109 protein-coding genes, 1 tRNA gene and 3 pseudogenes (1 of these 113 only partly in view) are annotated in these 112533 nt (G+C 70.6%); 66 read left to right on the top strand and 47 right to left on the bottom strand.

Going from position 1 to position 112533, the window contains the following annotated elements:
* Window positions 1–131: the 3' portion of a sensor histidine kinase gene (locus FDO69_RS31760; RefSeq protein ID WP_104784937.1), read on the top strand. It extends 1336 nt beyond the left edge of the window; only the last 131 of its 1467 coding nucleotides appear in the window; the start codon falls outside the window, past its left edge; the stop codon is at window positions 129–131.
* Between the two features lie 187 nt (window positions 132–318).
* Here the strand turns inward: FDO69_RS31760 and FDO69_RS31755 are convergent, their stop codons facing one another.
* Together FDO69_RS31755 and FDO69_RS31750 are read right to left on the bottom strand one after the other, a co-directional pair.
* Complete coding sequence (locus FDO69_RS31755; RefSeq protein WP_016639615.1) at window positions 319–576, bottom strand: WhiB family transcriptional regulator; 258 nt, start codon at window positions 574–576, stop codon at window positions 319–321.
* Between the two features lie 322 nt (window positions 577–898).
* Window positions 899–1867, bottom strand: a complete 969-nt coding sequence (locus FDO69_RS31750) for a diacylglycerol/lipid kinase family protein (RefSeq protein WP_104784935.1) — start codon at window positions 1865–1867, stop codon at window positions 899–901.
* A gap of 116 nt (window positions 1868–1983) precedes the next feature.
* On the opposite strand from FDO69_RS31750, the gene FDO69_RS31745 reads away from it, so the two are divergent.
* Window positions 1984–2436 (top strand): hypothetical protein, encoded by a 453-nt coding sequence (locus tag FDO69_RS31745; protein WP_104784932.1) that lies wholly within the window; start codon window positions 1984–1986, stop codon window positions 2434–2436.
* A 3-nt stretch (window positions 2437–2439) separates the two neighbouring features.
* On the opposite strand, the gene FDO69_RS31740 is transcribed toward FDO69_RS31745, so the two are convergent.
* The 3 genes from FDO69_RS31740 to FDO69_RS31730 all read right to left on the bottom strand — a co-directional run bounded on the left by FDO69_RS31740 (window position 2440) and on the right by FDO69_RS31730 (window position 4528).
* The gene (locus tag FDO69_RS31740) at window positions 2440–3576 is read right to left on the bottom strand and encodes an RNA polymerase sigma factor SigF (protein ID WP_167526718.1); all 1137 of its coding nucleotides are present in this window, start codon (window positions 3574–3576) and stop codon (window positions 2440–2442) included.
* Window positions 3577–3593: 17 nt separating this feature from the next.
* Complete coding sequence (locus tag FDO69_RS31735) at window positions 3594–4007, bottom strand: ATP-binding protein (protein ID WP_003992877.1); 414 nt, start codon at window positions 4005–4007, stop codon at window positions 3594–3596.
* Window positions 4008–4267: 260 nt separating this feature from the next.
* On the bottom strand, window positions 4268–4528 hold the full coding sequence (locus FDO69_RS31730) for a UBP-type zinc finger domain-containing protein (RefSeq protein ID WP_053672413.1): 261 nt from the start codon (window positions 4526–4528) through the stop codon (window positions 4268–4270).
* 64 nt (window positions 4529–4592) lie between these two features.
* Between FDO69_RS31730 and FDO69_RS31725 the strand changes: the two genes are divergently transcribed.
* A complete protein-coding gene (locus tag FDO69_RS31725; RefSeq protein WP_104784927.1) occupies window positions 4593–6191 on the top strand; it encodes a Na+/H+ antiporter in 1599 nt (532 codons plus the stop codon).
* A 73-nt stretch (window positions 6192–6264) separates the two neighbouring features.
* Here the strand turns inward: FDO69_RS31725 and FDO69_RS31720 are convergent, their stop codons facing one another.
* On the bottom strand, window positions 6265–7173 hold the full coding sequence (locus FDO69_RS31720) for a 1-aminocyclopropane-1-carboxylate deaminase/D-cysteine desulfhydrase (protein WP_104784924.1): 909 nt from the start codon (window positions 7171–7173) through the stop codon (window positions 6265–6267).
* 253 nt (window positions 7174–7426) lie between these two features.
* Here FDO69_RS31720 and FDO69_RS31715 point away from each other — a divergent pair, with 253 nt between their 5' ends.
* The 8 genes and pseudogenes from FDO69_RS31715 (at window position 7427) to FDO69_RS31680 (ending at window position 14398) form a co-directional block, all read left to right on the top strand.
* Window positions 7427–8833 carry a family 2B encapsulin nanocompartment shell protein gene (locus FDO69_RS31715; RefSeq protein WP_104784921.1) on the top strand — a complete coding sequence of 469 codons (1407 nt, stop codon included), beginning with the start codon at window positions 7427–7429 and terminating at the stop codon, window positions 8831–8833.
* Between the two features lie 111 nt (window positions 8834–8944).
* Window positions 8945–10114 carry a family 2 encapsulin nanocompartment cargo protein polyprenyl transferase gene (locus FDO69_RS31710; RefSeq protein WP_104784918.1) on the top strand — a complete coding sequence of 390 codons (1170 nt, stop codon included), beginning with the start codon at window positions 8945–8947 and terminating at the stop codon, window positions 10112–10114.
* A gap of 590 nt (window positions 10115–10704) precedes the next feature.
* Window positions 10705–11340: a GNAT family N-acetyltransferase gene (locus tag FDO69_RS31705; RefSeq protein ID WP_104784915.1), complete on the top strand. Its 636-nt coding sequence runs from the start codon at window positions 10705–10707 to the stop codon at window positions 11338–11340.
* A 483-nt stretch (window positions 11341–11823) separates the two neighbouring features.
* Window positions 11824–11969: pseudogene (locus FDO69_RS42395) on the top strand (dihydrofolate reductase family protein); the annotation flags it as partial.
* A gap of 26 nt (window positions 11970–11995) precedes the next feature.
* Complete coding sequence (locus FDO69_RS31695) at window positions 11996–12358, top strand: hypothetical protein (RefSeq protein WP_104784912.1); 363 nt, start codon at window positions 11996–11998, stop codon at window positions 12356–12358.
* Window positions 12359–12443: 85 nt separating this feature from the next.
* Entirely contained in the window at window positions 12444–12857 is a 414-nt protein-coding gene (locus FDO69_RS31690) for a YciI family protein (RefSeq protein WP_104784909.1), read from the top strand.
* A gap of 28 nt (window positions 12858–12885) precedes the next feature.
* A complete protein-coding gene (locus FDO69_RS31685) occupies window positions 12886–14106 on the top strand; it encodes an RNA polymerase sigma factor (RefSeq protein WP_104784906.1) in 1221 nt (406 codons plus the stop codon).
* 61 nt (window positions 14107–14167) lie between these two features.
* On the top strand, window positions 14168–14398 hold the full coding sequence (locus tag FDO69_RS31680; protein ID WP_104784904.1) for a hypothetical protein: 231 nt from the start codon (window positions 14168–14170) through the stop codon (window positions 14396–14398).
* On the opposite strand, the gene FDO69_RS31675 is transcribed toward FDO69_RS31680, so the two are convergent.
* A complete protein-coding gene (locus FDO69_RS31675) occupies window positions 14380–15129 on the bottom strand; it encodes a VOC family protein (protein WP_104784901.1) in 750 nt (249 codons plus the stop codon). The two genes, FDO69_RS31680 and FDO69_RS31675, sit on opposite strands and share 19 nt — an antisense overlap.
* Before the next feature lie 103 nt (window positions 15130–15232).
* On the opposite strand from FDO69_RS31675, the gene FDO69_RS31670 reads away from it, so the two are divergent.
* The gene (locus tag FDO69_RS31670) at window positions 15233–16387 is read left to right on the top strand and encodes an inorganic phosphate transporter (protein ID WP_104784898.1); all 1155 of its coding nucleotides are present in this window, start codon (window positions 15233–15235) and stop codon (window positions 16385–16387) included.
* Window positions 16388–16533: 146 nt separating this feature from the next.
* On the opposite strand, the gene sodN is transcribed toward FDO69_RS31670, so the two are convergent.
* Window positions 16534–16929 (bottom strand): superoxide dismutase, Ni, encoded by a 396-nt coding sequence (sodN, locus tag FDO69_RS31665; protein ID WP_031140564.1) that lies wholly within the window; start codon window positions 16927–16929, stop codon window positions 16534–16536.
* On the opposite strand from sodN, the pseudogene sodX reads away from it, so the two are divergent.
* A pseudogene (gene sodX, locus FDO69_RS42940) lies at window positions 16841–17326 on the top strand (nickel-type superoxide dismutase maturation protease); the annotation flags it as partial. The gene sodN and the pseudogene sodX overlap by 89 nt on opposite strands.
* A gap of 65 nt (window positions 17327–17391) precedes the next feature.
* On the opposite strand, the gene FDO69_RS31655 reads toward sodX, so the two are convergent.
* Entirely contained in the window at window positions 17392–18051 is a 660-nt protein-coding gene (locus tag FDO69_RS31655; RefSeq protein ID WP_324827931.1) for a CGNR zinc finger domain-containing protein, read from the bottom strand.
* An 89-nt stretch (window positions 18052–18140) separates the two neighbouring features.
* On the opposite strand from FDO69_RS31655, the pseudogene FDO69_RS31650 reads away from it, so the two are divergent.
* Window positions 18141–18942: pseudogene (locus FDO69_RS31650) on the top strand (class I SAM-dependent methyltransferase).
* Window positions 18943–18998: 56 nt separating this feature from the next.
* Here the strand turns inward: FDO69_RS31650 and FDO69_RS31645 are convergent.
* The 3 genes from FDO69_RS31645 to FDO69_RS31635 are packed head-to-tail and all read right to left on the bottom strand — an operon-like array spanning window position 18999 to window position 21681.
* Complete coding sequence (locus tag FDO69_RS31645) at window positions 18999–19760, bottom strand: amino acid ABC transporter ATP-binding protein (RefSeq protein ID WP_104784893.1); 762 nt, start codon at window positions 19758–19760, stop codon at window positions 18999–19001.
* Window positions 19757–20698 carry an amino acid ABC transporter permease gene (locus tag FDO69_RS31640; protein WP_104784890.1) on the bottom strand — a complete coding sequence of 314 codons (942 nt, stop codon included), beginning with the start codon at window positions 20696–20698 and terminating at the stop codon, window positions 19757–19759. Before FDO69_RS31640 ends, FDO69_RS31645 begins: the two co-directional genes overlap by 4 nt.
* A gap of 32 nt (window positions 20699–20730) precedes the next feature.
* The gene (locus FDO69_RS31635) at window positions 20731–21681 is read right to left on the bottom strand and encodes an ABC transporter substrate-binding protein (RefSeq protein WP_104784887.1); all 951 of its coding nucleotides are present in this window, start codon (window positions 21679–21681) and stop codon (window positions 20731–20733) included.
* A 625-nt stretch (window positions 21682–22306) separates the two neighbouring features.
* Here FDO69_RS31635 and FDO69_RS31630 point away from each other — a divergent pair.
* From FDO69_RS31630 to FDO69_RS31615, 4 genes are all read left to right on the top strand, one after another.
* Window positions 22307–23539 carry an NAD(P)-dependent malic enzyme gene (locus tag FDO69_RS31630; protein WP_104784884.1) on the top strand — a complete coding sequence of 411 codons (1233 nt, stop codon included), beginning with the start codon at window positions 22307–22309 and terminating at the stop codon, window positions 23537–23539.
* 205 nt (window positions 23540–23744) lie between these two features.
* Window positions 23745–24710 carry a zinc-binding dehydrogenase gene (locus FDO69_RS31625; protein ID WP_104784881.1) on the top strand — a complete coding sequence of 322 codons (966 nt, stop codon included), beginning with the start codon at window positions 23745–23747 and terminating at the stop codon, window positions 24708–24710.
* Between the two features lie 101 nt (window positions 24711–24811).
* Window positions 24812–25021 (top strand): HTH domain-containing protein, encoded by a 210-nt coding sequence (locus FDO69_RS31620; protein WP_003992902.1) that lies wholly within the window; start codon window positions 24812–24814, stop codon window positions 25019–25021.
* A complete protein-coding gene (locus FDO69_RS31615; RefSeq protein ID WP_104784878.1) occupies window positions 25021–25593 on the top strand; it encodes a Clp protease N-terminal domain-containing protein in 573 nt (190 codons plus the stop codon). Before FDO69_RS31620 ends, FDO69_RS31615 begins: the two co-directional genes overlap by 1 nt.
* A gap of 19 nt (window positions 25594–25612) precedes the next feature.
* On the opposite strand, the gene FDO69_RS31610 is transcribed toward FDO69_RS31615, so the two are convergent.
* Window positions 25613–26680, bottom strand: coding sequence for a PadR family transcriptional regulator (locus FDO69_RS31610; protein ID WP_104784875.1), 1068 nt, complete (start codon window positions 26678–26680; stop codon window positions 25613–25615).
* Between the two features lies 1 nt (window position 26681).
* A complete protein-coding gene (locus tag FDO69_RS31605; protein WP_159030671.1) occupies window positions 26682–27656 on the bottom strand; it encodes a DUF4097 family beta strand repeat-containing protein in 975 nt (324 codons plus the stop codon).
* A gap of 148 nt (window positions 27657–27804) precedes the next feature.
* Between FDO69_RS31605 and FDO69_RS31600 the strand changes: the two genes are divergently transcribed.
* Entirely contained in the window at window positions 27805–28635 is an 831-nt protein-coding gene (locus tag FDO69_RS31600) for a hypothetical protein (protein WP_104784869.1), read from the top strand.
* Between the two features lie 31 nt (window positions 28636–28666).
* Here FDO69_RS31600 and FDO69_RS31595 read toward each other — a convergent pair whose 3' ends face one another.
* The 5 genes from FDO69_RS31595 to FDO69_RS31575 all read right to left on the bottom strand — a co-directional run bounded on the left by FDO69_RS31595 (window position 28667) and on the right by FDO69_RS31575 (window position 35727).
* On the bottom strand, window positions 28667–28846 hold the full coding sequence (locus FDO69_RS31595) for a DUF6104 family protein (protein WP_003992906.1): 180 nt from the start codon (window positions 28844–28846) through the stop codon (window positions 28667–28669).
* An 85-nt stretch (window positions 28847–28931) separates the two neighbouring features.
* Complete coding sequence (locus tag FDO69_RS31590) at window positions 28932–32786, bottom strand: multifunctional oxoglutarate decarboxylase/oxoglutarate dehydrogenase thiamine pyrophosphate-binding subunit/dihydrolipoyllysine-residue succinyltransferase subunit (RefSeq protein WP_104784866.1); 3855 nt, start codon at window positions 32784–32786, stop codon at window positions 28932–28934.
* A 281-nt stretch (window positions 32787–33067) separates the two neighbouring features.
* On the bottom strand, window positions 33068–34177 hold the full coding sequence (locus FDO69_RS31585; protein ID WP_104784863.1) for a HAMP domain-containing sensor histidine kinase: 1110 nt from the start codon (window positions 34175–34177) through the stop codon (window positions 33068–33070).
* A complete protein-coding gene (locus tag FDO69_RS31580) occupies window positions 34174–34914 on the bottom strand; it encodes a response regulator transcription factor (RefSeq protein WP_030851757.1) in 741 nt (246 codons plus the stop codon). The genes FDO69_RS31585 and FDO69_RS31580 overlap by 4 nt, the downstream gene beginning before the upstream one ends.
* Window positions 34915–35049: 135 nt before the next feature.
* Window positions 35050–35727: a spermine/spermidine synthase domain-containing protein gene (locus FDO69_RS31575; RefSeq protein ID WP_104784860.1), complete on the bottom strand. Its 678-nt coding sequence runs from the start codon at window positions 35725–35727 to the stop codon at window positions 35050–35052.
* Window positions 35728–35907: 180 nt separating this feature from the next.
* Here FDO69_RS31575 and FDO69_RS31570 point away from each other — a divergent pair, with 180 nt between their 5' ends.
* Complete coding sequence (locus tag FDO69_RS31570; protein ID WP_104785074.1) at window positions 35908–36732, top strand: rhomboid-like protein; 825 nt, start codon at window positions 35908–35910, stop codon at window positions 36730–36732.
* A gap of 377 nt (window positions 36733–37109) precedes the next feature.
* Here FDO69_RS31570 and FDO69_RS31565 read toward each other — a convergent pair whose 3' ends face one another.
* Entirely contained in the window at window positions 37110–37769 is a 660-nt protein-coding gene (locus tag FDO69_RS31565) for a GNAT family N-acetyltransferase (protein WP_104784857.1), read from the bottom strand.
* Between the two features lie 176 nt (window positions 37770–37945).
* Here FDO69_RS31565 and lon point away from each other — a divergent pair, with 176 nt between their 5' ends.
* Window positions 37946–40360 carry an endopeptidase La gene (gene lon, locus FDO69_RS31560; RefSeq protein WP_104784854.1) on the top strand — a complete coding sequence of 805 codons (2415 nt, stop codon included), beginning with the start codon at window positions 37946–37948 and terminating at the stop codon, window positions 40358–40360.
* A 192-nt stretch (window positions 40361–40552) separates the two neighbouring features.
* The gene (locus FDO69_RS31555; protein WP_104784851.1) at window positions 40553–41044 is read left to right on the top strand and encodes a MarR family winged helix-turn-helix transcriptional regulator; all 492 of its coding nucleotides are present in this window, start codon (window positions 40553–40555) and stop codon (window positions 41042–41044) included.
* 180 nt (window positions 41045–41224) lie between these two features.
* On the opposite strand, the gene FDO69_RS31550 is transcribed toward FDO69_RS31555, so the two are convergent.
* Window positions 41225–42010, bottom strand: a complete 786-nt coding sequence (locus tag FDO69_RS31550) for a protein phosphatase 2C domain-containing protein (protein WP_104784848.1) — start codon at window positions 42008–42010, stop codon at window positions 41225–41227.
* Between the two features lie 368 nt (window positions 42011–42378).
* Here FDO69_RS31550 and FDO69_RS31545 point away from each other — a divergent pair, with 368 nt between their 5' ends.
* Genes FDO69_RS31545 through FDO69_RS31525 form a run of 5 tightly spaced genes read left to right on the top strand, consistent with a single transcriptional unit; the run spans window position 42379 to window position 48279 of the window.
* Window positions 42379–45435 carry a sensor histidine kinase gene (locus FDO69_RS31545; protein ID WP_170320968.1) on the top strand — a complete coding sequence of 1019 codons (3057 nt, stop codon included), beginning with the start codon at window positions 42379–42381 and terminating at the stop codon, window positions 45433–45435.
* Window positions 45432–45956 carry a roadblock/LC7 domain-containing protein gene (locus FDO69_RS31540; RefSeq protein ID WP_104784845.1) on the top strand — a complete coding sequence of 175 codons (525 nt, stop codon included), beginning with the start codon at window positions 45432–45434 and terminating at the stop codon, window positions 45954–45956. Before FDO69_RS31545 ends, FDO69_RS31540 begins: the two co-directional genes overlap by 4 nt.
* The gene (locus tag FDO69_RS31535; RefSeq protein WP_104784842.1) at window positions 45953–46375 is read left to right on the top strand and encodes a DUF742 domain-containing protein; all 423 of its coding nucleotides are present in this window, start codon (window positions 45953–45955) and stop codon (window positions 46373–46375) included. Before FDO69_RS31540 ends, FDO69_RS31535 begins: the two co-directional genes overlap by 4 nt.
* Window positions 46356–47003, top strand: a complete 648-nt coding sequence (locus FDO69_RS31530; protein ID WP_104784839.1) for a GTP-binding protein — start codon at window positions 46356–46358, stop codon at window positions 47001–47003. The genes FDO69_RS31535 and FDO69_RS31530 overlap by 20 nt, the downstream gene beginning before the upstream one ends.
* A 13-nt stretch (window positions 47004–47016) precedes the next feature.
* Window positions 47017–48279 (top strand): styrene monooxygenase/indole monooxygenase family protein, encoded by a 1263-nt coding sequence (locus FDO69_RS31525; protein WP_104784836.1) that lies wholly within the window; start codon window positions 47017–47019, stop codon window positions 48277–48279.
* Here FDO69_RS31525 and FDO69_RS31520 read toward each other — a convergent pair.
* The 11 genes from FDO69_RS31520 to FDO69_RS31470 all read right to left on the bottom strand — a co-directional run bounded on the left by FDO69_RS31520 (window position 48243) and on the right by FDO69_RS31470 (window position 58578).
* Window positions 48243–49550, bottom strand: coding sequence for a C40 family peptidase (locus tag FDO69_RS31520; RefSeq protein WP_104784834.1), 1308 nt, complete (start codon window positions 49548–49550; stop codon window positions 48243–48245). The two genes, FDO69_RS31525 and FDO69_RS31520, sit on opposite strands and share 37 nt — an antisense overlap.
* Before the next feature lie 106 nt (window positions 49551–49656).
* Complete coding sequence (locus FDO69_RS31515; RefSeq protein WP_104784832.1) at window positions 49657–49956, bottom strand: hypothetical protein; 300 nt, start codon at window positions 49954–49956, stop codon at window positions 49657–49659.
* Window positions 49957–49966: 10 nt separating this feature from the next.
* On the bottom strand, window positions 49967–50620 hold the full coding sequence (locus FDO69_RS31510) for a TetR/AcrR family transcriptional regulator (protein WP_104784829.1): 654 nt from the start codon (window positions 50618–50620) through the stop codon (window positions 49967–49969).
* 37 nt (window positions 50621–50657) lie between these two features.
* Entirely contained in the window at window positions 50658–51596 is a 939-nt protein-coding gene (locus FDO69_RS31505) for an AurF N-oxygenase family protein (protein ID WP_104784826.1), read from the bottom strand.
* Between the two features lie 102 nt (window positions 51597–51698).
* A complete protein-coding gene (locus FDO69_RS31500) occupies window positions 51699–52208 on the bottom strand; it encodes a DUF3291 domain-containing protein (RefSeq protein ID WP_104784823.1) in 510 nt (169 codons plus the stop codon).
* 63 nt (window positions 52209–52271) lie between these two features.
* Window positions 52272–53732 carry a penicillin-binding transpeptidase domain-containing protein gene (locus tag FDO69_RS31495; protein ID WP_104784820.1) on the bottom strand — a complete coding sequence of 487 codons (1461 nt, stop codon included), beginning with the start codon at window positions 53730–53732 and terminating at the stop codon, window positions 52272–52274.
* Window positions 53729–55093 carry an FtsW/RodA/SpoVE family cell cycle protein gene (locus tag FDO69_RS31490; RefSeq protein WP_104784818.1) on the bottom strand — a complete coding sequence of 455 codons (1365 nt, stop codon included), beginning with the start codon at window positions 55091–55093 and terminating at the stop codon, window positions 53729–53731. Before FDO69_RS31490 ends, FDO69_RS31495 begins: the two co-directional genes overlap by 4 nt.
* Before the next feature lie 52 nt (window positions 55094–55145).
* Window positions 55146–55673 carry an SH3 domain-containing protein gene (locus tag FDO69_RS31485; RefSeq protein WP_167526717.1) on the bottom strand — a complete coding sequence of 176 codons (528 nt, stop codon included), beginning with the start codon at window positions 55671–55673 and terminating at the stop codon, window positions 55146–55148.
* 114 nt (window positions 55674–55787) lie between these two features.
* Window positions 55788–57035, bottom strand: coding sequence for an ATP-binding protein (locus FDO69_RS31480; RefSeq protein ID WP_104784812.1), 1248 nt, complete (start codon window positions 57033–57035; stop codon window positions 55788–55790).
* Window positions 57032–57913, bottom strand: a complete 882-nt coding sequence (locus FDO69_RS31475) for a hypothetical protein (RefSeq protein WP_104784809.1) — start codon at window positions 57911–57913, stop codon at window positions 57032–57034. Before FDO69_RS31475 ends, FDO69_RS31480 begins: the two co-directional genes overlap by 4 nt.
* Before the next feature lie 161 nt (window positions 57914–58074).
* A complete protein-coding gene (locus FDO69_RS31470; protein ID WP_167526716.1) occupies window positions 58075–58578 on the bottom strand; it encodes a protein-tyrosine phosphatase family protein in 504 nt (167 codons plus the stop codon).
* 119 nt (window positions 58579–58697) lie between these two features.
* Between FDO69_RS31470 and FDO69_RS31465 the strand changes: the two genes are divergently transcribed.
* On the top strand, window positions 58698–59501 hold the full coding sequence (locus FDO69_RS31465; protein ID WP_104784804.1) for a nuclease-related domain-containing protein: 804 nt from the start codon (window positions 58698–58700) through the stop codon (window positions 59499–59501).
* A gap of 168 nt (window positions 59502–59669) precedes the next feature.
* Here FDO69_RS31465 and ligD read toward each other — a convergent pair whose 3' ends face one another.
* Complete coding sequence (ligD, locus tag FDO69_RS31460; RefSeq protein ID WP_104784801.1) at window positions 59670–60551, bottom strand: non-homologous end-joining DNA ligase; 882 nt, start codon at window positions 60549–60551, stop codon at window positions 59670–59672.
* A gap of 63 nt (window positions 60552–60614) precedes the next feature.
* On the opposite strand from ligD, the gene ku reads away from it, so the two are divergent.
* Window positions 60615–61646 (top strand): non-homologous end joining protein Ku, encoded by a 1032-nt coding sequence (ku, locus tag FDO69_RS31455; RefSeq protein WP_442802784.1) that lies wholly within the window; start codon window positions 60615–60617, stop codon window positions 61644–61646.
* A 289-nt stretch (window positions 61647–61935) separates the two neighbouring features.
* Window positions 61936–62793 (top strand): MBL fold metallo-hydrolase, encoded by an 858-nt coding sequence (locus FDO69_RS31450; protein ID WP_104784796.1) that lies wholly within the window; start codon window positions 61936–61938, stop codon window positions 62791–62793.
* A 113-nt stretch (window positions 62794–62906) separates the two neighbouring features.
* Here the strand turns inward: FDO69_RS31450 and FDO69_RS31445 are convergent, their stop codons facing one another.
* Window positions 62907–63380, bottom strand: coding sequence for an Asp23/Gls24 family envelope stress response protein (locus FDO69_RS31445; protein ID WP_104784793.1), 474 nt, complete (start codon window positions 63378–63380; stop codon window positions 62907–62909).
* Window positions 63381–63600: 220 nt separating this feature from the next.
* Between FDO69_RS31445 and FDO69_RS31440 the strand changes: the two genes are divergently transcribed.
* On the top strand, window positions 63601–64056 hold the full coding sequence (locus FDO69_RS31440) for an SHOCT domain-containing protein (protein WP_104784790.1): 456 nt from the start codon (window positions 63601–63603) through the stop codon (window positions 64054–64056).
* A 4-nt stretch (window positions 64057–64060) separates the two neighbouring features.
* Window positions 64061–64504, top strand: coding sequence for a DUF7144 family membrane protein (locus tag FDO69_RS31435; protein WP_104784787.1), 444 nt, complete (start codon window positions 64061–64063; stop codon window positions 64502–64504).
* Window positions 64505–64529: 25 nt separating this feature from the next.
* Here FDO69_RS31435 and FDO69_RS31430 read toward each other — a convergent pair whose 3' ends face one another.
* The 3 genes from FDO69_RS31430 to FDO69_RS31405 all read right to left on the bottom strand — a co-directional run bounded on the left by FDO69_RS31430 (window position 64530) and on the right by FDO69_RS31405 (window position 68103).
* A complete protein-coding gene (locus FDO69_RS31430) occupies window positions 64530–65213 on the bottom strand; it encodes a hypothetical protein (protein WP_104784784.1) in 684 nt (227 codons plus the stop codon).
* Window positions 65214–67126: 1913 nt separating this feature from the next.
* Entirely contained in the window at window positions 67127–67792 is a 666-nt protein-coding gene (locus FDO69_RS31410) for a hypothetical protein (protein ID WP_104784776.1), read from the bottom strand.
* Between the two features lie 239 nt (window positions 67793–68031).
* A tRNA-Arg gene (locus FDO69_RS31405) sits at window positions 68032–68103 on the bottom strand.
* A gap of 115 nt (window positions 68104–68218) precedes the next feature.
* Between FDO69_RS31405 and FDO69_RS31400 the strand changes: the two genes are divergently transcribed.
* From FDO69_RS31400 to FDO69_RS31275, 26 genes are all read left to right on the top strand, one after another.
* On the top strand, window positions 68219–68755 hold the full coding sequence (locus FDO69_RS31400; protein ID WP_234388188.1) for a response regulator: 537 nt from the start codon (window positions 68219–68221) through the stop codon (window positions 68753–68755).
* A 208-nt stretch (window positions 68756–68963) separates the two neighbouring features.
* Complete coding sequence (gene nrtL, locus FDO69_RS31395; protein WP_104784770.1) at window positions 68964–70010, top strand: ArgS-related anticodon-binding protein NrtL; 1047 nt, start codon at window positions 68964–68966, stop codon at window positions 70008–70010.
* A 16-nt stretch (window positions 70011–70026) separates the two neighbouring features.
* Entirely contained in the window at window positions 70027–71418 is a 1392-nt protein-coding gene (gene lysA / locus FDO69_RS31390) for a diaminopimelate decarboxylase (RefSeq protein WP_104784767.1), read from the top strand.
* Window positions 71419–71583: 165 nt separating this feature from the next.
* On the top strand, window positions 71584–72876 hold the full coding sequence (locus FDO69_RS31385) for a homoserine dehydrogenase (protein WP_104784764.1): 1293 nt from the start codon (window positions 71584–71586) through the stop codon (window positions 72874–72876).
* Between the two features lie 6 nt (window positions 72877–72882).
* Window positions 72883–73941: a threonine synthase gene (thrC, locus tag FDO69_RS31380; protein ID WP_104784761.1), complete on the top strand. Its 1059-nt coding sequence runs from the start codon at window positions 72883–72885 to the stop codon at window positions 73939–73941.
* Window positions 73942–74280: 339 nt separating this feature from the next.
* The gene (gene thrB, locus FDO69_RS31375) at window positions 74281–75210 is read left to right on the top strand and encodes a homoserine kinase (protein ID WP_104784758.1); all 930 of its coding nucleotides are present in this window, start codon (window positions 74281–74283) and stop codon (window positions 75208–75210) included.
* A 403-nt stretch (window positions 75211–75613) separates the two neighbouring features.
* Window positions 75614–77716 (top strand): transcription termination factor Rho, encoded by a 2103-nt coding sequence (rho, locus tag FDO69_RS31370; RefSeq protein WP_104784755.1) that lies wholly within the window; start codon window positions 75614–75616, stop codon window positions 77714–77716.
* Between the two features lie 151 nt (window positions 77717–77867).
* A complete protein-coding gene (locus FDO69_RS31365) occupies window positions 77868–79655 on the top strand; it encodes a trypsin-like serine protease (RefSeq protein ID WP_104784752.1) in 1788 nt (595 codons plus the stop codon).
* Between the two features lie 207 nt (window positions 79656–79862).
* Entirely contained in the window at window positions 79863–80999 is a 1137-nt protein-coding gene (locus FDO69_RS31360; protein WP_104784749.1) for an LCP family protein, read from the top strand.
* Window positions 81000–81207: 208 nt separating this feature from the next.
* A complete protein-coding gene (gene rpmE / locus FDO69_RS31355; protein ID WP_031140670.1) occupies window positions 81208–81429 on the top strand; it encodes a 50S ribosomal protein L31 in 222 nt (73 codons plus the stop codon).
* 108 nt (window positions 81430–81537) lie between these two features.
* Window positions 81538–82614, top strand: a complete 1077-nt coding sequence (gene prfA / locus FDO69_RS31350) for a peptide chain release factor 1 (RefSeq protein ID WP_104784746.1) — start codon at window positions 81538–81540, stop codon at window positions 82612–82614.
* Window positions 82615–82667: 53 nt separating this feature from the next.
* Complete coding sequence (gene prmC, locus FDO69_RS31345) at window positions 82668–83513, top strand: peptide chain release factor N(5)-glutamine methyltransferase (RefSeq protein ID WP_104784743.1); 846 nt, start codon at window positions 82668–82670, stop codon at window positions 83511–83513.
* An 88-nt stretch (window positions 83514–83601) separates the two neighbouring features.
* The gene (locus FDO69_RS31340) at window positions 83602–84249 is read left to right on the top strand and encodes an L-threonylcarbamoyladenylate synthase (RefSeq protein ID WP_062929085.1); all 648 of its coding nucleotides are present in this window, start codon (window positions 83602–83604) and stop codon (window positions 84247–84249) included.
* Window positions 84246–84926: an arsenate reductase/protein-tyrosine-phosphatase family protein gene (locus FDO69_RS31335; RefSeq protein WP_104784740.1), complete on the top strand. Its 681-nt coding sequence runs from the start codon at window positions 84246–84248 to the stop codon at window positions 84924–84926. Before FDO69_RS31340 ends, FDO69_RS31335 begins: the two co-directional genes overlap by 4 nt.
* 120 nt (window positions 84927–85046) lie before the next feature.
* Window positions 85047–86285 carry a serine hydroxymethyltransferase gene (locus tag FDO69_RS31330; protein ID WP_104784737.1) on the top strand — a complete coding sequence of 413 codons (1239 nt, stop codon included), beginning with the start codon at window positions 85047–85049 and terminating at the stop codon, window positions 86283–86285.
* A 129-nt stretch (window positions 86286–86414) separates the two neighbouring features.
* The gene (locus FDO69_RS31325; RefSeq protein ID WP_104784734.1) at window positions 86415–87761 is read left to right on the top strand and encodes an MraY family glycosyltransferase; all 1347 of its coding nucleotides are present in this window, start codon (window positions 86415–86417) and stop codon (window positions 87759–87761) included.
* 297 nt (window positions 87762–88058) lie between these two features.
* Window positions 88059–88496, top strand: coding sequence for a Cg1360 family ATP-synthase-associated protein (locus FDO69_RS31320; RefSeq protein WP_104784732.1), 438 nt, complete (start codon window positions 88059–88061; stop codon window positions 88494–88496).
* A 273-nt stretch (window positions 88497–88769) separates the two neighbouring features.
* Entirely contained in the window at window positions 88770–89540 is a 771-nt protein-coding gene (gene atpB, locus FDO69_RS31315; RefSeq protein ID WP_104784729.1) for a F0F1 ATP synthase subunit A, read from the top strand.
* A 71-nt stretch (window positions 89541–89611) separates the two neighbouring features.
* Window positions 89612–89851: an ATP synthase subunit c family protein gene (locus FDO69_RS31310; protein WP_053670587.1), complete on the top strand. Its 240-nt coding sequence runs from the start codon at window positions 89612–89614 to the stop codon at window positions 89849–89851.
* A gap of 38 nt (window positions 89852–89889) precedes the next feature.
* Window positions 89890–90438: a F0F1 ATP synthase subunit B gene (locus FDO69_RS31305; protein WP_104784726.1), complete on the top strand. Its 549-nt coding sequence runs from the start codon at window positions 89890–89892 to the stop codon at window positions 90436–90438.
* Window positions 90435–91250 (top strand): F0F1 ATP synthase subunit delta, encoded by an 816-nt coding sequence (locus tag FDO69_RS31300; RefSeq protein ID WP_104784723.1) that lies wholly within the window; start codon window positions 90435–90437, stop codon window positions 91248–91250. The genes FDO69_RS31305 and FDO69_RS31300 overlap by 4 nt, the downstream gene beginning before the upstream one ends.
* A 126-nt stretch (window positions 91251–91376) precedes the next feature.
* Window positions 91377–92966, top strand: coding sequence for a F0F1 ATP synthase subunit alpha (gene atpA, locus FDO69_RS31295; protein ID WP_104784721.1), 1590 nt, complete (start codon window positions 91377–91379; stop codon window positions 92964–92966).
* A 20-nt stretch (window positions 92967–92986) separates the two neighbouring features.
* The gene (locus FDO69_RS31290; RefSeq protein ID WP_104784718.1) at window positions 92987–93904 is read left to right on the top strand and encodes a F0F1 ATP synthase subunit gamma; all 918 of its coding nucleotides are present in this window, start codon (window positions 92987–92989) and stop codon (window positions 93902–93904) included.
* Complete coding sequence (atpD, locus tag FDO69_RS31285) at window positions 93905–95353, top strand: F0F1 ATP synthase subunit beta (RefSeq protein ID WP_104784715.1); 1449 nt, start codon at window positions 93905–93907, stop codon at window positions 95351–95353.
* Window positions 95354–95470: 117 nt separating this feature from the next.
* Complete coding sequence (locus FDO69_RS31280; RefSeq protein ID WP_033312984.1) at window positions 95471–95848, top strand: F0F1 ATP synthase subunit epsilon; 378 nt, start codon at window positions 95471–95473, stop codon at window positions 95846–95848.
* Window positions 95849–95978: 130 nt separating this feature from the next.
* Complete coding sequence (locus tag FDO69_RS31275) at window positions 95979–96425, top strand: DUF2550 domain-containing protein (RefSeq protein ID WP_104784712.1); 447 nt, start codon at window positions 95979–95981, stop codon at window positions 96423–96425.
* Between the two features lie 100 nt (window positions 96426–96525).
* Here the strand turns inward: FDO69_RS31275 and FDO69_RS31270 are convergent, their stop codons facing one another.
* The 3 genes from FDO69_RS31270 to FDO69_RS31260 form a co-directional block, all read right to left on the bottom strand.
* Window positions 96526–98352, bottom strand: coding sequence for a glycoside hydrolase family 18 chitinase (locus tag FDO69_RS31270; protein WP_104784709.1), 1827 nt, complete (start codon window positions 98350–98352; stop codon window positions 96526–96528).
* A gap of 146 nt (window positions 98353–98498) precedes the next feature.
* Window positions 98499–99149 carry a response regulator gene (locus FDO69_RS31265; RefSeq protein WP_104784706.1) on the bottom strand — a complete coding sequence of 217 codons (651 nt, stop codon included), beginning with the start codon at window positions 99147–99149 and terminating at the stop codon, window positions 98499–98501.
* Complete coding sequence (locus FDO69_RS31260; protein ID WP_104784703.1) at window positions 99146–100339, bottom strand: sensor histidine kinase; 1194 nt, start codon at window positions 100337–100339, stop codon at window positions 99146–99148. Before FDO69_RS31260 ends, FDO69_RS31265 begins: the two co-directional genes overlap by 4 nt.
* Before the next feature lie 153 nt (window positions 100340–100492).
* On the opposite strand from FDO69_RS31260, the gene FDO69_RS31255 reads away from it, so the two are divergent.
* Together FDO69_RS31255 and FDO69_RS31250 are read left to right on the top strand one after the other, a co-directional pair.
* Entirely contained in the window at window positions 100493–101071 is a 579-nt protein-coding gene (locus FDO69_RS31255) for a hypothetical protein (RefSeq protein ID WP_104784701.1), read from the top strand.
* Complete coding sequence (locus FDO69_RS31250) at window positions 101068–101256, top strand: DUF5708 family protein (protein ID WP_104784698.1); 189 nt, start codon at window positions 101068–101070, stop codon at window positions 101254–101256. Before FDO69_RS31255 ends, FDO69_RS31250 begins: the two co-directional genes overlap by 4 nt.
* On the opposite strand, the gene FDO69_RS31245 is transcribed toward FDO69_RS31250, so the two are convergent.
* From FDO69_RS31245 to FDO69_RS31235, 3 genes are read right to left on the bottom strand one after another with little or no spacing between them, the layout of a single operon-like run.
* A complete protein-coding gene (locus tag FDO69_RS31245) occupies window positions 101257–101829 on the bottom strand; it encodes a cob(I)yrinic acid a,c-diamide adenosyltransferase (RefSeq protein ID WP_104784695.1) in 573 nt (190 codons plus the stop codon).
* Between the two features lie 19 nt (window positions 101830–101848).
* Entirely contained in the window at window positions 101849–102592 is a 744-nt protein-coding gene (locus tag FDO69_RS31240; RefSeq protein WP_104784692.1) for an ABC transporter permease, read from the bottom strand.
* A 10-nt stretch (window positions 102593–102602) separates the two neighbouring features.
* Window positions 102603–103385: an ABC transporter ATP-binding protein gene (locus FDO69_RS31235; protein WP_104784689.1), complete on the bottom strand. Its 783-nt coding sequence runs from the start codon at window positions 103383–103385 to the stop codon at window positions 102603–102605.
* 79 nt (window positions 103386–103464) lie between these two features.
* Here FDO69_RS31235 and FDO69_RS31230 point away from each other — a divergent pair, with 79 nt between their 5' ends.
* From FDO69_RS31230 to FDO69_RS31215, 4 genes are all read left to right on the top strand, one after another.
* Window positions 103465–104106, top strand: a complete 642-nt coding sequence (locus tag FDO69_RS31230) for a TetR/AcrR family transcriptional regulator (RefSeq protein ID WP_104784686.1) — start codon at window positions 103465–103467, stop codon at window positions 104104–104106.
* Window positions 104107–104232: 126 nt separating this feature from the next.
* Window positions 104233–105081, top strand: a complete 849-nt coding sequence (locus FDO69_RS31225) for a 3-hydroxyacyl-CoA dehydrogenase family protein (RefSeq protein WP_104784683.1) — start codon at window positions 104233–104235, stop codon at window positions 105079–105081.
* A 151-nt stretch (window positions 105082–105232) separates the two neighbouring features.
* A complete protein-coding gene (locus tag FDO69_RS31220; protein ID WP_053670569.1) occupies window positions 105233–105556 on the top strand; it encodes an STAS domain-containing protein in 324 nt (107 codons plus the stop codon).
* A 266-nt stretch (window positions 105557–105822) separates the two neighbouring features.
* Complete coding sequence (locus FDO69_RS31215) at window positions 105823–108324, top strand: AAA family ATPase (RefSeq protein WP_104784681.1); 2502 nt, start codon at window positions 105823–105825, stop codon at window positions 108322–108324.
* A gap of 76 nt (window positions 108325–108400) precedes the next feature.
* Here FDO69_RS31215 and nucS read toward each other — a convergent pair whose 3' ends face one another.
* Entirely contained in the window at window positions 108401–109072 is a 672-nt protein-coding gene (gene nucS / locus FDO69_RS31210) for an endonuclease NucS (RefSeq protein ID WP_030854272.1), read from the bottom strand.
* Between the two features lie 256 nt (window positions 109073–109328).
* Here nucS and FDO69_RS31205 point away from each other — a divergent pair, with 256 nt between their 5' ends.
* Window positions 109329–109721, top strand: coding sequence for an SCO5389 family protein (locus FDO69_RS31205; protein WP_003993005.1), 393 nt, complete (start codon window positions 109329–109331; stop codon window positions 109719–109721).
* 84 nt (window positions 109722–109805) lie between these two features.
* Here the strand turns inward: FDO69_RS31205 and FDO69_RS31200 are convergent, their stop codons facing one another.
* Entirely contained in the window at window positions 109806–110834 is a 1029-nt protein-coding gene (locus FDO69_RS31200; RefSeq protein WP_104784678.1) for an LLM class flavin-dependent oxidoreductase, read from the bottom strand.
* Window positions 110835–111100: 266 nt separating this feature from the next.
* On the opposite strand from FDO69_RS31200, the gene FDO69_RS31195 reads away from it, so the two are divergent.
* Window positions 111101–111433 carry an ATP/GTP-binding protein gene (locus FDO69_RS31195; RefSeq protein ID WP_104784675.1) on the top strand — a complete coding sequence of 111 codons (333 nt, stop codon included), beginning with the start codon at window positions 111101–111103 and terminating at the stop codon, window positions 111431–111433.
* 6 nt (window positions 111434–111439) lie between these two features.
* Here the strand turns inward: FDO69_RS31195 and FDO69_RS31190 are convergent, their stop codons facing one another.
* On the bottom strand, window positions 111440–112327 hold the full coding sequence (locus FDO69_RS31190; protein WP_104784672.1) for an ABC transporter permease: 888 nt from the start codon (window positions 112325–112327) through the stop codon (window positions 111440–111442).
* The coding region (locus FDO69_RS31185; protein ID WP_199838342.1) for a hypothetical protein at window positions 112324–112533 on the bottom strand (210 nt) is incomplete at its 5' end. The genes FDO69_RS31190 and FDO69_RS31185, both read right to left, overlap by 4 nt.

The following is a 112533-nucleotide window of genomic DNA, read 5'->3' as shown; positions in this document are numbered from 1 at the left end:
CCGGCAATCTCGGCCTGCAGATCGTGCGGACCCTGGTGGAGGGCGAGTTGTGCGGCACCTTCGACATGGTCCCGGCGCCGGAGCGCGGCACCCGTGTGATCCTTGACATCCCGGTGCGGTCGCAGAAGTAGCGGAATCCGAAAACCTTGGAAAGGGCCCGGAAAAGCGATGAGCCCCGGGCCACCAAGTGGCCCGGGGCTAAAGCTCGTTGCTGCTTGTCTAAGCGCATCGGGGGAACTGCGCGCTGCGGCTCGGGGGCGGGAGATGCGTGCTCGCTGCACGCGCCGCCAAGCTCAGGCTGTCAGCAGGGGTGGGTTGTCAGGCGGAGGCCTGACGGGCCCGGTTGCGGGCGGCGCGGCGCTTCATGGCGCGACGCTCGTCCTCGCTGAGACCACCCCAGACGCCGGAGTCCTGGCCGGACTCGAGCGCCCACTGCAGGCACTGCTCCATAACCGGGCAGCGACGGCAGACGGCCTTGGCTTCCTCGATCTGCAGCAGCGCAGGACCGGTGTTGCCGATGGGGAAGAAGAGCTCGGGGTCTTCCTCGCGGCAAACGGCGTTGTGACGCCAGTCCATGGCTGCTACCTCTCCTTGGTATTACGTGCAGGGCTTGCTTGTGAATGTGAACGCTTTCACGAATCCCTCAACAAGTGAAGGGCCGACTGCCAGGTTCCCCGGCGAAGGTCCTGTGGATTGAAGAGGGGTTCTGGTGATCAGTGGAGGCCGGTGTTGCGGGCCGTCTCGATCGCCACGTAGAGACTCGCAAACCTCAGCGGCGGATACAACCCCTTCTGGAAAGTTTTTTTTGATTCTTCGGTGTCGACTAGGTCACAGCCGTACTTCCATGGGGTGGATCCTGGCCTAAACGTTCGAGTGAAAGGACTTTAGCCAGTTCTGCTCACACAATCACACGCAGTGCACGGCGTACGCCTGTGAACGTCACGCTAGTCCGCAGCCCCAGGTGGTCACCGTCCATCTGGAGGGGGAGCGGGACCTTCGAATGCAAGGTGAACTCTGTCAAGTCATGCAGAGAGGTGGCGTGCTTGCCATGGGGTCCACGCTCGGGGGACGAAGTGAGCAACTGGGTGCCATATCGGGCAACCGCTGCCGTGGAGAGGCGGCTGAGGCCGAAGAGATCGAGCCCGGTATCGAACGAGGCTTTAGGTGCCGCGTAGATCGGGCGATTCCCCAGAAACGTCCAGGGCGAGGTGTTCGAGACTATGGACAGCACCAGATCGGTGACCGGATCCTCGCCTGCCCGTTCCAGCGTGATCGTCCCGTTGCGGCGGTTCGGCTCGCCCAGGAGCTGACGCATCACCTGGCGCACGTAGAGAGCGTGTGTGGATTTCCTGCCGCGCTCGCGATGCTGCTCCACACGACCCACCACACCGGCGTCGAAGCCGAGCCCCGCGTTGAAGGTGAACCAGCGGGCCGGCACCGACTCGTCCTCCGTGCCCGGCGTACCCGAGGTCAGGCCGAGGCCGACGGTTCGCTCGCTGCCGTCGCGCAGGGCGTCCAGCAGGGCGCCGGTGGCCTCCACGGCGTCGTTGGGCAGGCCCAGGGCGCGGGCGAAGACATTGGTGGAACCGCCGGGGACCACGGCGAGGCCGGGCAGACGGTCCGGCGCGGGGCCGGCGTGCAGGAGGCCGTTGACCACCTCGTTGACCGTGCCGTCGCCGCCGAGGGCCACCACCAGGTCGATGTCGTCGCTGTCCGCCGCCTGCCGGCCGAGGTCGCGCGCGTGGCCCCGGTACTGGGTGGTGACCGCCTCCAGCTTCATCTCGCTGGCGAGCGCATGGATCAGTACGTCGCGTGTGCGCGCACTTGTGGTGGTTGCCGCCGGATTGACCACGAGGAGTGCACGCATGACTGGCAGCGTACCTACTGGGGGGTACCGGGCCCATACCGAGGTAGGGATCCGGTAAGAGGGCGGGGGTGAACCTCGCCACGAGGGGCGCGCACGACGAGGGCTACTCTTCAGGGGTGAGCAGTGAGCAGACCCCCACCACCACCGAGGAAACCACCGGCCCCCGCCCCCGGCGTCTGACGTACGCCGCGCTGCTGGCCGCGCTGGAAGGCCTCGCGCTGGTCGTCGGCGGCGTCTGGATTCTCGTCCTCGGCCTCACGGGGCATCCCGACGACCGGCAGCAGGCCGTGACCGGCGGCATCACGCTGATCGCGCTCGCACTGCTGCCGCTGTTCGCGGCCCGGGGACTGCTCGCCCTGCGCAGCTGGAGCCGCGGCCCGGCCGTGATCACCCAGCTCATGGCGCTGCCGGTGGCCTACAACCTGCTGCAGGCCGACAGCATGGCCATCCCGGGCGGGATCGCCCTCGCGGCCGCGGCCGTCGCGTCGCTGGTGCTGCTGGTGAACCCCGAGACGACCCGGGCCCTCGGGATTCGCGGGCCCGGCAACTCCGGCAACCTGGAGAAGTAGCCGTCACTCCTCGACGAGGAGCTTCTCCCGCAGCTGCGCCAGCGTGCGGGCCAGCAGCCGGGAGACGTGCATCTGGGAGATGCCGACCTCCTGCGCGATCTGCGACTGGGTCATGTTGCCGAAGAACCGCAGCAGCAGGATCCGCTTCTCACGCGGCGGGAGATCCTCCAGCAGTGGCTTGAGGGACTCCCGGTACTCCACACCCTCCAGCGCCTCGTCCTCGGCGCCGAGGGTGTCCGCGACCGCCGGGGACTCGTCGTCGGTGTCGGGGACGTCCAGGGACAGCGTGGAGTACGCGTTGGCGGACTCCAGGCCCTCCAGGACCTCCTCCTCGGAGATCGCCAGCTTCTCGGCGAGCTCGTGGACCGTGGGGGAGCGGCCGTGCAGCTGCGACAGCTCGGCCGTCGCCGTGGTCAGCGCCAGGCGCAGCTCCTGCAGCCGGCGTGGGACGCGCACCGCCCAGCCCTTGTCACGGAAGTGCCGCTTGATCTCGCCGACGACCGTCGGGGTCGCGTACGTCGAGAACTCCACGCCGCGGTCCGGGTCGAAACGGTCGACCGACTTGATCAGTCCGATCGTGGCCACCTGGGTGAGGTCGTCCAGCGGCTCGCCCCGGTTGCGGAAGCGGCGTGCGAGATGCTCCACGAGCGGCAGATGCATCCGGACCAGCTGGTTGCGCAGCTCCGCGTACTCGGGACTGCCGCTGTCCAGCGTGCGCAGCTTGAGGAACATGTCGCGCGCCCCGCTGCGGTCCGGAGAGCCGTGCTGCGCACCGTGTGCGTGGTGCGCGCGCGGCGTCTGATCCTCGGAGTGTCGCTCGTGCTCGCTCATCGTCCCGCCCGTCGCCCTTCCCCGAGCCCTCGCCTCCTCCGCCACTCTCGACTTCGCGGGAGTGGCGGGACCCCCCTGGGCCGGGGGTACGGCGATCCCCTCGCCCGGAGGCGCGCTCCGCACGGCACCGTCCCGGTCCAGTCGCCCGCCGCCCGGGAGAACGGCCTCCGCGGAGTCGTCCTCGGGATGCGGGCGGGCCTGCTCGGGGATGCCGTCGATGCCGTCCGCCATGCGTCGGGCGCCGGTCGGGCCGCTCGTGCCCGTGCCCTCGGCCGGCAGCTCTCGTGTGTCGCGCTCTTCGTCCCGCACCGGCCCGTCCTCGCTCCTCACGCCGGCCCGGGTCCCGCGCCGCGCTGTTTGTAGAGGCTGATCGAAACGGTTTTGTCCTTGTCCACGGCGGAGGAGACCTTGCCCGCCAGAGCGGACAGGACGGTCCAGGCGAAGGTGTCCCGCGAAGGGGCATGACCATCCGTGGTCGGCGCCGAGACGGTGACCTCGAGTGAGTCGTCGACGAGGCGGAAGACGCAACTGAGCACCGAGCCGGGCACGGCCTGCTGAAGCAGGATCGCGCAGGCCTCGTCCACCGCGATGCGCAGGTCCTCGATCTCGTCGAGGGTGAAGTCCAAACGGGCCGCGAGACCGGCCGTGGCCGTACGCAGCACCGACAGGTAGGCCCCCGCGGCCGGCAGCCGGACTTCCACGAAGTCCTGGGTCGCGGGCTCGCCTGCGATCTGGGACACCCTCACCTCCATGGTGGTACAAGCGTTTCAGGGCCGAGGGTCGCCCCTCGGGGTAACGCGATACGTGGTTCAGCGGTGACGCTACCGCGCTCTCGACGGTCCTGTCCCCGGGACCCCAACCCCTTGTCGTCACTCACAGTAAACCTGTGGATACGCTCCGTGTCTAGGGGTTGGGCGGGCCCAAATGGGAAGAGCGCGCGCCGGGTTGACGTACCCAGACGTCAGACGGTCGAACCGTCCTCCGCCGGGGTCCCGTCGCGTCACACCAGGACGTGGTCGACGAAGCACCAGCGCCAGGTCTCTCCGGGTTCGTGGGTCCGCATCACGGGGTGACCGGACTCCTTGTGATGCTCCGCCGCGTGCCGTCCCGGCGAGGAGTCACAGCAGCCGACGTGACCGCAGCTGAGGCACAGCCGTAGTTGCACCGGATCCATGCCCTCCGCCAAGCACTCCGGACACGTCTCGCTGAGCGGGCCGGGTTCGGGGTGCGGCAGCGCGTCGGCGTGCGTGCACTGTTTCATGATTGCCAGGTTACGACGGTCGGGCGGAAGACCGCGCCGAAAAAAACGAGGGCGGGCGAGAACGATGGACGTGATGCCACTGCTGCTGCTCGTGGCGGGCAGTGCGGCGGTCGCCGCGGCCGCGCGGCGGACCCCGGTGCCGGCGCCGCTGCTGCTGGTGGCCGTGGCGCTGGCGGTCAGCTACGTCCCGGGGGTACCCGAGTACACGCTCGACCCGCACGTCGTCCTGCCGCTCATCCTGCCCCCGCTGCTGCACACGGCCGCGACCGACAGCTCCTACCTCGATCTGCGGGCGCAGCTGCGGCCGGTGGCGATGCTGTCCGTCGGGTACGTGCTGTTCGCGACCTTCGCCGTGGGCTGGGCCCTGTACGTGATCGTGCCGGAGATGCCGCTGACCGCGGCTCTGGTCTTCGGCGCGGTGGTGGCGCCCCCGGACGCCGTCGCGGCCACGGCGGTCGCCCGCCGGGTGGGGCTTCCGTCGCGGATCACCACGATCCTCCAGGGCGAGTCCCTGCTGAACGACGCCACCGCGATCACCGCCTACCGGGTCGCCCTGGCCGCCGCCGTCGGCGAGGGAGCGACCTGGGCCGGGGGCATCGGCGAGTTCCTGCTCGCGGCGGTCGGCGGCGTCGTGGTGGGCCTGCTGCTGATGGCGCCGATCCACTGGCTGCGCACGCACCTGAAGGAGGCGCTGCTGCAGAACACGCTGTCCCTGCTGATCCCCTTCGTCGCGTACGCCGTCGCCGAACAGGTGCACGCCTCCGGTGTCCTCGCGGTCGTGGTCGTCGCGCTCTACCTGGGGCACCGCGCGTGGGAGGTCGATTTCGCGACGCGCCTGCAGGAGGAGGCGGTCTGGAAGATGGTCGCCTTCGTCCTGGAGTCGGCGGTGTTCGCGCTGATCGGCCTGCAACTGCCGGTGGTGCTGAGAGGGCTCGGGGAGTACGAGGGCGTCGAGGCAGCCTGGTACGCGATCGCCGTGTTCCTGGTCGTCGTCGCCACCCGGTTCGTCTGGGTGTACCCCGCCACCTTTGTGCCGCGGCTGCTGTCGGCCCGGGTGCGGGAACGGGAACAGAACCCCACCTGGAAGGGACCGTTCGTGATCGCGTGGGCCGGGATGCGGGGGGTCGTCTCGCTGGCCATCGCCTTCTCCATCCCGCTCACCATGCACGACGGAGAGGCGCCCTTCCCGCAGCGCAACCTCATCCTCTTCCTGACCTTCACCACGGTCATCGGGACCCTGGTCGTGCAGGGCCTGACCCTGCCCCCGCTGATCCGGATGCTGAAGTTCCCCGGGCGGGACGCCCAGACCGAGACGCTGGCCGAGGCCAACGCCCAGGCGCAGGCCTCCCGGGCCGCCGAACGGCGCCTGGACGAACTCCTCACCGACGAACGCAACGCCCTGCCCGCCCCGCTCGCCGACCGGCTGCGCATCGTCCTGGAGCGCCGCCGCAACGCCGTCTGGGAGCGGCTCGGCCAGGCCAACCCGATCACCGGCGAGTCCGTCGACGACACCTACCGGCGGCTGTCGCGCGAGATGATCAGCGCCGAGCGTGAAGTGTTCGTCAGGCTCCGGGACGGCCGTTACATCGACGACGAGATGCTGCGGACCCTGCTGCGCAGGCTGGACCTGGAGGAGGCGGCGGCGTTCCGGGAGGCGGCGTGACGGCGGACCGCCGCCCGAGGCAAAGGGGAGCGTCGCCTCGGACGAAGTCGGACGAAGGCGGAGCGGCGGCGCCTCAGGGGAAGGGGCGGCCGGTGATCACGGCCGCGACCGCCGTCCCGCGCGGGAAGGCACCCTCACCGGCCAGCGTGACGAGTCCGTACAGCAGCTTGGCGACGTACAGACGCTCCACGGGCAGGCCGTGGCGTTGCTCGAAGTCCTCCGCGAAGGCGTCGAGCTCGGCGGGCACGCGCGCGTAACCACCGAAATGAAAGCGCTCGTCCAGGCTCCAGGTGCCACGCCGGCCGCCGAACGCCTCACGCTGCAGGGCCTCCGTCTCGGCGGTCAGGAAGCCGCCCCTGAGCACCGGCACACCCAGGGCGCGCACGCCGGGGCCGAGACCGGCGGCCAGCCCCGCGAGCGTGCCACCGGTGCCGCAGGCCACGGCGACGACCTCGGCCCGGTCCCGCAGCTCGGTGCCGAGTGCGCGGCAACCGCGTACGGCCTCGGCGTTGCTGCCGCCCTCGGGGACGACGTACGCATCCTCGGCGTCCGCCGCGCGCAGGATGCCGGCCAGGTCCCGGGGCGAGGACTTGCGGCGGTAGGTCGCCCTGTCGACGAAGTGCAGCCGCATACCGTCGGACGCGCAGCGCGTCAGTGAGGGGTTGAGGGGCCGGCCTGCCAGCTCGTCGCCACGCACGACGCCGACCGTGGGGATGCCGAGCAGCCGGCCGGCCGCGGCCGTGGCGCGCAGATGGTTGGACCAGGCGCCGCCGAAGGTGACGACGGTACGGCCGGCCGCCGCGGTCAGGTTCGGCGCGAGCTTGCGCCACTTGTTCCCGATCAGCTCCGGGTGGATCAGATCGTCCCGCTTCAGCAGCAGCCGGACGCCCCGGCGCTCGAACCGGTCGTCCACGACTTCCCGCACCGGTGACGGCAGCCGGGGACGCAGCGCGGCGAGTCCGGGCGGGTCGGGGCTGGTCATCGAGCCATTGTCACCCGCACGTGGAGGAGGAGGGAGCTCGGGGCTGACGCCGTCGGTGCGGCCGGGCACCCGGTCCGCGTCCCGGACGCGGGCGCAGTCGAACGCCGTGACGGGCCCCTCTGCCCAGTAGTGCGAAGATCCATTCCCGCTCTTTCGGGTAATAGCACCACCGCGTCGGGTGCGGAAGGCTTGCGGGTGCACATCGATGCCCGAGGGATGTGGGCGTCGGTCACAACCGGGAGGGCAGTTCTCTATGTCGGTAGGCGAAGAGGTCCGCACGGAGCAGACCAAGCCGCAGCAGAGTCTCGGCACGGCGGCCGCGCGGAACCTGGCCACCACGACCAAGTCCGTGCCACAGATGCAGGAGATCAGCTCGCGCTGGCTGCTGCGGATGCTTCCCTGGGTCGACATCCAGGGCGGCACGTACCGGGTGAACCGTCGGCTCACTTTCGCCGTCGGCGACGGCCGGGTGACGTTCGTGAAGACCGGCGACCGTGTCGAGGTCATCCCCGCGGAACTGGGGGAGCTGCCGGCGCTGCGGTCGTACGAGGACGAGGAGGTGCTCTTCGAGATCTCCCGCCGCTGCGAACAACGGGAGATCCCGGCGGGCGAGGTGATCGCCTCCTTCGGCAGCCCGTCCGACGCGGTGTACCTGCTGGCGCACGGCAGGGTGGAGAAGGTCGGCACCGGCCCCTACGGGGACGACGAGTCCCTCGGGATCCTCGCCGACGGTGCCTACTTCGGCGACGAGGCGCTGCTCGACGAGGACGCCATCTGGGAGTTCACGGCCCGCGCCCTCACCGCGTGCACCGTGCTCGTGCTGCCCCGCCAGGAGTTCGAGCAGATCGCGGAGCGCTCGGACACCCTGCGCGAACACCTCCGGCAGCGCCGCTCGATCCCCTCGCAGCGCTCCAACAAGTACGGCGAGAAGGAGATCGACCTCTCCTCCGGTCATTCCGGGGAGCCGGACATCCCGCACACGTTCGTCGACTACGAGGCCCGGCCCCGTGAGTACGAACTGAGCGTCGCCCAGACCGTGCTGCGCATCCACACGCGCGTGGCCGACCTCTACAACCAGCCCATGAACCAGACCGAGCAGCAGATCAGGCTGACGGTCGAGGCGCTGAAGGAGCGTCAGGAGCACGAGCTCATCAACAACCGCGACTTCGGGCTCCTGCACAACTGCGAGTACGACCAGCGGCTCCAGCCGCACGACGGCGTGCCCAGCCCGGACGACCTCGACGAGCTGCTCAGCAGGCGCCGGGGCACCAAGATGCTCCTCGCCCACCCGCGTGCCATCTCCGCGTTCGGCCGCGAGCTGAACAAGCGCGGGCTGGTGCCCGAGACGATCGACATGGCCGGCAACCGCATCCCGACCTGGCGCGGTGTGCCGATCTTCCCGTGCAACAAGATCCCGGTCTCGGACGCCCGTACGACGTCCATCATCGCCCTGCGTACCGGCGAGGCCGACCAGGGCGTCATCGGGTTGCGCGCCTCCGGCATCCCGGACGAGATCGAGCCGAGCCTGTCGGTGCGCTTCATGGGCATCAACGAACAGGCCATCATCAAGTACCTGGTCACGGCCTACTACTCGGCAGCGGTCCTGGTACCGGACGCGCTCGGCGTGCTGGAGAACGTCGAGATCGGCCGCTGGCGGTGACGTTGCCGGCAGGCCGGCCGTGTCCCCGCCCGTCAGGGCGGGTACATCCTCGGGGCACGCGCCCAGCGACAGCGGAAGCGCCACCCTCCGCTCATCCTCCGAGGCGGTCCCATGGGTGAGTCCCTCACGGAGTCCAGGACGGAGACGACGCTGCCCGCCCCGGGCGGGCAGCGGTACGCCGAGCCCCGGCAGGCCGCCGGGACACCGGAAGGACGAGGGACCATCGGGACACAGCGGGACGGCCGGCCGGCGCCGACCGAGGGGCACGAGGCGGCCACGCTGCTGGAGTGGGCCCGGGCGGAGGTCGATCCGGTGCTGCGGACCGCGCTCGGCTCGCTGCCCGGGCCGATGCGCCGGATCGCGCTCTACCACTTCGGCTGGGAACGGGCCGACGGCACTGCGGCGGAAGGGAGCTCCGGCAAGGCCGTCCGGCCCGCGCTGGTCCTCGCCGCCGCGGCCGCCGGTGCCGGGTCCGAGGCGCGGGCGGGGGCGGCTCGGGCAGCGGCCGCGGTGGAGCTCGTGCACAACTTCACGCTGCTGCACGACGACGTGATGGACCGGCACACCACCCGCCGCCATCGCCCCACCGCGTGGTCCGTGTTCGGCGACGCCGACGCCATCCTCGCCGGGGACGCCCTGCAGGCGCTGGCCCTGCGGCTGCTCGCCCAGGACCCGCACCGGGCGGCCCCGGCCGCCGCCGCCCGGCTCGCGGACTGCGTGGTCGAACTGTGCGCGGGGCGACACGCGGACACGGCGATGCAGCGCCGCGCCCCGGCTGAGGTCACGCTCGACGAGGTGCTCGCCATGGCGGAGGCCAAGACGGGCGCCCTGCTCGGCAGTGCCTGCGCGATCGGGGGGTTGTACGCGGGTGCCTCGGAGGCGGAAGTCGCGGCGCTGGACGCGTTCGGACGGGAGGCCGGGCTCGCCTTCCAGCTCATCGACGACGTCATCGGCATATGGGGCGACCCGCACCGCACCGGCAAGCCTGTCGGTGCCGATCCGGCCGCCCGCAAGAAGTCGCTGCCGGTGGCCGCGGCCTTCGCCTCCGGCCACCCGGCGGCGGCCGAACTCGCCGAGCTGTACGCGCGACCCAGCGAGACGGGGGACGCGGAGCACATCGGGCTGGCGGTGGAGCGTGCGGGGGGCCGTGACTGGGCCCAGGGCCAGGCGGCCGACCGGATGGCCCGGGCGATGCAGCAACTGGCCCGTGCGGTGCCGGACCCGGAGGCGGCGGGTGATCTGCTGGCCCTCGCCGAGTTCGTGACCCGGCGGGCCGGTTGACGGCCCCGAGGCAGGCGGTGGCCCACTGCGGGTGGCGGCCTCGACGGGTGGCGGCCTCGACGGGTGGCGGTCCGTGAAGGGTGGCGGCCCCGACGGGTGGCCGCCCGTGAAGGGAAACGGCCTCGACGGCTGGTGGCCTCGACGGGAGGCAGCCCGCGGCGGGAGGTGGCCTGCATTGGCCCGAGGGCCGTTGTCGGTCGGCCGGCGCCGACGAGCGGTAGCACCAGCGACGCCCCTCGGGCCACCGACGGGCAAGGTTCCGGGGCGCCCGGGACCGTGCGGCTCCTGACCCCGCACGGTCACCGGCCTCCGGTAGGCGGGTCCCGCACTGCCCCACGGTGTGCGGGGCCCGCTCCTCGCTCCCGGAACAGCTCGCCGAACGCCCCCTGGACGGACGTCCGGAACGGCTCCCCGGACGCTCCCTGGACGGACGTCCGGACCGACGTCCGGACCGACTCCCGTACGGCTGCCGTATCGATCGAGTTTGGGCAAACGTTCGACTGAATCCCGCCAAGATCCTGCTCGCGTCGCCCCGCGCGGCCCGACCCCCCTACGATCAACGCCCGTCGGGACGAGCGAAGGGGCGGGGCATGGGCGTGGCCATCCGGACGGCGGGCGCAGGGGACAGGGAGCTGATCGTCCGGCTGCTGGACGAGGCGTTCCAGGACGACCCCGTGAGCGGCTGGGTCTTCCCCGGAGTGGAGGAGCGCCGTGCCAAGCATCCCGGGCTCATGGCCGCCTTCACCGACATCGTGCTCGCGGCCGGCCGCATAGATGTCACCGAGGACGGCTCGGCCTGCGCCCTGTGGCTCTCCATGCCCGCCGACGGGGACCACGACGACCCCGCCGGCCACGACGGCGCCACCGAGGACGAAGGCCCCGCCCAGGTGCGGGAGGCCGTCGATCCCGACAACGAGCGCATCGAGACGATCGGCCGGCTGACGGCCGCCATCCATCCCACCGGGCGGGCCCACGAGTACCTGTGGATGATCGGCGTGGCACCCGGCCGCCAGGGCGAGGGCCTCGGCACCGCGCTCATCGAGGCCGTCCTCGACCGCTGCGACCGTGAGGCCCTGCCCGCCTACCTGGAGGCCAGCAGCGCCCGCAGCCGCAAGCTGTACGAGCGCCTGGGCTTCGAGCCCGTCGGCCCGGTCCTCGACCTCCCGGACGGACCGGCGATGTGGCCCATGTGGCGCGAGCCCAAACCGCACCGGCAGCCCGCCTAGGCCCAACGGGCGAAGGCGCGGCCCGCCGCGCCCACCGAGCGACACCGGCCCTGACCCCACCACCCGGCCCCTTTCGGCGACAGCCGCCCCAGTTCTTCGCCCGGCCCCTTTCGGCGACAGCCGCCCCAGTTCTTCGCCCCGCCCCTTTCGGCGACCGCCGCCCCAGTTCTTCGCCCCGCCCCTTTCGGCGACCGCCGCCCCAGTTCTTCGCCCCGCCCCTTTCGGCGACCGCCGCCCCAGTTCTTCGCCCCGCCCCTTTCGGCGACAGCCGCCCCAGTTCTTCGCCCGGCCCCTTTCGGCGACAGCCGCCGCAGCTCTCCGCCCGGCCCCTTCCGGCAACACCGGCCTAGCTCTCCTCCGCCGGCCCCTCTCCGGCAACACCGTCGCCACGATCCGTTCCACGAACCCCTCCGGGACGCCCACTCCGGGCAGGGTGCCCTCCATACGCCCGGCAGGGTCAGATGCTCAAGGAGCAGTCCGCCCGAGCTCGTCATCAAGACCTACCCGCTCGTCTACGGCCCGGGCATGCCGAGGTTCGGCTCCGGGTTCGCGATCTCGGAGTTCAGCCCGGAGTCGGTGCGCACGTTCGGGACGGCGCTCTGGTGCGCACGTGCAGCAGGAAGCGCTGAGCCCCCGACCGGCCTACGCTGAGGACATGGGCAGCGAAGAACACGTCTGTCCCGGCTGCGGACAGCCAGTGGACACGGTCGTCCGGCGTCACAAGACGCTGGGCACCTGGGTCCCCCGATGGGTGGCGGGCCCGTGCCGCAACCCGGAGTGCGGGTCCTACGACGCGGAAGCCGCCGAAGGCGGCCACACCGTCGAGGGCGCCCGTCCCGGGGAGGATCCCGCGGCCGCCGAGGAGACCGCCCCGCCCACGACGACGCCCCGGACCGAAGCCGCCTCCCGCCCCACCGGCACGACCCCGTACCCGCCTGAAGCGGTCCCCGGCCGGTCCGGCGCGACCCCGGACGGGCCTGAGACGGCCTCCGGGGAAACCGTCGCGAAGAATTCCTGAGCCCGTGTCGAATTGCGCCACCCGGCTCCGACGTCCCCTGTGAAGAGCCGCCCACCGGGGCGGTGAGAGCCGAAGGAGCGGACTGATGAAGTACCTGGTCATGGTGCAGGGCACGCAGGCGGACTACGAGGCCATGCAGGGCAGGGCGTCGACGGACTCCCCGGCCTGGAGCGAGGAGGAGCTGCAGACCATGTTCGCCTACATGGGCGCCATCAACGACGACCTTTCCGACAGCGGTGAGCTCGTCGACGCGCAAGGCCTGGCCGAGCCGGCGCAGACCCGGAGCGTCACCCTCGGTGACGACGGCAAGGCGGTGATCACCGACGGGCCGTACAGCGAGACCAAGGAGCTGCTGGCCGGTTACTGGGTCCTGGAGTGCGAGAGCCTGGAGCGGGTCACGGCGATCGCCGACCGCGTCTCCCGCTGCCCCCAGCCGGCCGGCGCCCCCGCCCATCCGGTCGTGATCCGCCCGATCATGGACGGCTCCGGGGACATCTGACGGACGGCCGGCACCGACGGACCCGCCCGTGAGGACCACGCCCGAGATCGAGGACCTGCTGCGTGGCAAGGCGCCGCAGGTCCTCGGCGCGCTGGTCAGACGGTACGGACACTTCGACGCCGCCGAGGACGCCGTACAGGAGGCGCTGCTCGCGGCCGCCGGGCAATGGCCCGAAGCGGGCGTGCCCGGCAATCCGCGCGGCTGGCTGATCAAGGTGGCCTCGCGGCGGCTCACCGACGCCCTGCGCAGCGACCAGGCCCGGCGGCAGCGCGAGGAGCGGGCCGCAGCGCTCACGCCTCGGGACGCCTTCACGGCCCCGCCGCCCGGGGAGCGGGCGCCCCGCGAGGACGACACGCTCTCGCTGCTGTTCCTGTGCTGCCATCCGGATCTGTCGCCGCCCGCGCAGATCGCACTGACCCTGCGTGCCGTGGGCGGTCTGACCACCGCGGAGATCGCGCGGGCGTATCTGGTCCCGGAAGCGACGATGGCGCAGCGGGTCAGCCGGGCCAAGCAGAAGGTGCGGGGCGTGCGCTTCGGACGCCCGGACCACTGGGAGCGGCGGCTGCCGTCCGTCCTGCAGACCCTCTACCTGATCTTCAACGAGGGCTATACGGCCACCTCCGGCGCCGCACTGCAACGCCGCGACCTCGCGGGCGAGGCCGTGCGGCTGACCCGCACGGTCCACGGGCTGCTGCCCGGGCACTGCGAGGTGGCCGGTCTGCTCGCGCTGATGCTGCTCACCGACGCCCGGCGGGACGCGCGCAGCGGTCCGCACGGCGAGCTGATCCCCCTCGACGAGCAGGACCGCGACCGCTGGGACCGGGCGGCGATCGAGGAGGGCGTCGCACTGGTCACCCGGGCCCTGTCCCGGGGCCGCCCGGGGCCGTTCCAGCTGCGGGCCGCGATCGCCGCCGTGCACGACGAGGCAGCCTCGCCCGAGGCGACCGACTGGGCCGAGATCCTGGGTCTGTACGACGTCCTGGTCGGGCTGGTCCCCGGCCCCGTCGAACGTCTCAATCGCGCGGTCGCCGTCGCCATGGTCCACGGCCCGCACGCAGGCCTGACCGAAGTGGAGGCCCTGGCAGGCGAATTGAGGGGCCATCGTCTGGACGCCGTACGAGGCCACCTCCTGGAGCGCGCCGGCGAGCCCGAAGCCGCCCGGGCCGCCTACGAGTCGGCGGCGGCGCTAACCCTCAGCCTGCCCGAGCAGCGCTATCTCCGGACCCGGGCGGCGCGGTTGGGCGACTAGGACCGGGCAGCGTTCGTCCCGTCGCGCAAACCCCGCCTGCCGCGGCACTAACGTGTGAGGCATGAGTGAACGGGGGGAGCGGCGCCGCACGGTGTGGCGCCGGGTGATGATCGGGTGGGCGCTGCTCGTGGCCGTCACGGGCGGTCTGACGCTGTGGATGCAGGACTCCACGGAGCCGCGGGGGCCGTACGTCTGGCAGCAGGCGGATCCCGACGAGCCACCGGACCTGCCGCCCTGCCCGACGACCGGGGAAGCCGGGACCGTCTCCTGCGCCTACGCCGACATCCCCTGACCGCGCACCCCGCCCGTCACCGGATCCCGGGTCGTCAGGCAGTAGGTGCCGCCCGACGGGTCGCGCATCACCGTCCAGCCGGAGAAACCGGCCACGAAGGCGGCCCCGAGCCGCTCGTGGTGTGCCCGGGTCGCCGTGACGTCCGCGCAGGCGAGGTCGAGGTGGGCCGAGGCCGGCCCTTCCCCGCCGAGGCGTTGCAGGAGCAGACGGACCGGCAGGCCGGGCGGCGGCTTGACCACGTGGAACTCCGGCAGGGAGCCCGGCAGCGACTCCCAGCCGTCGAGCAGCGCGCTCCAGAAGGCGACCTCACCTTCGTAGGCCGAGAACGGGACGTCCAGGCACACCTGGTCCAGACGGCTGCCCCGCACCACACCCGGCCGTGACGACTGGCCGCGCCAGGGATCCGCGCAGAACAACTGCCCGCCGGGCGAACGCAGCACGACGAGCGACCCGAGGTCGGCCACCACGTCCGCGCCGAGCCGTACCGCCGTCGCGGCGAACTCCGCCACGTCGTCCACGCAGAAGTCGATGTGCGCACCGCCGGAGCCCGAGCCGACCGCCTGCACCTTCACGCACGCGTCGGCGCCCTCGGGGAGCAGGGTGACGAACTCGTCGTGTTCCCCTCGCAGTTCGGACAGACGGGTGTCCGTGACCGCCGTCCAGAAGTCGCAGGCGGCGCCGAAGTCCGGGCGCGGGCGGTCGATGAAGGCGTATGTCCATCCGATCCTCATGGGCGCGATCGTAGAGGGACGCTCCACCGCCACCTGCGTGAACCTCGACCGGCCCCCGCCGCACCGATCCCGATCCGTCGGCCTGCGCTGTTTGCATGCAGCAATGGACCACATCACGTTCCTCGTGGCGGCCGTCATCCTCACGGCACTCGCCTTCGACTTCACCAACGGTTTCCACGACACGGCGAACGCGATGGCCACGTCCATCGCCACCGGCGCGCTCGCACCCCGGACGGCGGTCCTGATCAGCGGTGTCCTCAACGTCGTCGGCGCCTTCCTGTCCACCGAGGTCGCCAGGACCGTCTCGGACGGCATCGTGGACGACACCCTCGTCTCCCCGGGCATGATCTTCGCGGGGCTGGTCGGCGCGATCCTGTGGAATCTGCTGACCTGGCTGATCGGTCTGCCCTCGAGCTCCTCGCACGCCCTGTTCGGCGGGTTGATCGGGGCCGTGTGGGTCGGGGCGGGCAGCCACGGCGTCGACTTCGGCAAGGTCGTCGAGAAGGTGCTGGTGCCGGCGGTGGCCTCGCCCGTCGTGGCCGGTGTCGCCGCGCTGCTCGCCACCCACCTCGCCTACCGGCTCACCGCCCGGGCCGATGGGGACTGCGTCACCCGGGGCTTCCGCATCGGCCAGATCGCCTCCGCCTCGCTGGTCTCCCTCGCCCACGGCACGAACGACGCGCAGAAGACCATGGGCGTCATCACCCTCACGCTGATCTCGGCCGGTGCCCTCGGCCACCATGCGGGCCCGCCCCTGTGGGTCGTCGCGTCCGCGGGCCTGGCCATCGGCCTCGGCACCTACCTCGGCGGCTGGCGGATCATCCGCACGCTGGGCAACGGCCTCGCCGAGATCCGGTCGCCGCAGGGCTTCGCCGCCGAGACCGCCTCCGCGACCGTCATCCTGACCTCCACGCACCTCGGCTTCGCGCTGTCGACCACCCAGGTGGCCTCGGGCAGCATCCTGGGTGCGGGTCTCGGCCGCAGGCTCGCGGAGGTCCGCTGGAGTGTCGCGGGCCGTATGGCGGTCGCCTGGGCGGTCACCCTGCCCGCCGCCGCGCTGGTCGGCGCACTGGCCGCCGCGGTCGTGCACCACGGCGGTGACATCGGCACTGCCGCTGTGGCCGTGGTCGGCGCGGCCCTCGCCGTGGGCATCGTGGTCATCTCGCGCCGCAACCCGGTGCACGCGCAGAATGTCAACGACGCGCGAGAGGCCACCCTCCGCACCGAGCCGTCGGCCAAGGTCCGCACGGCTGCCTGAGCGACGGGGACCGAGGGTGGAGGACCTCGATCCGGCCCGCCGGAGGCGCAGGCAGAGCGAAGGCCCCGTACCCGGTTACGGATACGGGGCCCACCGTCCCCTCTCACCCGGCCGGCGACATCGCGGGTCGGGCGATACGGAGAAGATCAAGCCTTCTTGGTCTCCCAGAAGATCTTGTCGATCTGGGCGATGTAGTCCAGCGCCTTCTGGCCGGTGGCCGGGTCGGTCGAGCCCTTGGCGGCCGAGAGGGCCTTCAGGGTGTCGTTGACCAGCTGGTGCAGCTCCGGGTACTTCTCGAAGTGCGGGGGCTTGAAGTAGTCGCTCCAGAGCACCGAGACGTGGTGCTTCGCGAGCTCGGCGCGCTGCTCCTTGATGACGGTGGCGCGCGCCTGGAAGTGCGGGTCGTCGTTGGCGGCCATCTTCTCCTGCACGGCCTTCACCGACTCCGCCTCGATGCGGGCCTGGGCGGGGTCGTACACACCGCAGGGAAGGTCGCAGTGGGCACTGACCTTGACCTTGGGGGCAAACAGGCGGGAAAGCATGGAGCATTCCTTCCTCGTGATCGTCTTCTCACAGGGGACATTACTCCGTGAGGGACGGCTTTTCGCGGGTGCCCCCATGGGCTTAGGACAAAAGTCCGGGGTGAGACTGAGACTGGTGGAGCAAGAACCGGGGAGGTGCCGGGTGATGCCGGAGCTGTCGCAGGAGTCCGAGCGGGGGAGGCCGGCCCCGCCCTTCGGTGTGGCCGAGGTCACCGGGCCCTCCATGGTGCCCACGCTGTACCACGGTGACCGGCTCCTGGTGCACTACGGGGCCCGGGTCAGGCCAGGGGACGTCGTCGTGCTGCGGCACCCCTTCCAGCAGGACCTGCTGGTCGTCAAGCGGGTCGCACAGCGCCGTGACAGCGGCTGGTGGGTGCTCGGGGACAACGCCTACGCCGGCGGCGACAGCACCGACTACGGCGTCGTGCCCGACGACCTGGTGCTGGGGCGGGTCCGGTTCCGCTACCGGCCGCGCAGGTCCGGCCGGCGGTCGCCCTGGGCGACGCTGGGCTGGGCGCTGTCGGCGGCCAGGCCCGTGCTCTCGGGCAGGCCGGGCCGGGTGGCCTCCAGGCGTTTGCGGGCACGGTAGGCGGCCACGTTGGCGCGGGTCGCGCAGCGGTCGGAGCAGTAGCGGCGGGAGCGGTTGGTGGAGGTGTCGAGGTAGGCGTTGCGGCAGGGCGCGGCCTCGCACAGGCCGAGGCGGTCCGCGCCGTGCTCGGTCAGGTGGAACGCCAGGCCCATCGCCGCGATCGCCGCGTAGCCCGCCGTCGCGTTCGACGGATGGTCCGCCAGGTGCATGTGCCACAGGGGCCGGCCGTCGTCGTCGCGGAAGTCGTGCCCGGAGATCTGCGGGCTCACCGGGAACTCCAGCAGCAGCGAGTTCAGCAGGTCGACGGCGAGCCTTTCGTCGCCCGAGTCGGCCGCCTCGAAGACCGCGCGCAGCCGGGCCCGGACCGAGCGGAAGCGGGTCACGTCCGCGTCGGTGGCACGGCGGGCGGCCGACTGGCTGGGCCCGAACAGATCGCGGACGGCCTCCACCGACGTCAGGGCGTCCTTGCCCCGGGCCGGTTCCTCGGTGTTGACGAGGCGCACGGCGTAGTCCGAGTAATAGGCCAGTTCCACTTTTAGTCCTTACGAAGGGGCTTTAAGGTCGACAGCGTGCACTTGTAAGAGCTGATGGTGCCTCCAGGGTATTACGAGGGAGGGGCTCGATGACGGACGCCGACACCCCCACGGCCACCGCCGACTGGCAGGCCGGCAGGAGAGCTGGGACCGGCAGCAGGAGTGGTACCTGCCCGACCGCGAGGAGCGGTTGCGGATCACGCTCGGTGGGGGTCCCCCCATGCCTTTCGGGCTATGGGGGAGGTCGAGGCCCTCGTGGGCAGCGCCCCGCGCATCCTCGACCTCGCCTGCGGCACCGGCAGCATCACCGCCCGGCTGCTCGCCCGCTTCCCGGACGCCACCAGCACCTGCGTCGCCCTCGACCCGGCGCTCCTCGCCATCGCCGAGGGCACCTTCGCCGGTGACGAGCGGGTCGGCCTGGTCACCGCCGACCCCAAGGACCCCCACTGGCCGTCGAAGCTGCCGTACGACGCGTACGACGCCGTCCTGACCGCGACGGCCCTGCACTGGCTGCACCGGGAACCCCTCGCGGACCTCTACGGCCAGGTCGCGGGACTCGTCCGCGCCGGCGGTGTCTTCATGAACGCGGACCACATGATCGACGAGACGACGCCCCGGATCAACGCGGCGGAGCGGGCGCAGCGGCACGCCCGCATGGATCAGGCCAAGCGGGAGGGCGTCCTCGACTGGGCCGAGTGGTGGCAGCTCGCGGCCGAGGACCCGGTCCTCGCGGAGCCCACCGCCCGGCGCTAGGAGATCTACTGCGAGCACGCGGACGGCGACATGCCCTCTGCCCGGTGGCACGCGCGCGTGCTGCGCGAGAGGGGATTCGGCGAGGCCAGGCCCGTGTGGTGCTCGCCCTCGGACACCCTGCTTTTGGCCGTCAAGTAACGCAGACGAAGGGGGCGGTACGGAAACCCCGTACCGCCCCCTCGCCGTGCGTGCCGTCAGAGCACCTTGGACAGGAACGACTTCGTCCGCTCGTGCTGCGGGTTGGTCAGCACCTCGCGCGGGTGACCGGATTCGACCACCACACCGCCGTCCAGGAAGACCAGGCTGTCGCCCACCTCGCGGGCGAAGCCCATCTCGTGGGTGACGACGATCATCGTCATGCCGGACTCGGCCAGGTCGCGCATGACGTCCAGGACGTCACCGACCAGCTCCGGGTCGAGCGCCGAGGTCGGCTCGTCGAACAGCATCAGCTTCGGGTCCATGGCGAGGGCCCGGGCGATGGCGACGCGCTGCTGCTGACCGCCGGAGAGCTGGGAGGGGTAGCTGCCCGCCTTGTCGGCCAGGCCCACCCGGTCCAGCAGCTCCAGGGCGCGCTCGCGGGCCTTGCCCCTGCTCACGCCCTTGACCTGGACCGGCGCCTCCATGACGTTCTCCACGGACGTCATGTGCGGGAACAGGTTGAAGCGCTGGAAGACCATGCCGATGTCCCGGCGCTTGACCGCGACCTCGCTGTCCTTCAGCTCGTAGAGCTTGTCGCCCTTCTGCCGGTAGCCGACCAGATCGCCGTCGACGTACAGGCGGCCGGCGTTGATCTTCTCCAGGTGGTTGATGCACCTCAGGAAGGTCGACTTGCCGGAGCCGGAGGGGCCGATGAGGCAGAACACCTCGCCGGACTTCACCTCCAGGTCGATGCCCTTGAGGACTTCTACGGGGCCGAAGGACTTGTGGACGCCCTCGGCCTTGACCATGGCGGTCATGCGGTGTCTCCCGTCGACGCCGAGCGGTTGGACAGGGACAGCACGTTCGCCTTGATCTTCTGGAACGGGGTGTCCGGCAGCGACCGGCTCGAACCACGCGCGTAGTACCGCTCCAGGTAGTACTGGCCGATGCTGAAGACCGACGTCATCAGCAGGTACCAGGCCGCCGCCAGGAACAGCATCTCGGCGGGGGCGCCGGAGGTCTGGCCGATGTCCTGAGCGGCGCGCAGCAGCTCCGGATACTGGACGACCGAGACCAGCGAGGTCGTCTTCAGCATGTTGATGACCTCGTTGCCCGTCGGCGGCACGATCACGCGCATCGCCTGCGGGATGACGATCCGGCGCAGCGTCTTGGAGTGGCTCATGCCCAGGGCGTGCGACGCCTCGGTCTGGCCCTCGTCGACCGAGAGCAGACCGGCGCGGCAGATCTCCGCCATGTACGCGGCCTCGTTCAGGCCGAGGCCCAGCAGCGCGGTCAGGAACGGGGTCATGAAGTCCGACCACTCGTCCTTGTAGAACGGCCCGAGATTGATGTACTCGAAGACCAGTCCCAGGTTGAACCAGACGATCAGCTGGACCAGGACCGGGGTGCCGCGGAAGAACCAGATGTAGAACCACGCGATCGACGAGGTCACCGGGTTCTTCGACAGGCGCATCACGGCGAGCATGACGCCGCCGACGATGCCGATCACCATGGACAGCACGGTCAGCAGGAGCGTCTTGCCGACGCCGTCCAGGATGCGGTCGTCGAAGAAGTAGTCCGGGATCGCGCCCCAGTTGATCTTGCCCTGGGAGAACGCGTAGACGACCCCGACCAGCAGGGCGATGGCGACGACGGCGGAGACGTACCGCCCGTAGTGCCGGACCGGGATGGCCTTGATGGCCTCCGGTCCGGCCGGGGGCGTGTCGGCCGGCGTCTTGTCGATGTCAACAGTCACGGGTGTTGCCTTTCAGTGCCGCTAGGGCGCGGTCACTTGCCGCCGTTGATGGTGGCTTCCTGCACGGAGCCGTCCGTGACGCCCCACTTCTTCATGATCTTCTCGTACTCGCCGCTCTTGACGACGGCGTCCAGCGCGGCCTTGAGGGCGTCACGCAGCTGCGTCTGGTTCTTGGCGACCGCGATGCCGTACGGGGCGGCCTCGACCTGCTCGCCGACGATCTGGAAGTCCTTGCCGCCACCGGAGGTCTTCACCGCGTACGCGGCGACCGGGAAGTCGGACGAGCCGGCGTCGGCGCCGCCCGCGCGCAGCCGGGTCTGGGCCTGCTGGTCGTTGTCGAAGGGCTCGATGGCGATCTTCTTGCCGGCCGGGCACTTCTTCGACTCCGCCTTGGCGAGGTCCTCGGAGACCGTGCCGCGCTGCAGCACGATCTTCTTTCCGCACAGGTCGGACCAGGTCTTGATGCCCTGGTCGTCACCCTTCTTGGTGTAGATCGAGACACCGGCGGTGAAGTAGTCGACGAAGTCGACGCCCTCGCCGACCTTCTTGCCGGTGTCGGAGTCGATGCCCTCCTGGCGGTCCTTGGTGTCGGTCATCGCGGACATGGCGATGTCGTACCGCTTGGAGCGCAGACCCGTGATCAGCGTGTCGAAGGTGCCGTTCTCGAACTGGAAGTCGACCCCGAGCTGCTTGCCCATGGCAGCGGCGAGGTCCGGGTCGATGCCGACGACCTTCCCCGAGTTGTCCTTGAACTCGACCGGGGCGTAGGCGATGTCGGAACCGACCTTGATGACGCCCTTGTCACGGATGGCCTGCGGCAGCTTGTCCGCGAGCGGGGCGGAGGCCGCGGTGTCGCTGGAGCCGGTGTCCTTGGTCTGGTCACCGCATCCGGTGAGCATCAGCGCGCCTGCGACCGCGATCGCACCGACCGCTGCTAGCCGGGAGTGCGCGGCGGTCGTACGACGGGTGGAGCTTGCGGTCATGGTGGGTTCCTCCGGCGGATGGGTGGAGTTGCCGATGGGGCGGGCCGCCGCCGATGGGTTCGGCACGGCCGTGGCACGCCGAAGGTTTCGGCAGTGCCGTGGGTCGACGAGAGCACACCTCTTCGAGTGTCGCGACCTCGTGTGATTACGGCATCTTGCCATTCGGACTGCGCGATTCTGGGGGCCAGCCATGTCAAAATCGGATAACGGGCGACCCCCGAATCGCACCACTCCGGTACATCACGGCCGGACCTTCTGCAGGAATCGCCCGTTCCGGCCGGAAGATCTTCGGTAAATCCCGAGATTTCGATACGGGGACTGCGAACTTCACTGATGGTTGAGTGGGTGTAGCTGGTTTGTCCAGGTCTTGTCCCTATTTTGGACGAAGAGTCGGGGCCCCGTCATGTGACCTTCGCGTTATGGACTCGTCGTCGACGCCGTTCGTCCGGTAAGAAGGGTCTTTACACCCCTCATCCGGGGCTCAGGGCGCGTGTGCGGCGCGCCCGTCGCGTACGCGCCCGTACGTATACACGTACAAGCACGACATGGGTCTACGCGGTGCCCGCCCACCCCTCACCAGGAGTGGCCACCCTCAAAACAATGAAGATTTAAGGGGTAAAACGAAGTGGCAGCGGAGATCGTCAATCCTCGCAGCGAGAGCAAGACCGGCGATACGGATCACGAGGGCAGTGCGGAGCCCCTCGACTCCTTCGACCCGGCGTTCGCCCTGCACCGCGGCGGCAAGATGGCCGTGCAGGCCACCGTGCCCGTCCGCGACAAGGACGACCTGTCCCTGGCGTACACGCCCGGCGTCGCGAAGGTGTGCAGCGCGATCGCGGAGCAGCCGGAGCTCGTGCACGACTACACGTGGAAGTCGTCGGTCGTGGCCGTCGTGACGGACGGTACGGCCGTGCTGGGGCTCGGTGACATCGGGCCCGAGGCCTCCCTCCCGGTCATGGAGGGCAAGGCGATTCTGTTCAAGCAGTTCGGTGGCGTGGACGCGGTTCCGATCGCCCTGGCCTGCACGGACGTCGACGAGATCGTCGAGACCGTGGTGAGGCTCGCGCCGTCGTTCGGCGGGGTCAACCTGGAGGACATCTCGGCACCCCGGTGCTTCGAGGTCGAGCGGAAGCTGCAGGAGCGGCTGGACATCCCGGTCTTCCACGACGACCAGCACGGTACGGCCGTGGTGACGCTGGCCGCCCTGCGGAACGCCGCGCGGCTGAGCGGGCGGGCCCTCGGGGAGCTGCGGGCCGTCATCTCGGGCGCCGGCGCGGCCGGTGTCGCCATCGCGAAGATGCTGGTGGAAGCCGGGATCGGCGATGTCGCGGTGGCCGACCGCAAGGGTGTCGTGTCGGCGGACCGGGACGACCTCACGCCGGTGAAGCGGGAGCTGGCCGGGTTCACGAACAAGGCCGGGATCACCGGATCGCTGGAGGCGGCGCTGGACGGCGCCGATGTGTTCATCGGCGTGTCCGGTGGGACGGTTCCGGAGTCCGCGGTGGCGACGATGGCCAAGGGCGCGTTCGTTTTCGCCATGGCGAACCCGAACCCCGAGGTGCACCCCGAGGTCGCGCACAAGTACGCGGCGGTCGTCGCGACCGGGCGGTCGGACTTCCCGAACCAGATCAACAACGTGCTGGCGTTCCCCGGGATCTTCGCGGGCGCGCTGCAGGTGCGGGCCTCCCGGATCACCGAGGGGATGAAGTTGGCCGCCGCCGAGGCGCTGGCGGCCGTGGTCGGGGACGATCTCGCCGCCGACTACGTCATCCCGTCGCCGTTCGACGAGCGGGTCGCTCCGGCGGTCACGGCCGCGGTGGCGGCGGCTGCCCGGGCCGAGGGCGTGGCCCGGCGCTGACGCCGACGCCGGTGTGATGTGGCCCCGCCCGGGGATCGGGCGGGGCCATTTCTTTGCGTTGGGGTGGGGCTGTTCGGGGGGTGCCGGTCGGGAGCGGCGTGGCCTGTGCCGTAGGCGCACAGCACCGTCGCCTGCCTGGCAAGAGGGCGTGTCTCACAGGGGTGGGTGGTTCCTTCGGTCCCTCGCGGAACCTATCGTCAAGGTCATGTTCGCTGTCTACGCCGCCCGAATCGACCGCGACCAGCCGCTGTCCGGCCTGGAGTTGGGGGAGCGTCCGGCTCCCGAGGCTCGTCCCGGCTGGAGCACCGTCACGGTCAAGGCCGCCTCCCTCAATCACCACGACCTGTGGTCCCTGCGGGGCGTGGGCCTCGCAGAGGACAAGCTGCCGATGATCCTCGGCTGTGACGCCGCCGGTGTCGACGAGGAGGGCAACGAGGTCGTCCTGCACTCCGTGATCGGACAGAGCGGGCACGGGGTCGGCCCGAAGGAACCCCGTTCCATCCTCACCGAGCGTTATCAGGGCACCTTCGCCGAGCAGGTCTCCGTGCCGACCTGGAACATCCTGCCCAAGCCCAAGGAGCTCTCCTTCGCGGAGGCGGCTTGTCTGCCGACCGCGTGGCTGACCGCGTATCGGATGCTGTTCACCAACGCGGGTGTCCGCCCGGGCGACTCCGTGCTGGTGCAGGGTGCCGGTGGTGGTGTCGCCACGGCCGCCATCGTGCTGGGCAAGGCCGCCGGGCTCCGGGTCTTCGCCACGAGCCGGGACGAGGCCAAGCGCAAGCGGGCCGTGGAGCTCGGGGCCGTGGAGGCGCTGGAGTCGGGGGCTCGGCTGCCGCAGCGGGTGGACGCCGTCATCGAGACCGTCGGTGCCGCCACCTGGTCGCATTCGGTGAAGTCGCTGAAGCCCGGCGGCACGCTGGTCATCTCCGGCGCCACCAGCGGCGACCGGCCTTCGCACGCCGAACTGACCCGGATCTTCTTCCTCGAACTCAAGGTCGTCGGATCCACGATGGGCACCAAGGACGAGCTGGAGGATCTGCTGTCGTTCTGTGCCGCCACCGGTGTGCGGCCGGTCATCGACGAGGTCATGCCGATGGACCGCGCCCGGGAGGGCTTCGAGCGGCTGGCCTCGGGTGAGCAGTTCGGGAAGGTCGTGCTCACGAATTCCTGAGTTCCCTCCACGGTGCGTCGACGGTCGGTCCCGGGTGGGCCGGCCGTTTTCGTGTGTCAACTGCGGTTGACGTGAGTGCTTTGTCAACGTAGGTTGACTGCATGACCGAAGCAACGGATCTGGCCGAGCGTGCGGGTGACCGTGATCCACGGGTCGGCCTGCGGGCCGTCGCCGCGCTGCGTCGGCTGCTGGAGCAGCTGGAAGCCGTACAGGTGCGCAATGCGCGCAACCAGGGCTGGTCGTGGCAGGAGATCGCCACCGAACTCGGTGTGAGCAGGCAGGCCGTGCACAAGAAGTACGGGAGGCATTGATGTTCGAGCGGTTCACGAAAGACGCCAGGGACGTGGTCAAGGGCGCTTACGCGTATGTGGAGGGCAGTGGTGGGGGCGGGCGGTGCGTGGAGCCCGAGCACCTGCTGCTGGCTCTGCTCGACCGGGAGGGCAGTCGTGGGTCCTTCGCGCTCGCCGCTCTCGGGCTCGGTGAGCGGCGGGAGTCCGTGCGCGAGGCGCTGCGTGAGGCGCGGCGGCGGGCCGGGCTGACGCAGGCGGAAACCGATGCGCTCGCGGGGCTGGGGATCGACGTGGCGGAGATCGTCGCCCGGGTGGAGGAGACGCACGGGGTCGGTGCTCTGGCCGGTGACCGGACGGACAAGCGGTGGTGGTCGGGGCGTACCTCCCTCGGGCGGGAGGCCAAGGGCGTGCTGGAGCGTTCCTTGCGGGTCGCTCTCGCCCAGCGGGACCGGCACATCGGGGACGAGCACATTCTGCTGGCCCTGACCGCCGGTCCCGGAGTGCCGGCCGAGGTCCTCGCCGACCACGGGGTGACGTACGCGTCCCTGGTGCGGGTGCTGTACGGGAGTGGCGGCGAGGCCCAGGCCGGCTGAAGGGCTGCGTCCCGGGCGCCTACTTCTGCTGCGTGCGCAGGAGGGCTCCTATGTGGGCCGCCGCGGTCGACAGGTGGCGGCGGGCGTCTCGCAGTTGGCCGGGGGTGACGCCGTGGTCGCGGGCCGCGTCACGGATGTCGTCCCGGAAACGGTCGAGCAGGCGGTCCAGGTCGCGGGCCGGGTCGCCGGTGGAGTCGGCGGTGTCCTCGTGGGCCCAGGCCGGTTCATAGGCGGCCGGGAAGTCCTCCGGGGGATGGACGTGGGTCGGCTCCGCGGTGGGCTTGCCGGTGCCGGGCCAGTCGAAACCGAGGTCCTTGCCGAAGCCCTTGCCGTAGTCCTTGCCGAACTCGCCCACCTCCTTCACCAGTTCGCTCAGGCCCTCACGCAGACCCGTCGGCCAGTCGCCGCGGGCGAAGTGGTCCTGCACCTGCTCCTGGACGTGGCGAGTGATGCGCTGCACCTGCTCCTGGGCCTGGACCCGGGCCTGCTCCTGGGCCTCCTTCGCCTGGCGGCGAGCGCGCTGGGCGTCCTCGCGGGCGCGACGGCTCTCGTCCTTGGCGCGCCGGGCCTGCTCTTTCCACTCCTGCCGGGCGCGGCGCATCTCCTCCTTGGCGATGCGCCAGGCCTCCTTGTCGCCGTACTGCGAGAAGTCGCCGTAGGGGGTGCCCGTCGTGCCGTCGGTCGTGGTGCCGCCGCCCCTGCGGGCCTCCGTCGCGGCCGCGCGCATCTCGCGGCGCAGGTCTCCGGCGGCTCCGCGCACGTCTGCCTGGATCTCCGCGGCCAGTTCGGCGACCGACTCCCGGATCTCCAGTTCCAGGTCGGCCAGCTCGCCGCTGCGGTCGGCCAGTTCGGCGCGGCCCGCGTCCGTGATCGAGTAGACCTTGCGGCCGCCCTCGGTGGTGTGGGTGACCAGGCCCTCGGCCTCCAGCTTGGCCAGACGCGGGTAGACCGTGCCCGCCGATGGCGCGTACAGCCCCTGGAAGCGCTCCTCGAGGAGGCGGATCACCTCGTAGCCGTGACGGGGCGCCTCGTCCAGCAGCTTCAGCAGGTAGAGGCGGAGGCGGCCGTGGGCGAAGACGGGGGGCATGTCAGAGCACCTTCTTGTCGGTTGTGCCGTCGGCCGGGACGGTGGTGGGGTCATCGCCCGGGCCGGAGACGGAATTGTCTCCCGAGCCGCCCCGGGGGCCGCTCGCCGGGGCTTTGGCCGCGCCGCTGTTGCCGGGTCGGGTGTCCCATGGCTCGTCGTCGTGATCGTCCTCTCCGGCCGGGCGGCGGAGCAGGGCGATCGAGCCGGAGACGGTGGTGGCCCGCAGTTTGCCGGTGCCCGCGCCGAGCCGGCCCGTGATCTTGTGGGCTCCCCACTGGCCGTGCACCCGCAGGCCTTCGAAGGCGTTGGAGAGGGATCCGCTCGCCGTGTTCGCTTCGACCTCCGCGTCCGCCGGGTACGGGAGCCGGATCGCGATCTCGCCCGAGACGCTGGTCAGCCGGACGTCCGTCGGGCCGTTCGGGTCGAGGTCGACGATCATCGAGCCGCTGACCGACTCGGCCCGCACGGAGGGGCCGGAGCCCTCGATCACCGTGAGGTCACCGGAGACCGAGTTGAACCGCAGCTCGCCGGTCACGCCCTGGGCCTCCAGGCTGCCGGAGACCGTGTCGGCGCGGACCGGGCCGGACAGGCCCACGAGCGTCGTGTCGCCGGTGACGCCCTTCACCACCGACGGGCCCTGGATCCCGGAGATCACGGCGGCCGCGCCCACCACGCCCACCTCCACGCGGGTGCCGACCGGGACGGCCAGGGAGACCACCGCGCTGCGGCGCCAGCCCTTGCGGTCCAGCCACTTGAGGAAGCCCTTCCAGGGCAGGTCCTCGTAGGCCACCGTGAGGACGCCGTCCTGCTGGGTCACCACCAGGGGTGGTCCCTCGATCTCGGAGATCTCCAGGCGGGCGGAACCTTCGTCCGTGCCCACCACGTTCACCGTTCCGTTGACGAGACGCACCCTCAGGTCGCTCACGGGCTCGTCGAACGTGAGCTTCCTCGGTTCTGCGACGGACCACTCGGACATGGTGGAGACCTCCCCGACTCGACGCGCCATATCGCGTCCTCTCGTATTCACGATATATCGCGGTCCGGGAAAGTCAAGACACCCATTCTGGGGAGGAGTGGGTGGACAAAAGTGCTCAAAATCAGGTGATTCGCCCTAGCGTGTGAGCATGTCGACGGAAGCTGCCCGCACCGGTCCCGCGTCTGGGGCGCTGCTGCTGTGCCGGGCGGCGCCCGCGTCCGTCGCCCCCGTCGCCCACCTGTTGCGCGAACCGATGCGGCTCACGCGCGCGGGCGACGAATGGAGCGTTCTCGTCCCCGAGGGCAGGCCCTGGCGGGACGGTGCCGAGCCCGTCGACCGGGTGGTCACGGGCTGGACCACGGCCCTCGCCGTCGGCGCGCCCTGGCCCGCCCTGGCCCTGTGGTGGGATCCGGACCACGCCGGATTCATCTTCGCGTCCGGCTTCCGCCGCCCGGTCGGCTTCGTGTGGCTCGCGAGCGGCGTCCCGGTCGGGGAGGACGAGGCGATGCGCGCGTTCGCCGCCCGCCTGGGCCTCGACCTCGTCCTGGACGTGCAGGCCCTCGACCGGCTGACCGCACCCGACTCGGCGGCCGACGCCCGTGCCCGCCTGCGCGGCCTGCTCGCGGTCCTCGCGGGCGTGGGCGTCGCCCTGCCCGCCGAACTCGCCCCGGGCGAACCCGCCGACCGCCTCCTGGAAGCCGCCGCCGGACGGCCGGACAGCCTGCCCGTCGAATGGCCGGGCTGGCGCGAGGCGGTCGCTGAACGCGACACCGTGGACCACAGCCGGCTCGGCCCCTGGATGCCCTGGACGGGTGGCCCCAGGTCCCGCGCCCTGGCCCTGGCGCAGGTGGCGGCGGGCCTGACGCTCCTGGTGCAGGGCCTGCGGCGGCGGGGTGGCGGCTGGGCCACGGCCGGAGCCCTGCTCCTCGCGCACGGCGCACTGGGGCTGACTTACGCCCTCACACACCCCCGCGACTGAGGCGACGGCGGGAGGGGAGAAGAGGCCGGATCTACTCGTCGTCCTCGTCGTCCAGCCGAGCCAGCCACGTGGCCAGCCGCTCCACCGGCACCTCGAAGTCGGGATTGAGATCGACGAACGTCCTCAACTGCTCGGCGAGCCACTCGAAGGTGACTTCCTCCTCGCCGCGCCGCTTCTCCAGTTCCTCGATGCCACGGTCCGTGAAGTACATGCCTCAAGGATAGGTGCGCGAAAACGGCCGGGCCGCACCCCCGAAGCGGGGATGCGGCCCGGCCAGGCAGGACGCGCGAGGGCGATTACGCCTCGAACACCTCACGCACCAGCTGCTCCTGCTCGGCCTGGTGACGCTTCGCGGAACCCACCGCCGGGGACGAGCCGTGCGGGCGCGAGATGCGCCGCAGCCGCTCGCCGTGCGGGACGTCCGCGCCGACCGCCAGGTCCAGGTGGTCGATCAGGTTGAGCGCGATGAACGGCCAGGCACCCTGGTTCGCCGGCTCCTCCTGCGCCCACAGGTACTTCTCGGCGTTCGGGTACTTCTTGATCTCCGCCTGGAGCTCGGCACCCGGCAGCGGGTACAGGCGCTCGATGCGGATGATCGCCGTGTCCGTGACGCCGCGCTTCTGACGCTCGGCCTCCAGGTCGTAGTAGACCTTGCCGGCGCAGAAGACGACCTTCTTGACCGCGGCCGGGTCCACCGACGCGTCGCCGATGACCGGCTGGAACTGGCCCGTCGTGAACTCCTCCGCCTTCGCCGCCGCGGCCTTCAGGCGCAGCATCGACTTCGGCGTGAAGACCACCAGCGGCTTGTGGTGCGGGTTGTGCACCTGCCACCGCAGGAGGTGGAAGTAGTTCGACGGCGACGTCGGCATGGCGACCGTCATGTTGTTCTGGGCGCACATCTGGAGGAAGCGCTCCGGGCGGGCCGAGGAGTGGTCCGGGCCCTGACCCTCGTACCCGTGCGGCAGCAGCAGGACGACGCCGGACGTCTGGGCCCACTTCTGCTCGGCCGACGAGATGAACTCGTCCACGACCGTCTGGGCGCCGTTGACGAAGTCGCCGAACTGCGCCTCCCACATCACCAGCGCCTCGGGGCGGGCGAGCGAGTAGCCGTACTCGAAGCCCATCGCCGCGTACTCGGAGAGGAGGGAGTTGTAGACGTTCAGCCGCGCCTGGTCCTCGGAGAGGTACTGCAGCGGGGTGTACTCGTCGCCCGTGCTGCGGTCGATGATGACCGCGTGGCGCTGGCCGAACGTACCGCGCTGCGAGTCCTGGCCCGCCAGGCGGACCGGCACGCCCTCCAGCAGGAGGGAACCGATCGCGAGGGTCTCGCCCATGCCCCAGTCGATCGTGCCGTCCTCGACCATCGACGCCCGGCGCTGCAGCTGCGGCAGCAGACGCGGGTGCACGGTGATGTTGTCGGGGATGTTGACCTGGGACTCGGCGATCCGCTTGACGACCTCCGTGGTCACCGCGGTGTTCACGGCGACCGGGAACTCGGCCTGCGGGTCCGAGGACTCGACCGTCCCCGGCTGGGACGTGGCCTCACGGACCTCCGTGAAGACCTTCTCCAGCTGGCCCTGGTAGTCCTGCAGGGCCTGCTCGGCCTCTTCCAGGGTGATGTCGCCGCGACCGATGAGGGACTCGGTGTAGAGCTTGCGCACCGAGCGCTTCTTGTCGATCAGGTCGTACATCAGCGGCTGGGTGAAGGCCGGGTTGTCCGACTCGTTGTGACCGCGGCGGCGGTAGCAGATGAGGTCGATCACCACGTCCTTGTTGAACGCCTGGCGGAACTCGAAGGCGAGCCGCGCGACGCGGACCACGGCCTCCGGGTCGTCGCCGTTCACGTGGAAGATCGGGGCCTCGATCATGCGGGCCACGTCCGTCGCGTACATGGAGGAACGCGAGGACTCGGGAGCCGCGGTGAAGCCGACCTGGTTGTTGATGACGATGTGGACCGTGCCGCCGGTGCGGTAGCCGCGCAGCTGCGACATGTTCAGGGTCTCGGCCACCACGCCCTGGCCCGCGAAGGCCGCGTCGCCGTGGATCGCCACCGGCAGGACGGTGAAGTCCGTGCCGCCCTTGTTGATGATGTCCTGCTTGGCGCGCGAGACGCCCTCCAGGACCGGGTCCACCGCCTCCAGGTGCGAGGGGTTCGCGACCAGGGAGACCGCGATCTGCTCGCCGTCGAGACCGGTGAAGGTGCCCTCGGCGCCCAGGTGGTACTTCACGTCACCGGAGCCGTGCATCGACTTCGGGTCGAGGTTGCCCTCGAACTCACGGAAGATCTGCGCGTACGACTTGCCGACGATGTTGGCGAGGACGTTCAGCCGGCCGCGGTGGGCCATGCCGATGACGACCTCGTCCAGGCGGGACTCGGCGGCCGAGTCCAGCACGGCGTCCAGCAGCGGGATGACGGACTCGCCGCCCTCCAGGGAGAAGCGCTTCTGGCCGACGTACTTCGTCTGCAGGAACGTCTCGAACGCCTCGGCCGCGTTCAGCCGGCGCAGGATGCGCAGCTGCTCCTCGCGCTCCGGCTTGGAGTGCGGACGCTCCACGCGGTCCTGGATCCACTTGCGCTGCTTCGGGTCCTGGATGTGCATGAACTCGATGCCGGTGGTGCGGCAGTACGAGTCGCGCAGGACGCCGAGGATGTCGCGCAGCTTCATCATCGACTTGCCGGCGAAGCCGCCGACGGCGAACTCGCGCTCCAGGTCCCAGAGCGTGAGGCCGTGCTCGTTGACGTCCAGGTCGGGGTGCTTGCGCTGCTGGTACTCCAGCGGGTCGGTGTCGGCCATGACGTGACCGCGGACCCGGTAGGAGTGGATCAGCTCGAAGACGCGGGCCGCCTTGGTGACGTCGTCGTCGTGGCTGGCGTCGATGTCCTTGAGCCAGCGGACCGGCTCGTAGGGGATGCGCAGCGCCTCGAAGATGTCGTCGTAGAAGCCGTTCTCACCGAGGAGGAGGTTCGCGACGATCCGGAGGAACTCGCCGGAGGCGGCGCCCTGGATGACCCGGTGGTCGTAGGTCGACGTGAGCGTCATGACCTTCGAGATGCCGAGCTTGTTCAGGGTGTCCTGGGACGTGCCCTGGAACTCCGCCGGGTAGTCCATGGAGCCGACGCCCATGATCACCGACTGGCCGGGCATCAGACGCGGCACGGAGTGCACGGTGCCGAGGCCGCCGGGGTTGGTCAGGGAGACCGTCACGCCGGTGAAGTCGTCCATGCCCAGCTTGCCGTCGCGGGCGCGGCGGACGATGTCCTCGTAGGCCTGCCAGAACTCGAAGAAGTTCAGGGTCTCGGCCTTCTTGATGCCCGCGACCACGAGCTGGCGGTCGCCGTTGGGCTTGACCAGGTCGATGGCGAGGCCGAAGTTGACGTGCTCCGGCTTGACCAGGGTCGGCTTGCCGTCCTTCTCCGCGAAGGAGTAGTTCATCGACGGCATGGCCTTGATGGCCTGCACCATCGCGTAGCCGATCAGGTGCGTGAAGGAGATCTTCCCGCCCCGGGCGCGCTTCAGGTGGTTGTTGATGACGATGCGGTTGTCGAACAGCAGCTTCACCGGGACCGCGCGCACGGACGTGGCCGTGGGCACCTCCAGGGAGGCGTTCATGTTCTTGGCGACCGCGGCGGCGGGGCCGCGCAGCACGACCTGCTCGGGGCCCGAGGGGGCCTCACCGGCGGGCTCCGCCTTCTTCGCGGCGGCAGCCGGCTTGGCGGCGGGCTTCGCGGCCGGGGCGGCCTGCGCCGGAGCGGGGGCCTTGGCCGGAGCAGGGGCCTGCGCGGGGGCCGGGGCCTGCGCGGCGGGCTTCGCCTGGGCCGGAGCCGGGGCGGGGGCCGGCGCTGCGGCGGGCTTCTCGGCCGCCGGGGCGGAGGCCTGGGCGGGCGCGGCCGGGGCGGCCGCCTGAGCGGTGGTGGTCCCCGCGGCCCCCGCGGCCGCGGTACCCGCCGGAGCCGGGGCGGCGGCCGCACCTGGCTTGTAGTCGGCGAAGAAGTCCCACCAGGCTCGGTCTACCGAATTCGGGTCCTGGAGGTACTGCTGATAGATCTCGTCGACGAGCCACTCGTTGGCACCGAACGACGCGGCAGGGTTCTTCCCCGCTTGGTCGGTGTCGGTCGAGATGCTCGAGTTACTGGGGGACTGTGGCGACACGGCGGCAACCGCCCTCTTCCGCTTCACAAGATGATGGACAGCGGGAATCAAGGCTACGCCCCCTGGAGGGGGAAGGTCAGGCCGGGCCCGTGCAACGTCGTGCACATCACATCTGGAACGGTGTTTCGGGGCTTGAAATGGCGGGAAACAAGCGTGGTTCCGCTTAATGAGGCAAGAGCGGGGGAGGGCCCAGGGCGCCGATGGCGCGGGCCCGTGCCTGATCACACGTGTCCGTCAGCGCGGACGCCCGTGGATCTTGTGGCTCCGCTTCGAACTTTACGTCAACTTGGCACAGATGACAGTCCCGGAAGAGTGACAAGAATCCGGCAACCCCGCTCGGATTCGGCCACTCCGATCCGGCCCCCGTGCAGGTCCACGGCCCAACGGGCGATGGCCAGGCCGAGACCCGTGCCGCCGTCGCTGCCCGGCCCCTGTGGCCGCTTGGCGCTGCCGCGGTTGAACCGCTCGAAGACGCGGTGCCACTCGGACTCCGGAATGCCGGGGCCCTCGTCCAGGACCTCCAGCTCCAGCGACTCCGGCAGCGCACCGCGCCGCGCCTTGACCGTCACCCGGCCGTGCGGCGGGCTGTGCTTGACCGCGTTGTCGATGAGATTGGCGACGACCTGGTGGATGCGCTCCGGGTCGGCGTGCGCGGTCAACTCCGGTGGATGGACGTCGAGGTGCAGATGGACGTCCGTACGGGTGTGACTGCCCGAGCCGGTGGCGATGCCCGCGCGTACGGAGGCGACCATGTTGGCCTCCTTCAGCACGCCGGACAGGTACGGCCACACCTCGAACCGCCGCTGTTTCAGCGGTACGACGCCGTTGTCCAGGCGGGACAGGTCCAGCAGCGTCTCCACCAGCCGCCCGAGGCGCTCGGTCTGCTTCAGGGCCGTGCGCATCGTCTCCGGGTCGGCCTGCGTGACGCCGTCGACGATGTTCTCCAGCACCGCGCGCAGACCCGCGATGGGCGTGCGCAGCTCGTGCGAGACATTCGCCACGAGTTCCTTGCGCTGGCTGTCCTGGGCCTCCAGCTCGTCGGCCATGGCGTTGATCGTCACGGCCAGGTCGCCCAGCTCGTCACGGCGGTTCTCCCGCGTGCGGCGGGTGTAGTCGCCCTGCGAGATGGACCGGGCCACCGCCGTCATCTCGTCCAGCGGTGCGGTGAGTGAATGGGCCACGAACTGCGTAATGAGAAGCGTGGCGATCATCGAGAAGACCGTGATGAAGCGCAGCTCCGTCTTCGTGTGCACCGCGATCACCGACAGACCTGTGGTGATCAGCACCGAGATGACGACGAGCGCGCCCAGCTTGGTCTTGATCGAGAACGGGCTCACCCCGCCCCAGGGGTTCTTCCCGGGGTTTCTCCGTGCGGCCGGCCCGCCGCTCATGGCGTCGGGGTCTCCAGGGCGTAACCCACGCCGTGCACCGTGCGGATCCGCTCGGCGCCGATCTTCCGGCGCAGGGCCTTGATGTGGCTGTCGACCGTGCGCGTACCGGAGGCGTCCGCCCAGTCCCAGACCTCGGCGAGGAGCTGCTCACGGGAGAGCACCGCGCGCGGGGTGTTGGCCAGGCACACCAGCAGGTCGAACTCGGTGGGCGTCAGGTGGACGTCCTCGCTGCGCACCCGGACCCGGCGCTGTGCGTGGTCGATCTCCAGCTCACCGAGGCGCAGGATGCCGGAGCGGGGGGTGGCCGCCGCGATGGCGGCCCGCTCCACCCGGCGCAGCAGGACGTGCACGCGCGCCGCCAGCTCCCGCATGGAGAACGGCTTGGTCATGTAGTCGTCGGCGCCGACACCGAGGCCGACCAGCATGTCGGTCTCGTCGTCGCGCGCGGTGAGCATCATCACCGGCACCGGGCGGGCGGCCTGCACGCGCCGGCAGACCTCCAGACCGTCGAAGCCGGGCAGCATGATGTCGAGGATCAGCAGGTCGGGCTGCCACGCCTCGGCCGTGTCGACCGCGGCCGGGCCGTCGCCCGCTGTTTGCACGAGGAATCCCTCGGCCCGCAGGCGGGTCGCGATGGCGTCCACGATCGTCGCGTCGTCCTCGACCACCAGGACCCGGCGCTGCGCGCCCGGAGTAGCCGTCGCCGAACCGTTGTGGGAGGTCTGTGTCTGCTCCATCGCCCGCCCCTGGGGTGTGCTTTCCGGAATCAGTGGGGTGATTCCTTCTGACTGGCTATGCCTGCGCATGGTTGCGATTGACGCTTGAATGATCGGCGTCAGGGGAGCAGCGTACGGGGAGTCAGTACGCCTTTGCTATCCAGGGCGGATGGCGAGGTGTACGACGTCCGGAACGCCCCGGGCAACCGGGATCTCTTCGGTACGCACCCGTTGGAACCCGGCATTCCGCAAGGTTTCTTCGAATTCCGGTGACGGCTGGGCGGACCAGACGGCCAGCACCCCGCCGGGTCTCAACACCCTTGCGCAGCTTGTCAGTCCGGCTTCCCGGTAGAGATGTTCGTTGCCCTCCGTGACGGTCCAGCCGGGTCCGTTGTCGATGTCGAGGCACAGGGCGTCGTACGTGTCGGATGTCTCATTGACGTGTGCGACGAGATCGGCCTCGACGATGTGCGTGCGGGGGTCCGCCAGGGCCCGGGCCGAGAGCGTGGAGAGCGGGCCGTCGCGGTGCCATTCGACGATCGCGTGCTCGCGTTCCACCACCGTGATCCGCCCCCAGCGCGGGTCAGCGGCGGCGTGCGCGAGGGAGAAGCCGACACCGAGTCCGCCGATCAGGACGTCGGGGTGGTCCCGGCCGGCCAGCGCGTCCAGCGCCGCGTCGACCAGCCGCCGCTCCGAGCGGCCGTCGGAGGTGTCCATCAGGAAACAGCCGTTGGCGATGATCTCCAGCCGGTCACCGTGCCGCCGCAGCACCACCTCACCGTGGGGGCCCTCGCGACGGTCCAGGACGTCGGGAATGTCGTAGGAGGAAGGCATGGGGGCATCCTGACAGGGGTGGAGCGTGTGGCGCCTCGCATTTCGCCGGGCCTCGCGGGGGGCCGGAGGGACGCGGGGCGGGGCTTTCGGGTTGCTGTGAATCGGCTCGCGCGTGGCGAGGGTCACAGACAGCGGAGTGTTCGGAGCGAAGGCTGGGACCTGACGGAAGGAGTGCCGGTGGTGGAACGCACCGCGCCGCCCCGCGACAGGGTCGCGCCGACGCCGACCGGCGCGCCCGACGCCGATGCGCCGCGGCTGCTGGACGGGGTGCCGCGGCAGCGGGGCCCGGGTGAGCGGGCGGTCGCGGGAGCACGGCAGCCCGGTCCGGCGGCAGGGCCCGGGCGACGACCGCGCCCCTGGGGGCTGCTGCCCCGTTTGCGCCCCTGGCGGCTGCTGCCCACCCCCACCGGTACGCCGTTCACCTTCGGATACGCACTCCTCCTCTGCCTCACCTCGCTGATCTCCGCGCACGCGAATCCCGCCCTCGTGCACGCCCTGCTCCAGGGCTCCAGCACGGATGTGACGCACCTGGTGCGCACGCCGGAGCTGGTGCTGGTCGGCAGCGCGCTGTGGGTCGCGGGCGGGGTGACCTCGCCGTTCGCCCTCGCCTTCGTGCTGGTGCTGACCGCGCTGGAACGGCGGATCGGGGGCGTGCGCACGGCCGGCGTCTTCCTGCTCGGGCACGTCCTCGCCACTCTCGCGACAGAGGTCCCGGTGGGCCTCGCGGTCCTGGCCGGGCACCTTCCCGACAGCTCCCTGCACCGCCTCGACTACGGCGTCAGCTTCGGCGTCGCCGCCGGTATCGGCGCCCTGGCCGGACTGCTGCCGCTGTGGCAGCGCCTGCCACTGCTGACCGCGTTCGGCTGGATGCTGCTCCAGGACCTGCTCGCCTACGCCGATCCGATGACGAACTGGGGACACCTCATCGCCCTGGGCATCGGGATCGCGACCTGGCCGCTGGTCCGGCGGTGGTACGAGACCGGCCTCGGGGTGGCCCGGACCTGACGGTGAGGCCTTCGGGGCCGGGGTGGCCGGGGCCTGGCCGTGAGGCGATTCGGGGCCGGGGGGGTCGGGGGCCTCGCCGTGAGGCGTTCAGGTCCGGGGTGGCCGGGGCCTGGCCGTGAGGCGATTCGGGGCCGGGGGGGTCGGGGGCCTGGCCGTGAGGCTTTCAGGTCCGGGGTGGCCGGGGCCTGGTCGTGAGGCGATTCGGGTCCGGGGTGGTCGGGGGCCTCGCCGTGAGGCTTTCAGGTCCGGGGTGGCCGGGGCCTGGTCGTGAGGCGATTCGGGGCCGGGGTGGGCGGGGGCCTGGCCGTGCGGCTTTCAGGTCCGGGGTGGCCGGGGCCTGGTCGTAAGGCGCTTCAGGCCCAGGTGACCGGGGCCCGTCAGGCCCGGGCGGAGGCCGGCGGGTCGTGCCTGGCGCTGGTCAATGTGGCCACCACGCCCCAGCCGAGTGCCTCGTAGAGCCCTCGCCCCGCGGGTGTCCCGGCCAGGACGCCGGTCCGCGCCCCCTGCCGGGCGGCGGTGTTCTGCAGCGTCCTCATGACGAGGCTGCCCAGACCCATGCGGCGGTGCCCGGGGGCGGTCTCGATCTGGTCGACGACGGCGGTCTCGCCCATCGGGGCGATCTGGCCGCGCGCCGCCAGCGACCCGTCCGGCGCGGCCACCATCAGACGGGTCACCCCGCCGCGCGACCATGCGCGCAGCCGGTAGCCGTCGGGGGCGTCCGGGGCGCCGTCCGCCGCCAGCGGGACGGTCATCAGGTAACCGGGCTCGGGGTCGATCCACCAGCTGTCGTCCAGCCAGCCGGAGACCACCTCCGGGTCCCGGAACGCCTTCAGCCACACGCCGTGCCCGGTCACCGAGCCTGCCACCTTGCGGACGGTCGTCTCGTCGAGGTCCTCGCCCGTCGCGCCGAACACGTGCCGCGTGACGTGCCCGTACATGCCCATGTCGATCGTCCAGCCCCAGGGCTCCGTCAGGGGCGGGGCCGCCCCGCGCGACACGACCCAGCCGTTCACCCATGCCTGCACGGTTCCGTCCATGCACTCCCCCTGTAATGACTGACATCGCGATTCATCTATTACTGACCGGGAGCTTACGTGCCCTCCCGTCCCCGGTGTCACAGGTGATCGCTGACAGCGAACAGCGACCGGGGAACATCCGGCCCCGCCCAAGCATTGAGTCGGCATAGCTCAACTTGACTGCCGAAGGGGAGATCATGGCTTCGACGTCCACACCGCTCACCCTGCCCGTGCTGCCGCTCGACGAGGAGGTCGTGCTGCCCGGGATGGTGGTCCCGCTGGACCTGAGCGATTCCGAGGTCCGTGCCGCGGTGGAGGCCGCCCAGGCCGCTGCCCGGTCAACGCCCGGAAAGCCCCGGGTACTCCTGGTGCCACGCATCGACGGGACCTACGCGAACACCGGTGTCCTCGGCACCGTCGAGCAGGTCGGCCGGCTGGCCGACGGCGACCCGGGCGCGCTGATCCGCGGCCGGGGGCGGGTGCGCATCGGCGCGGGGACCACGGGCCCCGGGGCCGCCCTCTGGGTGGAAGGCACCCAGGTCGACGAGACCGTGCCGGAGCCCCTGCCCGGGCATCTCGCCGAACTGGTGAAGGAATACAAGGCCCTCGCCACCGCCTGGCTGCGCAAGCGCGGCGCCTGGCAGGTCGTCGACCGGGTCCAGGCCATCGACGACGTCTCGGCGCTGGCCGACAACTCCGGCTACTCGCCGTTCCTGACCACCGACCAGAAGGTCGCACTGCTGGAGACCGCCGACCCGGTGGCCCGGCTGAAGCTCGCCACCCAGCAGCTGCGCGACCACCTCGCCGAGCAGGACGTGGCCGAGTCGATCGCCAAGGACGTCCAGGAGGGCGTCGACAAGCAGCAGCGCGAGTTCCTGCTGCGCCGTCAGCTGGACGCCGTGCGCAAGGAGCTGCGCGAGCTGGGCGGCGAGCAGGAGGGCGAGGAGTCCGACGACTACCGCACCCGCGTGGAGGCCGCCGACCTGCCCGAGAAGGTCCGCGAGGCCGCGCTCAAGGAGGTCGACAAGCTGGAGCGCTCCTCCGACCAGTCGCCCGAGGGCTCCTGGATCCGCACCTGGCTCGACACGGTCCTGGAGATGCCGTGGAACGAACGCACCGAGGACGCCTACGACATCCAGGGCGCCCAGGCCGTCCTCGACGCCGAGCACTCCGGCCTGGAGGACGTGAAGGAGCGGATCACCGAGTACCTGGCGGTGCGCAAGCGGCGTACCGCCAGGGGGCTGGGCGTGGTCGGCGGGCGGCGCGGCGGTGCCGTGCTCGCGCTCGTCGGGCCTCCCGGCGTCGGCAAGACCAGCCTGGGCGAGTCCGTCGCCCACGCCATGGGCCGCAAGTTCGTCCGCGTCGCTCTCGGTGGCGTCCGCGACGAGGCCGAGGTCCGCGGCCACCGGCGTACGTACGTCGGCGCGCTGCCGGGCCGGATCGTCCGGGCCATCAAGGAGGCCGGCTCGATGAACCCGGTCGTGCTGCTCGACGAGATCGACAAGGTGGGCTCGGACTTCCGGGGCGACCCGGCCGCCGCCCTCCTCGAAGTGCTCGACCCGGCGCAGAACCACACCTTCCGGGACCACTACCTGGAGGTCGAGCTGGACCTGTCCGACGTCGTCTTCCTCGCCACCGCCAACGTCCTGGAGGCGATCCCGGAGGCCCTGGCCGACCGGATGGAGATCGTCCGCCTGGACGGCTACACCGAGGACGAGAAGGTCGTCATCGCCCGTGACCACCTGCTCCCGCGCCAGCTGGAGCGGGCCGGGCTCGGCGAGGACGAGGTGACCATCGACGAGGGCGCGCTGCGCAAGCTCGCCGGTGAGTACACCCGCGAGGCGGGCGTGCGCACCCTGGAGCGGTCCGTCGCACGGCTGCTGCGCAGGGTCGCCGCCCAGCACGAACTGGGCGAGCGGAAGCTGCCCTTCACCGTCCGGGACGAGGACCTGCGCGATCTGATCGGCCGGCCGCACCACGTGCCCGAGTCCGCCCAGGACCCGGCCGAGCGGCGGACGTCCGTCCCCGGCGTGGCGACCGGCCTCGCGGTGACGGGAGCGGGCGGTGACGTCCTGTACGTCGAGGCGTCCCTGGCCGACCCGGAGACGGGCGCGGCCGGACTGACCCTGACCGGTCAGCTGGGCGACGTGATGAAGGAGTCCGCGCAGATCGCGCTGAGCTTCCTGCGCTCCCACGGAGCCGAGCTGGAACTGCCGGTGGGCGACCTGAAGGACCGGGGCGTGCACATCCACTTCCCGGCGGGGGCGGTGCCCAAGGACGGCCCGAGCGCCGGCGTCACGATGACGACGGCCCTCGCGTCCCTGCTGTCCGGCCGGCTGGTCCGTACGGACGTGGCGATGACCGGCGAGGTCTCGCTGACCGGGCGGGTCCTGCCGATCGGCGGTGTGAAGCAGAAGCTGCTCGCCGCGCACCGGGCGGGTGTCACCACGGTGATCATCCCCAAGCGCAACGAGCCCGACCTGGACGACGTCCCGGCGGAGGTGCTGGACAAGCTCGACGTCCACGCCGTCACCGACGTCCGCCAGGTCCTGGAGCTGGCGCTCGCGCCCGCCACCGCGGGTGCCACGCCGGAGGTTCCGGTCGCGGCGTGACGGACGTGACCGGATAGAGGGAGGCCCGGGTTCCCCCTGCGGGAGGCCCGGGCCTTCACCGTGTGGTGGCCCTGTGGACACGGACGCCCTGACCTGCGGAATACTTGCCGAACTGCGGTGAGCACGGCAGGTGGCGGAAAATCCAGGTACCGGAACTCTCACGGCCGGGCGACGACCGAGGCAGGGGCTGACGTGCACGAGGGCGGCAACGACGACGGACACCGCGACGCCGGTGTGGCCGGAACCGGTGTGGATCAGCCCGCCTTCCTGGCGCTGGAGCGCGAACTGACCGTGCTGCTGCGGCGCGCCCGGGCCAGCCAGGGCGAGATGGCCCGCGAGGTCCACCCCGACCTGGAGTCGTCCGCGTACGGCCTGCTCGTGCGGCTGGACGAGTACGGGAAGCAGCGGGCCACGGAGCTGGCCGCCTACATCGGGGTCGGCAAGGCGACGATGTCCCGCCAGCTGCGCGCCCTGGAGGAACTCGGGCTGGTCGCGCGCGAGCCCGACCCCGCCGACGGACGCGCCTGGCTCGTCGCCCTCACCCAGGAGGGCCACGACCGCGTCCGCCGGGTCCGGGAGGCCCGCCGCGCGCGCTACGCCGGTCGCCTGGCCGACTGGGACTCCCGCGAGGTCACGGAACTGGCCCGGCTGCTGAACCAGCTCAACCGCGGCATGGAGAAGTAGGCCCCGGCTCAGAAGCACGCCCCGGACGAGACGCACGCCCCGGATGAGAAGCACGCCCCGGTCGAGAAACAGGCCTCGGTCCAGAGGCACGCCCCGGACGAGAAGCACGCCGCGGCCCAGGAGCACGCCCCGGATGAGAACCACGCCCCGGTCGCGGCCGCCCGGAAAGCGGGCAGCCGCCTAGAACTCGACGAACACCGCCGTCGCGTCGTCGTGCCTCTTGCTCCTGCCCAGGAACGTCGTGGCGGCGTCCGACCGCTCCAGTGTCCGGACGCGGTCGACCAGGGCCTGGGGCCCCTCCGTGCGGATCAGGTGGAAGCAGTCCGTCCAGTCACCCTCCTCGAACCGTTCGACCCAGCGGGTCGCGCCGTCCGTCAGCGCGGCCAGGGCGCGGACCTCGTGACGGGGCACGGTTCCGGTCACCGACCGGGCCGCCACCGAGGGGTCGGCGGCAGCCGTGAAGAAGCCGCCCTCCATGTTGCGGAACGTGGAGTCCACCAGCGCGTCCGTGGCGAGCGCCGAGCGGGGGAGCAGGGCCAGCCGGTCGTCGAGGAGGGGCGTCACCACGCCGTCCGGCGACTCAAGGAGCAGAGCCGAGTCGGACAGGACCAGATACTCCACCGTGTCCGGATTCCATCGGGCGACGACCACCGTGGCCTGAGGGGTTCGAGGGTGAGAAAGGTCACAGGTTGCGGCGTGCGCCTCGGAGGTACGCGCGATGGCGCGGGACAAGGCGTCGACCAGGGGGACATCCGGGAGTGAAACGGTCAGTTCGGTCAGTGCTCCACCGAGGCGTGCGGTGAACCAGGGAACGGAATGCAGACAGCCCGTCCCGGTTCTCGGCGGCGTGACCCCGTCCAGGACGACGACCGAACCGCCCTGCCCCGAGGCCGGTAGCCCGACAGCGGCGAAGTCCTCGTTGGGGCGGTCGGCGTCTCCCGGTTCCGAGGCGAGTTCAGTACGCATCCAGCCAGTCTGCACGAGCCCTTCACAACGTCCGCAAGGGACTGGCAACGGTTGCCGGATCGGCGCAGCCGCGCAGGTCAGACGCCGGGTTTGGGATGGAATGATTTGTTCCGGGAAGGCGTGGTGGCGAATACTGCCACCGGCCGTCGCCGTCGTCCAACCGGCGTGCCGCACAAGGTCGCTGCAAGGGTCTGCGGAACTTGCCCCTCAACTCCCGTCCGGGGTTCACTCCTTCGGGTGGCGGGTCAGGTGATGCGCGTGCGCTGCCCACCGGCGCTGGGAGGGTCGGGAAGTGTACCGGGAGTACGCACCAGTTGACGGAGCGTCATCCGGGCCCAAGGGTTCACGAGTCAGGAATGCGAGCACCGGTGCAGAAGACGCGGCCTCGTCGCACAGGCAAGCAGAAGGCCCCCGTTCAGGGCGCTGAGCCGACGCCCCCCACCGGCACGGGCCGCCCCACGCACGTACGCAACCGGCTGATCGTGGCCGTGGCCGTGGTCGCCGCGGCCATCGCCGGTGCCGGCACCCCGTCCGTCCTGGCCGCCTCCGGGCAGCTCCACGACTCCCAGGAACTGGTGACCCTCGCGGAGCAGACGCAGGACGCGCTCGCCCTCGCACACTCCCTCGCCGACGAACGGGACGACGTCACCTCCTACATCGCGGCCGGGCGCCCCAAGACCAAGGCGCCCTCCGAGCAGCGCAGCGCCCGGGTGGACCGGCAGGTCGAGGAGCTGCGCTCCGACACCGACACGCCCGCCTCGCTCCGCTCGGACCTCGACGGCATAGCGGCCGTGCGCAGGGCGGCGCTCACCGGCAAGAGCAGCGCCCTCGAAGCGCACCAGGCGTACTCCCGCGCCATCACCGAACTCCACAACCTGGCCGAGCAGCTGGCGCAGCAGACCCCGCCGCGCGCCGGTGCCGGCGGTTACGCGCTGGCCGAGCTGGACTCCGCCGTCCAGCAGGCCGCCGCGGCCCGCGGGCTGCTGCTCGCCGCGCTCAGCGTGCCGCGCAGCACGAGCGCGGTCATCGACCCCGTCACCGGCCTGCCGACCGAGACCTCCACCTCCTCGGACGCCGACACCCGGCAGCGTGACGCCCTCAGCGCCGCCGCACAGCAGGCCCGGCTGCGCTCCGACGCGGCCCTGGCCGACTTCCGCGGCAGCGCGCCCAAGCCGGCCCGCGCCTCCTTCGACTCCACGGTCACCGGCACCGAGGTCAACTCCGCCGACAAGTACCTCGCCACCCTGACCGACCAGCCGACGTTCTCCCGCACCGACCTCGCCACCAGCACCAAGAAGCTGGACGCGGCCCTGTCCGCCCGCGTCGACCTGATGCGCGGCGTGGAGTCGGCCCTCTACGACCGGCGCACCAAGGACCTCGAGGCGCTGCGCGACGACGACGTCACCGCGCTGGAGATCCGCATCGCCGTCCTCGGCGCCCTCATGCTGCTCGCCGTCGGCGTCGCCACGGGCATGGCCCGCAGCCTCACCCGCCCGCTCGCGGTCCTGCGGCTGGGGTCCAAGCGCCTCGCCGAGGCCGACGACCCGGCGGCCGAGGAGCCGGTGAAGTTCACCGGCCGCAACGACGAGTTCGCCCAGGCCGTCCGCTCCGTCAACGCCCTGCACGCCCACGCGGCCGCCCTCACCGAGCGGATCGCCACGCTGGAGTCCGACCGCAAGCACCTGGTCGGGCAGCGCCAGAAGATGGCCGACGCGCGCGAGGAACTGCGCGGCGAACTCGCCGAGTCCGCCGCCCACCTGGAGCGGTTGCGCACCGCCATCGGCGGGACGTTCGTCAACCTCGCCCTGCGCACCCTCGGCCTGGTCGAGCGGCAACTGGCCGTCATCGAGAACCTGGAGGAGCGCGAGCAGGACCCGGACCGGCTCGCCACGCTGTTCAAGCTCGACCACTTCGCCACGGTCATGCGCCGGCACAGCGAGAACCTGCTGGTCCTGGCCGGCACCGAGCACGTCCAGCACACCGCCGGGCCCGTGCCGCTGGTGGACGTCGTCCGTGCCGCGGTCAGCGAGATCGAGCGCTACGAGCGGGTCCGGATCGCCGCGCTGCCGCCGCACGCGCACATCGCCGGGTTCGCCGCGGACGACCTGTCCCATCTGCTGGCCGAACTCATGGAGAACGCCACCTCGTTCTCCCCGCCCGACCTGCCCGTCGAGATCTCCGGCTGGCTGCTGGAGAACGGCGAGGTCATGCTGTCCGTCCAGGACGAGGGCATCGGCATGACCGAGGAGCGGCTGGAGCGCCTCAACTCCCGCCTGGCCGACTTCGACCCCGAGGCGCCCTACGACCAGGAGGGCGAGGACGGTCTCGGCCTCGGCCTGTACGTCGTGGCCCGGCTCGCCCACCGCCACGGCGTGCGCGTCCAGTTGCGCGAGCAGAAGCAGGGCGGTGTCGCGGCGGTCGTCGTCCTGCCGCGCACGCTCCTCGCCGCCTCCCCGCCCGTGGCCGTACCGACCTCAGGCCCCCTCACCGGAACGGCCCACTCCTACTCCTTCCCGGGCGCCGACGCCGAGGCCAACTCCAACGTCCTGCACGGACGCGCCTCCGGCGACGACCCGCTGGTGGCCCTGGCGGAGAAGGCGGTCCAGCGGGGCGAAGCCGCCGAGATCACCACCGCCGCCCAGCACCCGGAACCGGCAGGGGAGCCGGAACCGGCCGAGGCGTCCGACGCGCCCAAGGCGCCGGAGACGCCGGTGGCGGCGGCCCCGCCGGCATCCGTCGAGCCGCCGGCATCCGTCGAGCCGCCGGTATCCGCCGAGCCGACGGCGCCCGGTGAGCCGACGGCGCACGCCGAGTCGGAGGCAGACGCCGACCCGGACGAGACCGCCGCGCCCGTGGAATCCCCCGCGGAGACCACGATGGAGCTGCTGATCCCGGCGCAGACGGGGGAGTCGGACCCGACGGGGCGCGGACCCGCGGTCGACAGTGCCGAGACCGGCCCGCACGAGCGGCACGCTCCCGAGGTCGCTTCCCGTACGGGCGAGACCGGCCCGCACGAGCGGCCCGCGCCCGACGTCGCTCCACGCGCGGGCGAGACCGGCCCGTACGGTCAGCCCGCTCCCGAAGGCGGGGCCCACACGGGTGGCGTGGACCGGGACGAGAGCCCGGAGCACGAGCGCGCGCCCGATGAGGAGGAGGACCGCGTCACCGACAAGGGCCTCCCCAAGCGCACTCCGAAGATCACCGCACAGACCACCGCCCCGCGACAGCGCAGCGGCTCCGTCGACGCCGAAGCCCTGCGTCGCCGCCTCGGCGGCTTCCGCCAGGGCGCACAGGCGGGGTACCGCGACGTGGAGGCGGAGATCGCCGAGGGGACGGCCTCGCACCAGCGGCCGGCCACCGGCACAGCACGACCAGCTGGATCCGAAGAATCCACGGGGGGCACAGTCGAGGAGGCAAGCAGTTGACCGCTCCCAGTACCTTCGGACTGATCGGACTGAGCAGTGAGGCCCGCAACCTGCACTGGCTGCTGACCAACCTCGTCGAGGAGGTACCCGGCATCCTCTCGGTCGCGGTCGTCTCGTCCGACGGACTGCTTCTGCTCTCCTCCGACGACCACCGCAACAAGGAGGCGCGGGACGCCCTGCAGGCCCGCGGAACCAAGCGCACCGGCCCGCGCGGCTCCGCTGCCGACCTGGCCACCATCGTCTCCGGCATCGGCAGCCTCACCATCGGCGCCGCCCGGCTGATGGACTTCGGCGGCGTCCGGCACACGATGATCGCGATGGACGAGGGCAGCCTGTTCGTGATGTCCATCAGCGACGGCTCGCTGCTCGGCGTCCACGGCTCCGCGGACTGCGACATGAGCGTGGTGGCGTACCACATGGCCCTGTTCGTCGGCCGCGCCGGTCACGTCCTGACCCCGGAACTCCGCAGCGAGCTCCGGAAGTCCCTGGAGGATTCCCAGACGACGGGGAGTGCCCGATGAGCAGTACGCCGAAGCAGCACCTCCCGGTCCGCGGCGGTGACCGCAAACCCGCCCGGGTCCGCCCCTACTCGCTCACCGGCGGCCGCACCCGGTTCGGCCACGTCCTCCTCGTGGAGACGTTCGTGGCGAGCACGGCCGCGCTGGACGCCCCGGAGGAGCGCAGGGAACTGACGAACGGCCACCTCTCCACCCGGGTCATGCCGGAACTGAGGGCCATCGTCGAACTGTGCCGCCGGATGCGTACGGTGGCCGAGATCGCCGCGCTGCTGAAGATGCCGCTCGGCGTGGTCCGCGTGCTCCTGAGCGACCTCGCGGACCAGGGAAAGATCCGTGTGTACGGAACGGGCACCGGCCATGGCACGGGCCGCCCGGACCGGGCTCTGCTGGAAAGGGTGCTGAGTGGACTCCGTCGTCTCTGACGCCGCTCACGGCGTCTCCAATTCCTCCCCGCTCGTCCAGCCGGACGACAGCATGCACGCGTGGGAGACGGACCGCACTCGTGCCCCCATAGCCACGAAGATCGTGGTGGCGGGTGGCTTCGGCGTGGGCAAGACCACGCTGGTCACCGCCGTCTCGGAGATCACGCCCCTGCAGACCGAGGCGCTGATGACCGAGGCGAGCGAGGCGACCGACGACCTCACCGCCACGCCGGGCAAGTCCACCACCACGGTCGCCATGGACTTCGGGCGCATCACGCTCGACGACGACCTGGTGCTCTACCTGTTCGGCACGCCGGGCCAGCAGCGGTTCTGGTTCATGTGGGACGACATCGTGCGCGGCGCGATCGGCGCGGTCGTGCTGGCGGACACCCGCCGCCTGAAGGACTGCTTCCCGGTCCTGGACTACTTCGAGAGCTCCGGACTGCCGTACGTGGTCGCGGTCAACCACTTCGACGGCAGTGAGCTGTTCGAGCCGGAGGATGTGCGGGAGGCCCTGACCATCCCGCGACACATACCTGTCATGATCATGGACGCGCGTCGCCGGATCTCCGTGATCGAGACCCTCCTGGCCCTGGTGGGCCACGCGCTCGACGAAACCCCCGAGTAGAGGACAGCCCCGCATGCGGAAGATACTCGTCGTCGGAGCCGGTCAGTCCGGGCTCCAGATCGCTCTCGGCCTCCAGTCACAGGGGTACGAGGTCACCCTGATGTCCAACCGGACGGCGGACGAGATCCGCACCGGCCGGGTCATGTCCACGCAGTGCATGTTCCACACGGCCCTGCAGCACGAGCGCGATCTCCAGCTGAACTTCTGGGAGTCCCAGGCCCCGAAGATCGAAGGACTCGGCGTCTCGGTCGCCGCCCCCGGCTCCTGGGCCGAAGGCCCTGCCGCCCGTGCCATCGACTGGCTGGGCAGGCTCGACGGATACGCCCAGTCCGTCGACCAGCGCGTGAAGATGGCCGGCTGGATGGAGACGTTCGCCCAGCGCGGCGGCCAGCTCGTCATCCACGGCGCGGCCGTCGGCGACCTCGACTACTTCTCCCGCACCTACGACCTGGTGCTTGTCGCGGCAGGCAAGGGTGAGCTGGTCCAGATGTTCGGCCGCGACGCCGAGCGCTCCCCCTACAGCGAGCCGCAGCGCGCGCTGGCCGTGTCGTACGTCCACGGCCTGGGCCCTCGCCCCGAGCACCCGGGCACCGAGGCGGTCCGCTGCAACCTCGTGCCGGGCGTCGGCGAACTGTTCGTCATGCCGACCCTGACCACCTCCGGCCGCGCCGACATCCTGTTCTGGGAGGGCATACCCGGCGGTCCGCTCGACGCCTTCAACGGCGTGAAGGACCCCGCGGAGCACCTCTCCCTGACCCTGGAACTCATGGAGCGGTACGTCCCCTGGGAGTACGCGCGGGCCACCAAGGTCGAACTGACCGACGCCGGCGGCACCCTGGCCGGCCGCTACGCCCCCACCGTCCGCAACCCGATCGGCCGCCTCCCCGGCGGCGGGCTCGTGCTCGGAGTGGCGGACGTCGTCGTGGCCAACGACCCCATCACCGGACAGGGCTCCAACTCGGCGTCCAAGTGCGCGGCCGCCTACCTCGCCTCGATCGTCGAGCACGGCGACAAGCCGTTCGACGAGGAGTGGATGCGGGCGACCTTCGACCGCTACTGGAACACGGCCCAGCACGTCACCAAGTGGACCAACGCGATGCTCGCGCCGCCGCCGGAGCACATCCTGAACCTCATCGGCGCCGCCGGTGAGCTCCAGCCGGTCGCCGACCGCTTCGCAGGCGGCTTCGACAACCCGGCCGACTTCGAGAACTTCTTCTACGACCCGGACAAGACGCAGGCCTACCTGGCCGAGGTGTCCGGCGCGGGCGCCGCGTAACCGTCGTAGCCCTCGTCGGACCCGTCCGTCGCACCCTCGGGGAGCTCCGGCGGCTCGTAACGCCGCAGGGGCTCCCCGGCCGGGTCCGGCCGTACGGCACCCAGGACCGGGTTGGCCGCGATCGGTGACGCCTTCACCTTCGCGCCCGGACGGGGCGCATGGACGACCATGCCGTCGCCGAGGTAGAGCGCCACGTGCGTGGCCTTCGTGAAGTACACGACCAGGTCGCCGGGGCGCAGTCGGTCCAGCGGGATCCGCTCCAGCTGCTTCCACTGCTCCTGGCTGGTCCGGGGGACGGGCGTCCCGGCCTCGGCCCACGCCTGCGAGGTCAGCCCCGAGCAGTCGTACGTGCGCGGGCCCTCCGCGCCCCACTCGTACGGCTTGCCGAGCTGTCGCACGGCGTAGCGCACGGCCCGGCGGCCCTCGGCGGACGGGGCGCGGCCGGTGTTGCCGCTCCAGCGGCTGCCTCTGTTCTTGCCGTTCTCGCTGCCGTCGCCGTTCTCACTGCTGTTGCCGTTCTCGCCGTTCTCGCCGTTTTCGCTGCTGTCGCCGCTGCCACCGTCGTCCATGTCGCCCGGGCTGTCTTCGCTGCCCAGCGCGCCCGACGCGATGAACTCCGACTGTGCCTTCTCGATGCCCTTCCGCTCCAACTCGGCCAGCGTGGTGAGCTGTTCACGGCTGAGGGAGGCGAGCAGTTTCTCGACGTCGTGGAGGCGGGTGCGGACCTCGTCCCGTTCTTTCCTGCGCCGCTCGGTGAGGGCGAGCTGCCGGTCGAGGGCGCCGCGGGCCTTGCGAGCCAGTTCGTGGGCCTTGTGCTCGTTGCCGGTCAGCCGGGTGATGGTGCCGGCCCGTTCCTGCGCGAGCCGGCCGATCACATGGCCCTGGTCGATCGCGTGCTGCGGATCGCGGGCCAGGAGCAGGTGGACGTAGGGGGAGAGGTCGGTGCTGCTCTGGTACTGCTGCCGGGCCAGTCGGCCGGCCTCGCCCCGGCTGTCGTGCAAGGAGAGCCGGGCGCGAGCGAGGGCGCGGTCCAGACGGTCGGTCTCGGCGCGCTGCTTCGTCAGCTTCTCCTCGGTGGCGTTGTAGGCCTCGGTGGCCTCCTCGGCCTTCCGGTACAGCCCCTGAAGATCCGTCAGGAGGTCCGCGACCTTGCGCTGTTCCTTGTCCGGCTCGGGTACGGCCGCGGCCTGGACGGGCGCCAGGACGGGTACCAGGGCGGTTCCGGCCGCCGTCGCCGCGATGCAGACCAGACGCAGCAGCTTTCCTGACATGCCATCACCTCCGCTACGGGGGCGGCGTGGTGCCGCCGGACACCGTGAGGATCAGGCGGTTGCGTGCGCCGCGCGCGGTGGGTGTGCGCGGTTCGGCTCAACGGGGTCACCCGTCGGCGTCGTCCGGCTTGCCGGGCGGCGTGGCGGCTGGCTTCGACCAGGGCCAGTTGAGCCGGCGGGGCGGGACGCCCTCGGGGGCGTACGCGTACTTCCAGCGGTGGGACAGGCCGATCTTGCCCGGTCCTCGCGGCACGCGGCGGTAGACGAGCACGGCGTCCGGTCCGCCGTCGGGGTCCGGGACGGGGATGCGGTACGTCTTGGGCGGGTGGCCGGTGATGCCCAGGAGGACGGGCAGGAGCCTGCCGTCCATGGGGCCGCCCTCGAAGGGGGTGTCTTCGCTTCTCACGGGATCAGTGTCAGGGATTCTCCGCGAGCGCCCGGACCAGGGCGTCGGTCTGCGGGTCGCGGCGGGCGGTCACCGACAGCATCGCCACGAACTGCTCGACGAGCCAGTCGCGGAGCTCCCCGGCGGGGGGCTGCTTGTCCTCGTCGAGCCAGATGAGCGACGACGCCTCCACGGCCGTGATCCACATGCGGATGGTCATGCGCAGGCCGGGACCGGGGCCGGTGACGCCCAGGTGGCTGACGATGTGCTCGGCGGCGACACGGCGTACACCGTCGACGATGGCGGTGGTGCGGGACGTCTCCACGACGCTGCCGCCCTGGAGGAGGGCGCTGAAGCCGGTGTCGTGCTGGTCGACGAAGGCGAGGTAGCGGTCGAGGGCACGGGACAGACGGGGCAGGAGCGGGCCCTCGCGGGGTTCGTCGAAGCAGTGCTGGAGCTCGTCGGCGGCGGAGCGCAGGGCGGCCTCGTAGAGCTGCTGCTTGCCGCCCGGGAAGTACCGGTACACCAGCGGTCGCGAGACCCCGGCCGCCTCCGCCACGTCGTCGAGGGACACCTCCTCCGGGGCGCGGTGGGCGAAGAGGTCCAGCGCCGAGGCGAGGAGCTGACTACGGCGTTCCTCGACGCTGAGTCGCCGGTAGGCGGGGGTGGGGGCGGCTGGTGTCATGCCTCGCAGGGTAATCGGGGTGCCGGGGTGTGCGCCCCTACGCCAGCAGCCCCGACGACTTCCACAGGCGTCGGCCGACCCCGCGCAGTACGCCGATGTCGTCCAGGAAGTCGGTCAGGCGCCTGGAGCCGTTCTGCATGACCTCCCGGCGGTGGCCGCTCGCGCGGACCTGGGCGAGGGCCTCCCGCTTGTCCAGGCCCACGTTCGTGTAGACGTCCGGGTTCACGAAGGCCACCGAGAAGACGCGGGCGAACTCGCCGGAGGTGACGCGGGTGAACTCCCGCGACCACTTGGGGGCCGTCACCATCTGGCGGCGGAGTTCCTCGCGGGCGTAGCGGACGTGCCGGGCCTCCTCCACGACGTGGATGCGGGTGACGCCGCGGACCAGGGTCTGTACCCGCTCGTCGGGGAACGTCAGCCGCTGCATCCAGTCCAGGACCTCCTCGCCCAGCAGGGTCGCCGTGAAGGAACCCGGCGTGGTCGAGATGGTCTTGAACAGCCGGCCCAGCTGCTGGTGGGCGCGGCTGACCGGGTACCAGGGCGTGTCGCCGTGGGAGATCAGCCGGGCGAACATCTTGGAGTGGCGGCACTCGTCCTCGATCTCCGTGAGTGCGTAGCGCACGTGCGCGCTCGTCGCCGCTTTGTCGTAGATGTGCCGGACCAGCAGCTGCATCAGGATGATCTCGAACCAGATGCCGAGGGAGGCCAGGGCCGCCGCCTCGTGCTGGGAGAGCAGGAGCCGCTGCTCCTCGCCCATCCGCTTCCACAGCGGGGTGTCGTAGAGCGAGACCAGCTCCGGTGGCCAGAACCACTTGCCCTCCTCGAAGGGCGCGTCCCAGTCCAGTTCCTTGTCGGGGTCGAAGGAGTGCTTGGCGGAGGAGTCGAGCAGCCGCTGGGCCACCTGCTCCCGGTCCTTCAGCAGGCCGAGGGCATCGCGCAGGCCGTCGAGCGCGTCGGCTTCCGTCAGGGTCGTCATGGCTGCCCACCTCGTTGTGCACACGTCACTGATGCCCTTATGAGACTGCTTGTCAGCAAGCTCGTCAATCCCCTGCGTGCCACTTGTTGACCCGGTGTCTACCTAGAGCGCGCAGCCGAGCCCCTCCGGCACCTCGCCGATCAGCGGCTCCGCCCCCTGCGGCGGGAACTGCGTACGCAGGGTGAAGGCGTACGGCGTCGGGCCGTGCGTGCGCAGGTGCAGCACACGAGACTCCGCCTCGGCGACCGTGGGGCGGTGACCCGGCGGGACCCACCAGAGGGCGACCATGGCCTCCTGCACCCGTTCGAACCACTCGCGGCGGCGTGCGAGCATCTCCCGGTGCCGGCCTTGGTACATGTACGCCGTCAGGGCGTCGGTGTCGCGCCACACCGACATGTTGATGATCAGCCAGGAGTCACCGAAGACGGGCACGTCCGTGGCGTCGTCGCCGCCCTCGCCCTGCAGGCGCCAGACGAATCCGTCGGCGTCGTCCGCGTCCGCGTTCACCGGGTCGAGGCTGTCGACGAAGTCCTTCAGCTGCGGGGAGTCCAGAGGGGCCTTGAGGCGGCCGAGGTTGACCTGGGCGAGTTCGTACGCGGTGGGTTCGGTCATGGACCGAACGGTAGGTCGGGGTCTCCCGGCCCCGGTAGCCCCGTCTCATCAACCGGGCAGTGCTCAGGGCGACTTGAGCACCGCCTCCATCACCGCCCGCGCGATCGGGGCCGCGTCGCCGCCCCCGCTGATGTCCCCGCGCTTCGCCTCCGCGTCCTCCATGACGACCGCGACCGCCACCCTCGGCAGCAGGTCGCCCTCTCCCTGTGCCCAGGAGATGAACCAGGCGTACGGGATACCGGAGTTGCCGAGGCCGTGCTGGGCGGTGCCGGTCTTGCCGCCGACCTGGGCGCCGCGGATGGCGGCTTTGCGTCCGCCGCCGTACTCGACCACATCCCGCATCATCGCCCGCAACAGGCCGGCGGTGGACGGGTACATCGCCTGGCGGATCGGCCGCGAACCGGCCGCCGCGAGGGTGCTGCCGCCCGGCCGGGTCGTGCGCTCCACCAGGTAGGGGTCCCGTACCTGGCCGCCGTTCGCCACGGCCGCCGCGACCATCGCCATCTGCAGCGGTGTGGCGCGGGTGTTGTACTGGCCGATCGACGACAGGGCGAGTTGAGCCTCGTCGAGGGTGGTGTCGAACGTGGACCGGGCCACCGGGAAGGGGACCCTCAGCTCCCCGTTGTTGAAGCCGAAGGCCTGCGCCGAGGCCGTCATGTCCGCCGCGCCCACCTCCACGCCGAGCTTGGCGAACACCGTGTTGCAGGAGAAGGTGAAGGCCTCCCGGACAGAGGCGTCCGCGCAGCCCTTCGACGCGTTCGTCAGGCGCGTGCGCGTTCCGGGCAGCCGGTAGGGGGCGGGGGAGTCGGTCGGGGCGTCGAGGTCCGTGACCACACCCGAGTCCAGCGCGGCGGCTGCGGTGACGACCTTGAACGTCGAGCCCGGCGGATAGGTCTGCCGCACCGCCCGGTTGAGCATCGGCTTGTCCTTGTCCGCGGTGAGCCGCCGCCAGGCCCGGGCCGCCGCCGAGCCGTTGCCGGAGAGCGGCTGGGGGTCGTAGGACGGGGCGGACACCAGGGCCAGGATCCGGCCGGTCGACGGCTCCAGCGCCGCCACCGCGCCCTTGTGGCCCGAGAGCCCCCGGTACGCGGCCTCCTGGGCGGCCGGGTTAAGCGTCGTGACCACGTCCCCGCCCGCGTTGCGCGCCCGCGTGAAGTCGTTCCACAGCGGGAACGGCGCGAGCATCGGATCCGCGCCGGACAGCACGCCGTCCTCGCTGCTCTCCAGCAGCGTCGTCCCGTACAGCTGGGAGGCGAAGCCGGTGACCGGGGCGTACATCGGGCCGTCCGTGTAGATCCGTTCGTAACGAAGGTGCTCGCGGGTGTCCCGGGAACCGGTGACAGGGCGCCCACCGACCCAGATGTCCCCGCGCGGCTGCTCGTAGCGGGCGATGTCGGGGCGCCGGTTGGCCGGATTGCGGTCGTACGACGGTGCCTGGACGACCTGGACGCGGGCGGCGTTCACCAGCAGGGCCACCAGCAGCAGCGCGCAGAAGTACTGGGCGTGCCGGATGTGCCGGGTCATGGGACGTCCTGTTCGTCGCGACTGCGCCGGGCCGAGTCGCTCACCCGGACCAGCAGCGCCACGATCGCCCAGTTGGTGACCACCGACGAGCCGCCCTGCGCCAGGAACGGCATCGCCATGCCGGTCAGCGGGATCAGCCCGGTCACCCCGCCCGCGATCACGAACACCTGGAGTGCCACCAGCGAGGCGAGGCCGACCGCGAGCAGCCGTCCGAAAGGCTCACGCTGCGCGATCCCCGCACGAAAGCCGCGCTCCACCAGCAGGCCGTAGAGGAGGAAGACGGCGCCGATGCCGGCCAGGCCGAGTTCCTCGCCCGCGGTGGCCAGGATGAAGTCCGACTTCACGGCGAAGCCGATGAGGAAGGAGTGCCCGAGTCCGAGGCCCGTGCCGAGCATGCCGCCCTCCGCGAAGGCGAACAGCGACTGGGCGAGCTGGTTGGCGCCCTCGCCGGCCTCGATCGAGGCGAAGGGGTGCAGCCAGGTCTCGATCCTGCTGTGTACGTGCGGTTCCAGCCGGCCCACGGCGACCGCCCCCAGCGCCGCCAGCAGCAGGCCGACCGCGATCCAGCCGGTGCGGCCGGTGGCCACGTAGAGCAGCACCACGAACAGGCCGAAGAACAGCAGCGAGGTGCCGAGGTCGCGTTCCAGGATCAGCACCCCCACGCTCACCAGCCAGACGGCGACGATGGGGCCGAGCACGCGGCCCGTGGGGAGCTGGAGCTTCCAGACGCGGCGGCCGGTGTAGGCCAGCGCGTTGCGGTTCGCCGCCAGGTACGCGGCGAAGAACACCGCCAGCAGTACCTTCGCGAACTCGCCCGGCTGGATGGAGAACCCGGCGATCCGGATCCAGATGCGGGCCCCGTTCACCGCCGGGAACAGGATCGGCAGCGTGAGCAGGACCAGGGCCGCGACCACGCAGACGTACGTGTAGCGCTGGAGCACCCGGTGGTCGCGCAGCAGCAGACCGACCAGGATGAACAGCGCCACGCCCAGCGTCGACCACACCAGCTGGGCCGGTGCCGCCCGGTCGCCCGGGGTCTCCAGGTCGAGCCGGTAGATCAGCACCAGGCCCAGCCCGTTCAGCAGCACCCCGATCGGGAGGAGCAGGGGGTCGGCGTACGGGGCCCGCAGACGTACCGTCAGATGGGCCATCAGCGCCAGTACGCCGAGGCCGGCGCCGTAGCCGGCGGCACCGGGCGGCAGCGTTCCGTACCGGGCGAGGCCGACGGCGCAGTAGCCGTACACCGACAGCAGGACGGCCAGCACGATGAGGGCGAGCTCGATGCCCCGGCGCCGGGGGAGGCGGCGGACGGCGGGTGCGGGCGGGTCCGCCGTCACCACGGTGATTCCGGCCTTACTCATGTCCGGAATCTACCCAAGTAGTGCATCTCGTGTGCCTTCGGGTGACCGGGTGTCAGCACCAGCGTGGCGCGGGACCGATGTTGTCGATGTACCGGGCCGCGCCCCAGGCCCAGGTGCCGTCCGTCAGCAGGTACCAGAGCGGGTTGCCCTGCACGGTCTGGCCGCCCGCCTTGCAGAAGATCCTGACGATGTCGCCCCGATGGGCGAACCGGATGATCTGCGAACCGCGGTTCGGGGCGCTGCGCAGCGCCAGCGTGCCCGCCGTGACGACGCCCTCGTACAGGCGCTGGTCATGGCGGCCCTGGTGGTCACCGTTGCCGCCACCCGGGTCGTGCTGGTGGTTGCCGTTGCCGCCACTCGGGTCGTGCTGGTGGTTGCCGTTGCCGCCGCTCGGGTCGTTGCCGTTCCCGCCGTTCGGGTCGTGCTGGTGGTTGCCGTTGCCGCCACCCGGGTCGTGCTGGTGGTTGCCGTTGCCGCCGTTCGGGTCCCAGTCGCCGTCCGCGACGGCGGGTGTGACGGCGGCCGCTGCGGCGAGGAGCCCGGCGACGATGGCTATGGAGAGGCGGATGCGCAGGGACATGGGGGATACCTCCATGTGGGGGCGAAGGTGCCGAAGCTGACTAATCGACACATTAAGAGCGCCCCCGAGGTGCCGCCCCTCACGCTGGGCCATAGGAGGGCGCGGACCGGGTGCTCACTCCGCCGCGAGTCTCAGGGTGGCCACCGCCCCGCCCTCCGGCGCGTTCGCGAACTCCAGCCGCGCCCCCAGCACCTCGGCCTGCCCACGCGCGATGGTCAGCCCCAGACCGTGCCCCCGCGTACCGCCCTCCGTGCGGAACCGCTGCGGACCGTGCACGACCAGGTAGTCGGGAAACCCGTCCCCGTGGTCGCGAACGGTCACCACCGGCCCGTCCACGGTCAGCACCACCGGCCCCCGCCCGTGCTTGTGCGCGTTCGCCACGAGATTGCCCAGCACCCGCTCCAGCCGCCGCCGGTCCGTCTCCACGGACACGTCCCGTACGACCCTGACCTCCGTGCCGTTCCCCGCCGCCCGCACCGCCCGCTCGGCCAGCGGCCCCAACAGTTCGGTGTCCAGCTCCACCCGCTCCCGGCCGGTGTCCAGCCGGGAGATCTCCAGCAGGTCCTCGGTGAGGGTGCGCAGCGCCGCCACCCGGTCGCGCACCAGCTCCGTCGGACGGCCCGGCGGCAGCAGTTCCGCCGCCGCGTGCAACCCGGTCAGCGGCGTGCGCAGCTCGTGCGCGACATCCGCCGTGAACCGCTGCTCGGCCAGCAGCTTCCCCTGCAGCGACGCCGCCATGGAGTCCAGCGCGGCGGCGACCGCGGCCACCTCGTCCTGCGGACTGGCCTGCGTGCGCGGGCCCGTACGGGGGTCGTTCACGCGCGCGTCCAGGTCGCCCGCGCTGATCCGCCGGGCCACCAAAGCCGTGGTGTGCAGCCGCCGCGTCACCCGCGTCACCGCGAACGCCCCGACCAGCAGTGTCGCCCCGATGGCCAGACCCGACGACCACACGATCGCCCGGTCCAGACCCTCGATCGTGCGGGCCTGCTGCGAGTAGTCGACCGCCACGGCCAGCGCCCGCCCGCCGTCGACGGGACCCGCCGCCCACATCGTGGGACGGCCTTCCTCGTCGGCGACCATCGTGCCGCGCTCCCCGGCCACCGCCAGCTCCCGCAGCTCCCCGGGCAGCTCCGGAGGATCCACCCCGGCGCCCCGTCGCAGGGTGTCCCCGGCCTCGTAGCGCTGCGTCGCCTGTGCCAGCCGCTGCAGCGCCTGGTCACGGGCCTGGCCGACGGTCTGGTTCGTCACCTGCACGTGCACCAGGACGCCGAGCAGGGCCGCGAGCGCGCAGCACATGACCGTGATGAAGGCGGCGGCCTTCGCGGCGAGCGTCCCTGACCACGGGGGGAGTACCGGCCTCATCCGCCGCTCACCGAGCGGGAGCCGGACGGCGAGGCGGACAGGGGAGCGGACGGCGAGGGGGACAGGGCGGCGGACGGCGAGGGGGGCAGGGCGGCGGACGGCGAGGCCGAGGGAGAACCGGTGCGGGACGTCGACGGAGAACCCGTGCGGGGCGTCGACGGAGAGCCCGTGCCGGAGTCCGACGGGTGTCGGGAGCGCTGGTGCGGGCCGGTGCGCAGCATCTCGTCGTGGGTGAGGAGCATGGCCCGCTGATCCCGGTCCCAGGTCCACTGCAGACGGTACTCGTAGCCCGCGACCTCCGACGGCGAGCGGATCACCAGGGAACGCCCGGCCAGCTCGACACCGCTCAGCGCGTCCTCCCACGCCATCACCTGTACCAGCCGGTGCTTGTCGACGGTGTAGACGCGGACCGCGGTCGTCCTGCCGGGCAGCAGCGGGAAACCGAGCGTCAGGTCGTCGCGTCCGTCACCGGTCAGATCCCGGTAGTACGGCCGGAGCACCGGGCACTTTCCGTGCCCCGGGCCCTTCGCGCAGTCGGCCATCTCGCGCTTCGTGTCCCGGTAGGGCGCCTTGCCGCCGTCGTAGTCGCCCGGGTTCGCGGCGATCTCGGCCCGGACGATCCCGACCGGGTTCACCCGGCGGATGTCGTCGCCGGGGACCTTCACCCCTCGGACCACCTCGGTGTTCACCTCGCCGATCTCGAACGCCGGGCTGGACGCCGGGGTCAGCTCCGGCCAGAGGCGGGCCGGCCCCTGTGCGGTGGGGGTCGACCCCGCGCCCTCCAGCTCGCCGGCGTCCCCGCAGCCCACGGCGGCGGCCAGCAGCAGGGCGACGACGGCGAGGCGGCGGGCGGCCTGCCCGGGGCGGCTGAGGGGCACTGCACTCCTGGCGGTTCGTGGGTGAGCACACGGCGGACACACGGTGGACGGATGGTGGACCGACGGCAGGCGCGACCGTCGGCCGTCGTACACCTTATTCGCGGGGAAGTCCCATTTGCGCGTGAGGGTGGCCGTGTACGTGCAGCTCCGCGGGCGTCGTGCTACTCGGTGAGTTCCTCCAGCAGCCGGGCCGTGGCCAGCCCGGCCCGCAGGTACTCGACGAACAGGTCGTTGTGCAGTGCCCAGGGCGAGCGGCGGGCCCGGATCAGCCGGATCGCCGCCTCGGCGGACCTGCCCTGGCGCATCAGGGCGTGCGCGACGACGAGACCGGAGCGGTTGTACCCGTGGTAGCAGCGGACCAGGACCCGGCGGCCCTCGTCCATCGCCTCGCACGCGGCCTCGGCCAGCCGGATCACCCCGGCGAGCTGCGTCCCGTCCAGTGGCCCGTCGGGTATGGGCCACACATGGTGCCGGACACCCGGATCGGGCCCGTGCCCCGGCAGCCGCAGCAGCGTCTGCACGAGATCGAACTCGTCCCGTACGACGGCGAACTCCAGATGCCCCAAGGTCCCCGTGTACTCGTGACCGCCCATCCAGAGCCCGGGGACGACCTCGTTCCACGGACTCTCCGGAGCGGGCACGTCGGGTTTACTGCGGGTACGCAACGGCGCCTCCCCACCATGACCGCCCGAGGGTCCGCGGGCAGGCTCAACTCCTCTCCAAGGTAACCGGGTTCTTGCCCCCGCAGCACCCCGCCTGTTCCCATGGAATGGGGTGATGGTGCATGAACGGACTGCGCGTCATACCGACCTGGCGGCACGGCCGGGAGCGGCTCTACGTCTGCCTCCCCGACGGCAGGAACATCGCCTGGTACGACCGCGAGGCCGCCCGGGTGAACCTGCTCGGCGAGGACCGCGAGGACGAGGTCCTCAGGGCCCTCGGGCCCTACATCACCGGCCCCGTGACGGTGGGGCCGCCGCCGGTGCCGACCCCCGCCGAGCTGGCCCGTCTCAGCCTCCACCCCGACGACGACCTGGCCCCCAACCGCCCCGGCGAGGCCCTCGTCGTCGCCCTCGACCGCGACCCCGGCCCCACGCACCGGCTGCGCCCCGACCCGCGCCGCAGGGCCCTGGCGGCCGAGCAGACGGTCGGCGACGCCCTGGACCGTCTCGACGGCGCGGGCTGGCACACCCTGCACTCCGTGCCGCTCCCCGGCGGCGACCGCATCCACCACCTGCTGATCGGCCCCGGCGGCGTCTACGCCGTCCACACCCTCCACGCGCGCAAGCAGCGCGTCCGGATCGCCGACCCCATGATCACGCTGGGCCGCCGCGACCCCCACCCCCTCCTCCACCGCCTCCGCACCGACGCCGACCGCGCCTCCCACGCCCTGACGGCGGAGGTCCGCCCGGTGCTCGTCCTGGTGGACCCGGCGGCGCTGTCGATCCCGGCGGCCCCCCGAGAGGTCCATGTCCTGACGGCGGCGGAGGTGGAAGGCCTGACGCGACGGGGCGGCGTCCTGAAACCGGCGGACGTGGAGGCCCTGCACGCGACGGCCCGCGACCGGAACACGTGGGCGCGGGTGTGAGGGAGCCGGGGGCCGGCGGTGGGGGCGTGCGGGGGTCGGGCGGGCCGGTCGGGGTGCGGGCGGCGAGGGTGTTCGCGGGTCGGCCGCGCTGGTGGAGGCCGGGGCGGGGGCGTTCGCGGGTCGGCCGCGCCAGAGGCGCGCCCTGCGGGTGAGCGGCCCGCCGTGCCGCTACGGCAGGGTGCCGGCCGCGTCCGCGTCCAGCAGGGGAGCCAGAAGGTCGCCGTAGTCCTGGATCCTCGGGGCGATGTCCACCGCGTGGAAGTCCAGCCGGGCCGGTGTGCGGCACTCCTCGATCTCCTCCCAGGTCACCGGCGCCGAGACGGTCGGTTCCGGGCGGGCCCGGAGGGTGTAGGGGGTGGCCGTGGTCTTGCGGGCGGCGTTCTGGCTCCAGTCGACGAAGACCTTCCCGGGGCGCAGGCTCCTGGTCATCCGGTGGAGCGCGAGCCGCGGCATGGTCTTCTCGGCCTCGACGGCGAGCGCCTTGGCGTACTCGGACACCCGCTCGGAAGAGGCCCCGCGCACGGCGGCGAGCAGATGCAGCCCCTTGGAGCCGGAAGTCTTGGCGTAGGCCTCGAAGCCGTCCTCCGCGAGCCGTTCCCGCAGCCACAGCGCGACCTCGCAGCACTGGACGATGCCCGCCGGCGCCCCCGGATCGAGGTCGAACACGATCCGGTCCGCCTCGTCGGGCGTGTCGACGAGCCACTGATGGGTGTGGAACTCGGTCACGAGGTTCGCCGACCACATCAGGCTCGGCAGATCCTGCACCAGCACCATCCGTGACGGCCCCTCGACCCGTGGCACCTCGGCCGTGGTGACCCACTCGGGCGTACCCGGGGGCACGTTCTTCGTGAAGAACACCTGCCCGTCCGGCCCGTCCGGATACCGCAGGAAGGACACCGCCCTGTCCCGCAGATGGGGCAGCAGGACCTCGGCGACGGTCGCGTAGTAGTGCAGCACCTCGCCCTTGGTGAAGCCGGTGGCGGGATACAGCACCTTCTCCAGGTTGCTGAGAGCGAGCCGTCGCCCCTCCACCACAGTGATAGGCGCCATACGATAAGAATCCCACGCAAACCGTGACGAACACTCCCCAGCGTGACCGGAAGGGTGCTGCACGTGAGATCCATCTGGAACGGCGCCATCTCGTTCGGCCTGGTCAGCATTCCGATCAAGCTGGTGAACGCCACCGAGAGCCACTCGATCTCCTTCCGCCAGATCCACACCGAGGACGGCGGCCGCATCCGGTACCGCAAATTCTGCGAACTGGAGGACCGCGAGGTCACCCAGGGGGAGATCGGCAAGGGCTACGAGGACGCGGACGGCACGATCATCCCGATCACCGAGGAGGACCTGTCGAGCCTGCCCCTCCCGACGGCCAAGACGATCGAGATCGTCGCCTTCGTCCCGGCCGACCGGATCGACCCGCTCCAGATGGACGCCGCGTACTACCTCCAGGCCGGTGGCGCCCCCGCGGCGAAGCCGTACACCCTGCTGCGCGAGGCGCTGAAGCGCAGCAACAAGGTGGCCATCGCGAAGTTCGCCCTGCGGGGACGGGAGCGCCTGGGCATGCTCAGGGTCGTCGGCGAGGCCATCGCCATGCACGGCCTGCTGTGGCCGGACGAGGTCCGCGCCCCCGAGGGCCTGGCCCCCGACTCCCACGTCACCGTCCGTGACCAGGAGCTGGACCTGGCGGACGCGCTGATGGACACCCTGGGCGAGGTCGACCTGGAGGACCTGCACGACGAGTACCGGGAGGCCGTCGAGGAGGTCATCGCCGCGAAGGCCGCCGGTGAGGCCCCGCCCCAGGCGCCGGAACCGGCCACGGGCGGCAAGGTCCTGGACCTCATGGCGGCCCTGGAGAGCAGCGTCCGCGCGGCCCGCGAGTCACGCGGCGAGGAGGCCGAGCACGCCGAGGTGAAGTCGCTCCCGCAGCGCAGGACGGCCCGGGCGGCCCCCAAGCAGACCGGCGGCAAGAAGTCGACGTCCACCGCGAAGAAGACGGCGGCCAAGAAGACCACGGCGGCGAAGAAGTCTACGGCCAAGTCGGGCCAGGGGCAGGGTCAGGGGACGACGAAAAAGGCGGCGTCGAAGAACACCGCGAAGAAGACGCCGGCGAAGAAGTCGGCGTCCCGCAAGCGCACGGCCTGACACCGCCGCGCGCTCAGCACTGCTCGGCCTCCCCGGATACTCCACGTGGGACTGCTCGGCTTCCCCGGGTACTCCATGTGGGACCGGCCGGCTTCAGGGGTCCCAACGTCGGACTGCTCGGCTTCCCCGGGTACTCCATGTGGGACCGGCCGACTTCAGGGGTCCCAACGTCGGACTGCTCGGCCTCCCCGGGTACTCCACGTGGGACGGGCCGGCTTCAGGGGGCCCCACGTCGGACCGGCGGCTTCCCTGGGTACCCCACCTCGGGGGGAGAGAGACCGGTGGAACCATGTCGCAGTCCACGGATCACCACACCGGCGACGCACTCGACATCCACTTCGTCGGCAACGCGACGGTGCTGCTGTCGTACGGCCCGCTGACCCTGCTCACCGACCCGAACTTCCTGCACCGGGGGCAGTACGCCTACCTCGGCCACGGCCTGCTGAGCCGCCGCCTGACGGAACCGGCCCTGGATGTGCACGACCTGCCCCGCCTCGACGCGGTCGTACTGTCGCATCTGCACGGCGACCATTGGGACCGCCGAGCCCGCCGGCACCTGGACCACACCGTGCCGATCCTGACCACACCGCACGCCGCCCGCCGCCTCAGGGCCGTGCACGGCTTCCACCGCACGGCGGGACTAGGCACCTGGAAGGCGCTCACCCTCCAGCGCGACGGCGTCCAGGTCACGGTCACCGCCCTGCCCGGCCGGCACGCCGGCCACGCGATGCTGCGCATGCTGCTGCCGCCGGTGATGGGAAGCATGCTGGAGTTCGGCCCCGCCGGGGGACCGGCCCGCATGCGGCTCTACATCTCGGGCGACACGCTCGTGTACGACGGCCTGCAGGAGATCGCCGACCGCTTCCCGGCCGCCGACCTCGCCGTCCTCCACCTGGGAGGCACCCGCCTTCCCGGCGGCTTCGTGGTCACGATGGACGGCACCCAGGGCGCCGAACTCGCCCGTCGCCTCGACCCCCGGCTCGTGCTGCCCGTGCACTACGGGGACTACACGGTGATGCGTTCCCCGCTGTCCGCGTTCGTCGCCGAGGCCGACGCCATCGGCCTCGGCGACCGTATCGTCCACTGCGGTCACGGGCAGCACGCCCGCGTGCCCTGCGCTCCGGGGGCGGCCCCGAAGATCTACTGAGACGAACCCAGCGGTCGGGCCACGCGCCTGCCCGTCTGAGATCTGCCGAGGCGAATCCAGCGGTCGGGCCACGCGCTTGCCCGTCTGAGATCTGCCGAGACGAACCCAGCAGGTCAGGCCACGCGCCTGCCCGTCTGCTGGTCGGACTCGTCCTCTTCCTCGTCCGGCAGATGGACGTCGCCGACGGCGATGTTGACCTCCACGACCTCCAGGCCGGTCATCCGCTCCACCGCGTTGACGACGTTGGTCCGTACGTCCGCGGCGGTGTCGGTGATGGCGGCGCCGTATTCGACGACCACATCGAGATCGACGGCGGCCTGGCGCTCGCCCACCTCGACCTTCACCCCCTGGGTGACCCCGCCGCCCCCGCCCGGCACCCGCTGCCGTACGGCCCCGAAGGCCCTGGTCATGCCTCCGCCGAGGCTATACACCTCGGGGATCTCCCGGGCTGCCATGCCCGCGATCTTCGCGACGACCGTGTCCGCGATGACGGTGCTTCCGCGGGTGCCGGGAGCACCCTTGCCGCCTTGCGATGTCGCCCCGTCCTGCCTGCCCGCTGTGCTAGTGCGCTGAGTGGTCTCCGTCATGACCGTCACCTCGATGATCGGTGAGGGGGGTGAGCACCATCGTTCTCCTCCACCGTAGAACAATGGTGCGTATGGGGCGAAAGTCGGCCATCAGACTGCTCTGAACCTCACCCTTCCCGGGTGAAGCCCGCCCCGTCTTGCCGTGGGCACGCTGAGAACGGCATGCGTCACCGGCCGGGGCCGCGCCCCCTGCCGGCCGCACCCGGGATGGAGGACGGACATGACCGCGCAGACGTACCTGGCCTACGACTTCCCGCTGTTGAGTGCCTTCTGGACCGTGTTCTGGGTCTTCCTGTGGATCATGTGGTTCGTCCTGCTCTTCCGGATCGTCGTCGACATCTTCCGCGACGACTCCATGAGCGGCTGGGCCAAGGCGGGCTGGCTGGTGTTCGTCTGCGTCCTGCCGTTCCTCGGGGTGTTCATCTACGTGATCGCCCGCGGCAAGAACATGGGCCGCCGCGAAGTCGCCCAGGCGCGCGCCCAGCAGGAGGCGTTCGAGAGCTACGTCCGGGAGACCGCGAAGAGCGGCGAGACCCGGTCCGGCAGCGTCGACGAGCTCGCGAGGCTGTCCGAGATCCGCGCCCGCGGCGACATCACGGACGAGGAGTTCCGCAGGGCGAAGGAACTGGTTCTGGCGGGCGGCCACCCTTCACCCGGCGGCTCGAGCCCGAGGTAGCGGCATGACCGCCACGCGCACGGGGAGTTCCGGCACGTCCCTGCGGGAATGGGCCACCGGCGTGACCGTGTTCGCGGCCATCATGCTCGTACTCGCCGGTGTCATCGACATCATGCGCGGCATCGCGGAGATCGCCGACGACGACGTCTTCGTCACGACCCGGAACTACGTCTTCGCGTTCGACCTGGCCGCCTGGGGTTGGATCCACCTGGCCCTGGGTGTGCTCGCCTTCGTCGTCAGCTTCGGGTTGTTCGTGGCGGCGACCTGGGCCCGCGTGGCCGGCGTGTGCATCGCAGCCCTGGTCATCATCGCCAACTTCCTCTCCCTGCCGTACTACCCGGTCTGGTCGATCGTGATGATCGCGGTCTCGGGGTTCATCGTCTGGGCGTTGTGCGTGATGAAGAAGGACGACGCCTTGGTCCCGTCCGGGAGCCCACCGGGTACCTGACAGCGGCGTTCCGGGTGCACGTCGCCTACTTGTGGCGGTAGGGGCGCCAAGCCGGCCGCTCGGTTTCCAGCTCGATCCCGTGTGTCCCGACGAACTGATCGACCGCGACCTCCATCGTCCTGGTGAAGGCCATGTCGAACAGGCGGGCGATGAAAGCGCCGAGATAGAGAAGTGTGGAGAACAGGCAGCCCAGCAGGGTGGCCACGGCCAGCCAGGGCGCATCCCCGCCCTCCCGCCTGGCCGACCACTCGAGAATGGCGAATATCGTCACCGCCGAAAGGAGAGCCACCCCCAAGGACAGGAACATGCGCGTCATGCGCACCTTGTTCACGATCATCGCCAGGAGGAACGGGCGCCAGAAGAACTCATCGAGTCGGTCGAACTCCTCGCCGAGAGTGGGATGGTTGCCGGTTTCGTACTCGGCGTCCCACCAGCCTTCCGCGATCTCCTGCCAGGCGCCACGGAAGTCGAGGGCGTAGCGAAATCTGCGGAACGCGCGGTTCCTGAGGACCTGGTCCGGGACCGTGTAACCGAGGTTGATGGCCCGGTCGGAGAACCGGACCACCCGGGCCACTCCCGTGTACAAGACGTGACCCACCTTCACGGGGCGTCCGACGTTATCCGTCGTGATGGCGTAGAACTCCACGAGCGAGGCGAGCAGCAACGCGGCGGCGATGCTCGTGGCGATGGCGGCGTAATCCTGACTCATCTGGTATCGAGCAGCTGCAGAGGTAAGCGAAGATCCCACTCGTGGCCTCCCCCGGACCCAGGCGGAGGTGAAGCGTAGCGGGACGCCGAGGTTGGGGAGTGCCTTTGTGGTGCGGGCGGCTCTTCAACGTGAGCCGGCAGACTCCACGGGACCAGCGAGGCACCTGCCAAGCAGGCTCTGTGCAACTCCGCCCGTACTGCTCGACCATCCGATAAGCTGCCCACATTCGGCTCGCGGAGAGCCGAAGGGCGGCAATGTATCCACAGGCCCGGCACCTGCGGACGCTGCAGATGGGTGTGGTGCACCCAACTCCGCATGAGATGTGGGTGGGTTCACGAGGTATGTGACCGAGAGCGCCAGCCGGGTGGCATCGAGGTGTCAGCATGCCTGAAAGTGTGAAGAAAGCCATCGCCCGAACCCGAGTGGAATTCACCGGTGAGCCCGAAGAGGGAGCATGTGCAGGGGTTCCACGGGATGGGTCACTCGGTCTCGACACCTGCTTGAGCGAACAACGCACTCTTCGCGCCCTGCTGGCGCTCGGCCTCTTCAACCGATTGGGACTCGGGCAAGCGCGTCCGCCTGCTCAGTGGGGGCTGCACACGCTCGTGGCTTACGACATCACGGCGTCGCCACGCTACGACCGACTCGTCCTCATCACGGACGTTCCGCACAACGTGGCACCGTACCTCCTGCCCAGCAGCGACGGAGGAAGCTCTCTACCGGGGCTCCGACTCGAAGAGTTCCGCGGCCGGCGCACCTACCTTGCACGACATCTGCCCACGGGCGCCCAAGTGGTCATCACAGGGAACCCGTCCGGCACCTGGGGTTCTTCACGGCGTCCTTCCCCGCGTCGGGGCTTCTACTCAGTCGATAAGCCGCTGACCCCGTCTGAGCAGACGCAGCTGGACGAAGTACCCGGCATGGGCGCGGACGCTGAGTGCCTGCTGGCCGGACTCGCGACCAGAATCGCGACTCAGGACCCCCAGGGCAGGTGGGCGATCGGCAACTGGTTCTCTGATCCCCTACGACGTTCTGGTTGGCTCAACGACGGGAGCGAAGAACGCTACGGGAAGCAGCTGTGGGGCTCGGCGGACCGGTGGGCGTTTCGATGGAACGGCTTTCCCTATGTCGAGGATGTCGCGGCATCCCTAACAGCGCCTCAGGTTGGTATCCGCGGGGCCACGATGCACGATGCCGGCGACTGCCTGGAGGTGCGGTTGAGAGCCGCGACGCTCAGCCTCCATGGACGCCGAGCGCCACTCCAGCCGTTGCTGGGACAGTTTTCATGAGCTGGGACAACGTAACGCTGGTGATCCTCGCTGCTTTTGGCTGCGTCATGCTCCTTCTGACACAGATCGCCGAGGTGCTGTCCAAGCTGCCTGAGATCATCCGCGCTTGGCGTGAGGTACGGCGCGCCCTTCAAGAGGGGGCAGGCGATCTGCCGGGAGTCCAGGGCTCGCCAGAGACTGACGATCCCGTTCCTGCCTCGTTTCCTGCCTCCGGCGGTGGAAACACCCCCAGGGTCGTTGTCATCGCCCCCGACAGACCGAGCAGGAGGCGGCGGCCAAGGCCCCGGTGCCAAGCGGAACGCAGAGGGCCCGCTGACTCTGCCGAGCGCTGACACGCAGGGCTACACCTCTCTCCTTGAGAAACTCCGGTCTTCTGAGGGTGATCAGCACTCGGCGCCGTCGACGTTGCTCAACGCCGGGGTCGACCTGACCGAGGTGGCCGAGCGCGCCGGCAACAGCGTCGAGGGGCTGCTGACCCGTGACACGAAGTGCCTCGACGGCTGGCCGGACGTCGCCAACCGCCGCATCGAGATCCTGACCTGCTCCGCGAGTACGAGTAGACACTGCTGCCCGCCTCCGAGGCCTCTGGCGTTGAGTCCAGGGGCCTCGTCGCTGCTTCATCTCTCAGCTCATCGGATAGCCGATCTCCGCAATGCTCTCCACGAGATCTGCCAGAACGACCTCCGAGTTCAGCGCACGAACCACTTCTTCGGTCAGAGGACGCGAAGAGAAGACGTGACGAACGGCCTCCAGGGCAACCGGTACCTCGTAGTAGTCCTCGGCCCAGCGCTGGAACGCTTCCGGCGAGCGATCCACCAACAGCTGGAAGAGGTATCCGGCACCGTCCGGATCCTCCGTTGCCGCATCGGGAAAATCGATCGTCCCCGCCTTCCAGCGGTCGTCGGCTGTCTCCCGCCACATACAGGCAGTGACGATGGGCATCGCGTCTTCGTCCGAAAACGCCGGCTCCTCGACATACGGCCGGAAGACCACAGGGACCTCGTCGAGCACTCCGGGCCATGGCCCGTCTTCTGCATAGGGGCTCATGGGCGATTCGTGATCGAATCCCCGCACGTAGGCGCCGGCAGCTGAGAAAACGATCGAGTACTCGTCGCCCGATCCGCTCCGCATCGAGGCCATCGACTCCGTCTCGGACCAGTGGTCGTCGAAGGAATGGTGGCGGCTCTCCCACTCAGGGCTCAGGACTGCCTCTAGGACGGCCATGGAACGGCAGTGCTCACGGAGGACAGTTATCTCAGGCAGGTGTCGAGCAACGTCATGAACGGTCACCCGCTCATCCAAGCGTACGCACACGACAGGCGAAGATCTTGCCTCGTGGGTGACTGCCGTACTGGGATTGGTGGACTGCAGTCAGTGCGACTCACCTACGGCAAAGCTTCATGACCCGCCCACGCCTAGTCAGAAGACCCCGGCATACACCCGCTCCGACCGGCACACGCCCGCACACACACGAAGACCCCGTCCCAGCGAAGCGCTGATGGCGGGGTCTTTGGACACCTCATACAAGGTGCCCCCGGCAGGATTCGAACCTGCGCACACGGCTCCGGAGGCCGTTGCTCTATCCCCTGAGCTACGGGGGCGTGTTCGTCGCGTTGCTCGCGGCGACGGGTAGAACACTACCAGCTCCCTCGGGGTGGTCATGAACGGGTTTTCGCTGTCGGGGCGGGGGATGCGGGTCGCTCGTGCGGGGTGGAAGTGGGGAAAACCCGGACGCGATGGCAGGGGCCGACCTACTCTCGAGTTGTGCCAGGCGCGTCGGGTCGGGTGCTTGTTGTGGACGACAACAAGGTCATCCGGCAGTTGATCAGGGTCAACCTCGAGCTTGAGGGGCTGGAGGTCGTGACCGCGGCCGATGGTGCCGAGTGTCTTGATGTCGTGCATCAGGTGCGGCCCGATGTCGTGACCCTCGATGTCGTCATGCCCCGGCTGGACGGGTTGCGGACCGCAGCTCGCCTCCGGGCCGACCCGCGGACCCGGGACACGCCCCTCGCCATCGTCAGCGCCTGCGGCCAGCACGAGATCGAGGCGGGACTCGAAGTGGGCGTCGACGCCTTCCTCGCCAAACCCTTCGAGCCCGCCGAACTGGTCGGCATGGTGCGTCAGTTGATGGAGCGAGCCCGGGGCGGGGGCCGGCAGCGCGGCGGTGGTCCCGACGCCGACGGCGGTGGTGCCCCAGCGAAGGAACCGGTGAGGGGCCAGGAGAGGGAAGTGGATCTCCCCGCCGTGCCGTAGGCGGGTGGTGCCCAGGCGGGTGGCACCGGCGCAGATACTGAAGACAGGGCAGCGCCCACCGGCGCAGGCCCCAACGCCAGGCAGCGCCCACCGACGCCACCCCGAACGCCAGGCAGCCTCCACCCCAGAACACCCACCGGCGTCCACATCCCGGACCGTGGGGAAACCGGCTCGCATACCCACCCCCTTCCTCCCATACGCTTGTCCCGTGACCCCCGCCGAGCTCTCCCGCACCGTGCTGCACGCCGTGCGCCGCGCCGTCGACGAGGGTGAGCTCAGCGTGACCGTGCCGGAGCGGACCGTGGTCGCTCCGCCGGGCCCCGGGGGCTGCGGCGACTACGCCACCAGCATCGCCCTCCAGCTGGCCCGCGCGGCAGGGCGGCCGCCGCGTGACGTGGCCGAGGTCCTGCGGGCCCGGCTCCTCGACGAGCAGCGGTTCGCCGACGTCGTGGTCACCGGGCCCGGCTTCCTCAACGTCAGCCTGCACAGCACCGCCTCCGGCGACCTGGTCGACGAGATCCTGCGGCGCGGACGGCGCTACGGGCACACGACGAACGGGTTCAGCGGGATCGTCCTCAAGATCTACTGCCGGGCGGAGGTGCGTGCCGTCGTGGTCACGGACGTCCTGGCCCGTCTGGCGCGCAGCCAGGGGGACATCGTCCGTGTCTCGTGCACCGGCCGGCCCGCCCCGGAGTGGACGTCGGTCCTCGGGGCGGACATCACCACCCGGGGGCCACGTGTCCTCTCCGACCGGTCCGTCACCGTCGACCCCGTTCCCGCCCCCCTCGACCCCCTGCCCCTCGGCCGGGACGCCGCCCGCTGGGCCCTGCTGCACCCCGCCGCCCATGACCGGCCCAAGATCCCCGGCGATCACCTCGTCCAGCGGGAGAGCAACCCCCTCTTCCGCGTCCGGTACGCCCACGCCCGCACCCGGGCCCTCCTGCGCAACGCCGCCGACCTCGGCTTCCACCCCGAGCCGGGTCCCGTGAGCGCAGCGGAAGCGCTGACCGCCGTACTCGGCGACCACCCCCGCGTCCTCGCCGCCACGGCCACGCAGCACACCCCCGACCGCCTGGCCCGGCACCTCGTCACCGTCGCCGATGCCGCGATGCCCCTTTTCCCCGCCGTGCTGCCCGTCGGTGAGGAGAAACCCTCGGCCGCCCACCGTGCCCGGCTCGCGCTCGCCGAAGCCGCCGGGACGGTGCTGGCCGGCGGCCTGTCCCTGCTCGGCATCGACGCACCCGACCATCTCTGAGAGACACGAACAGATCATGAGCCGTTCCGCACACCCCGCCGGGCCCCGTCACGCAGATGTCCTCCCCGAGGGGCACTACTCCGCCCCGCCCGCCGACCTCAACGCGCTGGACCCCAAGGTGTGGGCCCAGACCGTGACGCGTGAGGAGGACGGCGTGGTGACCGTCGGCGGCATTCCCGTCACCCGGCTCGCCGAGGAGTTCGGCACCCCCGCCTACGTCCTGGACGAGGCCGACTTCCGGGCCCGCGCGCGTGCCTGGCGCACCGCCTTCGGCGCCGAAGCCGACGTCTTCTACGCCGGCAAGGCGTTCCTCTCCCGTGCCGTCGTGCGCTGGCTCGACGAGGAGGGGCTGAACGTCGACGTCTGCTCCGGCGGCGAGCTGGCCACCGCCCTGTCCGCCGGCATGCCCGCCGAGCGCATCGCCTTCCACGGCAACAACAAGTCCGTCGACGAGATCACCCGGGCCGTCGAGGCCGGCGTCGGGCACATCGTCCTCGACTCCTTCCAGGAGATCGTCCGCGTCGCCCACATCGCGCAGGGCCTCGGGAAGCGGCAGAAGGTCCTCATCCGCATCACCGTCGGCGTCGAGGCCCACACCCACGAGTTCATCGCCACGGCGCACGAGGACCAGAAGTTCGGCATCCCGCTGGCCGGCGGGCAGGCCGCCGAGGCCGTACGCCGGGCCCTGCAGCTCGACGGGCTCGAGCTCGTCGGTATCCACAGCCACATCGGGTCGCAGATCTTCGACATGTCCGGGTTCGAGGTGGCCGCGCACCGGGTCGTCTCGCTGCTGAAGGCCGTCCGCGACGAGCACGATGTCGAGCTGCCCGAGATCGACCTCGGCGGGGGGCTCGGCATCGCCTACACCAGCGACGACGACCCCCGCGAGCCGCACGAGATCGCCAAGGCGCTCACCGAGATCGTCACCAGGGAGTGCGAGGCCGCGAAGCTGCGCACGCCGCGGATCTCCGTCGAGCCGGGGCGCGCCATCGTCGGCCCGACCGCCTTCACGCTCTACGAGGTCGGCACCATCAAGCCCCTCGACGGACTGCGGACCTACGTCTCCGTCGACGGCGGCATGTCGGACAACATCCGCACGGCGCTGTACGACGCCGAGTACAGCGTCGCGCTGGTCTCCCGCACCTCCGACGCCGAGCCGATGCTCGCCCGGGTCGTCGGCAAGCACTGCGAGAGCGGCGACATCGTGGTCAAGGACGCGTTCCTGCCGTCCGACCTGGCACCGGGTGACCTCGTCGCCGTACCGGCCACCGGCGCGTACTGCCGCTCCATGGCCAGCAACTACAACCACGTGCTGCGCCCGCCGGTCGTCGCCGTCGACGGTGGTGAGGCCCGGGTGATCGTCCGCCGCGAGACCGAGGAGGACCTGCTGCGTCTCGACGTCGGCTGAACGGCACAAGGCCGAAAGTCGAAGCAAGCGGGCGGCGGAAGATCTCCTGTCGTTCGCCTCCGTGAAAATGAAATAGACATCTCACGATCCGGACCGGGGGCAGAAACTCCCGTCCGGTGAGTGAGACTGGTTCCACCGTAGACGGTAAAGAGGAAACGAGGTCGGATGATGCGTACGCGTCCGCTGAAGGTGGCGCTGCTGGGCTGTGGAGTGGTCGGCTCAGAGGTGGCGCGCATCATGACGACGCACGCCGACGACCTCACGGCCCGCATCGGGGCCCCGGTGGAACTCGCGGGCGTGGCCGTACGGCGGCCCGACCGGGTGCGTGAGGGCATCGCCCCCGGGCTCGTCACCACCGACGCCACCGCTCTCGTCAAACGCGGCGACATCGACGTTGTGGTCGAGGTCATCGGCGGCATCGAGCCTGCCCGGACCCTCATCACCACCGCCTTCGAGCACGGCGCCTCCGTCGTCTCCGCCAACAAGGCGCTGCTCGCCCAGGACGGCGCGGCCCTGCACGCCGTCGCCGAGCAGCACGGCAGGGACCTCTACTACGAGGCCGCCGTCGCCGGTGCCATCCCACTGATCCGGCCGCTGCGCGAGTCCCTCGCCGGCGACAAGATCAACCGGGTGATGGGCATCGTCAACGGCACGACGAACTTCATCCTCGACGCGATGGACTCGACCGGCGCCGGCTACCAGGAGGCCCTCGACGAGGCCACCGCCCTGGGGTACGCGGAGGCCGACCCGACCGCCGACGTCGAGGGCTTCGACGCCGCCGCCAAGGCCGCGATCCTCGCCGGCATCGCCTTCCACACGCGCGTGCGCCTCGACGACGTCTACCGCGAGGGCATGACCGAGGTGACGGCGGCCGACTTCGCCTCCGCGAAGGAGATGGGCTGCACCATCAAGCTGCTCGCCATCTGCGAGCGGGCCGGCGACGGGGCGTCCGTCACCGCGCGCGTGCACCCGGCCATGATCCCCCTGAGCCACCCGCTGGCCTCCGTCCGCGGCGCCTACAACGCCGTGTTCGTCGAGTCCGACGCCGCCGGGCAGCTCATGTTCTACGGACCCGGAGCGGGCGGTTCCCCCACCGCCTCCGCCGTGCTCGGCGACCTCGTCGCCGTCTGCCGCAACCGGATCGGCGGCGCGACCGGACCGGGCGAGTCCGCCTACGCCGCGCTGCCGGTGTCCCCGATGGGTGATGTCGTCACGCGGTACCACATCAGCCTCGACGTGGCTGACAAACCGGGTGTTCTCGCCCAGGTCGCGACCGTCTTCGCCGAGCACGGAGTCTCGATCGATACGGTTCGCCAGTCGGGGAAGGACGGCGAGGCCTCCCTCGTCGTCGTCACGCACCGTGCGTCCGACGCCGCCCTCACCGGGACCGTCGAGGCGTTGCGCAAGCTCGACACCGTGCGTGGTGTCGCCAGCATCATGCGGGTTGAAGGAGAGTAACCAGCAATGACCCACCAGTGGCGCGGAATCATCGAGGAGTACCGGGACCGGCTGCCGGTATCCGACAGCACATCGGTCGTGACGCTCCGTGAGGGCGGGACGCCCCTCGTGCCCGCGCAGGTGCTCTCCGAGCGCACGGGCTGCGAGGTGCACCTCAAGGTCGAGGGCGCGAACCCGACCGGGTCCTTCAAGGACCGCGGCATGACCATGGCCATCACCCGGGCCAAGGAGGAGGGCGCGAAGGCCGTCATCTGCGCCTCCACCGGCAACACGTCGGCCTCCGCCGCCGCCTACGCCGTGCGGGCCGGGATGGTGTGCGCCGTGCTCGTGCCGCAGGGCAAGATCGCGCTGGGCAAGATGGGCCAGGCCCTCGTGCACGGAGCGAAGATCCTCCAGGTCGACGGCAACTTCGACGACTGCCTCACGCTCGCGCGCGGCCTGAGCGACAACTACCCCGTGGCGCTGGTCAATTCGGTCAACCCGGTCCGTATCGAGGGTCAGAAGACGGCCGCCTTCGAGATCGTGGACATGCTCGGCGACGCGCCCGACATCCACGTCCTGCCCGTCGGCAACGCGGGCAACATCACGGCCTATTGGAAGGGCTACACGGAGTACGCCGCCGACAAGGTGGCGACCCGGACCCCGCGGATGTGGGGTTTCCAGGCCTCCGGCAGCGCCCCGATCGTGCGCGGCGAGGTCGTCAAGGACCCCTCGACCATCGCCACGGCCATCCGCATCGGCAACCCGGCCTCCTGGCAGTACGCGCTTGCCGCGCGGGACGAGTCGGGCGGTTTCATCGACGAGGTGACGGACCGTGAGATCCTGCGCGCCTACCGGCTGTTGGCGTCGCAGGAGGGCGTCTTCGTCGAGCCGGCGTCCGCCGCGTCCGTCGCCGGTCTGCTGAAGGCGGCCGAGCAGGGCAAGGTCGACCCGGGGCAGCGGATCGTGTGCACCGTCACCGGCAACGGGCTGAAGGACCCCGACTGGGCCGTCGCCGGTGCCCCGCAGCCGGTCACCGTCCCCGTCGACTCGGCGGCCGCGGCGGAGCGCCTCGGCCTGGCCTGACCTGCGGCGTAGCGCCGAGCGCCGGTGCACCGCCCGGCATGGTCCGGCGTAAGACGGCGCTTGCCCGGGGGAGTTCCCTACGGGGGGTGCATAGGGGGCTTACGACACGCATCGTGCGCCTCCTGTGCGCCCTATGTCGCCACAGAACCTTCCTTCGATAGGCTGTACTGAACCCGCCCGCCGCATATGCCTCCGCATGAGCACGGCGCCGGGCCGTCTCCGCGGCCGGGCAGCGGCCGGCCACCCGGTCGGAAGCGGCCTCCAGGGTTCTCGTACGTCATCGAATGTCCACTGAACGTCATTCGACAATCACCGCAGCTCAAGGAGAGTCATCGAGCGATGGCCGGTCCAGCGTTCCGCGCCGCCGCCGTCCGGGTGCGCGTCCCCGCCACCAGCGCCAACCTCGGCCCGGGCTTCGACGCCCTCGGCCTCGCGCTGGGCTTGTACGACGACGTGGTCGTCCGGGTGGCCGACTCCGGGCTGCACATCGACATCGCGGGTGAGGGGAGCGAGACGCTCCCGCGCGACGAGAAGCACCTGCTCGTCCGTTCCCTGCGCACCGCCTTCGACCTGCTCGGCGGGCAGCCGCGCGGTCTGGAGATCGTCTGCGCCAACCGCATTCCGCACGGCCGGGGCCTGGGCTCCTCCTCGGCCGCCATCTGCGCGGGCATCGTCGCCGCCCGCGCCGTGACCATAGGGGCCGACGCCAAGCTCGACGACACCGCGCTGCTGGAGCTCGCCACCGAGATCGAGGGCCACCCCGACAACGTCGCGGCGTGCCTGCTGGGCGGCTTCACGCTGTCCTGGATGGAGGGCGGCGCGGCGCGCGCGATCAGGATGGATCCCGCGGATTCCATCGTTCCGGTGGTTTTCGTCCCCGGAAAGCCGGTACTCACGGAAACGGCGCGCGGCCTGCTCCCGCGCACCGTCCCGCACGTCGACGCTGCCGCCAACGCGGGCCGGGCGGCCCTGCTCGTCGAGGCCCTGACGCGCCGTCCCGAACTGCTGCTGCCGGCCACCGAGGACCGCCTGCACCAGGAGTACCGCGCCCCCGCCATGCCCGAGAGCGCGGCACTGGTGGAGCGGCTGCGGGGCGACGGCGTCCCCGCGGTCATCTCCGGCGCCGGACCGACGGTCATGGCGCTGGCCGACGCGGAGACCGCCGACAAGGTCGAGGCCCTTGCGGGCGCGGAGTGGGCCGCGAACCGGCTGCGTCTCGATCAGCAGGGCGCGAGCGTGCTGCCGCTCGCGACCTCCGGTGACATCTGAAAAGCGCTCGGTTACCGGATTTCGGGAGGGGGAATGTTTGTTGGATCCGGTAGTGTTAACCTCAAGTCTGCACCCGACCCCACCATGGCGAGGTGCCTCGTGTCCCCGTCCGGGACAGACATTCTTCCGGGAGCCCCCCAAGCCGCACTGTGTTCCGTACGTCGATCCGTACGCCGTACGAGGGCACTGAGCGGGGCGCAGGGCATGCTCCGGAACCGGTGCGACCACGCCGCGTGACACTGACACTGGGTGCCACGGCTCAAGGAAGCGCCATCACCAGATTCCTCCGCCGCTTAGGCGGACCACCGCCCCGGCACGGTTCACACCACACGAACCGAAGTCGGACAGCACAAACGGTCGCCGAGCCAGACAGGCCGACGTCCGCTCCAGGGAAGGACCCTTCGTGAGCGACACCACCGATCTGATGGGCGCACGTGTCGAGGAGACCGCTGCCGCGCCCGCCACGGACGCCTCCGCGCCTGCCAGCGGTGCCGGCTCCCGGCGGCGCCGCGGTACCGGCCTCGATGGCATGGTGCTGGCCGAGCTGCAGCAGGTCGCCTCGGGCCTCGGTATCAGGGGCACGGCGCGTATGCGCAAGAGCCAGCTGATCGAGGTCATCAAGGAGGCGCAGGCGTCCGGCGGCGCCGCTCCGGCTGCGAAGGCCGACGCCCCCGCCGAGACCAAACCCAAGCGCCGCGCCACCTCGCGGACCCGTACGGGCGACAACGCCGAGAAGGCGGACAAGAAGGCGGACGCGCAGGAGGCCTCCCAGGCCCCCGCGGACAAGGCCGACAAGGCCGACAAGGCCGTGGCCCAGCAGCAGATCGAGATCCCCGGCCAGCCGGCCGGCGGTCCCTCGCGCGACGGGTCCCGCGCGAGCGCGGGCGAGCGCGGGGGAGATGAGGCGCCCGAGCGCCGTCGCCGCCGGGCCACCGCCGAGGCCGGAGCCCCTGCTTCCGGCGCGGAGACCGTCGTCGCCGAGGCGAAGAACGACACCAAGGCCGAGACGCCGGCCCAGTCGCAGCAGCAGTCCCAGAACAACGAGGCCAAGTCCGACGCCGGTGACGGCGCCGACGGCCGTCGGCGCGACCGCCGTGACCGCGCGGACCGTGGCGACCGCGCGGACCGTGGCGACCGCGGTGGCCGGGACCGCGACCGCCGCGGCGGCAAGGGCGACGACCAGCAGGGCGGCGGCCAGCGCGGCCAGCAGCAGAGCCAGCAGGGCGGCGGCCGTCAGGACCGGGGACAGCAGCAGGATGACGACGACTTCGAGGGTGGCCGGCGTGGCCGTCGCGGCCGTTACCGCGACCGCCGTGGCCGTCGCGGCCGCGACGACATCGCCTCCGAGCCGCAGATCACCGACGACGACGTCCTGATCCCGGTCGCGGGCATCCTGGACATCCTCGACAACTACGCGTTCATCCGCACGTCCGGCTACCTGCCCGGCCCGAACGACGTGTACGTCTCCCTCGCCCAGGTCCGCAAGAACGGCCTGCGCAAGGGCGACCACATCACCGGTGCGGTCCGTCAGCCCAAGGACGGCGAGCGGCGCGAGAAGTTCAACGCGCTGGTGCGCCTGGACTCCGTCAACGGCATGGCGCCCGAATCCGGGCGTGGACGGCCGGAGTTCAACAAGCTGACGCCGCTGTACCCGCAGGACCGCCTCCGTCTGGAGACGGACCCGGGCGTCCTCACCACCCGCATCATCGACCTGGTCTCGCCCATCGGTAAGGGCCAGCGCGGTCTGATCGTGGCCCCGCCGAAGACCGGCAAGACCATGATCATGCAGGCGATCGCCAACGCGATCACGCACAACAACCCCGAGTGCCACCTGATGGTCGTCCTCGTCGACGAGCGTCCGGAAGAGGTCACCGACATGCAGCGGTCGGTGAAGGGCGAGGTCATCTCCTCGACCTTCGACCGCCCGGCCGAGGACCACACCACGGTCGCCGAGCTGGCCATCGAGCGTGCCAAGCGTCTGGTGGAGCTGGGTCACGACGTGGTCGTGCTGCTCGACTCGATCACCCGTCTGGGCCGTGCGTACAACCTCGCCGCCCCGGCCTCCGGCCGCATCCTGTCCGGTGGTGTCGACTCGACGGCGCTGTACCCGCCGAAGCGCTTCTTCGGTGCGGCCCGCAACATCGAGGACGGCGGCTCGCTGACGATCCTCGCCACCGCCCTGGTGGACACCGGGTCCCGCATGGACGAGGTGATCTTCGAGGAGTTCAAGGGCACCGGCAACGCGGAGCTCAAGCTCGACCGGAAGCTCGCCGACAAGCGCATCTTCCCGGCGGTGGACGTCGACGCGTCCGGTACCCGCAAGGAAGAGATCCTGCTCGCCCCCGACGAGCTCGCCATCGTCTGGAAGCTGCGCCGGGTGCTGCACGCCCTCGACCAGCAGCAGGCCGTCGAGCTGCTGCTCGACAAGATGAAGCAGACGAAGTCGAACGCCGAGTTCCTGATGCAGATCCAGAAGACCACCCCGACGCCCGGTAACGGCGACTGAGGTGAGTCGGCCGGGTTAGGTCGACTCGGTAAGGACTGCACAAGAGGGCCGCTCCCCGCACGGGGGCGGCCCTCCGTGCTGTTCCTGTGCGGGTAGGATCACGCTCTCTTCGAACTTGTGATCCCGAGGGGGGACATTCGTGGGTACACCCATGCCCGGGGGCGGTCGGCACAGACGCCGGATACGCATAGCCCTGCCCGTCGCCGCGGCCGGTGTCGCCGCCGCCGTGGCCGGCGCGCTGCTGACGACGTCCGCCGACGCGGCCACGCCGCTGCCGCAGCCGACGGTCAAGCCCGCCGTCAGCTCGCCGTCGCTCGCCGTGCTGGAGAAGCGCGTCGCGGGCGCCATGGCCGGTGACGACGTCGCGGGCAGGACGAGCAAGGCCTCGCTCAGCGCGAGCACCGGCACCAGCAACATCGACCCGAAGATCATCGGTGGCAACGAGACCACCATCAGCACGGCCCCGTGGATGGCGCAGCTCCACTACTACGACGACCGGGGCACCTCCAGCACCGCCGACGACATCGGCTTCTTCTGCGGCGGCACCGTCGTCGCGCCGACGAAGATCCTCACCGCCGCGCACTGCGTCAAGGGCTACAACTGGAACGCCAACGGCGCCGTCGTCACCGGCACCTCCCAGCTGCCCTCGGCCGACGGCACCGACCTGCACGGCGGTACCGTCACCGGCGTCTGGCGGCAGTGGAACCACCCGTCGTACAACGCGAACACCATCGACAACGACATCGCGGTGCTGACCCTGCCCGTCCCGGTCAAGGCCACCCCGATCCGGATGACGACGTCCGGCGACACCACGTCGTACAAGGCCGGCACCAGCGCCAAGGTCTACGGCTGGGGCCGCACCAGCTCCACCAACGACGACATCTCCGAGACGCTGAAGACGGCCACCCTGCCCATGCAGTCCGACACGACGTGCTCCGGGACGTACGGCGCGGACTTCGTCAAGGGCCACATGGTCTGCGCGGGCAAGCCCGCCACCGGCAGCGACACCGGCACCGTCTCCGCCTGCAACGGCGACTCCGGCGGCCCCCTGGTCGTGAACAACCGGATCGTCGGTGTCGTGTCCTGGGGTGTGACCGACTGCGTCCAGAAGGGCGCCTACAGCGTCTTCAGCAAGGTCAGCACCTACGTCGGCGCCGCCTACCCGCGCCTCGACGACACCAACATCAGCGGTGACCACAAGGCCGACCTGTGGGTGCGCAACGCCTCCACCAAGACCGGCTACTCCAAGGACTCCAACGGCACGTCCTTCGCCGCCCGCGAGTCCTGGGGGGACTGGAACGGCGTCAACGTCGTCCTGCAGACCGACCTGGACCGGGACGGCTACCAGGACCTGGTCTACCGGCGCAGCAGCGACGGCGACGTCTTCTGGACGCACTACGTCATCTCCAGCGGCACCTGGACCACCAAGCAGATCGCCGACAACTGGAAGACCCGCACCCGGATCATCACCCCGGGTGACGTCACCGGCGACTACCTGCCCGACATGCTGTCGGTCGACTCCGCGGGCGTCCTGTGGATCTACCCGGGCAAGGGCAACGGCACCTTCGCGTCCCGCGTGAAGGTCGGCTCCGGCTGGAACCAGTACAACTCCGTGCGCGGCAAGGGCGACTTCAACGGGGACGGCAAGACCGACCTGATCGCCCGCAGCAAGTCCGGCAGCTACCTCTACCTCTACAAGGGCACCGGCAAGGCCGGCTCGGGCGCCTTCTCGGCCCGGGTCAAGGTGCGCACGTGGGACGGGTACAACGCCTTCGACGCGCCGGGTGACGTCACCGGCGACGGCAAGGCCGACTTCCTGGCCCGCACCCCCGGCGGCACGCTCTACCTGTACGCCGGCACCGGCAAGGGGACCAGCGAGATCTTCGCCACACGGAAGTCCGTCGGCACCGATTTCAAGCAGTACGACATCTTCGGCTGAAATCGCTGGTGAGCGGGGTACGTCCCGCCGTGCCGAACACACGCTGTGCCCACCGCCGTACGCGGTGGGCACAGTCCGTTGTGCAACCCTTTCCCGAGTTTCTCCATCTGACCGGGTGGGGCGACGATGGTGCGAGGAAGGTTCTTTTCCGGCCATGCCTGGCGCTGACCGCAGGGGGTAAGCGACCGTAGAAGAGCTGAGGAGTACATGTCTGCCGAGAGCACGCCGGATCCGGGCATACCGGGAAGCAACGGCATCAACGGAGCGCGTCATCGCGGCAAGGGTCGGCGACGCAAGCCCCCGAGACGCCACAAGGGCCTGATGATCACGGCCTGGACCACCGCGGGCATCGTCGTGCTGGGTGGCGCCGGAGCCGGTTACCTGTACTTCAAGCTCAACGGCAACCTCAAGAGCGTCGACATCGACCAGGCTCTCGGCACGGACCGGCCCAAGAAGGTCGACAACGGCTCCGAGAACATCCTCGTCCTCGGCTCCGACACCCGCGCCGGAGGCAACAAGAAGCTCGGCGGCGGCACCGACGACGGCAGCGCCCGCTCCGACACGGCGATGATCGTGCACATCTACAAGGGCCACAAGAAGGCCAGCGTCGTCTCCGTCCCGCGCGACACCCTGATCGACCGCCCGTCCTGCACGGACACCAAGGGCAACGACCACCCCGCCGCCCAGAGCGTGATGTTCAACTCCGCGTACTCCACCGGCGGGGCCGCCTGCGCCGTGAAGACCGTCGAGTCGATCACCGACCTACGCATGGACCACTACCTGGAAGTCGACTTCGCCGGCTTCCAGAAGCTCATCGACGACCTCGGCGGCGTCGAGATCACCACGACCAAGAGCATCGACGACCCCGACAGCCATCTGAAGCTGAAGGCGGGCACCCACACGCTCGACGGCAAGCAGGCCCTGGGCCTGGTCCGCACGAGGCACGGCGTCGGCGACGGCTCCGACCTGGGCCGCATCCAGCTCCAGCAGGCCTTCATCAAGGCCCTGGTCAACCAGATCAAGGACGTCGGCGTCTTCTCGAACCCGAAGAAGCTGCTCGACCTCGCGGAGACCGCGACGAATACGGTGACGACCGACTCCGACCTGGGCTCGGTCAACAAGCTCGCGTCCTTCGCGAGCGGCCTCCAGGGCATCAGCCCGTCCCACATGCACATGGTCACGATGCCGGTGGCCTACGACCCGGCCGACCCCAACCGCGTCCTCCTCCAGAAGAAGAAGGCCGACGAGATCTGGAAGGCGCTGGAGCAGGACAAGCCGATCCCGAAGTCGGCGACGTCCGGATCGGCGACGGGCGAGGCCAAGGGCGTGGTGAGCGCGCCCTGAGGGGCACGCCCGGGGGCGCGGGGCTGTATCGATGTGCGGCTCCGCCGCGGGGGCGCGACAAGCCCCCACCGGCCCGCAGGGAACAAACAACGACAACCCCCGGTTTTGGGAGTAGGCCCCAGTCCTGGCAGACTGGTACGTCGGCCCCGGTTCACGCTCCCGCACCCCGCGGCGGCGACCCGGCGCCCTCCCGAAACTAGGAGACACCTTGAAGCGCGACATCCACCCCGAGTACGTCGAGACGCAGGTCAGCTGCACCTGCGGCGCGTCGTTCACCACTCGCAGCACCATCGAGTCCGGCGCCATCCGCGCCGATGTCTGCTCCGAGTGCCACCCGTTCTACACGGGCAAGCAGAAGATCCTCGACACCGGTGGCCGTGTGGCCCGCTTCGAGGCCCGCTTCGGCAAGGCCGCCGGCTCCAAGAAGTAGCGAGTCCCATTTCGCCGGTCCGCGGAAGCGCCCCCTCACCGGGCGCTCCGGGACCGGCGTTTTTGGTCGCCCGCCCTTCACCCCCCGTCCGTACACAGGAGCCCCAAGATGTTCGAGGCCGTCGAGGAACTCGTCGCCGAGCACGCCGACCTGGAGAAGAAGCTCGCCGACCCGTCGGTGCACGCCGACCAGGCCAACGCGCGCAAGCTGAACAAGCGGTACGCCGAGCTCACCCCCATCGTCGCCACGTACCGCTCCTGGACGCAGACGGGCGACGACATCGGGACCGCCCGCGAACTGGCCGCCGAGGACTCCGACTTCGCAGCCGAGGTCAAGGACCTGGAGCGGCAGCGCGAGGAGCTCACGGAGAAGCTGCGCCTCCTGCTCGTCCCGCGTGACCCCAGCGACGACAAGGACGTCATCCTCGAGATCAAGGCGGGAGCGGGCGGCGACGAGTCGGCCCTGTTCGCCGGCGACCTGCTGCGCATGTACCTGCGCTACGCCGAGCGCGTCGGCTGGAAGACCGAGATCATCGACGCCACCGAGTCCGAACTGGGCGGCTACAAGGACGTCCAGGTCGCCGTGAAGACCAAGGGTGGCCAGGGTGCGACCGAGCCCGGCCAGGGTGTCTGGGCGCGGCTGAAGTACGAGGGCGGTGTGCACCGCGTGCAGCGCGTGCCCGCGACGGAGTCCCAGGGCCGTATCCACACCTCCGCGGCCGGTGTGCTCGTCACGCCCGAGGCCGAGGAGGTCGACGTCGAGATCAACCCGAACGACCTCCGCATCGACGTCTACCGGTCCTCCGGGCCCGGCGGACAGTCCGTCAACACCACCGACTCCGCCGTGCGCATCACGCACATCCCGACCGGGGTCGTCGCCTCCTGTCAGAACGAGAAGAGCCAGCTGCAGAACAAGGAGCAGGCACTGCGTATCCTGCGCTCCAGGCTGCTCGCAGCGGCGCAGGAGGAGGCGGAGCGGGAGGCCGCCGACGCCCGCCGCAGCCAGGTCCGCACGGTCGACCGCTCCGAGAAGATCCGCACCTACAACTTCCCGGAGAACCGACTCTCGGACCACCGCGTCGGCTTCAAGGCGTACAACCTGGACCAGGTCCTGGACGGCGACCTCGACGCGGTGATCCAGGCCTGCGTCGACGCGGACTCCGCGGCGAAGCTGGCGGCCGCGTAGGGCAGGCACGAGCACGTACGAGTGATCACGTACGAGTAATACGGAGGACTTGCGTGAACCTGCTGCTCGCGGAGGTGGCCCAGGCCACCCAGCGGCTCGCCGACGCCGGCGTGCCCTCGCCGCGTACCGACGCGGAGGAACTCGCCGCGTTCGTGCACGGCGTCAAGCGCGGCGAGCTGCACTCCGTCAGGGACTCCGACTTCGACGCCCGCTACTGGGAGGTCATCGCCCGCCGCGAGGCCCGCGAACCGCTCCAGCACATCACCGGGCGCGCCTACTTCCGCTACCTGGAACTCCAGGTCGGCCCCGGGGTGTTCGTGCCGCGGCCCGAGACGGAGTCCGTGGTCGGCTGGGCCATAGACGCCGTACGGGCCATGGACGTCGTCGAGCCGTGCATCGTCGACCTGTGCACCGGCTCCGGCGCCATCGCGCTCGCCCTCGCCCAGGAGGTGCCGCGCTCGCGCGTGCACGCCGTGGAGCTGTCCGAGGACGCCCTCAAGTGGACCCGCAAGAACGTCGAGGGGTCCAGGGTCGACCTGCGGCAGGGCAACGCCCTCACCGCCTTCCCCGACCTGGACGGCCAGGTCGACCTGGTCATCACCAACCCGCCGTACATCCCGCTCACCGAGTGGGAGTACGTCGCCCCCGAGGCACGGGACTACGACCCCGACATGGCCCTCTTCTCCGGCGAGGACGGCCTGGACCTCATCCGCGGCCTGGAACGCACCGCGCACCGGCTGCTGCGCCCGGGCGGTGTGGTCGTCGTCGAGCACGCGGACACCCAGGGCGGCCAGGTGCCGTGGATCTTCACCGAGGAACGGGGCTGGGCCGACGCGGCCGACCACCCCGACCTCAACAACCGCCCGCGCTTCGCCACGGCCCGCAAGGCGCTGCCGTGAGCACACCGGGCACCCCGCGCTCTTCGCGGACCTCTTGGACTTCGTGGACTTCATCCCAGCAGTACGTGTACGAGGAGGCCAGCTAAAGATGGCACGGCGATACGACACCAACGACGCGACCGACCGTGTGACCGGTCTGCGCGAGGCAGCGTCCGCCGTCCGCCGTGGCGAGCTCGTGGTGCTGCCGACGGACACGGTGTACGGCATCGGCGCCGACGCGTTCTCCTCGGAGGCGGTCGCCGACCTGCTGGAGGCGAAGGGCCGGGGCCGCAACATGCCCACGCCCGTCCTCATCGGGTCCCCGAACACCCTGCACGGCCTCGTCACGGACTTCTCCGAGCTGGCCTGGGAGCTGGTCGACGCCTTCTGGCCGGGTGCGCTGACGCTCGTCGCGCGGCACCAGCCGTCCCTGCAGTGGGACCTCGGGGACACCCGTGGCACGGTCGCCGTGCGCATGCCGCTGCACCCGGTCGCCATCGAACTGCTGACCGAGGTCGGTCCCATGGCCGTCTCCTCCGCCAACCTGACCGGCCACCCGGCGCCGGAGGACTGCGACGCCGCGCAGGAGATGCTCGGCGACTCCGTCTCCGTCTACCTCGACGGGGGCCCGACCCCCGGCATCGTGCCGTCGTCGATCGTCGACGTGACCCGTGAGGTGCCGCTGCTGCTGCGTGCCGGCGCCATCTCGGCGGACGAGCTGCGAAAGGTCGTACCCGACCTCGAGGTGGCGAATTGACGGCCCCTGGACCGGGGCGTGGCATAGGCAGCGGGGAAAGCGCGGCGGAGATCACGACGACGTTCGTGGGGCTTCCGCGTGACAGCTTCCGGATCCTCCACGTCAGCACCGGCAACGTGTGCCGCTCGCCCATCACCGAGCGGCTGACCCGCCATGCGGTGCGGGAGCGGCTCGGCATCCTGGGCGGCGGGCTGATCGTGGAGAGCGCGGGCACCTGGGGCCACGAGGGCGCGCCCATGGAGTCCCACGCGGAGACCGTCCTGGCCGACTTCGGCGCGGACGCCTCCGGCTTCACCGGGCGCGAGCTCCTCGACGAACACGTGATCCGCGCCGACCTGGTGCTGACCGCCACCAGGGACCACCGGGCGCAGGTCATCTCCATGGGCCACTCCGCGGGCCTGCGGACCTTCACGCTCAAGGAGTTCACCCGCCTGGTCAAGGCCATCGACCCGGCGACCCTGCCGCCCCTGGAGGAGGGCGTGGTCATCCGCGCGCGTGCACTGGTCCGCGCCGCGGCCGCTCTACGCGGGTGGCTGCTGGCCCCGACGGCCGAGGCGGACGAGGTCTACGACCCCTACGGTGCCCCCTTGACGTTCTTCCGGTCCATCGGGGACGAGATACACCAGGCCCTCGATCCGGTCGTCACGGCGCTCACGGGTGTCCCCGCAAAGACGTAACAGCCGAGCGCTCCGCAGGGCCCGGGCCTACATTGGTCCTACGTCACCACGGCGAGTGAGCCGAAGGACTCAGGCGCCCGGAGGCGAACCGCCCAGAACACGCGTCGCCCGGAGCCCACCATGACGGTCACCCCTGCCATCCAGGCCGACGTCCTGCGCCGCCAGGACCCGGAGCTCGCCGACATCCTGCTCGGGGAACGGGAGCGGCAGTCGACGACGCTCCAGCTGATCGCCGCCGAGAACTTCAGCTCCCCGGCCGTGCTGGCCGCCCTCGGGTCGCCGCTCGCGAACAAGTACGCCGAGGGGTACCCGGGCGCGCGGCATCACGGCGGCTGCGAGATCGTCGACGTCGCCGAACGCGTCGCGGTCGAGCGGGCCAGGGCGCTGTTCGGCGCCGACCACGCCAACGTCCAGGCGCACTCGGGCTCTTCGGCGGTGCTCGCCGCCTACGCCGCCCTGCTCCGCCCGGGCGACACCGTCCTCGCGCTCGGCCTGCCCTACGGCGGCCATCTCACGCACGGTTCGCCCGCCAACTTCTCGGGCCGCTGGTTCGACTTCGTCGGTTACGGCGTGGAGGCCGAGTCCGGGCTCATCGACCACGAGCAGGTGCGCACCCTGGCCCGCACCCGCCGGCCCAAGGCGATCGTGTGCGGCTCGATCGCCTATCCCCGCCATCTCGACTACGCGTTCTTCCGCGAGGTCGCCGACGAAGTGGGCGCGTACCTCATCGCGGACGCCGCGCACCCCCTCGGACTGGTCGCCGGTAAAGCGGCCCCGAACCCGGTGCCGTACGCGGACATCGTCTGCGGGACCACCCACAAGGTGCTGCGGGGCCCGCGCGGCGGTGTGATCCTGTGCCGCGCGGAGCTGGCCGAGCGGGTCGACCGGGCCGTGTTCCCGTTCACACAGGGCGGTGCGCAGATGCACACCATCGCCGCGAAGGCGGTCGCGTTCGGGGAGGCGGCAACACCGGCGTTCGCCGCGTACGCCCATCAGGTGGTGGCGAATGCGCGGGTTCTGGCGGCACGGCTGGCCGCGGCGGGCTTGGTCGTCACCACGGGCGGCACGGACACCCATCTGATCACCGCCGACCCGGCGCCGCTCGGCGTCGACGGACGCACCGCCCGGGGCCGTCTCGCCGCGGCCGGCCTGGTCATGGACTGCTGCGCGCTGCCGCACGGTGACGCGAGGGGGCTCAGGCTCGGCACGGCCGCGATCACCACGCAGGGCATGGGCGAGGCGGAGATGGTCCGGATCGCCGGACTCTTCGCCGGGGTGCTGCGGGGCGTGACGGATCCCTCAAGAGCCCGTGAAGAAGTGCGGGAGCTGGCCGGTGGATTTCCGCCGTATCCGGCGTGAGTCGGGGTAAGCGCATCAGGGTGCACAGCCACTCGTGCAACCATCATCGCTACCCGGAAGTCCCCACCCATATGCGCGCATCGCTAGGGTGTGGGACTGAGATGGCCAGCGAGATCTGTGGGGAAGCCCGTGCGTGAATACCTCCTGACGCTCTGCATCACGGCCGCGGTGACGTATCTGCTGACAGGGCCGGTACGGAAGTTCGCGATCGTGGCCGGAGCGATGCCGGAGATCCGGGCACGTGACGTGCACCGGGAGCCCACTCCGCGCCTCGGCGGTATCGCGATGTTCTTCGGCCTGTGCGCGGGCCTGCTGGTCGCCGACCACCTGACCAACCTCAACCAGGTCTTCGAGACGTCGAACGAACCCCGGGCACTGCTGTCCGGGGCGGCCCTGATCTGGCTGATCGGTGTACTGGACGACAAGTTCGAGATCGATGCCCTGATCAAGCTGGGCGGCCAGATGATCGCCGCGGGCGTGATGGTCGTGCAGGGTCTGACGATCCTGTGGCTGCCCATCCCGGGCGTCGGCTCGGTCGCGCTCACCCAGTGGCAGGGCACCCTGCTCACGGTCGCCCTGGTCGTCATCACCATCAACGCGGTCAACTTCGTCGACGGCCTGGACGGCCTCGCGGCCGGCATGGTCTGCATCGCGGCCACGGCGTTCTTCCTTTACGCCTACCGCATCTGGTACTCGTACGGCATCGAGGCCGCCGCCCCGGCCACGCTGTTCTCGGCGATCCTGATGGGCATGTGCCTGGGCTTCCTGCCGCACAACATGCACCCGGCGCGGATCTTCATGGGCGACTCGGGCTCGATGCTGATCGGCCTGGTCCTGGCCGCCGGCGCGATCTCCGTCACCGGGCAGGTCGACCCGGACGCGCTCAACCTGTACGTGGGCTCCGAGAAGGAGGCCGTGCACCAGACGGTCCCCGTCTACATCCCGCTGCTGCTGCCGCTGACGATCATCGCGGTGCCGGCCGCCGACCTGATCCTGGCGATCGTGCGGCGCACCTGGCGCGGCCAGTCCCCGTTCGCCGCCGACCGCGGTCACCTGCACCACCGCCTGCTGGAGATCGGCCACTCGCACAGCCGCGCGGTGCTGATCATGTACTTCTGGTCGGCGCTGATCGCCTTCGGGGCTCTCGCCTACTCGGTCAACTCGGCGTCCATGTGGATCGTGCTCGGTGTGGTGTTCCTGAGCGCGATCGGGCTGCTCCTGCTTCTGCTGCCGCGCTTCACGCCGCGCACCCCGCGCTGGATGGAGCGCTTCGTGCCACCGCGCTACCGGCGCCGCGGCTCGGTCGCGGCCCTGTCACCCGAGGCCTCGACGCCGGCGTCCGCGGCGGACCAGCCCGCCCCGGCCGGGGCCGACAACCGCACGCCCGTGGTGTCCGGGGTCGCCGGTGTCAACGGGGCGACCGCCATCGGCCCCCGTTCGCGTCTGGCCGACCGGCGCAAGGCGGGGACAAGGTAAGAATCTGACGAGAGCATTGCCAAGTCGTGGGGTGGCGATGGGGGTGCGAAGCACCCCAATACCAGACATGTCGGCCGGGTTCTCGCTCAGACGCGCAGCTTCACTCTCATGTGTGACAGTGCGCACACCTTCAGGTAAAGACTGCATCAAATAGTTTGTGATACGGTTCACGAGAACCCCCCGGATAGAGCCGAAGGACCGCAGTGCGACGGTCCAATGGCGTGAGGTCTCCACTCAGCCCGGGACTACGCTCGTCCATGACGACACCCTGCCCCCTGCGAAAGCGGAGTTGCCGCCATGCCGTCCAATGACGCCCGGAACCTCTTGCAGTGCGCTGTACCCACAGCGGCTGCCGGTGTGGTCGTGGTCGCCGTCAGTGGCGCGGTGGCCGGAGGGAAGGGAGCCATCGGAGCAGCCGTCGGCACCGTACTGGCCATCCTCTTCATGGGAATCGGTCTGTACGTTCTCCAGTGGACGGCAAAAACGCTCCCGCAGTTGTTCCAGGCCATGGGGCTCATGCTTTATGGCGCTCAGTTGCTGCTGCTTCTGATCTTCGCTGCTGTCTTCAAGGACACCTCTCTCTTCAACCCGAAGACGTTCGCCCTCGGGCTCGTCATCGCGACCGTCGTGTGGATGGCTGCGCAAGCTCGTGCGCATATGAAGGCCAAGATCTTCTACATCGACCCGGACTCCGCGAAGACCGAGAAGCCCGAGAAGACCGGACCGTCGTCGTGACGAGTAGGGGCGCGATAAAGGGCAGTAGGAACTCCTGCTATCGTCCGGTGCCAACTGCGGCATCGCGGGCGCGGGCATCTGAGCTGACGCCTGCTCGAACGCGAGGCTCGATGCCCCTCAGCCGCCCTCACATCCGTTACACCAGTCCCGTGCCGAACCGCGGCTCCGCGCCGCGCCGACACAACGAGGTTGCCGTACACATGCGTCACGCCGAAGGAGCCCGCGGTGAGTGCTGACCAGACCCAGCTCGCCTTTGACTGGAGCTGTCGGATCATGTCCGACAACGGGTGTGGTTTTCCGGCTCCGGGCCTGCACTCGTTCCTCTTCAAGCCGATCACCACGGTTGGGGGGTTCGAGTTCAACAAGGTGATGCTGCTCGCCCTCATCACCACCGTCCTCATCATCGGCTTCTTCTACGCGGCCTTCGGCAAAGCGAAGGTGGTGCCGGGCAAGCTGCAGATGGTCGGTGAAGCCGGCTACGACTTCGTCCGCCGCGGCATCGTCTACGAGACGCTCGGCAAGCGTGAGGGCGAGAAGTACGTCCCGTTCATGGTCTCGCTGTTCTTCTTCATCTGGATCATGAACATCTGGTCCGTGGTCCCGCTCGCGCAGTTCCCGGTCTCGTCGATCATCGCGTTCCCGGCGGTCCTCGCCGCGATCGTCTACGTGACCTGGGTCTCGCTGACCTTCAAGCGGCACGGCTTCGTCGGGTTCTTCAAGAACGTCACCGGCTACGACAAGTCGCTCGGCCCGGTGCTGCCGCTCGTGATGGTCATCGAGTTCTTCTCGAACCTGCTCGTCCGGCCGTTCACGCACGCGGTGCGACTGTTCGCCAACATGTTCGCCGGCCACCTGATGCTGGTCATGTTCACCGTCGCCTCCTGGTACCTGCTGAACAGCTGGATGGTCCCGGCGGCCGGTGTCTCGTTCGTGATGACCATCGCCATGATCGGCTTCGAGCTTTTCGTGCAGGCCGTCCAGGCGTACGTCTTCGTACTCCTCGCCTGCACGTACATCCAGGGCGCTCTCGCTGAGCATCACTGAGCCCCACACCCCCACCCCCGGTCGTCCGGTGGCCAACCCCCACCGGTCCGTTAAGAGAAGGAAGATTCAGCATGGCTGCCACTGAGACCCTTGCCGCTGTCTCCGGTTCCATCGGTTCCGTCGGTTACGGCCTCTCGGCTATCGGCCCCGGCATCGGCGTCGGCATCATCTTCGGCAACGGCACCCAGGCCCTGGCCCGTCAGCCCGAGGCCGCCGGCCTGATCCGTGCCAACCAGATCCTGGGCTTCGCCTTCTGTGAGGCGCTCGCCCTCATCGGCATCGTCATGCCGTTCGTGTTCGGTACGAAGTAAGACTTCCCTACCGACACGTTTCGACGAAAGGCACTGATGTGATCGCCAACCTGGTGCAGCTGGCGGCCGAGGAAGAGCAGAACCCGCTCATTCCTCCGGGCCCCGAGCTGCTCATCGGCACCATCGCCTTCGCCATCGTGTTCTTCTTCTTCTGGAAGAAGCTGCTTCCGAACATCAACAAGGTTCTGGAGGAGCGCCGCGCGGCGATCGAAGGCGGTATCGAAGAGGCCGAGACCATGAAGGTCGAAGCCCAGAGCGTCCTTGAGCAGTACAAGGCACAGCTCGCCGAGGCCCGGCACGAGGCCGCGCGCCTGCGCCAGGAGGCGCAGGAGCAGGGTGCCACGCTCATCGCCGAGATGCGGGCCGAAGGCCAGCGTCAGCGCGAGGAGATCGTCGCCGCCGGCCACTCCCAGATCGAGGCCGACCGCAAGGCCGCCGCTTCCGCGCTCCGCCAGGACGTCGGCAAGCTCGCCACCGACCTGGCCGGCAAGCTCGTCGGGGAGTCCCTCGAGGACCACGCCCGCCAGAGCCGCGTGATCGACCGGTTCCTCGACGAGCTCGAGGAGAAGGCCGAGGCCGGACGATGAACGGAGCGAGCCGCGAGGCCCTGGCAGCCGCACGTGAGCGTCTCGACGCGCTGACGGACTCGACGTCCGTGAACGCGACCTCGCTCGCCGACGAGCTGGCCGCCGTCACCGCGCTGCTCGACCGCGAGGTGTCGCTGCGTCGGGTCCTCACCGACCCGGCGCAGGCCGCGGAGGCCAAGGCAGAACTGGCCCAGCGTCTGCTCGGCACCCAGGTCAGCGGCCCTGCCGCCGACCTGGTGGCCGGCATGGTGCGCTCCCGCTGGTCGCAGTCCCGCGACCTGGTGGACGCGCTGGAGGAGCTGGCCGACACCGCCGACCTCACGGCCGCCCAGCAGGCGGGCAAGCTCGACGACGTCGAGGACGAGCTGTTCCGGTTCGGCCGGATCGTCTCCGGCAGCACCGAGCTGCGCGCCGCGCTGACCGACCGCAAGGCCACCACCTCGGCCAAGAGCGCGCTGCTGCGCAGCCTCCTCGGCGGCCGGGCGCAGTCGGCCACCGAGCGTCTGGTCACGCGCCTTGTGACCGCGCCGCGGGGACGTAGCCTGGAGTCGGGACTCGAGTCCCTGTCCAAGCTCGCCGCCGAGCGCCGGGACCGCATGGTGGCCATCGTCACCTCGGCGGTGCCGCTGAGCGACCCGCAGAAGCAGCGCCTGGGCGCCGCCCTCGCGAAGCTCTACGGCCGCACGATGCACCTCAACCTGGACGTGGACCCCGAGGTCCTCGGCGGAATCCGGGTGCAGGTCGGCGACGAGGTCATCAACGGCTCCCTCGCGGACCGCATCGAGGACGCCAGCCGCCGGCTCGCCGGCTGAGCAGCAACTCAATAGGCACAACGTACTTACGACGGCCCTGGTTGGGCCGTGCAGAAGAATCCTGGGGGTCGCCCCCAGACCCCCAAAGTGAAACTTCGGGCCCAACAAGGAGAGCAGGGAACCCAGATGGCGGAGCTCACGATCCGGCCGGAGGAGATCCGGGACGCGCTGGAGAACTTCGTCCAGGCGTACAAGCCGGACGCGGCCTCGCGCGAGGAGGTCGGTACGGTCACCTTCGCCGGTGACGGCATCGCGAAGGTCGAGGGCCTGCCCTCGGTCATGGCCAACGAGCTGCTGAAGTTCGAGGACGGCAGCCTCGGTCTCGCCCTCAACCTCGAGGAGCGCGAGATCGGCTGCGTCGTCCTCGGCGAGTTCAGCGGCATCGAGGAGGGTCAGCCGGTCTCCCGTACCGGTGAGGTTCTCTCCGTCGCGGTGGGCGAGGGCTACCTCGGCCGTGTGGTGGACCCCCTCGGCAACCCGATCGACGGCCTCGGCGAGATCGAGACCGAAGACCGTCGCGCCCTGGAGCTGCAGGCCCCGGGCGTCATGGTCCGCAAGTCGGTGCACGAGCCGATGGAGACGGGCTACAAGGCCGTCGACGCGATGACCCCCGTCGGCCGTGGCCAGCGTCAGCTGATCATCGGTGACCGCCAGACCGGCAAGACCGCCCTGGCCGTCGACACGATCATCAACCAGCGCGACAACTGGCGTTCGGGCGACCCGAACAAGCAGGTTCGCTGCATCTACGTCGCCATCGGCCAGAAGGGCTCCACCATCGCCGGCGTGCGCGGCGCTCTGGAGGAGGCCGGCGCGCTGGAGTACACGACCATCGTCGCCGCCCCGGCGTCCGACCCGGCCGGCTTCAAGTACCTTGCGCCGTACACCGGTTCGGCCATCGGCCAGCACTGGATGTACCAGGGCAAGCACGTCCTGATCATCTTCGACGACCTGTCGAAGCAGGCCGACGCCTACCGCGCCGTGTCGCTGCTGCTGCGCCGCCCGCCGGGCCGTGAGGCCTACCCGGGTGACGTCTTCTACCTGCACTCCCGTCTGCTGGAGCGCTGCGCCAAGCTCTCCGACGAGATGGGTGCCGGCTCGATGACCGGTCTGCCGATCGTCGAGACCAAGGCCAACGACGTCTCGGCGTTCATCCCGACCAACGTCATCTCCATCACCGACGGCCAGTGCTTCCTGGAGTCGGACCTGTTCAACGCCGGTCAGCGCCCCGCGCTGAACGTCGGTATCTCCGTCTCCCGAGTCGGTGGTTCCGCGCAGCACAAGGCGATGAAGCAGGTCTCCGGCCGTCTGCGCGTGGACCTCGCCCAGTTCCGTGAGCTGGAGGCGTTCGCCGCCTTCGGTTCCGACCTGGACGCCGCGTCGAAGGCGCAGCTGGAGCGCGGTCAGCGCATGGTCGAGCTGCTGAAGCAGTCGCAGTACCAGCCGATGGCCACCGAGGACCAGGTCGTCTCCGTCTGGGCCGGCACCACCGGCAAGATGGACGACGTCCCCGTCGCCGACATCCGCCGCTTCGAGAAGGAGCTGCTGGACTACCTGCACCGCAAGGAGCAGGGTCTGATGACCTCCATCCGCGAGGGCGGCAAGATGTCCGACGACACCCTGCAGGCGGTCGCCGAGGCCATCGCGGAGTTCAAGAAGCAGTTCGAGACCTCCGACGGCAAGCTGCTCGGCGAGGACACCCCGGCTGCCGGTAAGTGACGACGGAAGGGACCTGACTCATGGGAGCCCAGCTCCGGGTCTACAAGCGTCGCATCCGATCCGTCTCCGCGACCAAGAAGATCACCAAGGCGATGGAGATGATCGCCGCCTCGCGCGTCGTCAAGGCGCAGCGCAAGGTGGCGGCCTCCACCCCGTACGCGACCGAGCTCACCCGCGCGGTCACGGCGGTCGCCACCGGCTCTAACACCAAGCACCCGCTGACGACGGAGGCCGAGAACCCGACCCGCGCCGCGGTCCTGCTCCTCACGAGCGACCGCGGTCTGGCCGGCGCCTTCAACTCCAACGCCATCAAGGCCGCGGAGAAGCTCACGGCGCAGCTCGAGGCCGAGGGCAAGGAAGTCGTCAACTACATCGTCGGCCGCCGCGGTGTCGCCCACTACAACTTCCGCGAGCGCAAGATCGCGGAGTCGTTCACGGGCTTCACCGACGACCCGTCGTACGCGGACGCCAAGAAGGTCGCGGCCCCGCTGATCGAGGCCATCGAGACGGAGATGGCCGAGGGCGGCGTGGACGAGCTCCACATCGTCTACACCGAGTTCGTGTCGATGATGACGCAGACGGCGAAAGAGGCGCGGCTGCTGCCGCTCAGCCTCGACGAGGTGGCTGCGGAGGCCGCGCCCAAGGGCGAGATCCTTCCGCTGTTCGACTTCGAGCCCTCGGCGGAGGACGTCCTCGACGCCCTGCTGCCGCGCTACGTCGAAAGCCGCATCTACAACGCGCTGCTCCAGTCGGCCGCCTCCAAGCACGCCGCCACGCGGCGCGCGATGAAGTCGGCCACCGACAACGCCGGAGAGCTCATCGAGACGCTCACCCGGCTTGCCAACCAGGCCCGCCAGGCCGAAATCACCCAGGAAATCAGCGAGATCGTCGGTGGCGCGAGCGCCCTGGCCGACGCGACCGCGGGGAGTGACCGATAAATGACCACCACTGTTGAGCCGACCGCTCCTGCTGGCGTGGCCACTGGCCGCGTCGCGCGGGTCATCGGCCCGGTCGTCGACGTGGAGTTCCCCGTCGACGCGATGCCGGAGATCTACAACGCCCTGCACGTCGAGGTCGCAGACCCGGCGCTCGCGGGCCAGAAGAAGACGCTGACCCTGGAGGTCGCCCAGCACCTGGGTGACGGCCTGGTCCGTGCCATCTCCATGCAGCCCACCGACGGCCTGGTCCGCCAGGCCCCGGTGACCGACACGGGCGCGGGCATCACCGTCCCGGTCGGCGACTTCACCAAGGGCAAGGTGTTCAACACCCTCGGTGAGGTGCTGAACAGCGACGAGGTCCACGAGGGCGAGCGCTGGTCCATCCACCGCAAGGCCCCCGCGTTCGACCAGCTCGAGTCGAAGACCGAGATGTTCGAGACGGGCCTGAAGGTCGTCGACCTGCTCACCCCGTACGTCAAGGGCGGCAAGATCGGTCTGTTCGGTGGTGCCGGTGTCGGCAAGACCGTGCTGATCCAGGAAATGATCATGCGTGTCGCCAACCTCCACGAGGGCGTCTCCGTCTTCGCGGGCGTCGGCGAGCGCACCCGTGAGGGCAACGACCTCATCGCGGAGATGGAAGAGTCCGGCGTTCTGGACAAGACCGCGCTGGTCTTCGGCCAGATGGACGAGCCCCCGGGCACCCGTCTGCGCGTGGCCCTGGCCGGCCTGACGATGGCGGAGTACTTCCGCGACGTCCAGAAGCAGGACGTGCTGTTCTTCATCGACAACATCTTCCGCTTCACCCAGGCCGGTTCCGAGGTGTCGACCCTGCTCGGCCGTATGCCCTCCGCGGTGGGCTACCAGCCGAACCTGGCCGACGAGATGGGCACCCTCCAGGAGCGCATCACCTCGACCCGTGGTCACTCGATCACCTCGATGCAGGCGATCTACGTCCCCGCGGACGACCTGACCGACCCGGCCCCGGCCACCACCTTCGCCCACCTCGACGCGACGACGGTTCTGTCCCGTCCGATCTCCGAGAAGGGCATCTACCCGGCCGTGGACCCGCTGGACTCGACGTCCCGCATCCTCGACCCGCGGTACATCTCGGCGGAGCACTACAACGCCGCGATGCGCGTGAAGAACATCCTGCAGAAGTACAAGGACCTGCAGGACATCATCGCGATCCTCGGTATCGACGAGCTCGGCGAGGAGGACAAGCTCGTCGTCCACCGTGCCCGTCGCGTGGAGCGCTTCCTGTCCCAGAACACCCACGCCGCCAAGCAGTTCACCGGCGTGGACGGTTCGGACGTGCCGCTGGACGAGTCGATCGCCGCGTTCAACGCGATCTGCGACGGCGAGTACGACCACTTCCCGGAGCAGGCGTTCTTCATGTGCGGTGGTCTCGAGGACCTGAAGAACAACGCGAAGGAGCTGGGCGTCTCCTGACCCGGGCAGCGCTCGAGTCATGAGGGGGCGGGGCTCGTCCCGCCCCCTCATTCACGCCTACTAGACTTGTAACCAACACCCGGCACTCCCGCCGGGTGGTGACCCGAGGAGCCACCCTTGGCTGCTGAGCTGCACGTCGCGCTGGTCGCGGCCGACCGTGAGGTCTGGTCCGGCCAGGCCACCCTGGTCGTCGCGCGCACCACGTCCGGCGACATCGGCGTCATGCCCGGTCACCAGCCGCTGCTCGGTGTGCTGGAGTCGGGCCCGGTGACCATCCGTACGAGTGAGGGCGGGACGGTCGTCGCCGCTGTCCACGGCGGATTCATCTCGTTCGCGGACGACAAGCTCTCGCTGCTCGCCGAAGTCGCCGAGCTGTCGGACGAGATCGATGTCCAGCGCGCGGAGCAGGAGCTCGAGCGCGCGAAGGCGGAGGACGACGCGGAGGCCCAGCGCCGTGCGGACGTCCGTCTGCGGGCTGCCACGGCGGCCCGCTGACCCCGTCCGCCGCGCGATGATGTCACTCAGCCGCGGCTGGGTACCGGAGAGATCCGGACCCGGCCGCGGCTGAGGCGGATGTGGGTGATTTTTACGTTCCGTTACCTAGGAGACGAGGAGGTCGGTGTCGATGGTCCTCGCTCTGACTGTGTGCGGAATCGTGGTGGCCCTCGTGGTGGTGGGCCTGTTCGTCTTCGGCCTGCGTCGCCGGCTGATCCAGCGGTCGGGCGGCACCTTCGATGCCAGCATGCGCTGGGACGCCCCGGCCGAGGGAGACAGCAACGGCAAGGGCTGGGCGTACGGGGTGGCCCGCTACAACGGTGACCGCGTCGAGTGGTACCGCGTCTTCTCGTACTCGCCCCGTCCACGGCGCGTCCTGGAGCGTTCCGCGATCGAGGTGGCCGGCCGCCGGGTTCCGGAGGGCGAGGAGGAGCTGGCGCTGCTCTCCGACCATGTGATCCTGGCCTGTCTGCACCGGGGCACGCGTCTCGAACTCGCGATGAGTGAAGACGCGCTGACCGGTTTCCTCGCGTGGCTGGAGGCAGCCCCGCCCGGACAGCGGGTGAACGTGGCGTAGCCGCGTTCACCCGCTGGGTGGGGGTTCTCCCGGACGAAGTCTGGGGGAGCGTCAATGTCGCCCAGGGTCTAGGACCCTTCGAACTTCTCTTTCACCCGGCCTACTTCAGGCCGCTGTCGATGGCGGTCGCCAGCTCTCCGCCCGCGGTGTCGCCGCTGAACTCCCAGAAGAACGCGCCGCCCAGGCCCTGGTTCTTGGCCCAGCTCATCTTCCCGGCGATGGTCGACGGGGTGTCGTAGGACCACCAGTTGCTGCCGCAGTGCGCGTACGCCGTGCCGGCGATGGTGCCGGTGGCCGGGCAGGAGTTCTTCAGAACCTTGTAGTCCTCGATGCCCGCCTCGTACGTGCCCGGTGCCGCGCCGGTCGCCGAGCCGCCCGGGGCGGACTGGGTGACGCCGGTCCAGCCGCGGCCGTAGAAGCCGATGCCGAGCAGCAGCTTCTTGGCGGGGACCCCCTTCGCCTTCAGCTTGGCGATCGCGTCGGCCGAGTCGAAGCCCGCCTGCGGGATCCCCGGGTACGACGTGAGCGGGGAGTGCGGGGCGGTCGGGCCGTCCTTGTCGAAGGCGCCGAAGTAGTCGTACGTCATCACGTTGTACCAGTCGAGGTGCTGGGCGGCGCCGCCGTAGTCGGCCGCGTCGATCTTGCCGCCGGAGGAGCCGTCGGCGGTGATGGCCGCGGTGACCAGGTAGTTCTGGCCGAACTCGGTGCGCAGCGCCGACATCAGGTTCCTGAAGGCGGCGGGGCCGGAGGTGTCGCAGCTCAGGCCGCAGGCGTTCGGGTACTCCCAGTCGATGTCGATGCCGTCGAAGACGTCGGCCCAGCGCGGGTCCTCCACGACGGCCTTGCAGGACTTGGCGAACGCGGCGGCGTTGGCCGCGGCCTGGCCGAAGCCGCCGGAGTAGGTCCAGCCGCCGAAGGAGTACAGGACCTTGATGTGCGGGTACTTGGCCTTCAGCTGCCGGAGCTGGTTGAAGTTGCCGCGCAGCGGCTGGTCCCAGGTGTCGGCGGTGCCGCTGACGGACTGGTCGGCGGCGTAGGCCTTGTCGTAGGCGGCGTAGGTGTCGTCGACGGTGCACTGGCCGTTCTTGACGTTGCCGAACGCGTAGTTGATGTGGGTGATCTTCGAGGCCGTGCCCGACGTCACCAGGTTCTTGACGTGGTAGTTGCGACCGTAGACGCCCCACTCGGTGAAGTAGCCGAGCTTGACCTTGTCGCCGGTGGGTGGCGGCTCCGTGGTGCCGCCGGTGGTGCGGACCCGGACGGCGCCGCTGACCGGGCCGGTCTGGTCGGCGGTGTCACGGGCCTGGACGGAGAAGGAGTAGTCGGTGCCGGCGGTGAGGCCGGTGCCGGTGTACGAGGTGCCCGTCACGGTGGCGACCTTGCTGCCGTCGCGCAGGACGTCGTAGTTCTTGACGCCCTTGTCGTCGGTGGCGGCGGACCAGGACAGCTTCACCGAGGTGTCGGTGATGTCCGAGGCGGTCGGGGTGCCCGGGGCGCTCGGCGCGCTGTCACCGGGTTCCGTGGTGCCGCCGTCGCAACTGCCGCCGTTCAGCTTGCAGTTCGCGGGGGAGCCGGTGCCGCTGCCGTTGAAGCCGAAGGAGACGGAGGCGCCGGGGGCGAGGGTGCCGTTCCAGGACTTGTTCTTCGCGGTCCAGTGGGTGCCGGCGGAGGTGACGTCGGCGTCCCAGGAGGAGGTGACGGAGGTTCCGGAGGGGAAGTCCCACTCGACGGCCCAGGAGCTGAGCGTCGTGGTGCCGGTGTTCTTCACCGTCCACTTGCCCTCGAAGCCGGAGCCCCAGTCCTGGGTCTTGGCGTAGGTGGCGGTGGCGGACGTGGCTGCCTGGGCCGGGCTCGCCAGGCCGACGAGGCCGGCGAAGGGGAGCAAGAGGGTCGCGAACCCCGCCGCGGCTCTGTGTCTGAAGCGCATGCTGCGCCTCCTCGATGGAGTTGTGGGGGCGTGACTGAGCCTCACGCCCACTCATGGTGCGGTGAGAATAGAAAGGTCTGGACCACCGGTCAATAGGTCTGGACCACCCTGTACCCGGTGTGTGCCGCGTCGGACCCGGGCCCGCTTCAGACACCCAACTCCTGCGCCAGCACGGCTGCTTGCACTCGGCTCCGCAGACCCAGCTTCCCGAGCAGCCTGCTGACATGGGTCTTCACGGTCGCCTCGGCCATGTCGAGCCGCTCCGCGATGCCCGCGTTGGACAGCCCCCGGCCGAGGCAGGACAGCACCTCGCGCTCCCGCCGGGTCAGCTGTTCGAGCACCGCCGGATCGGACGCGGGCTCCCGTGCGGGCTTCGCGGCGAACTCCGCGATCAGCCGCCGCGTCACCGCCGGGGCGATCAGTCCCTCCCCGCGCGCCACCGTCCGCACGGCCTCCAGCAGTTCGCTCGCCTCGGTGTTCTTCAGCAGGAACCCGCAGGCGCCCGCCCGCAGCGCCCCGAAGACGTACTCGTCGAGGTCGAAGGTGGTCAGCACCAGCACGTCGGCGAGCCGCTCCGCGACGACCTGCCGGGTCGCCGACACCCCGTCCAGACGCGGCATCTGCACATCCATCAGCACCAGGTCAGGCCGCAGCTCACGGGCCAGCGCCACCGCCTGCTCACCGTCCACCGCCTCACCGACCACCTCGATGTCGGGCGCGCTGCGCAGGATGAGGACCAGACCCGCGCGGACGGCGGACTGGTCCTCGGCGACGAGGACCCGGACGGGCGAGCTCATGCGGTGTCTCCTTCGGCACGGTGGCTGACGGGGAGGGTGGCGCGTACGGCCCAGATCTTGCCCTCGGGCGAGTCCTCGGGGGCGGCTTCGAACGTGCCGTCCAGCAGGGCCACGCGTTCTCTCATGCCGACCAGACCCGCGCCGGACCCGGGGGCGCGCGGGGCGTCCCGGTCCCCGTAGGGGCTGGTCACGCTGACGATGAGTGAGCCGTCCCGCCGCATCAGGGAGACGGTGACCCGGCCCGGGGCCGCGTGCTTGAGCGCGTTGGTCAGCGACTCCTGCACGATGCGGTAGGCGGCGAGCTCGACGGGGGTGGGCACCTCGCTCCGTTCGGCGTCGAGGGTGACGTCGAGGCCGTTGGTACGGGCGCCGTCCACCAGCGAGCCCAGGCCGTCGAGCGTGGGAGCGGCGGACGGTTCCACGTCGCCGCTGCTGTCGCGCAGGAGGCCGATCAGCCGTCGCATCTCGGCGAGCCCTTCCACACTGTTCTCGCGAATGACCACGAGCGCGTCCTGAGTGGTCTTCGGATCGTCGAGGGACAGCGCGGCGGTGGAGTGAATGGCGATCGCGGACAGATGGTTGGCCACCATGTCATGCAGCTCGCGGGCCATCCGGGCGCGCTCGGCGGTGACGGCCTGGGTGCGGTCCATCTCCGCGAGCAGCGCGGTCTGCTCGGCGCGCAGCCGCGCTGCCTCGGCGGCCTCGCGGTGGTTGCGCACGATCAGCCCGGTGGAGGCGGGCCCGAAGGCGACCAGGCCGGTGACCACGCCGATCAGCAGCGCCTCGGGCTCGCGCCAGACCGCGAACGGCACGACGGCTCCGGCCACGGTGAGCAGCCCGGTGATCCGCGGAATGCGGTGGGCCGAGGACGGCGGGCCGTACAGGACGGCCGCGTACACGAGGTCCGTGAACATCAGGATCGTGGCCACGTTGCCCTGGGTGACGACGTCCAGGACGATCGCGGCCGTGCCGATCAACAGGCCGGTGCGCGGGGCGGCCCGGCGCAGCAACTCGCAGCCGGCGAGCACGAACAGCGGCAACAGGACCGGCCAGCGCCCGGGCAGGAGCACGTACACCTCGGTGCTCGGTCTCGTGGCCAGGCCGACACCCCACAGCAGCAGTCCGCCGAGCAGGCTGCCGAGCGCGACGTAGACGTCGAAACGTCGGGGGCGGGGGAGTCCAGCGGCCATGGCACCATCCAACACGGCCGGTCACACCCCGCGCATGACCCGCGCGTAGGGGCTCCGGCTGCATCTTTCGATGTACCCGGGGTTCGTCAGTCGCGACGACGATTCCGGCCGCCCCGCCCGGGAGCCTGGAGAGGTGACCGAGAGGAGCGAACCGTGATCGTCGCCTTGATCGCCGCCTGCGAGATCGGCTTCTGGGTGCTGCTGGCGGCCGGCCTGTCCGTCCGCTACCTGCTGCGCATGCCCCGTACGGGGCTGGCACTGCTGCTGTGCGAGCCGCTGCTGGAGGTCGTCCTGCTGGTGGCCACCGCGCTGGACCTGAAGAACGGCGCCGAGCCGAACTGGACGCACGGCCTGGCCGCGCTGTACATCGGCTACACGGTCGGGCACGGCCACCGCACGGTGAAGTGGCTCGACGGCCACGCCGCCCACCGGCTGGGCGGGGCCCCGAAGCCGATCGGGCCGCCGCGCTACGGCATGGCCCGGGCGCGCTACGAGGGGAGGGTCTGGCTGGGCACGCTGGTGGGCGCCGTCGTCGCGACCGTGCTCCTCCAGCTCGCGATCTGGTACGTGGACGACCCGAGCCGCGTCACCTCTCTGGAGAGCTGGCGCTATGTGGCCTGGCGTGCGGCCGGGATCCACGGACTGGTCGCGCTGAGCTATCTGATCTGGCCGCGGAAGGCTCCCGCGGGGGAGCCGGAGGAACGGCTGGAGAAGGAGAGGGCGCACCCATGAGCAGGGCCCGCGGGAATCTGGTGGAAGGCGTCGTCACCTTCGTGATCGGACTCGGGCTGTGGCTGTTCACCGGCGACGTGGAGGTCCCCGTCGTCACCCTCACGAAGGTCGGCATCGTGATGATGTGCGTCGGCGGCGTGCTGGTCGCCTCCGGCCTGTGGCAGGCGGCACGCGGCAGGAACTGACTACCGCTCCCCGCCCGGAACCCACAGCACGTCTCCGACCTCCTTGTTCGCGGTCCTCGCGAGGATGAACAGGAGGTCGGACAGGCGGTTGAGGTAGGTCGCCGTCAGAGGGTTCATCGTCTCGGCGTGGACCTCCAGGGCGGACCAGGTCGAGCGCTCCGCCCGGCGGACCACCGTGCAGGCCTGGTGCAGCAGGGCCGCGCCGGGGGTGCCGCCGGGGAGGATGAACGAGCGGAGCTTGTCCAGCTCTTCGTTGAAGCGGTCGCAGTCCGCCTCCAGCTTGTCGATGTAGAACTGCTCGACCCGCAGGGGCGGGAACTCCGGGTTCTCCACCACCGGTGTCGACAGGTCCGCCCCCACGTCGAACAGGTCGTTCTGGACGCGGGTGAGGACCGTGACGATCTCCTCGTCCAGGCCGCCCAGCGCGATGGCCGTGCCGATCGCCGCGTTGGCCTCGTTGGCGTCGGCGTACGCGGAGCTCCGCAGGTCGGTCTTGGCGACCCTGCTCATGTCGCCGAGGGCGGTGGTGCCCTGGTCGCCGGTCCTGGTGTAGATGCGCGTCAGATTGACCATGTGGCCAGCGTAGTTACGCTCAGGCGGTTCGGAACACGCGTGTGCCCACTGTCACGGACAGCGTCGTGAGACCGAAGGCCACCAGCGCGCCGTGGAGCATGTGGGGTGTGGCGTAGCTGCCGACGTAGGCGTCCCGCACCGCGTCCACCAGATAGCGGAACGGCATGAGGTGCGACAGGACGTTCAGCCAGGCCGGGCCCAGGGTCATGGGGAGCATCAGGCCGGACAGCAGCATGGACGGCATGGTCAGCGCGTTGATCGCCGGGCCGAAGCTCTGCGGGGTGTCCATCCTCATCGCCAGCGCGTAGGACAACGCGGCCAGCGAGAGCGTGAGCAGGGCGACGAAGGCGAAGCCGATCAGAACGCCGGCCAGCGGCGCCCGCAGACCCATCGCCACCGCCGCAAGCACCAGCAGTACGGCCTGGAAGACGAACACCGTGGCGTCCCGCAGCACCCGGCCGAGCAGCAGGGACAGTCGGCTGACCGGGGTGACGCGCATGCGCTCGACCACGCCGTGGCCCTTCTCGATGATGATCGAGAAACCCGCGAAGGACGCCCCGAACAGACCGAGTTGGAGCAGCAGCCCGGGGACGAGCACTTGCCAGGAGCTGCCTTGCTCGCCGAGCGGCAGGTCCGTGAGCAGGGGGCCGAAGAACAGCAGGTACAGCAGCGGCATGAGCACGCCGAAGAGCAGCGCGAAGCGGGAGCGCAGTGACTGGCGGAGGTAGCGCCCGTAGACGAGGGCGGTGTCGTGCAGCAGCATTCCGGCACTCCTATACGGCTACGGGGGCGGCGTCGGCCAGCGCGGCGCTGCGGCCGGTGATGGCGAGGAACGTCTCTTGGAGCGAGGCGTCGAGCGATCCGCCGTACCGCAGCTTCAGCGCGCTCGGGGTGCCCTCGGCGACGACCACGCCGTGGTCGACGACGACCAGCCGGTCGGAGAGGGCGTCGGCCTCGTCGAGGTAGTGCGTGGTCAGGAACACCGTCGTGCCGTGCTGGTCGCGCAGCCGGCGCACCAGGTCCCACAGGTCGGCGCGGCTGCCGGGGTCGAGACCGGTCGTCGGCTCGTCGAGGAACAGCACCTTCGGGCGATGGGTGAGCGCCAGCGCGATGTCCAGCCGCCGCCGCTGACCGCCGGAGAGCGCGCCGCACTTGCGGTCGAGGAGCTCGGTGAGGTCCAGGTCGCGGGCCAGTTCCGCGGCGCGCTCGACGGCCTGAGCCCTGGTCAGCCGGTACAGCCGCCCCTGGGTGACCAGCTCCTCGCGCACGCTGATCTGCGGGTCGACACCGCCGGACTGTGCCACGTAGCCGCAGGCCCGCCGCACCCCGGCCGGGTCCGTGGCCAGGTCGTGGCCCGCGACGGTGGCGGCGCCGCCGGTCGGCTCCAGCAGGGTCGTCAGCATCCGCAGGGTCGTCGTCTTGCCGGCGCCGTTCGGGCCGAGGAAGCCGAGGATCTCGCCCTCGCGGACGGTCAGGTCGATGGAGCGCACGGCCTCCACGGGGCCGTTCTTGGTCAGGAAGGTACGGGCCAGCCCGGCCGTACTGATGATTGCCATGGCCTCAGAAAAGCAGAGTCTCTTAAAGTTTGCAATGACCCCAAGTTTTCAGGGTCTCCATGGAAGTTAGGATTCGGACATGGCTGAGGGGCTCAGGGAGCGGAAGAAGCGCGAGACCAGGCAGCGCATCTCGGACATCGCCACCGGGCTGTTCCTGGAGCACGGGTTCGTGACGGTGACGATCGCCGAGGTGGCGGAGGCGGCCGACGTCTCCGTGAACACCGTCTACAACTACTTCCCGGCCAAGGAGGACCTCTTCTTCGACCGCTCCGAGGGCGTCGTCGACCGGCTCTCGCGCTGGGTGCGCGGCCGGGACGCGGGGGAGTCGGCCGCCCGGGCGGTGCTGCGCGAACTGCGCGCCGAGATCGAGGCCGTCTCACCCCGGATCGGCCTCATCGAGGGCTACGACCGTTTCATGCGCTGCATCGAAGAGGCGCCGCCGCTGCGCTCCCGGCTGTGGAGCATGCAGCAGGAGCTCCAGGACAACCTGGAGGCGACCCTCCGCGAGGAGACCGGCGCCGCGGCCGGTGACCCGCTGCCCGGGCTGATCGCCGGTCAGATCGTCTGGGTCCACGGCACCCTTTTCGTCGCGATCGGCCGCGAGATGGTCAAGGGGCGCAACCCGGACGAAGTATCCCGGGAGATGCTCGTCGTTCTCGACGACATCGAGGAGCTGTTGGGCGAGAAGGTGCTCAACTACGCCGTCCGAGGCGGCGCGTGACCCCTGGTGGTGTGATGTCCGTCATGTGAGACGTGACGCGCATTACTTACTGGTCACACAGCCCCTCACGAGCGCTAGTGTCCGCCCGAGAGGCAGACATAAGCAGCGCGTCAGGGGAGTCGCACAGTGGCAGGGAAGCTCGCCGTCATCGGAGCCGGCCTCATGGGGTCCGGCATCGCCCAGGTCTCCGCACAGGCGGGCTGGGAGGTGGTCCTGCGTGACGTCACCGACGAGGCGCTGACGCGGGGCACCGACGGCATCAAGGCGTCGTACGACAAGTTCGTCGCCAAGGGCAAGCTGGAAGCGCATGACGCCGACGCCGCCCTGGCCCGCATCACCGCGACCACCGACCTGGACGCCGTGGCGGACGCGGACGTGGTCGTCGAGGCCGTGTTCGAGAAGCTCGAGATCAAGCACGAGATCTTCCGCGCGCTCGACAAGATCGTGAAGGACGAGGCGGTCCTCGCGTCCAACACCTCCGCCATCCCGATCACCAAGATCGCGGCGGCGACGGAGCGACCGGAACGGGTCGTCGGCACGCACTTCTTCTCGCCGGTGCCGATGATGCAGCTGTGCGAGCTGGTGCGCGGCTACAAGACCAGCGACGAAACCCTGGCCACCGCCCGGGAGTTCGCCGAGTCGGTCGGCAAGACCTGCATCGTCGTCAACCGCGACGTCGCCGGCTTCGTGACGACCCGTCTCATCTGCGCCCTGGTCGTCGAGGCCGCGAAGCTGCAGGAGTCGGGCGTGGCGAGCGCCGAGGACATCGACCTGGCCTGCAAGCTGGGCTTCGGCCATGCCATGGGCCCGCTGGCGACGGCGGACCTGACCGGCGTCGACATCCTGCTGCACGCCACGAACAACATTTACACCGAGTCCCAGGACGAGAAGTTCGCGGCTCCCGAGTCGATGCGCCGGATGGTTGACGCCGGTGACATCGGGCGCAAGAGCGGGCAGGGCTTCTACAAGCACTGAAACCGCACATGCCCCGGGGCCCATCACACCCCAGGGTGAATTCGGTATCGGTTCGCTTACAAGAAGCAACCTCTGGCTCCTCCACACAGTCAGAGGTTGCATCACCCACATCCAGAACGCGGAGCACGATTCGCACGCACGGGGAGCGCATATGTACATCAGGGGCGACCACGCCGGGCTGGTCGTCGGGGGCCGCCTCGACGTCCGGAGCGCGGCGGACGCCCGTACGGTCCTGCACTCGGCCGTCGACGACGGAGTCGGGGACCTCGTGCTGGACCTGTCCGAACTGGACTCCTGGGACGCCACCGGACTGGGTGTGATCATGGGGGCCCACCGACGGGCCGGCCGCTGCGGCCGGCGCCTGGTGCTGCGCGACGTACCGCCGCAGATGCAGCGCCTGCTGGTGGCCACCCGACTGCACCGCATCCTGGCGATCGAGGGAGGCATCGGGGTGGAGACGCTTCCCCGCGTGTGACGGCTCGTACGGGTGTGAGCCGGGCGACCGGGGAGACCCGGACGCACGTCGCCGACCGTGCGACGCGCACAATCCTCACGAGACCGTGACGTTACGGACGGAGCGGTACCCCGGACTGTCGTAGATACTGTGCGAAGGTTTAGGGTTCGGCTGCCCGCTGCCTTGACACCCTTCGAGCGGGACCGGACCAGAAGCGACAGCGCGGTGTGCAGCAAGGCCGGGAGGGGCTTTTCCAAGCACACACACGCTTTTGGGGGGCTTGACCTATGGATCCTGACAACCAGGGACCCGAGGAGTACGGCCACGATGGCGACGGCCCCGCGCCGCGCCAGCGCCCTCCCAGGGAATCCCTCACACCGGACTTCGCCCAGCACGCGCCTGCGCTCGCCCGCACGGTGCAGCTCGTCGCCGGCGATTTCCTGCTGACGGTCAACCCCGTCGACGGCAGCGAGATAGAGGTCTGCCCGCCCACTGCGCGGCCTGCCCGGCCGGTGAAGCTCACCGCGGCCGAGCGCGCCGAGGCCGAGCGTGCGGCTCGTCCGCCCGTCCCGCCCGGCCCCCCGCAGCCCGCCCTGCCGCTGCTGGCCCGCCAGGACGAACGCGAGCGCCTGGTGCGCCTGCTCGCCCGCGGCCGCTCCACCCGCCTCACCGGCCCGGCGGGCTCGGGCCGCACCCGCCTCCTCGACCTCGTCGCCGAGGACTGCTCCGACCTCGCCCCCGACGGCGTCGTCCGTCTCAACGGCTTCGGACGCACCTCCGACGACCTGCTGTACGGCCTGTTCCACGCGGTGTACAGCGCCCCACTGCACCGCCCGGACCGGGACGAACTGCTTGGTCACGTCCGTGAGATCGGCGCGGTCGTCGTCCTCGACGACCTGGAGTTCGGCGGCGCAGCGCTGGACGAGCTGCTGCAGGCGACCCCCGAGTGCGCCTTCCTGCTCGGCGCCACCCCGGACGTGCCGGCCCCCTCCGCCCACGCCGCCGTCGAGGAGGTCGTCCTCGGCGGACTGGAGCGCGCGGCCGGGCTCGACCTGCTGGAACACGCCGTCGGCCGGACCCTCACCGAGGACGAGTCCAACTGGGCCGGCGACCTCTGGTTCGAGTCCGAGGGCCTGCCGCTGCGCTTCGTCCAGGCCGGCGCCCTGCTGCGGCAGCGCGACCGGCTGCGCGCCGGCACCAGTGCCGTCGACGAGTTCGGCGTCTTCGAAGACGCGCCCCCGGCCGACAGCGTGGAGACCTACGACCTCGGCGACGACGTGCCGCTGCCCGCGCTCGGCGAGGCCGCCGCGCCCGCGCCGCTGCTCGCCTCCCGGCTGAGCGCCTCCGCCCGCGCCACCCTGCGGTTCGCGCTCGCCCTCGGCGGCGAGGTCCCGCACCAGGCGCATCTGCCCGCCCTGGTCGGCGACACCCACGCGGACGCCGCCCTCGGCGAACTGGCCGCCTGCGGTCTGGTCTCCCCGGTCGGCTCCCGCTACCGCCTCGCGGCCGGTGTGCCGGCCCAGCTGGAGGCCGCCGGGTACGCCGACGAGGCCGAGGCCGGTGCCCGCAGCGCCGCCCAGCACTACTCCTGGTGGGCCGGGCACCCTTCGGTCACCCCTGAGCGCGTGTGCGCCGAGGCCGACGCGCTCCTTGCCGCCCTGGCCGTCCTCGGGCCGGTCACCCGGCCGCCCGCCGAGGGCGAGGAGAGCGCGGCCGTTCACCTGGCCCGCACCGCCGCTCCCGCGTTCGCCGCCGGACTGCACTGGAGCGCCTGGGAGCGGGCCCTGCGCTCCGGCGCCGAGGCCGCCCGGCTCGCCGGGGACGTCGCCGAAGAGGCCTACTTCCACCACGAGCTCGGCGTTCTCGCCCTGTGCGCGGGGCAGCTCGACCGGGCCCGCGCCGAACTGGAGGCCTCCATCGGCCTGCGCGGCGCCCTCGCCGACAAGCGCGGCACCGTCGCCGGCCGCCGTGCCCTCGCCCTGGTCGCCGACCGCTCGGGCACACCGATCGGGCTCGGGCCGACCGCGGGGGAGGAGGTGCCCGACGCCCGTGACGAGGAGTCGGCGTCCCCGCCCGGCGGTGTTCCGGCACCCTTCCCCACGCTCCAGCAGCCGCCCTCCCCGGCCCTGGTCACCCACCGCAGCTCGCCCGCGCCCTCACGGGCGGCCCGGGGCGGCCTCAAGGGCCTGGCCCGGCGCAACCTCGTGGCCGCCGGTGCCGGTGCCCTGCTCGTCGCAGTCCTGGGCACCGTGGTGACGCTCGGCGCCACCTCCGACAACGACAAGAACCCGCCCTCCGGCCAGGTCGGTGTCAACCCGTCCGCCAGCCAAGGGGTCAGCGACGACAGCCTCGGCGCCGACCGGCCGAAGAACGACGGCGGCGGCGACACAGGCGAGGTGCCCGCCCGCCCGACCGACCCGGGCCCGGACGGCACCCTTGGCACGTCGGACGACCCGACGCCGACGGCCTCGCCGAGCGGTTCGCCGGACCCGAGCGACTCCGCGTCACCGTCGAGGCCGCCGTCGACCTCGAAGCCGCCGTCCACCACCGAGCCGCCTGCGACGTCGAAGCCGCCCACGTCGAAGCCGCCGACATCGAAGCCGCCCACGTCCGAGCCGCCGACCTCGCAGCCGCCCACGTCCGAGCCGCCCACCTCGCAGCCGCCGACGACCAGCCCGTCCACCTCCGACTCGGCCAGCGGGCCGGCGCCGAGTGCTCCCACGAGCACCACGGCGAGCGCGCCGCAGAGCACCACCGGCGCGCCGAGCAGCCCGGACACGGTGATCTGACACCCCGCACCGACAGCAGGGCCGGGTCCGTTCCACGGACCCGGCCCTGTTCGTCTGTTCGTCTGCGTGCCGGCTGTCAGAACAGCCGCAGCTTGTCGTCCTCGATGCCCCGCAGCGCGTCGTAGTCGAGCACCTGGCAGCCGATGCCGCGGTCGGTCGCGAGGACGCGGGCCTGGGGCTTGATCTCCTGGGCCGCGAAGACACCGCGCACCGGGGCGAGATGGGGATCGCGGTTGAGCAGCTCCAGGTAACGCGTGAGCTGTTCCACACCGTCGATCTCACCGCGCCGCTTGATCTCCACCGCGACGGTCTTGCCGTCGGCGTCCCGGCACAGGATGTCGACCGGCCCGATGGCCGTCGGGTACTCGCGGCGGATCAGCGTGTAGCCGTCGCCGAGTGTCTCGATACGGTCGGCGAGCAGCTCCTGGAGGTGCGCTTCCACGCCGTCCTTGATCAGGCCGGGATCGACGCCCAGTTCGTGCGAGGAGTCGTGGAGGACTTCCTCCATCGTGATGATGAGCTTCTCGCCCGCCTTGTTGACGACGGTCCAGACGCCTTCCTCCTCGCCGGTGCCCTCCTTCAGGGTGCAGGGCGGCGACATCCAGTTCAGGGGCTTGTAGGCCCGGTCGTCGGCGTGGATCGAGACGCTGCCGTCCGCCTTCACCAGGATCAGGCGAGGGGCCGAGGGAAGGTGGGCGGTGAGCCGCCCGGCGTAGTCCACGGAACAGCGGGCAATGACGAGACGCATGGTCGGCAACGCTACTCGACGGGCGCCTGTCCACGCGATTCGCCCTGGAAAACACGTGTTCGGTAATGGCCGATTGTGTGCATGGTGTGCTCATCGAGAGTGTCTCATCTGCGCATTTTCCTGGTGCCGTCACCTTGCGTTGCTTACCGTATGAACGGGAGGTCGCGGTGCGTGTACGCAGCGTGTCCGGTGTCGCGAACTCCCTTATCTGTCCGGCAACCCCTGCCCGCCGGGCGGGGGTGCGAGAGGAGAACTCATGTCGCTCGACGTCTCACCGGCCCTACTCGAACAGGCCGAGCGAGGCGAGGTCGACGAAGCGGAATTCGTCGACTGCGTCCGGACCTCCCTGCCCTATGCGTGGGAGATGATCAGCTCACTGGTGGCCCAGCTGAAGGTGGACGGCGGTGCGTTCGCCGACAACCAGACGCCCCCGCCGGACGAGCAGGCACGCGGTCAGCTGCTGCGTGCGCTTGCGAGTGACGCGATACGCGGCGCGCTGCAACGGCACTTCGGTGTGCGCCTGGCCTTCCAGAACTGCCACCGGGTGGCCGTGTTCCCGCTCGACTCCTCGGTCGACGAGAAGCTGGACCGTTTCACCTCGGTTCGCAGTCAGGTGCTGAACCAGTCTCCCGAGTTCCGGGACTGCTGACGCGGCGCCATTTGCTTGCCGCTCCGTACGCGGGAGGTGCGGTTCTGTACCGGAGCGGCAAGCCCCCAGGAAGTCATCGCGCCGTCAGACGAGTTGGGGGAGCACCTCGGCGCCCAGCCGACGCACGTTCTCCTCGGTCGCCGCCAGATCCCCGGAGCCCTCGACGAGCAGCGCGAAGCGGGAGATGCCGGTCCGCTCACTGGTCGCCGCCAGCCGGTCCGCGCACAGCCGCGGGGTGCCCACCGGGTGGAGCCCGCAGAGCAGTTCGGTGTAGGCCAGCGGGTCGCGCATCCGGCGCGTGCGCCCGTCGACCGTGACATGCGCCTCCAGGCCCTGCTTCAGCCAGCCCGGCATCGCCTTCATCAGCGTCTCCGCCGCGTCGACGCGCCGGTCCGCGATCTGGCAGACACCGGCCGACACATGCGACGCGCCCAGGATCTCCTCCGGTGACCGGCCGCAGGCCCGCGCGTGCTGCCGCCACAGCGCGACCATCTCGGCCTTCTCCTCGTCACCCACGTGCATCCCGAGCAGCATCGACAGGCCCCGCTCGGCCGCCAGCCGCACACTCGACGGCGAGGTGCAGGCGACGACCAGCTCGGGTCCCGAACCCTCCGTCAGAGCCTCCGACGGCCGCGGCACCACGGGGACTTCACGGAAGCGGAAGCGCTCCCCGTCGGCCGCCACGGACGACTCGCGCAACCACCGCACCAGAAGCTCCAGGGCCTCCGGGAACCCCTGCTCGTACGCCTCCAGGCCCGCGCCGAACACCTCCAGGTCGACCCAGGGGCCGCCGCGTCCGACACCGAGCGTGAAACGGCCGTCGCTCGTGTGGTGCAGCAGCGCCGCCTGTTCGCCGAGGGCCACGGGGTGGACGGTGGGCAGCACGCTGACCGCCGTACCGACCCGGATGCGCCGGGTGCGGCCCAGCAGTAAGGCGGCCAGGGTGATGGCCGACGGGCACGTGCCGTACGGCACGAAGTGGTGCTCGGCCAGCCAGACCGTGTCGAGCCCGGCCTCCTCGGCCACCTCGGCCGAGCGGACCGCGCGGTGCAGCGCCTCTCCCTCGCCCTGACCGGGGAACTGGGCCGCCAACACGAAACTTCCAACGCGCATCGCTTTCCTGCTTCCTTGGCTCCGACACGGAGCTCCCCCACAGCGCATAACCGTCTGACACGTGCCGAGGACACGGCCGGGCGGAGTATTTTGCGGATTGTCTGCAGAATGCGCGGTTCCGCCGGGGGCCCGGGGGAGAGCACCCGGGGCGAACCCGCCGGGCCCCGCGAGGCACTTATGGCGATTGGTGCCGTACGCGTACCCACGTGCGCGCCGCGTAGGCTGGACGCGGCCCGTGCTTCCTGTATAGCCCCGAGAGGTGTCCCGTGTCCCCGCGTCGCAACCGACCCAAGGGCGCCGCTGAATCCGGCCGGAGCGTCGAGGACGACCGCCCCGGCCGCTACGGCGGCTGGCAGTCCTCGGAGAACTGGCAGGGCGAGAACTGGAACGTGCGGCACGTGGCCGGCGCGAGCGCGCAGGGCAAGTCGTACCGCTGCCCGGGCTGCGACCAGATGATCCCGGACGGGATGCCGCACGTGGTGGCGTGGGCGGATCACACGGGCGTCGACGACCGCAGACACTGGCACAAGGCCTGCTGGAACGCGCGGGACCGCCGCACCCCGGGGGTGCGGCGGTCCCGTAACGCGCCGAGGTTCTGACCGGGCTCAGACGTCCCGCTTCTCCTGGAGCGCGAAGGCGCCGGCGAACGCCACGGCCGTGACGCCGAGGATGATCCACAGCGGGTCCCAGCCGGACGGGCCGGACTGGCTGAGGGAGTTGGCGTAGAAGACGCTGAGCTGGTTCGGGATCGAGTACTCGAACAGCGCGTCGCGCACGCCCTGCAGGGACTCCGAGAACATGAACAGCGCGATCACCAGCGGGGCCAGCACGGCGCCGATCATGATGGTGATGGCGCCCGCCGAGTGCCGGATGATCGAGCCGACGAGGAGCGAGAGCAGGCCGAGCAGCGCGATGTAGAGCGAGATGCCGACCGTGGCCTTCAGCCACTCACCGCCGGTGGGGTCCTCGGCGCCGTTGCCCTCCAGCATGGCCACGTGCAGGAAGGCGACGAGGGAGCCGGCCACCAGCGTCACGACGAAGGCGACCAGGAAGAACACGATGGCCTTCGCCACCAGCACCCGTCCGCGGCTCGGGCAGGCGACCATCGTGGTGCGGATCATGCCCGTGCCGTACTCCGAGGCAGTGGTCAGCACGCCCAGCGTGATGATGCACATGCTGCCGAGCAACAGGCCGAAGAAGCCGAGGGACAGTGCGTTCTGTCCGGACAGGTCCGACGAGGAGCTCGAACTCGACACCACGATGCCGGTCAGCAGACCGATGCCGACGACGAGCAGGATGAACACGCCGAGCGTCCACATCGTGGAGCGCACCGACCGGATCTTCGTCCACTCGGAAGCGATGGCGTTGCCGAGGTGGGTGCGCACGATCGGGATCGGCGAGGTGTAGCCGGGACCGCCGGGGTAGGGGGCGGAACCGGGAGCCGCCTGCCAGGCGGGCGCGGCCTGCGGCATCTGGGACTGGGGGCTGCTCATCGGGCGTCCTCGGGCTTGGTCAGGTCGGCGGTCGGGGCGGCGGCGGGCGCGGACGGCGTGGCGGCGGGCTGCGCGGGCGCGGCGTCCGGCTGGGGCGCGGGCGGGGCGGCTGCCGGAGCCTGACCCGGGGCGGCCTGAGGCCCGGGCTGGGCGTACGGGTTGGGGGTGCCCGGGACGGGGGCGCCAGGGGCGCTCGGGACGGCACC

Source organism: Streptomyces tibetensis (assembly GCF_007655005.1).
Lineage (GTDB): Bacteria > Actinomycetota > Actinomycetes > Streptomycetales > Streptomycetaceae > Streptomyces > Streptomyces tibetensis.
The sequence above is the reverse complement of the archived record's forward strand: the minus strand, read 5'-3'. Positions and strand labels throughout refer to the sequence as shown.

Excerpts from the sequence above, each read along its gene's own strand:
- FDO69_RS31710 (WP_104784918.1), top strand. The coding sequence starts at position 8,945 with ATGGGTGAGTCCCTCACGGAGTCCAGGACGGAGACGACGCTGCCCGCC.
- FDO69_RS31600 (WP_104784869.1), top strand. The coding sequence starts at position 27,805 with ATGTCGACGGAAGCTGCCCGCACCGGTCCCGCGTCTGGGGCGCTGCTG.
- atpB (WP_104784729.1), top strand. The coding sequence starts at position 88,770 with ATGTCCGACAACGGGTGTGGTTTTCCGGCTCCGGGCCTGCACTCGTTC.
- FDO69_RS31465 (WP_104784804.1), top strand. The coding sequence starts at position 58,698 with ATGAACGGACTGCGCGTCATACCGACCTGGCGGCACGGCCGGGAGCGG.
- FDO69_RS31535 (WP_104784842.1), top strand. The coding sequence starts at position 45,953 with ATGAGCAGTACGCCGAAGCAGCACCTCCCGGTCCGCGGCGGTGACCGC.
- FDO69_RS31615 (WP_104784878.1), top strand. The coding sequence starts at position 25,021 with ATGTTCGAGCGGTTCACGAAAGACGCCAGGGACGTGGTCAAGGGCGCT.
- FDO69_RS31270 (WP_104784709.1), bottom strand. The coding sequence starts at position 98,352 with ATGCGCTTCAGACACAGAGCCGCGGCGGGGTTCGCGACCCTCTTGCTC.
- FDO69_RS31265 (WP_104784706.1), bottom strand. The coding sequence starts at position 99,149 with ATGAGCTCGCCCGTCCGGGTCCTCGTCGCCGAGGACCAGTCCGCCGTC.
- FDO69_RS31360 (WP_104784749.1), top strand. The coding sequence starts at position 79,863 with ATGTCTGCCGAGAGCACGCCGGATCCGGGCATACCGGGAAGCAACGGC.
- FDO69_RS31310 (WP_053670587.1), top strand. The coding sequence starts at position 89,612 with ATGGCTGCCACTGAGACCCTTGCCGCTGTCTCCGGTTCCATCGGTTCC.
- FDO69_RS31490 (WP_104784818.1), bottom strand. The coding sequence starts at position 55,093 with ATGAGTAAGGCCGGAATCACCGTGGTGACGGCGGACCCGCCCGCACCC.
- FDO69_RS31755 (WP_016639615.1), bottom strand. The coding sequence starts at position 576 with ATGGACTGGCGTCACAACGCCGTTTGCCGCGAGGAAGACCCCGAGCTC.
- FDO69_RS31605 (WP_159030671.1), bottom strand. The coding sequence starts at position 27,656 with ATGTCCGAGTGGTCCGTCGCAGAACCGAGGAAGCTCACGTTCGACGAG.
- FDO69_RS31595 (WP_003992906.1), bottom strand. The coding sequence starts at position 28,846 with ATGTACTTCACGGACCGTGGCATCGAGGAACTGGAGAAGCGGCGCGGC.
- thrC (WP_104784761.1), top strand. The coding sequence starts at position 72,883 with ATGACCCACCAGTGGCGCGGAATCATCGAGGAGTACCGGGACCGGCTG.
- FDO69_RS31520 (WP_104784834.1), bottom strand. The coding sequence starts at position 49,550 with ATGTCAGGAAAGCTGCTGCGTCTGGTCTGCATCGCGGCGACGGCGGCC.
- FDO69_RS31215 (WP_104784681.1), top strand. The coding sequence starts at position 105,823 with ATGGATCCTGACAACCAGGGACCCGAGGAGTACGGCCACGATGGCGAC.
- FDO69_RS31750 (WP_104784935.1), bottom strand. The coding sequence starts at position 1,867 with ATGCGTGCACTCCTCGTGGTCAATCCGGCGGCAACCACCACAAGTGCG.
- FDO69_RS31720 (WP_104784924.1), bottom strand. The coding sequence starts at position 7,173 with ATGACCAGCCCCGACCCGCCCGGACTCGCCGCGCTGCGTCCCCGGCTG.
- FDO69_RS31730 (WP_053672413.1), bottom strand. The coding sequence starts at position 4,528 with ATGAAACAGTGCACGCACGCCGACGCGCTGCCGCACCCCGAACCCGGC.
- FDO69_RS31525 (WP_104784836.1), top strand. The coding sequence starts at position 47,017 with ATGCGGAAGATACTCGTCGTCGGAGCCGGTCAGTCCGGGCTCCAGATC.
- FDO69_RS31635 (WP_104784887.1), bottom strand. The coding sequence starts at position 21,681 with ATGACCGCAAGCTCCACCCGTCGTACGACCGCCGCGCACTCCCGGCTA.
- FDO69_RS31385 (WP_104784764.1), top strand. The coding sequence starts at position 71,584 with ATGATGCGTACGCGTCCGCTGAAGGTGGCGCTGCTGGGCTGTGGAGTG.
- FDO69_RS31565 (WP_104784857.1), bottom strand. The coding sequence starts at position 37,769 with ATGGACGGAACCGTGCAGGCATGGGTGAACGGCTGGGTCGTGTCGCGC.
- FDO69_RS31505 (WP_104784826.1), bottom strand. The coding sequence starts at position 51,596 with ATGACGACCCTGACGGAAGCCGACGCGCTCGACGGCCTGCGCGATGCC.
- FDO69_RS31675 (WP_104784901.1), bottom strand. The coding sequence starts at position 15,129 with ATGAGGATCGGATGGACATACGCCTTCATCGACCGCCCGCGCCCGGAC.
- FDO69_RS31235 (WP_104784689.1), bottom strand. The coding sequence starts at position 103,385 with ATGGCAATCATCAGTACGGCCGGGCTGGCCCGTACCTTCCTGACCAAG.
- FDO69_RS31670 (WP_104784898.1), top strand. The coding sequence starts at position 15,233 with ATGGACCACATCACGTTCCTCGTGGCGGCCGTCATCCTCACGGCACTC.
- sodN (WP_031140564.1), bottom strand. The coding sequence starts at position 16,929 with ATGCTTTCCCGCCTGTTTGCCCCCAAGGTCAAGGTCAGTGCCCACTGC.
- FDO69_RS31200 (WP_104784678.1), bottom strand. The coding sequence starts at position 110,834 with ATGCGCGTTGGAAGTTTCGTGTTGGCGGCCCAGTTCCCCGGTCAGGGC.
- FDO69_RS31485 (WP_167526717.1), bottom strand. The coding sequence starts at position 55,673 with ATGTCCCTGCGCATCCGCCTCTCCATAGCCATCGTCGCCGGGCTCCTC.
- FDO69_RS31320 (WP_104784732.1), top strand. The coding sequence starts at position 88,059 with ATGCCGTCCAATGACGCCCGGAACCTCTTGCAGTGCGCTGTACCCACA.
- FDO69_RS31340 (WP_062929085.1), top strand. The coding sequence starts at position 83,602 with ATGGCACGGCGATACGACACCAACGACGCGACCGACCGTGTGACCGGT.
- FDO69_RS31260 (WP_104784703.1), bottom strand. The coding sequence starts at position 100,339 with ATGGCCGCTGGACTCCCCCGCCCCCGACGTTTCGACGTCTACGTCGCG.
- FDO69_RS31330 (WP_104784737.1), top strand. The coding sequence starts at position 85,047 with ATGACGGTCACCCCTGCCATCCAGGCCGACGTCCTGCGCCGCCAGGAC.
- FDO69_RS31510 (WP_104784829.1), bottom strand. The coding sequence starts at position 50,620 with ATGACACCAGCCGCCCCCACCCCCGCCTACCGGCGACTCAGCGTCGAG.
- FDO69_RS31480 (WP_104784812.1), bottom strand. The coding sequence starts at position 57,035 with ATGAGGCCGGTACTCCCCCCGTGGTCAGGGACGCTCGCCGCGAAGGCC.
- nucS (WP_030854272.1), bottom strand. The coding sequence starts at position 109,072 with ATGCGTCTCGTCATTGCCCGCTGTTCCGTGGACTACGCCGGGCGGCTC.
- FDO69_RS31250 (WP_104784698.1), top strand. The coding sequence starts at position 101,068 with ATGAGCAGGGCCCGCGGGAATCTGGTGGAAGGCGTCGTCACCTTCGTG.
- atpA (WP_104784721.1), top strand. The coding sequence starts at position 91,377 with ATGGCGGAGCTCACGATCCGGCCGGAGGAGATCCGGGACGCGCTGGAG.
- FDO69_RS31240 (WP_104784692.1), bottom strand. The coding sequence starts at position 102,592 with ATGCTGCTGCACGACACCGCCCTCGTCTACGGGCGCTACCTCCGCCAG.
- ligD (WP_104784801.1), bottom strand. The coding sequence starts at position 60,551 with ATGGCGCCTATCACTGTGGTGGAGGGGCGACGGCTCGCTCTCAGCAAC.
- FDO69_RS31680 (WP_104784904.1), top strand. The coding sequence starts at position 14,168 with ATGAGTGAACGGGGGGAGCGGCGCCGCACGGTGTGGCGCCGGGTGATG.
- FDO69_RS31695 (WP_104784912.1), top strand. The coding sequence starts at position 11,996 with ATGGGCAGCGAAGAACACGTCTGTCCCGGCTGCGGACAGCCAGTGGAC.
- FDO69_RS31620 (WP_003992902.1), top strand. The coding sequence starts at position 24,812 with ATGACCGAAGCAACGGATCTGGCCGAGCGTGCGGGTGACCGTGATCCA.
- FDO69_RS31705 (WP_104784915.1), top strand. The coding sequence starts at position 10,705 with ATGGGCGTGGCCATCCGGACGGCGGGCGCAGGGGACAGGGAGCTGATC.
- FDO69_RS31610 (WP_104784875.1), bottom strand. The coding sequence starts at position 26,680 with ATGCCCCCCGTCTTCGCCCACGGCCGCCTCCGCCTCTACCTGCTGAAG.
- FDO69_RS31645 (WP_104784893.1), bottom strand. The coding sequence starts at position 19,760 with ATGACCGCCATGGTCAAGGCCGAGGGCGTCCACAAGTCCTTCGGCCCC.
- FDO69_RS31495 (WP_104784820.1), bottom strand. The coding sequence starts at position 53,732 with ATGACCCGGCACATCCGGCACGCCCAGTACTTCTGCGCGCTGCTGCTG.
- FDO69_RS31725 (WP_104784927.1), top strand. The coding sequence starts at position 4,593 with ATGGACGTGATGCCACTGCTGCTGCTCGTGGCGGGCAGTGCGGCGGTC.
- FDO69_RS31440 (WP_104784790.1), top strand. The coding sequence starts at position 63,601 with ATGACCGCGCAGACGTACCTGGCCTACGACTTCCCGCTGTTGAGTGCC.
- FDO69_RS31430 (WP_104784784.1), bottom strand. The coding sequence starts at position 65,213 with ATGAGTCAGGATTACGCCGCCATCGCCACGAGCATCGCCGCCGCGTTG.
- FDO69_RS31365 (WP_104784752.1), top strand. The coding sequence starts at position 77,868 with ATGCCCGGGGGCGGTCGGCACAGACGCCGGATACGCATAGCCCTGCCC.
- FDO69_RS31690 (WP_104784909.1), top strand. The coding sequence starts at position 12,444 with ATGAAGTACCTGGTCATGGTGCAGGGCACGCAGGCGGACTACGAGGCC.
- FDO69_RS31435 (WP_104784787.1), top strand. The coding sequence starts at position 64,061 with ATGACCGCCACGCGCACGGGGAGTTCCGGCACGTCCCTGCGGGAATGG.
- FDO69_RS31445 (WP_104784793.1), bottom strand. The coding sequence starts at position 63,380 with ATGACGGAGACCACTCAGCGCACTAGCACAGCGGGCAGGCAGGACGGG.
- FDO69_RS31300 (WP_104784723.1), top strand. The coding sequence starts at position 90,435 with ATGAACGGAGCGAGCCGCGAGGCCCTGGCAGCCGCACGTGAGCGTCTC.
- atpD (WP_104784715.1), top strand. The coding sequence starts at position 93,905 with ATGACCACCACTGTTGAGCCGACCGCTCCTGCTGGCGTGGCCACTGGC.
- FDO69_RS31575 (WP_104784860.1), bottom strand. The coding sequence starts at position 35,727 with ATGCCTTCCTCCTACGACATTCCCGACGTCCTGGACCGTCGCGAGGGC.
- FDO69_RS31585 (WP_104784863.1), bottom strand. The coding sequence starts at position 34,177 with ATGAGCGGCGGGCCGGCCGCACGGAGAAACCCCGGGAAGAACCCCTGG.
- FDO69_RS31715 (WP_104784921.1), top strand. The coding sequence starts at position 7,427 with ATGTCGGTAGGCGAAGAGGTCCGCACGGAGCAGACCAAGCCGCAGCAG.
- FDO69_RS31245 (WP_104784695.1), bottom strand. The coding sequence starts at position 101,829 with ATGGTCAATCTGACGCGCATCTACACCAGGACCGGCGACCAGGGCACC.
- prfA (WP_104784746.1), top strand. The coding sequence starts at position 81,538 with ATGTTCGAGGCCGTCGAGGAACTCGTCGCCGAGCACGCCGACCTGGAG.
- FDO69_RS31450 (WP_104784796.1), top strand. The coding sequence starts at position 61,936 with ATGTCGCAGTCCACGGATCACCACACCGGCGACGCACTCGACATCCAC.
- FDO69_RS31290 (WP_104784718.1), top strand. The coding sequence starts at position 92,987 with ATGGGAGCCCAGCTCCGGGTCTACAAGCGTCGCATCCGATCCGTCTCC.
- FDO69_RS31275 (WP_104784712.1), top strand. The coding sequence starts at position 95,979 with ATGGTCCTCGCTCTGACTGTGTGCGGAATCGTGGTGGCCCTCGTGGTG.
- FDO69_RS31580 (WP_030851757.1), bottom strand. The coding sequence starts at position 34,914 with ATGGAGCAGACACAGACCTCCCACAACGGTTCGGCGACGGCTACTCCG.
- FDO69_RS31550 (WP_104784848.1), bottom strand. The coding sequence starts at position 42,010 with ATGCGTACTGAACTCGCCTCGGAACCGGGAGACGCCGACCGCCCCAAC.
- lon (WP_104784854.1), top strand. The coding sequence starts at position 37,946 with ATGGCTTCGACGTCCACACCGCTCACCCTGCCCGTGCTGCCGCTCGAC.
- thrB (WP_104784758.1), top strand. The coding sequence starts at position 74,281 with ATGGCCGGTCCAGCGTTCCGCGCCGCCGCCGTCCGGGTGCGCGTCCCC.
- FDO69_RS31625 (WP_104784881.1), top strand. The coding sequence starts at position 23,745 with ATGTTCGCTGTCTACGCCGCCCGAATCGACCGCGACCAGCCGCTGTCC.
- FDO69_RS31230 (WP_104784686.1), top strand. The coding sequence starts at position 103,465 with ATGGCTGAGGGGCTCAGGGAGCGGAAGAAGCGCGAGACCAGGCAGCGC.
- FDO69_RS31205 (WP_003993005.1), top strand. The coding sequence starts at position 109,329 with ATGTCGCTCGACGTCTCACCGGCCCTACTCGAACAGGCCGAGCGAGGC.
- FDO69_RS31220 (WP_053670569.1), top strand. The coding sequence starts at position 105,233 with ATGTACATCAGGGGCGACCACGCCGGGCTGGTCGTCGGGGGCCGCCTC.
- FDO69_RS31190 (WP_104784672.1), bottom strand. The coding sequence starts at position 112,327 with ATGAGCAGCCCCCAGTCCCAGATGCCGCAGGCCGCGCCCGCCTGGCAG.
- FDO69_RS31500 (WP_104784823.1), bottom strand. The coding sequence starts at position 52,208 with ATGACCGAACCCACCGCGTACGAACTCGCCCAGGTCAACCTCGGCCGC.
- lysA (WP_104784767.1), top strand. The coding sequence starts at position 70,027 with ATGAGCCGTTCCGCACACCCCGCCGGGCCCCGTCACGCAGATGTCCTC.